The sequence below is a fragment of the Paenarthrobacter sp. NPDC058040 genome, assembly GCF_042885775.1.
Classification (GTDB): domain Bacteria; phylum Actinomycetota; class Actinomycetes; order Actinomycetales; family Micrococcaceae; genus Arthrobacter.
The window spans coordinates 1-115,343 of the sequence record NZ_JBHVRN010000004.1 but is presented as its reverse complement, the minus strand read 5'-3'; the positions used below and the strand labels follow the sequence as shown (position 1 = coordinate 115,343).

Annotated in this window: 102 protein-coding genes and 1 riboswitch (1 of these 103 running past the window's edge); of the genes, 45 read left to right on the top strand and 57 right to left on the bottom strand. The window is 64.2% G+C overall.

Annotation, left to right across the window (positions count from 1 at the left end; genetic code table 11):
* The 5 genes from ACFVSJ_RS06760 to ACFVSJ_RS06740 form a co-directional block, all read left to right on the top strand.
* Positions 1-38, top strand: partial view of a substrate-binding domain-containing protein gene (locus ACFVSJ_RS06760; protein WP_387435358.1) — the end only. 1,069 nt of this gene lie to the left of the window's left edge; 38 of the gene's 1,107 nt are visible here — the last part of the coding sequence; its start codon lies beyond the left edge, outside the window; it ends in the stop codon at positions 36-38.
* Positions 39-243: 205 nt separating this feature from the next.
* On the top strand, positions 244-1,557 hold the full coding sequence (locus ACFVSJ_RS06755) for an ABC transporter substrate-binding protein (RefSeq protein ID WP_387435357.1): 1,314 nt from the start codon (positions 244-246) through the stop codon (positions 1,555-1,557).
* 52 nt (positions 1,558-1,609) lie between these two features.
* Entirely contained in the window at positions 1,610-2,542 is a 933-nt protein-coding gene (locus tag ACFVSJ_RS06750; RefSeq protein ID WP_387435356.1) for a carbohydrate ABC transporter permease, read from the top strand.
* The gene (locus ACFVSJ_RS06745) at positions 2,539-3,453 is read left to right on the top strand and encodes a carbohydrate ABC transporter permease (protein WP_387435355.1); all 915 of its coding nucleotides are present in this window, start codon (positions 2,539-2,541) and stop codon (positions 3,451-3,453) included. The genes ACFVSJ_RS06750 and ACFVSJ_RS06745 overlap by 4 nt, the downstream gene beginning before the upstream one ends.
* Positions 3,450-4,454: a hydroxyacid dehydrogenase gene (locus ACFVSJ_RS06740; RefSeq protein ID WP_387435354.1), complete on the top strand. Its 1,005-nt coding sequence runs from the start codon at positions 3,450-3,452 to the stop codon at positions 4,452-4,454. The genes ACFVSJ_RS06745 and ACFVSJ_RS06740 overlap by 4 nt, the downstream gene beginning before the upstream one ends.
* An 82-nt stretch (positions 4,455-4,536) precedes the next feature.
* On the opposite strand, the gene ACFVSJ_RS06735 is transcribed toward ACFVSJ_RS06740, so the two are convergent.
* The 3 genes from ACFVSJ_RS06735 to ACFVSJ_RS06725 all read right to left on the bottom strand — a co-directional run bounded on the left by ACFVSJ_RS06735 (position 4,537) and on the right by ACFVSJ_RS06725 (position 8,615).
* Positions 4,537-7,119, bottom strand: a complete 2,583-nt coding sequence (locus tag ACFVSJ_RS06735; RefSeq protein ID WP_387435353.1) for a GH32 C-terminal domain-containing protein — start codon at positions 7,117-7,119, stop codon at positions 4,537-4,539.
* A gap of 27 nt (positions 7,120-7,146) precedes the next feature.
* On the bottom strand, positions 7,147-8,352 hold the full coding sequence (locus tag ACFVSJ_RS06730) for a fructotransferase (protein WP_387435352.1): 1,206 nt from the start codon (positions 8,350-8,352) through the stop codon (positions 7,147-7,149).
* A 71-nt stretch (positions 8,353-8,423) separates the two neighbouring features.
* Complete coding sequence (locus tag ACFVSJ_RS06725; RefSeq protein WP_387435350.1) at positions 8,424-8,615, bottom strand: hypothetical protein; 192 nt, start codon at positions 8,613-8,615, stop codon at positions 8,424-8,426.
* A gap of 511 nt (positions 8,616-9,126) precedes the next feature.
* On the opposite strand from ACFVSJ_RS06725, the gene ACFVSJ_RS06720 reads away from it, so the two are divergent.
* From ACFVSJ_RS06720 to ACFVSJ_RS06690, 7 genes are all read left to right on the top strand, one after another.
* Positions 9,127-10,413 carry an ABC transporter substrate-binding protein gene (locus ACFVSJ_RS06720; protein ID WP_387435349.1) on the top strand — a complete coding sequence of 429 codons (1,287 nt, stop codon included), beginning with the start codon at positions 9,127-9,129 and terminating at the stop codon, positions 10,411-10,413.
* Positions 10,414-10,492: 79 nt separating this feature from the next.
* Positions 10,493-11,380: a carbohydrate ABC transporter permease gene (locus tag ACFVSJ_RS06715; protein ID WP_387435348.1), complete on the top strand. Its 888-nt coding sequence runs from the start codon at positions 10,493-10,495 to the stop codon at positions 11,378-11,380.
* Positions 11,380-12,414: a carbohydrate ABC transporter permease gene (locus ACFVSJ_RS06710; RefSeq protein WP_387435347.1), complete on the top strand. Its 1,035-nt coding sequence runs from the start codon at positions 11,380-11,382 to the stop codon at positions 12,412-12,414. Before ACFVSJ_RS06715 ends, ACFVSJ_RS06710 begins: the two co-directional genes overlap by 1 nt.
* A gap of 87 nt (positions 12,415-12,501) precedes the next feature.
* Positions 12,502-13,542, top strand: a complete 1,041-nt coding sequence (locus ACFVSJ_RS06705; protein WP_387435682.1) for a LacI family DNA-binding transcriptional regulator — start codon at positions 12,502-12,504, stop codon at positions 13,540-13,542.
* A gap of 43 nt (positions 13,543-13,585) precedes the next feature.
* Positions 13,586-15,202: a glycoside hydrolase family 32 protein gene (locus tag ACFVSJ_RS06700; protein WP_387435346.1), complete on the top strand. Its 1,617-nt coding sequence runs from the start codon at positions 13,586-13,588 to the stop codon at positions 15,200-15,202.
* Positions 15,199-16,122: a carbohydrate kinase gene (locus ACFVSJ_RS06695; protein WP_387435345.1), complete on the top strand. Its 924-nt coding sequence runs from the start codon at positions 15,199-15,201 to the stop codon at positions 16,120-16,122. The genes ACFVSJ_RS06700 and ACFVSJ_RS06695 overlap by 4 nt, the downstream gene beginning before the upstream one ends.
* Before the next feature lie 59 nt (positions 16,123-16,181).
* Entirely contained in the window at positions 16,182-17,531 is a 1,350-nt protein-coding gene (locus ACFVSJ_RS06690; protein WP_387435680.1) for a NosD domain-containing protein, read from the top strand.
* Between the two features lie 11 nt (positions 17,532-17,542).
* Here the strand turns inward: ACFVSJ_RS06690 and ACFVSJ_RS06685 are convergent, their stop codons facing one another.
* The 3 genes from ACFVSJ_RS06685 to ACFVSJ_RS06675 form a co-directional block, all read right to left on the bottom strand.
* The gene (locus tag ACFVSJ_RS06685; RefSeq protein ID WP_387435344.1) at positions 17,543-19,192 is read right to left on the bottom strand and encodes an acyltransferase; all 1,650 of its coding nucleotides are present in this window, start codon (positions 19,190-19,192) and stop codon (positions 17,543-17,545) included.
* A 71-nt stretch (positions 19,193-19,263) separates the two neighbouring features.
* Positions 19,264-20,325 carry a LacI family DNA-binding transcriptional regulator gene (locus ACFVSJ_RS06680; RefSeq protein ID WP_387435343.1) on the bottom strand — a complete coding sequence of 354 codons (1,062 nt, stop codon included), beginning with the start codon at positions 20,323-20,325 and terminating at the stop codon, positions 19,264-19,266.
* Positions 20,326-20,366: 41 nt separating this feature from the next.
* Positions 20,367-21,275 carry a helix-turn-helix transcriptional regulator gene (locus ACFVSJ_RS06675; protein WP_387435342.1) on the bottom strand — a complete coding sequence of 303 codons (909 nt, stop codon included), beginning with the start codon at positions 21,273-21,275 and terminating at the stop codon, positions 20,367-20,369.
* Positions 21,276-21,407: 132 nt separating this feature from the next.
* Between ACFVSJ_RS06675 and ACFVSJ_RS06670 the strand changes: the two genes are divergently transcribed.
* Positions 21,408-22,682, top strand: a complete 1,275-nt coding sequence (locus ACFVSJ_RS06670; RefSeq protein WP_387435341.1) for an MFS transporter — start codon at positions 21,408-21,410, stop codon at positions 22,680-22,682.
* Here the strand turns inward: ACFVSJ_RS06670 and ACFVSJ_RS06665 are convergent.
* Positions 22,679-23,140: a phage tail protein gene (locus ACFVSJ_RS06665; protein ID WP_387435340.1), complete on the bottom strand. Its 462-nt coding sequence runs from the start codon at positions 23,138-23,140 to the stop codon at positions 22,679-22,681. The two genes, ACFVSJ_RS06670 and ACFVSJ_RS06665, sit on opposite strands and share 4 nt — an antisense overlap.
* A gap of 171 nt (positions 23,141-23,311) precedes the next feature.
* Here ACFVSJ_RS06665 and ACFVSJ_RS06660 point away from each other — a divergent pair, with 171 nt between their 5' ends.
* Positions 23,312-24,541 (top strand): ATP-binding protein, encoded by a 1,230-nt coding sequence (locus tag ACFVSJ_RS06660; RefSeq protein WP_387435339.1) that lies wholly within the window; start codon positions 23,312-23,314, stop codon positions 24,539-24,541.
* Between the two features lie 140 nt (positions 24,542-24,681).
* Here ACFVSJ_RS06660 and ACFVSJ_RS06655 read toward each other — a convergent pair whose 3' ends face one another.
* From ACFVSJ_RS06655 to ACFVSJ_RS06640, 4 genes are all read right to left on the bottom strand, one after another.
* A complete protein-coding gene (locus tag ACFVSJ_RS06655) occupies positions 24,682-26,046 on the bottom strand; it encodes a protein kinase (protein WP_387435338.1) in 1,365 nt (454 codons plus the stop codon).
* A gap of 361 nt (positions 26,047-26,407) precedes the next feature.
* Positions 26,408-27,142, bottom strand: a complete 735-nt coding sequence (locus ACFVSJ_RS06650; RefSeq protein ID WP_387435337.1) for a GAF and ANTAR domain-containing protein — start codon at positions 27,140-27,142, stop codon at positions 26,408-26,410.
* Between the two features lie 45 nt (positions 27,143-27,187).
* The gene (locus tag ACFVSJ_RS06645; RefSeq protein WP_387435336.1) at positions 27,188-27,478 is read right to left on the bottom strand and encodes a hypothetical protein; all 291 of its coding nucleotides are present in this window, start codon (positions 27,476-27,478) and stop codon (positions 27,188-27,190) included.
* A gap of 13 nt (positions 27,479-27,491) precedes the next feature.
* A complete protein-coding gene (locus tag ACFVSJ_RS06640) occupies positions 27,492-28,202 on the bottom strand; it encodes a GAF and ANTAR domain-containing protein (RefSeq protein ID WP_387435335.1) in 711 nt (236 codons plus the stop codon).
* A gap of 166 nt (positions 28,203-28,368) precedes the next feature.
* On the opposite strand from ACFVSJ_RS06640, the gene ACFVSJ_RS06635 reads away from it, so the two are divergent.
* Positions 28,369-28,962, top strand: a complete 594-nt coding sequence (locus tag ACFVSJ_RS06635) for a histidine phosphatase family protein (protein WP_387435333.1) — start codon at positions 28,369-28,371, stop codon at positions 28,960-28,962.
* On the opposite strand, the gene ACFVSJ_RS06630 is transcribed toward ACFVSJ_RS06635, so the two are convergent.
* From ACFVSJ_RS06630 to ACFVSJ_RS06620, 3 genes are all read right to left on the bottom strand, one after another.
* On the bottom strand, positions 28,959-29,255 hold the full coding sequence (locus tag ACFVSJ_RS06630) for a hypothetical protein (RefSeq protein WP_387435332.1): 297 nt from the start codon (positions 29,253-29,255) through the stop codon (positions 28,959-28,961). The genes ACFVSJ_RS06635 and ACFVSJ_RS06630 overlap by 4 nt on opposite strands.
* Before the next feature lie 64 nt (positions 29,256-29,319).
* Positions 29,320-29,550, bottom strand: a complete 231-nt coding sequence (locus ACFVSJ_RS06625; RefSeq protein ID WP_387435331.1) for a DUF6458 family protein — start codon at positions 29,548-29,550, stop codon at positions 29,320-29,322.
* A 190-nt stretch (positions 29,551-29,740) separates the two neighbouring features.
* On the bottom strand, positions 29,741-30,673 hold the full coding sequence (locus ACFVSJ_RS06620) for an SDR family oxidoreductase (protein WP_387435329.1): 933 nt from the start codon (positions 30,671-30,673) through the stop codon (positions 29,741-29,743).
* A 145-nt stretch (positions 30,674-30,818) separates the two neighbouring features.
* Here ACFVSJ_RS06620 and ACFVSJ_RS06615 point away from each other — a divergent pair, with 145 nt between their 5' ends.
* On the top strand, positions 30,819-32,681 hold the full coding sequence (locus ACFVSJ_RS06615) for a glycoside hydrolase family 15 protein (RefSeq protein ID WP_387435327.1): 1,863 nt from the start codon (positions 30,819-30,821) through the stop codon (positions 32,679-32,681).
* Between the two features lie 137 nt (positions 32,682-32,818).
* Here the strand turns inward: ACFVSJ_RS06615 and ACFVSJ_RS06610 are convergent, their stop codons facing one another.
* Entirely contained in the window at positions 32,819-33,025 is a 207-nt protein-coding gene (locus ACFVSJ_RS06610; protein ID WP_387435326.1) for a hypothetical protein, read from the bottom strand.
* A gap of 186 nt (positions 33,026-33,211) precedes the next feature.
* On the opposite strand from ACFVSJ_RS06610, the gene ACFVSJ_RS06605 reads away from it, so the two are divergent.
* Both ACFVSJ_RS06605 and ACFVSJ_RS06600 read left to right on the top strand, forming a co-directional pair.
* Positions 33,212-34,078, top strand: coding sequence for a class II glutamine amidotransferase (locus ACFVSJ_RS06605; protein ID WP_387435324.1), 867 nt, complete (start codon positions 33,212-33,214; stop codon positions 34,076-34,078).
* A 62-nt stretch (positions 34,079-34,140) separates the two neighbouring features.
* A complete protein-coding gene (locus ACFVSJ_RS06600) occupies positions 34,141-35,979 on the top strand; it encodes a DUF222 domain-containing protein (RefSeq protein WP_387435323.1) in 1,839 nt (612 codons plus the stop codon).
* A 216-nt stretch (positions 35,980-36,195) separates the two neighbouring features.
* Here ACFVSJ_RS06600 and ACFVSJ_RS06595 read toward each other — a convergent pair whose 3' ends face one another.
* Positions 36,196-37,383: a 4-hydroxybenzoate 3-monooxygenase gene (locus ACFVSJ_RS06595; protein WP_387435321.1), complete on the bottom strand. Its 1,188-nt coding sequence runs from the start codon at positions 37,381-37,383 to the stop codon at positions 36,196-36,198.
* A gap of 111 nt (positions 37,384-37,494) precedes the next feature.
* On the bottom strand, positions 37,495-38,235 hold the full coding sequence (locus ACFVSJ_RS06590) for an IclR family transcriptional regulator (protein ID WP_387435319.1): 741 nt from the start codon (positions 38,233-38,235) through the stop codon (positions 37,495-37,497).
* 147 nt (positions 38,236-38,382) lie between these two features.
* Between ACFVSJ_RS06590 and ACFVSJ_RS06585 the strand changes: the two genes are divergently transcribed.
* Positions 38,383-39,654, top strand: coding sequence for an MFS transporter (locus tag ACFVSJ_RS06585; protein WP_387435317.1), 1,272 nt, complete (start codon positions 38,383-38,385; stop codon positions 39,652-39,654).
* Between the two features lie 67 nt (positions 39,655-39,721).
* Here the strand turns inward: ACFVSJ_RS06585 and ACFVSJ_RS06580 are convergent, their stop codons facing one another.
* The 20 genes from ACFVSJ_RS06580 to ACFVSJ_RS06485 all read right to left on the bottom strand — a co-directional run bounded on the left by ACFVSJ_RS06580 (position 39,722) and on the right by ACFVSJ_RS06485 (position 62,003).
* Positions 39,722-40,201: an Hpt domain-containing protein gene (locus ACFVSJ_RS06580; RefSeq protein ID WP_387435315.1), complete on the bottom strand. Its 480-nt coding sequence runs from the start codon at positions 40,199-40,201 to the stop codon at positions 39,722-39,724.
* Positions 40,194-40,811: a signal peptidase I gene (locus ACFVSJ_RS06575; protein WP_387435678.1), complete on the bottom strand. Its 618-nt coding sequence runs from the start codon at positions 40,809-40,811 to the stop codon at positions 40,194-40,196. Before ACFVSJ_RS06575 ends, ACFVSJ_RS06580 begins: the two co-directional genes overlap by 8 nt.
* A 372-nt stretch (positions 40,812-41,183) precedes the next feature.
* Positions 41,184-41,789 (bottom strand): TasA family protein, encoded by a 606-nt coding sequence (locus ACFVSJ_RS06570; RefSeq protein ID WP_387435314.1) that lies wholly within the window; start codon positions 41,787-41,789, stop codon positions 41,184-41,186.
* A 178-nt stretch (positions 41,790-41,967) separates the two neighbouring features.
* Positions 41,968-43,257: a hypothetical protein gene (locus tag ACFVSJ_RS06565; protein ID WP_387435313.1), complete on the bottom strand. Its 1,290-nt coding sequence runs from the start codon at positions 43,255-43,257 to the stop codon at positions 41,968-41,970.
* Positions 43,258-43,423: 166 nt separating this feature from the next.
* Positions 43,424-43,684, bottom strand: a complete 261-nt coding sequence (locus ACFVSJ_RS06560; protein ID WP_387435312.1) for a GlsB/YeaQ/YmgE family stress response membrane protein — start codon at positions 43,682-43,684, stop codon at positions 43,424-43,426.
* Between the two features lie 66 nt (positions 43,685-43,750).
* The gene (locus ACFVSJ_RS06555; protein WP_387435310.1) at positions 43,751-44,686 is read right to left on the bottom strand and encodes a serine/threonine-protein kinase; all 936 of its coding nucleotides are present in this window, start codon (positions 44,684-44,686) and stop codon (positions 43,751-43,753) included.
* The gene (locus tag ACFVSJ_RS06550; protein ID WP_387435309.1) at positions 44,683-45,102 is read right to left on the bottom strand and encodes a hypothetical protein; all 420 of its coding nucleotides are present in this window, start codon (positions 45,100-45,102) and stop codon (positions 44,683-44,685) included. Before ACFVSJ_RS06550 ends, ACFVSJ_RS06555 begins: the two co-directional genes overlap by 4 nt.
* A gap of 54 nt (positions 45,103-45,156) precedes the next feature.
* Complete coding sequence (locus ACFVSJ_RS06545) at positions 45,157-45,666, bottom strand: MarR family winged helix-turn-helix transcriptional regulator (RefSeq protein ID WP_387435307.1); 510 nt, start codon at positions 45,664-45,666, stop codon at positions 45,157-45,159.
* A 158-nt stretch (positions 45,667-45,824) separates the two neighbouring features.
* Positions 45,825-46,877 (bottom strand): FUSC family protein, encoded by a 1,053-nt coding sequence (locus tag ACFVSJ_RS06540; protein ID WP_387435305.1) that lies wholly within the window; start codon positions 46,875-46,877, stop codon positions 45,825-45,827.
* Between the two features lie 326 nt (positions 46,878-47,203).
* Entirely contained in the window at positions 47,204-48,460 is a 1,257-nt protein-coding gene (locus ACFVSJ_RS06535; protein WP_387435304.1) for a hypothetical protein, read from the bottom strand.
* On the bottom strand, positions 48,457-49,002 hold the full coding sequence (locus ACFVSJ_RS06530; RefSeq protein ID WP_387435303.1) for a hypothetical protein: 546 nt from the start codon (positions 49,000-49,002) through the stop codon (positions 48,457-48,459). The genes ACFVSJ_RS06535 and ACFVSJ_RS06530 overlap by 4 nt, the downstream gene beginning before the upstream one ends.
* Before the next feature lies 1 nt (position 49,003).
* Positions 49,004-49,849, bottom strand: a complete 846-nt coding sequence (locus tag ACFVSJ_RS06525; protein WP_387435301.1) for a hypothetical protein — start codon at positions 49,847-49,849, stop codon at positions 49,004-49,006.
* 85 nt (positions 49,850-49,934) lie between these two features.
* Positions 49,935-50,390 (bottom strand): hypothetical protein, encoded by a 456-nt coding sequence (locus ACFVSJ_RS06520; protein ID WP_387435299.1) that lies wholly within the window; start codon positions 50,388-50,390, stop codon positions 49,935-49,937.
* Between the two features lie 667 nt (positions 50,391-51,057).
* Positions 51,058-52,065 carry a lipoyl synthase gene (gene lipA, locus ACFVSJ_RS06515; RefSeq protein ID WP_387435298.1) on the bottom strand — a complete coding sequence of 336 codons (1,008 nt, stop codon included), beginning with the start codon at positions 52,063-52,065 and terminating at the stop codon, positions 51,058-51,060.
* Positions 52,066-52,211: 146 nt separating this feature from the next.
* Positions 52,212-53,612, bottom strand: a complete 1,401-nt coding sequence (locus ACFVSJ_RS06510) for an L-serine ammonia-lyase (protein WP_387435296.1) — start codon at positions 53,610-53,612, stop codon at positions 52,212-52,214.
* 758 nt (positions 53,613-54,370) lie between these two features.
* On the bottom strand, positions 54,371-55,690 hold the full coding sequence (gene glyA, locus ACFVSJ_RS06505; protein WP_387435294.1) for a serine hydroxymethyltransferase: 1,320 nt from the start codon (positions 55,688-55,690) through the stop codon (positions 54,371-54,373).
* Positions 55,687-56,070, bottom strand: a complete 384-nt coding sequence (gene gcvH / locus ACFVSJ_RS06500; protein WP_387435293.1) for a glycine cleavage system protein GcvH — start codon at positions 56,068-56,070, stop codon at positions 55,687-55,689. The genes glyA and gcvH overlap by 4 nt, the downstream gene beginning before the upstream one ends.
* A gap of 126 nt (positions 56,071-56,196) precedes the next feature.
* Entirely contained in the window at positions 56,197-57,318 is a 1,122-nt protein-coding gene (gene gcvT / locus ACFVSJ_RS06495) for a glycine cleavage system aminomethyltransferase GcvT (RefSeq protein ID WP_387435291.1), read from the bottom strand.
* Positions 57,319-57,329: 11 nt separating this feature from the next.
* The gene (gcvP, locus tag ACFVSJ_RS06490; protein ID WP_387435290.1) at positions 57,330-60,176 is read right to left on the bottom strand and encodes an aminomethyl-transferring glycine dehydrogenase; all 2,847 of its coding nucleotides are present in this window, start codon (positions 60,174-60,176) and stop codon (positions 57,330-57,332) included.
* Between the two features lie 149 nt (positions 60,177-60,325).
* Positions 60,326-60,424, bottom strand: a riboswitch (glycine riboswitch).
* A gap of 85 nt (positions 60,425-60,509) precedes the next feature.
* Complete coding sequence (locus tag ACFVSJ_RS06485; RefSeq protein ID WP_387435288.1) at positions 60,510-62,003, bottom strand: PucR family transcriptional regulator; 1,494 nt, start codon at positions 62,001-62,003, stop codon at positions 60,510-60,512.
* 168 nt (positions 62,004-62,171) lie between these two features.
* Between ACFVSJ_RS06485 and speB the strand changes: the two genes are divergently transcribed.
* From speB to ACFVSJ_RS06450, 7 genes are all read left to right on the top strand, one after another.
* Entirely contained in the window at positions 62,172-63,170 is a 999-nt protein-coding gene (gene speB, locus ACFVSJ_RS06480; protein ID WP_387435286.1) for an agmatinase, read from the top strand.
* Positions 63,167-64,618 carry a purine-cytosine permease family protein gene (locus ACFVSJ_RS06475; protein ID WP_387435284.1) on the top strand — a complete coding sequence of 484 codons (1,452 nt, stop codon included), beginning with the start codon at positions 63,167-63,169 and terminating at the stop codon, positions 64,616-64,618. Before speB ends, ACFVSJ_RS06475 begins: the two co-directional genes overlap by 4 nt.
* 42 nt (positions 64,619-64,660) lie before the next feature.
* A complete protein-coding gene (locus ACFVSJ_RS06470; protein ID WP_387435282.1) occupies positions 64,661-66,169 on the top strand; it encodes an aldehyde dehydrogenase family protein in 1,509 nt (502 codons plus the stop codon).
* Positions 66,170-66,212: 43 nt separating this feature from the next.
* Positions 66,213-67,505, top strand: coding sequence for a D-arabinono-1,4-lactone oxidase (locus ACFVSJ_RS06465; protein ID WP_387435280.1), 1,293 nt, complete (start codon positions 66,213-66,215; stop codon positions 67,503-67,505).
* A gap of 374 nt (positions 67,506-67,879) precedes the next feature.
* Positions 67,880-70,525 carry an AMP-binding protein gene (locus tag ACFVSJ_RS06460; protein WP_387435278.1) on the top strand — a complete coding sequence of 882 codons (2,646 nt, stop codon included), beginning with the start codon at positions 67,880-67,882 and terminating at the stop codon, positions 70,523-70,525.
* Positions 70,526-70,590: 65 nt separating this feature from the next.
* A complete protein-coding gene (gene mscL / locus ACFVSJ_RS06455; RefSeq protein ID WP_387435277.1) occupies positions 70,591-71,037 on the top strand; it encodes a large conductance mechanosensitive channel protein MscL in 447 nt (148 codons plus the stop codon).
* Between the two features lie 190 nt (positions 71,038-71,227).
* Complete coding sequence (locus ACFVSJ_RS06450; protein ID WP_387435276.1) at positions 71,228-72,103, top strand: amino acid-binding protein; 876 nt, start codon at positions 71,228-71,230, stop codon at positions 72,101-72,103.
* 224 nt (positions 72,104-72,327) lie between these two features.
* Here ACFVSJ_RS06450 and ACFVSJ_RS06445 read toward each other — a convergent pair whose 3' ends face one another.
* Positions 72,328-72,978 (bottom strand): hypothetical protein, encoded by a 651-nt coding sequence (locus ACFVSJ_RS06445; RefSeq protein ID WP_387435275.1) that lies wholly within the window; start codon positions 72,976-72,978, stop codon positions 72,328-72,330.
* Positions 72,979-73,128: 150 nt separating this feature from the next.
* On the opposite strand from ACFVSJ_RS06445, the gene ACFVSJ_RS06440 reads away from it, so the two are divergent.
* Positions 73,129-73,368, top strand: a complete 240-nt coding sequence (locus ACFVSJ_RS06440) for a hypothetical protein (RefSeq protein ID WP_387435273.1) — start codon at positions 73,129-73,131, stop codon at positions 73,366-73,368.
* Here the strand turns inward: ACFVSJ_RS06440 and ACFVSJ_RS06435 are convergent.
* The 6 genes from ACFVSJ_RS06435 to ACFVSJ_RS06410 all read right to left on the bottom strand — a co-directional run bounded on the left by ACFVSJ_RS06435 (position 73,301) and on the right by ACFVSJ_RS06410 (position 79,154).
* On the bottom strand, positions 73,301-73,708 hold the full coding sequence (locus ACFVSJ_RS06435) for an SOS response-associated peptidase (protein ID WP_387435272.1): 408 nt from the start codon (positions 73,706-73,708) through the stop codon (positions 73,301-73,303). The two genes, ACFVSJ_RS06440 and ACFVSJ_RS06435, sit on opposite strands and share 68 nt — an antisense overlap.
* 20 nt (positions 73,709-73,728) lie before the next feature.
* Positions 73,729-74,160 (bottom strand): DUF3592 domain-containing protein, encoded by a 432-nt coding sequence (locus ACFVSJ_RS06430; RefSeq protein WP_387435271.1) that lies wholly within the window; start codon positions 74,158-74,160, stop codon positions 73,729-73,731.
* 301 nt (positions 74,161-74,461) lie between these two features.
* On the bottom strand, positions 74,462-74,875 hold the full coding sequence (locus tag ACFVSJ_RS06425; protein ID WP_387435269.1) for a hypothetical protein: 414 nt from the start codon (positions 74,873-74,875) through the stop codon (positions 74,462-74,464).
* A 38-nt stretch (positions 74,876-74,913) separates the two neighbouring features.
* Positions 74,914-75,162, bottom strand: coding sequence for a hypothetical protein (locus ACFVSJ_RS06420; RefSeq protein ID WP_387435268.1), 249 nt, complete (start codon positions 75,160-75,162; stop codon positions 74,914-74,916).
* A gap of 541 nt (positions 75,163-75,703) precedes the next feature.
* Positions 75,704-77,335, bottom strand: a complete 1,632-nt coding sequence (locus tag ACFVSJ_RS06415; RefSeq protein ID WP_387435267.1) for an AAA family ATPase — start codon at positions 77,333-77,335, stop codon at positions 75,704-75,706.
* A 991-nt stretch (positions 77,336-78,326) separates the two neighbouring features.
* Positions 78,327-79,154, bottom strand: a complete 828-nt coding sequence (locus ACFVSJ_RS06410) for a hypothetical protein (RefSeq protein WP_387435266.1) — start codon at positions 79,152-79,154, stop codon at positions 78,327-78,329.
* Positions 79,155-79,573: 419 nt separating this feature from the next.
* Between ACFVSJ_RS06410 and ACFVSJ_RS06405 the strand changes: the two genes are divergently transcribed.
* The 6 genes from ACFVSJ_RS06405 (at position 79,574) to ACFVSJ_RS06380 (ending at position 87,657) form a co-directional block, all read left to right on the top strand.
* A complete protein-coding gene (locus tag ACFVSJ_RS06405; RefSeq protein WP_387435265.1) occupies positions 79,574-80,665 on the top strand; it encodes a hypothetical protein in 1,092 nt (363 codons plus the stop codon).
* 1,862 nt (positions 80,666-82,527) lie between these two features.
* Positions 82,528-83,868: an MFS transporter gene (locus ACFVSJ_RS06400; protein ID WP_387435264.1), complete on the top strand. Its 1,341-nt coding sequence runs from the start codon at positions 82,528-82,530 to the stop codon at positions 83,866-83,868.
* 99 nt (positions 83,869-83,967) lie between these two features.
* Positions 83,968-84,657 (top strand): GntR family transcriptional regulator, encoded by a 690-nt coding sequence (locus tag ACFVSJ_RS06395; protein ID WP_387435262.1) that lies wholly within the window; start codon positions 83,968-83,970, stop codon positions 84,655-84,657.
* Positions 84,654-85,481, top strand: a complete 828-nt coding sequence (locus ACFVSJ_RS06390) for an aspartate/glutamate racemase family protein (protein ID WP_387435261.1) — start codon at positions 84,654-84,656, stop codon at positions 85,479-85,481. Before ACFVSJ_RS06395 ends, ACFVSJ_RS06390 begins: the two co-directional genes overlap by 4 nt.
* A 25-nt stretch (positions 85,482-85,506) precedes the next feature.
* On the top strand, positions 85,507-86,922 hold the full coding sequence (locus ACFVSJ_RS06385; RefSeq protein WP_387435260.1) for an amidohydrolase family protein: 1,416 nt from the start codon (positions 85,507-85,509) through the stop codon (positions 86,920-86,922).
* 9 nt (positions 86,923-86,931) lie between these two features.
* Positions 86,932-87,657: an aspartate/glutamate racemase family protein gene (locus ACFVSJ_RS06380; protein WP_387435259.1), complete on the top strand. Its 726-nt coding sequence runs from the start codon at positions 86,932-86,934 to the stop codon at positions 87,655-87,657.
* A gap of 25 nt (positions 87,658-87,682) precedes the next feature.
* Here the strand turns inward: ACFVSJ_RS06380 and ACFVSJ_RS06375 are convergent, their stop codons facing one another.
* Genes ACFVSJ_RS06375 through ACFVSJ_RS06360 form a run of 4 tightly spaced genes read right to left on the bottom strand, consistent with a single transcriptional unit; the run spans position 87,683 to position 90,956 of the window.
* Positions 87,683-88,030, bottom strand: coding sequence for a hypothetical protein (locus tag ACFVSJ_RS06375; RefSeq protein ID WP_387435258.1), 348 nt, complete (start codon positions 88,028-88,030; stop codon positions 87,683-87,685).
* A 21-nt stretch (positions 88,031-88,051) separates the two neighbouring features.
* Positions 88,052-89,425 (bottom strand): NAD(P)(+) transhydrogenase (Re/Si-specific) subunit beta, encoded by a 1,374-nt coding sequence (locus tag ACFVSJ_RS06370; RefSeq protein ID WP_387435256.1) that lies wholly within the window; start codon positions 89,423-89,425, stop codon positions 88,052-88,054.
* Entirely contained in the window at positions 89,422-89,763 is a 342-nt protein-coding gene (locus ACFVSJ_RS06365; protein ID WP_387435255.1) for an NAD(P) transhydrogenase subunit alpha, read from the bottom strand. The genes ACFVSJ_RS06370 and ACFVSJ_RS06365 overlap by 4 nt, the downstream gene beginning before the upstream one ends.
* Positions 89,763-90,956, bottom strand: a complete 1,194-nt coding sequence (locus ACFVSJ_RS06360) for an NAD(P) transhydrogenase subunit alpha (protein WP_387435253.1) — start codon at positions 90,954-90,956, stop codon at positions 89,763-89,765. Before ACFVSJ_RS06360 ends, ACFVSJ_RS06365 begins: the two co-directional genes overlap by 1 nt.
* Positions 90,957-91,165: 209 nt before the next feature.
* On the opposite strand from ACFVSJ_RS06360, the gene ACFVSJ_RS06355 reads away from it, so the two are divergent.
* The 4 genes from ACFVSJ_RS06355 (at position 91,166) to ACFVSJ_RS06340 (ending at position 96,046) form a co-directional block, all read left to right on the top strand.
* Positions 91,166-93,184, top strand: a complete 2,019-nt coding sequence (locus ACFVSJ_RS06355; protein ID WP_387435252.1) for a PQQ-binding-like beta-propeller repeat protein — start codon at positions 91,166-91,168, stop codon at positions 93,182-93,184.
* Between the two features lie 11 nt (positions 93,185-93,195).
* Entirely contained in the window at positions 93,196-93,975 is a 780-nt protein-coding gene (locus ACFVSJ_RS06350; RefSeq protein WP_387435250.1) for a glucosamine-6-phosphate deaminase, read from the top strand.
* A 53-nt stretch (positions 93,976-94,028) separates the two neighbouring features.
* A complete protein-coding gene (locus ACFVSJ_RS06345; RefSeq protein ID WP_387435249.1) occupies positions 94,029-94,850 on the top strand; it encodes a type II CAAX prenyl endopeptidase Rce1 family protein in 822 nt (273 codons plus the stop codon).
* Positions 94,851-94,948: 98 nt separating this feature from the next.
* Positions 94,949-96,046, top strand: a complete 1,098-nt coding sequence (locus ACFVSJ_RS06340; protein WP_387435248.1) for an AAA family ATPase — start codon at positions 94,949-94,951, stop codon at positions 96,044-96,046.
* Positions 96,047-96,135: 89 nt separating this feature from the next.
* Here ACFVSJ_RS06340 and ACFVSJ_RS06335 read toward each other — a convergent pair whose 3' ends face one another.
* Both ACFVSJ_RS06335 and ACFVSJ_RS06330 read right to left on the bottom strand, forming a co-directional pair.
* Positions 96,136-97,212, bottom strand: coding sequence for a substrate-binding domain-containing protein (locus tag ACFVSJ_RS06335; RefSeq protein ID WP_387435246.1), 1,077 nt, complete (start codon positions 97,210-97,212; stop codon positions 96,136-96,138).
* Positions 97,213-97,334: 122 nt separating this feature from the next.
* Positions 97,335-99,356, bottom strand: coding sequence for a PQQ-binding-like beta-propeller repeat protein (locus tag ACFVSJ_RS06330; protein WP_387435245.1), 2,022 nt, complete (start codon positions 99,354-99,356; stop codon positions 97,335-97,337).
* Between the two features lie 280 nt (positions 99,357-99,636).
* On the opposite strand from ACFVSJ_RS06330, the gene ACFVSJ_RS06325 reads away from it, so the two are divergent.
* The 5 genes from ACFVSJ_RS06325 (at position 99,637) to ACFVSJ_RS06305 (ending at position 104,631) form a co-directional block, all read left to right on the top strand.
* Positions 99,637-100,950: an ABC transporter substrate-binding protein gene (locus tag ACFVSJ_RS06325; RefSeq protein WP_387435243.1), complete on the top strand. Its 1,314-nt coding sequence runs from the start codon at positions 99,637-99,639 to the stop codon at positions 100,948-100,950.
* Positions 100,951-101,003: 53 nt separating this feature from the next.
* Positions 101,004-101,933: a carbohydrate ABC transporter permease gene (locus tag ACFVSJ_RS06320; RefSeq protein WP_387435241.1), complete on the top strand. Its 930-nt coding sequence runs from the start codon at positions 101,004-101,006 to the stop codon at positions 101,931-101,933.
* Positions 101,930-102,859, top strand: coding sequence for a carbohydrate ABC transporter permease (locus tag ACFVSJ_RS06315; RefSeq protein WP_387435240.1), 930 nt, complete (start codon positions 101,930-101,932; stop codon positions 102,857-102,859). The genes ACFVSJ_RS06320 and ACFVSJ_RS06315 overlap by 4 nt, the downstream gene beginning before the upstream one ends.
* Positions 102,856-103,869: a hydroxyacid dehydrogenase gene (locus tag ACFVSJ_RS06310; RefSeq protein ID WP_387435239.1), complete on the top strand. Its 1,014-nt coding sequence runs from the start codon at positions 102,856-102,858 to the stop codon at positions 103,867-103,869. The genes ACFVSJ_RS06315 and ACFVSJ_RS06310 overlap by 4 nt, the downstream gene beginning before the upstream one ends.
* Before the next feature lie 150 nt (positions 103,870-104,019).
* Positions 104,020-104,631, top strand: a complete 612-nt coding sequence (locus ACFVSJ_RS06305; protein WP_387435238.1) for an NADPH-dependent FMN reductase — start codon at positions 104,020-104,022, stop codon at positions 104,629-104,631.
* Between the two features lie 73 nt (positions 104,632-104,704).
* Here ACFVSJ_RS06305 and ACFVSJ_RS06300 read toward each other — a convergent pair whose 3' ends face one another.
* Together ACFVSJ_RS06300 and ACFVSJ_RS06295 are read right to left on the bottom strand one after the other, a co-directional pair.
* Complete coding sequence (locus tag ACFVSJ_RS06300) at positions 104,705-105,382, bottom strand: HAD family hydrolase (protein ID WP_387435237.1); 678 nt, start codon at positions 105,380-105,382, stop codon at positions 104,705-104,707.
* Positions 105,383-105,384: 2 nt separating this feature from the next.
* The gene (locus ACFVSJ_RS06295) at positions 105,385-105,651 is read right to left on the bottom strand and encodes a hypothetical protein (protein ID WP_387435235.1); all 267 of its coding nucleotides are present in this window, start codon (positions 105,649-105,651) and stop codon (positions 105,385-105,387) included.
* Between the two features lie 147 nt (positions 105,652-105,798).
* Here ACFVSJ_RS06295 and ACFVSJ_RS06290 point away from each other — a divergent pair, with 147 nt between their 5' ends.
* The 3 genes from ACFVSJ_RS06290 (at position 105,799) to ACFVSJ_RS06280 (ending at position 109,051) form a co-directional block, all read left to right on the top strand.
* The gene (locus ACFVSJ_RS06290) at positions 105,799-106,440 is read left to right on the top strand and encodes an NADPH-dependent F420 reductase (RefSeq protein WP_387435234.1); all 642 of its coding nucleotides are present in this window, start codon (positions 105,799-105,801) and stop codon (positions 106,438-106,440) included.
* A 126-nt stretch (positions 106,441-106,566) separates the two neighbouring features.
* Entirely contained in the window at positions 106,567-108,147 is a 1,581-nt protein-coding gene (locus ACFVSJ_RS06285) for a phytoene desaturase family protein (protein WP_387435233.1), read from the top strand.
* 121 nt (positions 108,148-108,268) lie between these two features.
* Complete coding sequence (locus ACFVSJ_RS06280; RefSeq protein ID WP_387435232.1) at positions 108,269-109,051, top strand: VOC family protein; 783 nt, start codon at positions 108,269-108,271, stop codon at positions 109,049-109,051.
* Between the two features lie 68 nt (positions 109,052-109,119).
* Here ACFVSJ_RS06280 and ACFVSJ_RS06275 read toward each other — a convergent pair whose 3' ends face one another.
* The 5 genes from ACFVSJ_RS06275 to ACFVSJ_RS06255 all read right to left on the bottom strand — a co-directional run.
* Positions 109,120-110,013 (bottom strand): PaaX family transcriptional regulator C-terminal domain-containing protein, encoded by an 894-nt coding sequence (locus tag ACFVSJ_RS06275; protein WP_387435230.1) that lies wholly within the window; start codon positions 110,011-110,013, stop codon positions 109,120-109,122.
* 105 nt (positions 110,014-110,118) lie between these two features.
* Positions 110,119-111,231 (bottom strand): EAL domain-containing protein, encoded by a 1,113-nt coding sequence (locus tag ACFVSJ_RS06270; protein WP_387435228.1) that lies wholly within the window; start codon positions 111,229-111,231, stop codon positions 110,119-110,121.
* 365 nt (positions 111,232-111,596) lie between these two features.
* Positions 111,597-112,085: an acyl-CoA thioesterase gene (locus ACFVSJ_RS06265; protein ID WP_387435226.1), complete on the bottom strand. Its 489-nt coding sequence runs from the start codon at positions 112,083-112,085 to the stop codon at positions 111,597-111,599.
* 7 nt (positions 112,086-112,092) lie between these two features.
* A complete protein-coding gene (locus ACFVSJ_RS06260) occupies positions 112,093-113,451 on the bottom strand; it encodes an MFS transporter (protein WP_387435225.1) in 1,359 nt (452 codons plus the stop codon).
* A gap of 2 nt (positions 113,452-113,453) precedes the next feature.
* A partial coding sequence (locus ACFVSJ_RS06255) for an FAD-dependent monooxygenase (protein WP_387435223.1) occupies positions 113,454-115,343 on the bottom strand: 1,890 nt, incomplete at its 5' end.

Sequence of the window (115,343 nt, the reverse complement as noted above, 5' to 3'; positions counted from 1 at the left end):
CCCCGACCCTGGTGGTGAGGGACTCGACGCTGCTGTAGGTACCCCGAGATGGCATTTGATCGCAATGTTGGTCCTCGCCATTGCCATTAAATGCCAACTCGGCGAGAGTGGCGCTGTTCATTTCTGTTCAACTCGTTGAGCATGTTCACTTTTGTGGATTTCATGGAATCAGTCACCGTGCACGAGCCTTCCAAGCTCCCAGCACCACACGACTTCGCATCGTGAACTTCAAAGGAGAACAGAATGAAGCGTCGCCAGCTTCTGCTTGGAGCAGCCAGCCTCATGGCCAGCGCTGCCCTCATCACGGGCTGTGGCACCACGCCGGCCGCCACGACCGCTGCCACGCCCACAGAGGACCCCACCGGGAACATCACGTTCTGGTCCTCGATGGCCGGCATGGACAAGGTGGCCGCGGCGTTCAACGCCAGCCAGAACAAGATCAAGGTCACCTTCGAGACCGTGCCGAACGGTGCCAGCGGCGGCTACGCCAAGCTCTCCACGGCGATCACCGCGGGCAACGGCCCCGATGTGGCCACCATCGAGTATCCACAGCTTCCGCAGTTCGTCAGCAACGGCCAGCTCCAGCCGCTCGACGGACTCATCAACCCGTCGGCTACCGTAGACAAGCTGTCCAATGAGACAAAGGGACTGGTGCAGTTCGACAACCAGACCTACGCCCTCCCCTACGATGCCGCGCCGATGATCATGTGGTACCGCAAGGACATGCTGGACAAGGCCGGCGTCGGGGTTCCCAAAACCTGGGACGAGTTCGAGGAAGCCGGGAAGAAGCTCAAAGCCGTAGCCCCGGACGCGCACCTTGCAAGCTTCAACCCGAACGAAGCCGCACTGACCGCAGCCCTCTCCTGGCAGGCCGGCGCCAAGTGGTTCGGTACCGAAGGCGATAGCTGGAAGGTGGGCGTCAACGACGCCGCCACCCAGAAGGTAGCCACCTACTGGCAGAAGCTGATCGACCAAAAGATCGTCAAGGTCCAGCAGTCCTTCAGTGACGAATGGTCGGCAGATCTGGCGAGCGGCGCCGTCGTGGGTGTCCTGGGCGCCAACTGGAGTGCCACGGGTATCCAGAAGCGGACCGAAGCCAGTGGGCAGAAGGGTCAGTGGATCGCGGCGGAGGTACCCAACTGGGGCACGCCGGCGGACGCGTTCTACGGGGGATCGAGCTTCAACATCACCAAGAGCAGCAAGAACCCGGCCGCAGCAGCGAAATTCATCGAGTACCTGGCCACCAGCCCTGAGGCGATCAAGGCCCGCGGCAACACCGGCTCGGCGTTCCTCGCGTTCCCTGGACTGACCCCGGTGGCGCAGAAGGCCTTCGATTCCAGCTACTTCGGCAACGACATCTACGCAGTCTTCGACAAGGCCTACGGCACCATCACCCCGGGCTGGCAGTGGGGCCCCAATTGGGACATCACCAACACCGCCCTCAAGGACGCGTACGGAAAGCTGACCACCGGCGGAAAGGTGAAGGACGCCGTCGATACCGCCCAAACCGCCACGGTCGCGGGACTCAAGCAGAACGGTCTCTCCGTCAAGGAGTAGGCCCGCGTGGGCGGGCGGCCTGCAAGGCCGCCCGCCCGGCGAGGAGCACATCATGGCCCTGACAAAAACAACCCCTGCAGGACGGCGTAAGAACCGTTCAATGTCCGGAACCGGCGGCCGCACCGCCGCCTTGTTCCTTACCCCTTTCTTCGCGGTGTTCGCCTTGGCGATGGTGGCACCGGTGATCTACTCGATCGTCCTCAGCTTCTTTGCCCAGCAGAAGTCCGGCTTGGGTTTCGGCCAGGCCAAGACCTCGTTCGTTGGCCTGGAGAACTACCTGCAGGTCCTGCAGTCCGAGAGTTTCGTGGGCGGCATCGGCAGGCTCGCACTGTACTGTCTCATCTACATCCCGTGCATGGTGGGCGGCGCCTTGGCCTTTGCGCTCCTGTTGGACGCAGCCGTGGCCAAAGCCAAGAAGCTCTTCCAGCTCCTCGTCTTCCTGCCGCACGCGGTGCCGGGGGTCATCGCCGCACTGATCTGGGCGTACCTGTATACGCCGGGCGTCAGCCCGATCGTCTCGGTCCTGCAAGGCGGCGGCATCTCGCTGAACTTCCTGGACAACCAGCTGATCCTGCCGTCGATTGTGAACATCGCAGTGTGGGAGTGGACCGGCTACAACGTGATCATCCTGTTTACCGCGTTGCAAGCAGTCTCGCGCGAAGTCCTCGAAGCTGCCCGCGTGGACGGTGCCGGGGAGATCCGGGCTGCGCTCAGCATCAAACTGCCCCTCATCCTGCCTGCCCTGAGCGTGATCATGCTCTTCACGGTGATCGGCACACTGCAGCTGTTCACCGAACCCTCCATCATCGGGAAGGCCACGGCATCCGTGACCAGTACCTGGGTGCCGAACATGTGGGCCTACGACGCCGCGTTCAACAGGCACAACCTCAACCAAGCGGCCGCGGCTTCCATCCTCATCGCCCTCCTGGCAGCAGTGTTGTCCTGGACTGTCACCCGCTTCAGCTCAAGGACGGACAAAGCATGAGTACCCCAACTCTCACCCGCACCAAAGCAACAATCGGTCCAACAGCCCGGGGAAACCGCATCCGGTCAGCCCGCAGCGGCGGCTTCGCCAGCAAGCTCACCGTCAACGCCCTCCTGATCCTGGGCTGCGCGTACATGGTCCTCCCGGTCCTGTGGCTGTTCTTCGCCTCGACGAAAAACGCCGCTGACCTGTATGGGACAGGCGCGTACGCTTTCGGACAGCCGGCGTTCTTCGAGAACGTCGCCTCCGTCCTCAACCAAGACGGCGGTGTGTTCCTGCGCTGGATGGCGAACTCCATGTTCTACGCCGCTTTCGGGGCTGTCTTTGGCGGGCTCATTTCGGTGATGGCCGGCTACGCGTTCGACAAGTTCCAGTTTCGCGGCAAGGACTCTTTCTTCGGGATCGTCCTGGTTGGGGTGCTGATTCCCAACACGGCCACCGTGCTCCCGATGTACCTGCTGGCCTCCGTTTTCGGGATCACCAACACTGTCTGGGCCATCCTCATCCCCGTCCTCTGCAACCCGTTCGGTGTGTACCTGGCACGCGTCTACTCGGCAGCTTACGTTCCTGCGGAAACCCTTGAAGCCGCCCGCGTGGACGGCGCCGGTCCGGTCCGGAGCTTCTTCTCCCTGGGACTGCCCATGATGATGCCCGGCTACATCACCATCGCCCTGTTCCAATTCGTCGGCGTCTGGAACAACTTCATGCTCCCGCTTGTCATGTTGCAGGACCAGCAACTCCTGCCCGTCAGCGTCGGAATCTCCATCTGGCAGGGCTACTCCGTCCCACAACCCGAATTCACGCCCATGGTCATCACCGGTTCCCTGCTTTCCGTCATCCCACTGCTCGTGGCCTTCATCCTCCTGCAGCGCTTCTGGAAGTCCGGGCTCACCGCAGGGAGCGTCAAATGACACTGAATGTTGCCTTGGCCATGCCGGAGCACACGGCACGCGCCGTCTTCCCGTCCCGCAGCCTGGAACCCCTGGAGCCCTCACTCACGCTGCTGGGCCGCGAACCCATCCAGGACTTCCACAGCCCGGAAGGCCGTGCCCTCCTGGAACAAGCCGACATCCTCCTCACCGGCTGGGGCTGCCCCGTGATCGATGACGACGTCCTGGACCACGCGCCACGGCTCAAGTATGTCCTTCACGCGGCCGGCAGCGTGAAACACCACATCGGCGACGCCTGCTGGGAACGAGGTATCCAGGTCAGTTCGGCCGCGGACGCCAATGCCATCCCCGTGGCCGAGTACACGGTGGCCATGATCATTCTGGCGAACAAGCGCGTCCTCCAAATCGCCCGGGCGCTGCACGCCACGCACGCTGAGGTCCTCCCGGAACAGCTCTTCCCGGACATGGGCAACTACCGCAAGCGCGTCGGGATCATCGGTGCTTCCAAGATTGGCCGGCACGTCATCCGGCTCCTTTCCGCTTACGAGCTCGACGTGGTGGTGTCGGATCCCTACCTCAGCGCGGCTGAGGCGACCGCCCTCGGCGTCGAACGCGTCAGTTTGGACGAGTTGGTGGCCGGCTGCGACATCGTGAGCCTCCACGCGCCGTCGTTGCCGTCCACGAAGAACCTCATCGACGCCCGCCTCATTGACGCCCTTCGTCCACAGGCGACGTTTATCAACACCTCCCGCGGCGAATTGGTGGACCAGGACGCGTTGCTGGCGCGTGTGGAAAAAGGCGACCTCTTCGCGATCCTCGACGTCACCACCCCCTGGGTTCTCCCTTCCGGCTCGGCGTTCTACACCCACCCCAACGTGCTGCTCACCCCGCATGTGGCGGGTTCGTTGGGGAACGAGCTCGAACGCATGGCGGCGAGCGCGGTGTCCGAGGCACTGCGTCTGGCCAAGGGCGAAGCCCTCCGGTTCCCAGTGCGGGCGGAGGACCTCGCCTTCACTGCGTAGCGGGTTTTAGGGACGTACGACGACGGGCCGGTCACCGCTTCGCGCGGAGGGTGACCGGCCGCCGTCGTTATTTAACCCACCCCTACCACATAGCTTTATTGAGGGGCGTGACCGTCAGGCTTTCCAGCCGGGCTGTTCCTCCTTCCGAGAAGAGGGAGAGGGAGTTGGCGCCCGCCGCGGGGAACACCTGGTCCGTCAGGGTGGCCAGGCCGTCCTGGGCAAAGACCTCCACTGAAGCCCTGTCCACATACAGGCGCAGCTTGAGTTTTCCGTTGACAAGCTGAACGGGCACATCATCAACCGAAGCGAAGGCAGGGTGGAAGCCCTCGTCACCCGAGTTGGTCCGGTCGATGAACACCCGCCCCGAACCTGTGGAGTAACCGATCTTTGCAGACTCAGTTCCGATGCCCAGCACCTTCAGTCCGAAGGCAGAGGCCGTCCCCGGGGAGAATTCAGCATCGACCTGGACAACGTCCCCTGTAATGGGAAGGTTGCTTGTCCCCGCGGCGATATCCTGGGCCGGTGCAGCATAGGCGGCAGCGGTGTTCTTGAGGCTGTCCACCTGTTGGACTGCCTTCTGGGTCAGCCGCGACCCCTGGCCCGTCTGGGTGAGTTGGACTTCACGCGGCAAAGCCATGGTTCCCCGCCATGTGGACGTGGGGGTGGACTGGCCGTAGTCCCAATTGTTCATCCAGCCGAGCATGATCCGTTTGCCGTCGGGGACGTTGTTGAAGGAAACGGCCGCGTAGTAGTCCTTGCCCCAGTCCAGCCAGTCATGCTGTTCCAGCCGGGTAATGTCCGAGGCCACGAACTCATCGGCAAGGATATGTCCCCAGCCGCCCCGGTTGTTGTCCACGATCCGGATGGTGGCCTGGCTGCCCTTGTACTCGCTGACGTCCCAGGCTTTCCAGTCCAGGTGCTCGGAATCGGAACCCGTGGTGGTCCGCACGGCCTGGCCGTTGACCATGAGGTTCACTGTGGTCTCGCTGCTCCGCGGCTGCGCCGGCTGGGAACCTAGAACCATGTTGTCCAAGGTCAGATGGCCCCACGGTCCCGTGGCATTGTCCACGATCCGGATGCGGGCGATTTGGCCGTAGTACTGCGAGACATCCCAGTTCCTCCAGTTCATGTCGCCCGAGTTGCTGCCCGTGGTGCTCCGGACCGGGACGCCGCCCACCAGGAGTTCCACCTGCAGGGTGCCGTCCGTCCGGTTGCCACCGCCCAGGAGGAACCCGATGTTGGTGTTGGTGAGGTAGAACTCCGGAGAGGTGATGGTTCCTGCGTTGTCGTCGGCCTTGGGGCCTCCTTCAAAGGTGTTGATGCGCTTGCCGATGGCGTACTCACCGCCAACGGTGGAGGGATTCCTGGCGGCTTCGAAGTCTCCGGTCAGTTGCCATCCCGCAGCACTGAGTGTTCCCGGGTAGTCGAAACCGTCAAAAAGGAGGTACCCGGGCGGAGGCGTGTTGCCCGGCTGCTCGCCGACCTGCCGCGGATGGTTGCCGCCACCGGCCAGGAAATTGATGTAGTCCTTGGTGATGGTGAAGGGTGCGGACTCCAGGTTCCCTGTGGGAGCATCGCCGCCATTGAACCCGTTCACCAGCCCTGCGCCGATGGCGCCAGAGACTGCCTGTTGTCCGGGGAGGGTCCCGCCGGCCGGAACGCTTCCCCATGGACCAGCCGGGTTGGCGGGATCGTTGGCCACGTTCCACCCGTTGTAGTTGCCGCCATTGAACCCCGCCAGCAGGGTCCCCGGTGGCGCAACATCCAAGGGGTTGGTGTTTTCGGAGGTGAAAGTGGTGCCGTCGAAGCTGCCCACGAAGTACTGCCCGCCGCTGCCACCTGCCACGGACCCCGGATTGATGTTGACCACCAGGACCCACTTGATGTTGTTTGGATTCCCATCCACCGCCAACGGGAAGAGGTCCGGACACTCCCACTGTCCGCCAGTGGCATTGGCTGGTCCGAAGTCGTTAAGGTAGGTCCAGTTCTTCAGGTCGGTGCTCTTGTAGAACAGGACCCTGTGCTCGTTGGCTTCCACGGCGGACATCACCCAGTAGGAGCCTCCCGGACCCTGGTACCAGAACACTTTGGGATCGCGGAAGTCGCTCGTGTTGCGGTTCAACACCGGGTTTCCGGAGTACTTGGTCCACGTTTGGCCGCCGTCCGTGCTGTAAGCCAGGGATTGGGCCTGCTTGCCGGGATACGTGGGATGGTTGCCCGTGAAGTTGCTGGTGTAGACGGCCACCATCGGCGGATTCTGCAGCGTCCCGAACCCGCTGGTGTTCTGGGTGTCCACCACGATGGAGCCGGAGAAGATATCCTCCGTGGCCTGTCCGCTGCCGTTGAAGGCCTGCGGGATGGCCAGCGGCTGCTCAGTCCAGTGCAGCAGGTCGGTGGACGTCGCGTGGCCCCAGCTCATGTTGCCCCACGTGGTTCCGAACGGGTTGTACTGGTAGTACATGTGGTAGGTGCCGTTGTAGTAGACCAGCCCGTTGGGATCGTTCATCCAGTTTTTCACCGGCGTGTAGTGCAGATAGGGCCGGTACTGCTGGGTGGCAGGGTCCGGATCGCTGGCGAACGCGGGTGCGGGTGCTGCAGCCAGTGAAACAACGACGGCGGTCGCCACCGCTGCGATGACCGGCAGCTTGGTGAGTCTTGTCCTCATTGACAGACCTTCTTCCTGTTCGCTGGGTCAGGGGGTGGCCCGGAAGGAATAGGAACTGGCATAAGGGACGAACTCGCCCGAGCCGCCGCTGTCCAGCACCTTGGTTCCGGTCGTGGAACCATCCAGCACCACGGTGTTGGCAGCCACGGAGGAGACGGTATTGTTCGCCGCGACGTAGTTGTTGGCGCCGGAGGCCACCAGGATGATGGTGGGTTTCTGGCCGGATGGGCTCACGGATCCGGAAGGCACGTCGTAGCTGAAATGGTTTCCCGTCACCGTGTTGCCGCTGCCTGCCACATGAACCAGCCCGAACAGGTCATCCAGCCCGTTGTTGTAGGGCTTCAGCGGGTCAAAGGGCTCCATCTGCCGCAGGAAGTGGTTGGCGCCGACGAGGTTCTCCGTGCAGTTGCCTTCGAAGTTGACCATGCCCGGGTAGAAGGCATGGAGCCTGTTGGCCGTGATCGAGGAGCGGGTGCAGTTCTTGAAGTGGACGCTGCTTTTGCCCCGCGGAAACACGTTGTTGGCACTGACCAGCAAGCCCATATGACCCTCGGCGAAGATGGAGAAGCCCACGTACCCCGCCCCGATGAGGTTGTCCGTGACTTTGGAAGCTTGCCCGGAGCCGGTGAGCTCCACGCAGCTGCCACATTCGGCCAGGAAGTTTCCACTGACGCTCAGGGCATCGGTATCCCGGACCACCAGTCCGTGTTCAAGGTAGACCATGCCCATGCCTTCGATGCGGCAGGAGTCGTTCGCGGAGTCAAAGCGGATGCCGGTCTTTCCGTTGACGTAGGAGTTCTGGTTGGAGTTGAACGAGACTCCGTCCAAGCAAAAGTTCTGGAACACGATCGAACTCAGCCGCGGGTCGCCGGTGCGGTAGACCCTGAACGCATCGGTGTTGCCGTCCGTGTTTTCCACCCGGATGCGGCTGCCACCGGGGTTGATCTCATGCCAGCTCGAGGTGTTGCCGGCGTTGTAGCGGATGCTGCTGGACGTGAATCCATGCCCGGAGCCGCGGATGGTCAGAAAGCTGATGTCCACGTTGACACGGGTCTTGAGGGAGTAGTCCCCCGGCGGAATGTAGATGACGGCGCCCGGCTTGGATGCCTGATTGGTCTGCTGGGATTTCACATCGGCGATGATGCTGTTGATGACGAGCCCGATGTCGTTGTAGGGCGTGGCGGACGGATTTCCGGGGACGGACCAGGTGGTGACGTCGTAGACAGTGGTCACAGCGTGTTCTCCTCACATCGTTGGGGGTACTGCTTGAGCGGGCTACTGCTTGGGGGTGCTTGTTTCCGGCGCTACAGCACGCCGATGATGGCGCGATGTCCCTGGGCGGCGGGCGTGGCCGCTGGGGGTTGTTGGTTTCCCGCGGCTGGGTTGTCCTTCGCCAGGGCTTCCTTGGCGGAAAGCACGACGGCGGTGGCCGCGACTGCCGCTGCGGGGATCAACCGGAGGATGCTCCTTCGGCTGAGGGATGGGGATGGATCCATGGTTCTCCTTCGAACTCGGTGGTGATCAGGCTTGCGCTTGGCAGGCCGGGTCGGACGACGTGGCGCGGCGCACCCGCTTCCGCCAGGCGCACCCCTTCGTGGAACGCAGCGCACCCTTTCCCGCCCCACGCACCCCGGGGTACGGGTGCGATCGGCGCAAACGGGTGCGGCCACGATGCGCCACCCAGGGGTACGGGTGCGATCGGCGCAAACGGGCGCGGCCCACGCCACGCACCCCGGGGTAGCGGGTGCGCACCAAGGCAACGCGGGCAATGCCAAAAACTTGCCAAATCAGCCAAAATATGCCACAACGATTTGCCGTTTAGCGCCGATCACTTTATGGCCGCAAAATCCCCGCCGTCAAGAGGTCGAAAATTTTCGGCGCATACCATTGACACATCTGCCCAACGAGCCCTAGTGTCGTTGCCAAGTCGTTTTGGCAAAACGATTTTTCAAGCCAACACCACCATCTCTCTGCAATTTCCGTTCAAGAGAAAGTGAGTCGACAGCGATGTCCACTCGAAACACCATCTCCAGGCTCGTCTCCCTCGGCGGCCTGTGCACCGCCGTCGCACTCGTTGCTACCGGTTGTGGCGCCGGCGGCCCGGCACCCTCGTCCGGCGGATCCGGCGGCTCCAGCACCGTCAATGTCCTGGTGGAAGCGGGCGGCCATGCCGAGCTCACCGGCGTTGCCGAACAGTGCAAGAAGGACGCTGGCGTCGACGTCAACTTCGTCGAACTCCCCTACGACGGCATGTTCAACCGCCTCTCCAGCGAATTCTCTTCCGGCAACGTCTCCTTCGACGTAGCCGCGCTGGACTCCGTGTGGCTCCCCAGCTTCAAGGACGCCGTCCAGCCCATCGACGAGCTCTTCACCGACGAGGCCAAGAAGGACATCTTCCCGGCCCTCGTGAAGGAAGCCAACGTGGACGGACACTTCATCGGCATGCCGGCCTGGACCAATGCCGAGATCATCCTGTACCGCAAGGACCTCTTCGAGGACGCCAAGAACAAGTCCGATTTCCAGGCCAAGTACGGCTACGCACTGGCAGCTCCGAAAACCTGGAAGCAGTACCAGGACATCTCCGAGTTCTTCACCAAGGACGGCATGTTCGGCACGGACGTGAAGGGCGCCGTGGAAACCGAATGGCTGGCCCACGTGCTCCAAGCCGGGTCTCCCATGGTCCTGGACAAGGACAACAACGTGGTCATCGACAACGCCGCCCACAAGGAAGCCCTGGACTTCTACGTAAGCCTCACCAAGGATGCCCCCAGCGGCGCCGCGCAGGTTGACTGGGCGGCAGCGCAGAACCTGTTCAACCAGGGCAAGACCGCCATGACCCGTTTCTGGGCCCACGCCTACCGCCAGATCCCCGCCGATTCCCCGGTTGCAGGAAAGGTGGGTGCCGCAGCAATGATCGGCGGCAGCGCCGGCGTCGCAGGCGTTCCGGGACCGTGGTACCTGTCGGTTCCCAAGGCGACCAAGAACACGGAAGCTGCCAAGAAGTTCGTCAAGTGCGCCTATGACTACAACGACAAGGGAATTGAATCCAAGCTTGGCTTGGCCTCCCGCATCAGTGCCTTCCAGAAGTACCAGGACCAGCCTGGTTACGAGAGCTTCAAGCCGCTGATCGAGACCCTCAACGGCCAGGCCACGGCCACCCGGCCCGCAACCGCCAAGTGGCAGCAGATCGTTGACACCGTCCTGGTCCCGCTGCTGCAGAAGGCAGTGGCCGGCGGAGACACCTCGGCCCTCCTGGCAGATGCCAAGAAGCAGATCCAGGACCTCCTGAAGTAAGACTCCGCGGCCGGCACCGCCAGACAGTGCCGGCCGCGGCACCAACACAGCAGAAAACAAACCAGCAGAAAAGAAAACCGTGCGTATCTCCGATCGCCGCTTTGCCCTCTTCCTGATGACACCTGCGGCTCTCTTCCTGGCCGTGTTCGTCGCCTACCCGCTGTTCCGCCTGGTGGCTGACAGCTTCTTCAAGATCTCGCCGATCGCCGGCGGACCCCGCGACTTCGTGGGCTTCCAGAACTACGTCACGGCATTCACCTCCGAGGCCTTCACCAGCGCCGGATGGCGGACCCTCGCCTACACCGTGGTGGTGGTGACCCTCGAGTTCGCGCTCGGGCTCGGCATGGCCTTGCTGTTCACCACACTGGGAAAGAAGTCCCAGATCTGGCGGACCTTCTTCCTGTACCCGCTGATGATCGCCCCGATCGTCGCCGGCCTGCTCTGGAAGTTCCTGATGATCGACAACTTCGGCCTCATCGGCACCCTCCTCCACCAAGCCGGAATCCTCTCCGATCCCAACCAGATCGGGTGGTTGTCCGACCCCAACATCGTGTTGTTCTCGGTAGCTATCCCGGATATCTGGCTCACCACGTCCTTCATGTGCCTGGTGCTCTTCGCGGGCCTCCAGAACATCCCCGGAGACCTGATCGAGGCAGCCCGCCTTGACGGTGCCCGCGCCCCGGCCCTCCTCTTCCGGATCATCATCCCGCTGCTGCGACCCGTGATCGCCGTGGCGTTGGTGGTCCGCGGAATCGACGCCGCGAGGGCCTTCGACACCATCCTCATCCAGACCAACGGCGGCCCGCAGTCGGCCTCCGAAACCATGAGCCTGCTGATTTACCGCACCATGATCCGCTTCGGCGATCCGGGCCTCGCGAGCGCCATGGGCACCATCTACCTCCTCGCGATGCTCGCCGTCGCCTTCTTCGCGGTGGCCACCATTTGGCGGCCAGGAAAGGACAACTGATGAGCACCGCAAAGTCCACGTACGAAGGCGGCGGGCCGGGTCCTGCTTCTCCCTCGCCGCGGCGCGGCACAGGAACTGTTGCCCGGCCGGCAGCGGCGAAGCACACAAGCGAAACCGGTGAAAACAGCGGGCCAGGACGTCCGGCGTCGAACGTTTCCGATGCCCGGCCGCCGCGCAGGCGGCGCGGGGTGAACCGCGAAGGGCTTGAGGCGGGCCGCCGCAGCACCCGGACCATCCTGTGGATCCTGCTGGCCGCGGCCATGGTGCTGTACGGCTTCCCGTTCCTGTACCTTCTTTTCACGTCCTTCAAGACACCGATCGACACCATCGCAGTCCCTCCGACGATCCTCCCCAAGGAATGGACGCTGGAGAACTATGTGAACGCGCTGGGCCGCGGTGGCGTGGTGGCGTCGTTCATCAACAGCATCCAGACGGCCGTGATCAGCACGTTGCTGTCCCTGGTCCTCGCGGTGCCGGCGGCGTACGGCATCACCCGCTACAAGACACCGAGTGGGCGCGTGTTCATCATGGCCGCGCTGGTCACCCGGATGGTGCCGCCGGTGGCGATTGGTATCCCGCTGGCGTCCATGATGGCTTCGGTTGGGCTGGCGGATACACCCATCGCCCTGTCGATTGCGCACACCACCATCTCCCTGCCGCTCTCCATCTGGCTGATGTCCAGCTTCTTCGAGTCCGTTCCGCGGGACCTGGAAGAAGCGGCAACCGTGGATGGCTGCAGCCGCTTGGGCGCCCTCTGGCGGGTGGTGATCCCGGTGGTCTCCGGCGGCATTGCGGTGACGGCGATCTTCGCTTTCCTGGCCTCGTGGAACGAGTTCCTGTTCGCGCTGCTCATGACGGCGATCCGTTCGCAGACAACGCCGGTGGTCATTGCGAACTTCCAGACACAGTTCGGGCTCGATTGGGGTTCCATGACTGCCCTTGCCGCGGTCTACTCGATCCCGGTCATCCTCCTGACCCTGCTGCTGCAGCGGAAGATCGTGGCGGGCATGACGCTCGGCGCGGTCAAGGGTTAGCACCTGCAGGGCCATGACACCCGCAACGAAGTAGCCTACTGATAGCCCCTCCCGGGCATCACAAACCATAAGGACGTGGCAGAGAAGATGAGCAACAAGAACATCGGTATCAAGGACGTGGCCGTCGCCGCCGGTGTCTCCGTCACGACTGTCTCGCACGTCCTCAACGAGGTGTCCTACGCCCGGGTCAGCCCCGAAACCAGGGACAAGGTCAGATCCGCCGCCGAGGAACTCGGCTACGGCCCCAACCGCCTCGCCCAGGCGCTTCGGACGCAGCGGACCGGCATGCTGGGGCTGGTCAGCGAGGAAATCGCCACTACTCCCCACGCAGGCAGGATCATCCTGGGTGCGGACGAGGCCGCCAAGGCCCGCGGGTACAACCTCATGATCATCAACACTCCGGGCTCGGCGAGCCTCGAATCCCGGCAGGCCGATGTGCAGGCGTTGTTGGAGCGGCGGGTGGACGGCATCCTCTACGCCACCATGTACCACCGGAACGTGGAACTGCCCTCCAACCTCGGCAGCGTGCCGTCCGTCCTGGTGGACTCGGTGGCAAACGGCGGGAACATCACGGCCGTGATCCCCGACGAAGCGGGAGGTGCGCGGGCCGCCGTCGGCGCTTTGTTGGAAGCAGGCCACACCCGGATCGGCTTCATCAACAACACCGATGACGTTCCGGCTACCCGCGAGCGCCTCCAGGCTTTTCGGGCCATGCTGAACGAAGCAGGGCTCGACGGCGGTGGGGCACCTGTGGAGTCGGAGGTCTCCGAGGTGCAGGGCGGCTACGAAGCGGCCCGGCGGATCCTGTCCGGCGAGGACCGGCCTACGGGCTTGTTCTGCTACAACGACCGGATGGCGATGGGTGCCTACCGTGCCGCCGCCGAACTGGGACTGTCCATCCCTTCGGATCTTTCGGTGGTCGGCTTCGATGACCAGGAACTGATCGCCGCCAACCTCTACCCGGGCCTCACCACCGTGGCCCTGCCCCACTACGAGATGGGTGCCTGGGCCACCGAGCACCTCATTGATGCCATCGAGGGGAAGACGGACCTTTCCCTTATGGCGCTCCACCCGACCATCCTGGGCTGCCCCTTGGTCCGCCGCGATTCCGTCGCTGCACCCCAGTAACGCCCCAGCCATTACCTTCAACGTCCCCTAAGGAACGCCCTCAATGTCCAGCAGCCTTGATGCCGCACGCCCGGAAACAGCCCCGGGCACGGAAACAACCCAGGCAACCACCTCCAGGTTCCGGCCTGCCATCCACTTCACGGCAAGGGACACGTGGCTCAACGATCCCAACGGACTGGTTTTCCACGACGGCGTGTACCACCTCTTTTTCCAGAACAACCCATACGGCAATGTTTGGGGCAACATGTCTTGGGGCCACGCGACGTCGCAGGACCTGCTGCACTGGACGGAACACCCTGTAGCCATCGCGGGCGACGAAACCGAGGACATCTTCTCCGGAAGCGTGGTTGTGGACTACGGCAATACGTCCGGCTTCGGCACCTCGGAGAAGCCTGCGCTTGTGGCCGTCTACACCAGTGCCTTCACGGCGGCGTCCGAGCACGCCGGCACCCAGGCCCAGTCCCTGGCGTACAGCACCGACGGCGGAATGACGTGGCACAAGCACCTGGGGAACCCGGTCCTGACCCGGAATTCAGCGCATTTCCGTGATCCCAAGGTATTCCGCTACCAGGCTGACCTTGGCGCGTACTGGGTGATGGTCGCCGTCGAAGCCCAGCAGCAAAAGGTGGTCCTTTACCGTTCGGATGACCTGAAGACTTGGGACTTCCTCAGCGACTTCGGCCCTGCCAACGCGGACGCCGGCGAATGGGAATGCCCGGACCTCTTTCCCCTCCCCGTGGACGGTGATCCTGAGGACATCAGGTGGGTGTTGATCGTCAATGTGAACCCCGGCGCGGTGGCCGGAGGGTCCGGCGGCCAGTACTTCGTTGGGCAGTTCGACGGCGTCAGCTTCGTTCCGGATGCCGCTTCGCTTGCCGCCCCCGCCGGTCTTTCCGAACTGCCCGAAGCGGAGGCGCGCGACGCGCTGCAGCGGAGCCTGTGGTTGGACTGGGGCCGGGACTGCTACGCCTCCGTGTCCTTCAGCGACGTCCCGGATGGCCGGCGGATCATCATCGGCTGGATGAATAACTGGGACTACGCCAACCAACTGCCCACGTTCCCATGGCGGTCTTCCATGACGTTGGCCCGCGAACTTCGTTTGGTCACGGTCAATGGTTCTCCACGCTTGGCCCAGCAACCCCTGCTGCCAGACGCCGGTGGGGCCGCCAACGGAGTCTCGGGTCACGGCCAGACGGGTTTTGTTGCCGCTCCGCAGGCCGGCGCACTCGAGTTGACGGATTCCGCCGTGCGCCTGCCGGATTCCACCCCGGGCAGCGCCCACGTCATCACGGCGGACATCCTCCCCGGCGACGCCGAAACCGTGGAGTTCCGCCTGTTCGGCAGCAACGACGGACGCCAATGCACGCTCCTTCGCTACCACACAGCCAACTCCCGGCTCACCCTCGATCGAACCCGCTCGGGAAACACGGGCTTCCATCCGAAGTTCCCATCTGTCGAGTCAGCGCCGGTGGATCTTGTCGATGGAGCGCTCCACTTGCTCATCATCGCGGACCAGTGCTCCGTGGAGGTCTTCGCACAGGACGGCCGGGTGGTCCTGACGGATCTCGTCTACCCCGACGCCGGAAGCGTGGAGAACTGGCTTTCGGTTTCCGGCGGCCCGGCGACCGTTCTCAGGCTCAACGCCGAGGCGCTCAAGTGAGTGCGAGTGCCGTCCCCGTGGTGGTTGTCGGCGAAGCCCTGGTGGACATCGTCGTCTCACCGGAAGGCAGGGTGGAGCATCCGGGTGGGTCGCCCGCGAACGTTGCCTATGGACTGGGACGCCTGGGCGTGAAGACGGCGTTGCTGACCTCCATCGGCGATGACCACCACGCAGCGGCCATCGAACAGCATCTTCACAGTGCCGGGGTGGTCCTCCTGCCCGGTTCCAAACAGCCCGGCAGGACGGCCACGGCCACCGCGACGTTGGCTTCCGACGGCTCGGCACACTATGAATTCGACATCACGTGGAAATTGCCGCGGACCGCTCCCGCCACGATTCCCCAAGTGGTGCACACCGGTTCGATCGCAGCCTTCCTCGCGCCGGGTGCTGCCGTGGTCAGGGAGCTCCTTGAGCAGTCGCACCAGCGCTGCGTGGTCACCTTCGATCCGAACATCCGCCCCGCACTGCTGGGCAGCCACAGCGAGGCCAAAGCGACCTTCGAGGACCTCGCCCAGTTCACGGAGGTAGTCAAACTCAGCGACGAGGACGCACTATGGCTCTACCCGGGAGTGCTGCTGGAAGACGTCCCACAGCGGATCCTCGAATGCGGAGCCGGGCTCGTCGCCATCACCCGGGGATCGGAGGGTTCCTTGCTCGCAACGGAAACCACGCGGGTTGTTGTTCCCGCCATCACGTCCTCCGTTGTGGACACCATCGGTGCCGGCGATTCGTACATGTCAGCCCTGATCTACGGTCTCCTTAATCGGGGCGCGGAAGGCTTTAATGCGGCCTCGCTGACCTCGCTTGGGAGCCTGGCATCCAAGGCGGCCGCCATCACGGTGCGCCGGGCGGGTTCGCAACCGCCCACGCTGGCGGAATTACAAGCCGAGCTGCCCGAACGCGAAGCGGTGAAGCAATGACCCAGCAGGACCAAGGAATCACCACGTTGCAGAATCACCACACCAAGGGAACACACGCCATGACCAGCACCAACTACTACGACGTCACCGCCTGGCCAGCAGGCAACCCCGCCGAGGATGTTGGCGAAGTCATCAACAGCATCATCGCCGACATCAAGGACCGGCAAACGGCCAACGACGTGAACGACGGCGGCAAGCCGGGCGCCGTCATTTACCTGCCGCCGGGGGACTACCGCCTGCGGACCCAGGTGCTGATCGACGTCAGCTTCCTGAAGATCCAAGGCTCAGGGCATGGTTTCACGTCGTCGAGCATCCGGTTCAACGTCCCGCAGGACGAATGGCCGGACCTGCACGAACTGTGGCCTGGTGGAAGCCGGATCCTGGTGGACCTGCCCGTCACCCCGGGCGGGGAACAAACGCAGGGTGCGGCCTTCCGCGTCGAACGGGACGGCAGCCCCCGGATCAGTTCCGTGGAGTTTGCCAACTTCTGCATCGACGGCTTGCACTTCGTTCCGGACGGCTCGGATCTGCCCGCGGAAAACACCTACGTCAACGGCAAGACCGGCATCTTCGTGGCCAGCGCCAATGATTCCTTCCGGTTCAACGGAATGGGTTTCATCTACCTGGAGAACGCCCTGACCATCCATAACGCGGATGCGCTGTCCATCCACGACAACTTCATCGCCGAGTGCGGAAGCTGCATCGAGCTGCGTGGATGGGGGCAGGCTTCGAAGATCACCGACAATCTGATCGGGGCCGGTTTCAAGGGCCACTCGATCTATGCGGAGAACCACGGCGGACTGCTGATCACGGCCAACAACGTCTTTCCCCGCGGTGCCAGCAGCGTCCATCTCTCCGGGGTCACGCGGTCCAGCATCTCCAACAACCGGCTGCACTCGTTCTATCCAGGAATGGTGATCCTGGAAGCGGACAGTTCCGAGAATCTCGTCGCCACCAATCATTTCCTGCGGGACCACGAGCCGTGGACACCCTTTTTCGGGATCGACAACGGCCTCGACGACGTCCACGGACTTCTCAGCGTCAGCGGCAGCGACAACTCAATCGTCGCAAACCACTTCTCGCTGATCATCGGTGCGGACAGTGTCCGGCCGGCGGGGGCGACGCCTGTGGCCATTCGCCTGGCGGAGGGGACCGGAAACTTCGTCTCCACCAACCACGTGGTGGCGAAGGACGTCCACGCCACGTCGAACGAGTCCTGCTTCGAAGCCCAGGTTGACGCGTTGTTGGCAGCCAAGGGCAGCGATGGCCTCGGCGTCACCACCGTCATGGTGGATTCCGGATCGGTCCGGAATACGATCCTGGATTCCGGCACGGACGCACAGGTCATCGCGGACAGGGATGCCAACGCACTTCGGGCCACGCCCGCCGTCGCCACACCGGAAAGGTAAGCCGCAGCCAACTAAGTCCCGCGCACCCAACTATGGGCAGCTTCCGGGCGGTGGACGCCGCGGGGCCGGTAGCCCAGCGCTTCGGCGTGACCGGTAAGATCGGCGAGGTACCAGATGATGGCGAGCCACATCTCGGTTCCCTGCAACGTTGGCAGGTGCTGCACACCGCTGTCCGGCGAAGCGCTGAAGGCCATGCCCTGCCCCGGATGCCACTGCGTCAGGGCGTGCTCCAGCTGGTGCACGGCCCACGCTTTCGCCTCGTCGGAGCGGTGGCTGGCCTGCTTCGCGGCGAGCCAGAGCGGATGGGCCACGTCCAGAACGTTGCAGGCGTTCTGTGTTCCGGGCACGAAGTACCGCGGGTCAGCTGCATGTTCCAGGACGGTGTCCACGAGCTTCTCCACGTGCGGGACGGGGAGCCCGAACTGCGCAAACGTTCCACGGGTCAACCGGTAATAGCCGTTCACCACTTTGCGCCGGGTGTCGTTGGCGGGTGTGTCCCACGTTCCTGCCGCCGGATTCACGTGGATCAGAAGCCAGCCGAAGAGCGCTTCCACAGACCCGGCAGCATTGCCATGGCCCAGGGCAAGGTTCCAGTAGGCGGCGGTTCCCCACGCATCCACCCAGGCTCCCGATCCCCAGGTTTCCTTGCGCCACGGCAACCCGTCGAGTGCCGCGGTCAGGTCCGCCGCGTCCATATCCGCTACGGCGTGGACGGGATGCGGGAAGCGGCTGCCCAGGAGGTCCAACGCGTAGCCGACGGAGAGCACATGGTAGGTGGCTTGCCCTTTGCCGAACTCAAGGACGTCATCGGCCGGTTCGCCAAACTCCGGGACCAGTCCCGTCACCGGATCCTGCAACCCGGCCAGCCGAAGCACATGTTCTGAAGCGGGCAACTGCGGGGGCGCCGAGCCGAGCAGAAGGTCGGCTATCTCCACGGCATCGCACTGGGCCCGCACAGTCCGCGGCGCACCCGGACGGTCAACGAAGTACCCACCGTCCTCGCCCATCCAACAACGGGACAGAACGTCCATCGCCCCGGCGCGTGCCGCAGCAGCGAACGCGGCGAGCCTGGTCCGGAGGCCGCCGTCGTCGGATCCCCGCACCATATCCCGTCGGTCCCGGATCTGCCGCGCCGGGTTCCCGCCCACCACCGACCACGCGGGCACGTCCTTGGTGACCACGGCGCCGGCGGCGAGGACCGCGTGCGAGCCGACCGTGACGCCGTCGAGCACCACCACGTTGGACCCGATCCAAACGTCATCCCCGATCACAATGCCTTTGCTGCTGAGCGGCTGCTTGAACACGGGCCCGGCCGGATCCATCGAGTGGTTGAAGCCCAAGATGGAGGTGTGCGCTCCGATCCGCACGGCATCGCCCATGGTTACGCCACCCCGCACCACCGTGAAGGCGTTGATGGTGCAGTTCTCCCCCAGGGCCACCTCGCCCGTGACATATGCGTGGGCCGCAACATAGGAATCGGCGCCGATGGTGAACGTCCCCGGGTCGACGTTCGCGAGCGGTGACAGGAAGACGCGCTCGCCGATGGTCACTCCCCCGCGTTGGGCCAAGGCCTTCTGGTGCTCGATTTGTGCTTGGTGTTCCTCCGGGGAGGCGTTGCCCCAGAAGGTCCAGGGTGAGTAGTCGTAGCTGAGCGCATGCATCCCCTCATCCTTCGGCGGCGGGGATGCAGGGTCAATGGAATGATGAGCAATCGATCATTATCGGTCAGGCATCAGGAAGGGCTGGTGGAATTCCGCACGGCAAGCCCCGGCAGCAGGGACAGGTGCTGGACGGGCAGTTCGCTCCCATCGGCAATGCTCTGCAGCCGGGACTGCAGGAGGCGCATCGCCGCGGCGCCAACAGCCTGCTTGGGAGGTGCGACGGCGGTCAACGGCACCATCGAGAAGGCAGCCACCTCGTCGTCGTACGCCACGATGGACAGGTCCTCGGGCACCCGCAGCCCGCGGGCCGTCGCCAGTTCCACCAAGCGGGACGCGTGGGCGTCCACATGCACAATCGCGGCCCGGGTTCCGGCGGCAAGGCAATCGTCCAGGAACAGGTTGAGGACTGCATCCGCGCCCGCCGGGTCCCTGCCCAGGTCCGGCAGCGCGCGGAAGGGCGCGTCGCCGTCGAGCCCCAACGCCTCCACGCTGCCCCGGTATCCAGCGGTGAGGAAGGCCGCCGTCGGGGTTTCCTTGCGGAGGGCCAGGCCGATGGAGCGGTGCCCCAAAGCGGCGAGGTGGCGGACTGCCACCACGCCGCCGTAGGCATGATCGGTGCGGACGGTGTCATATTCGCGGGACGTTTGCGGGTAGGTGATGGACCGCTCCATGAGGACCACCGGCACCTCCAGCGAGTCCAGCCAGGCCCCCGTGTCCGTGGCCGTGGGTTCGTAGGTGCTGGTGGCCACCACCACGCCGCGGACGCCGAGTCCCACCAGTCGCCGCACCCGCTCCTGCTCTGTTTCCCGGTCATAGTGGGTGACGCCGAGGACAAGCCTTGTGCCAAGCTGCGCCGCGACGCTTTCCGCGCCGGCGATCACCTTGGCGTAGTAATAGTCCGACGTCGGGACCACCAGTCCGGTGATGGAACCATCCGCCGGGGTGGCCAGGCGGCCCGGCAGCGTTGCGCCGCCGTGGACCCGGACCAGCAGCCCGGCCGCGGACAGGCTGTTGATGGCGCGCCTGGCCGTGATCTCGGAGATGCCCAATTCCCTGGCGATCTCCGTCGTGACAACCCGGCCGTCGCGGCGGGCGAAGGTGAGGATGCGTTGGTCGCGCTCGGCAGCAAGCATGGGGCGATCATAACTGATCGAATATGACCGTTTGAATGAACCTAGCTGAGTGGAGTAAAGGCATTCGCGGCCGGCGCATCAGCCGCCCAGCTCGTCAGCAGCTTGAGGTGCTCCTCATGGACTGTCCCGGGCTCGGCCGTGTAGACGTTGAGGCCCAGGGGTGCGCCATGCAGCGAGGGAAGTTCCAGCGACTGGTACGTCAATTCCAAGTAGCCAACCACCGGATGCTGCAGCCGTTTGACGCCGTCGTGGACAAAGCGGATATCGTGCGAGGCCCAGAGCTTGCGGAACTCGGGGCTCAGCGTGGACAACTCGCCCACCAAATCCCGTAGGGACCTGTCGTTCGGTTCCCTCCCGGCTTCGGCTCGAAGGAGCGCGGCCGTGGCGGCGGCGCCACCCTCCCAGTCGATGAAGAAGTCCCGGGCGGCGGGATCGAGGAAGTGGAAGCGGGCAAAGCTGGCATGGCCGTGGGCGGCCGTCGTTTCGCTGGCAAACATGGGGGCGTGTAGTGCCCTGGCCAAGGCGTTGCTGGCCAGGACGTCCAGGCGCCCGTTGCGCACGAAGGCCGCGGACATGCCCATGGAGTCCAGCATCCACTGAACCCGCGGCGCAACTTCCCCGGTGTCCTTGGGACGCAGTGCCCGCCTGCGATTGGGTTTGGCTGCGCTCGCCAACTCGAACAGGTAGCGCGTTTCTTCCGTACCCAGGTTCAAGGCGCGGGCTACGGACGCCAACACTTCCTCGGAGACACCCGTGATGTTGCCCTTCTCCAGCCTTGCGTACCAGTCGGGGCTGACTCCGGCGAGCACCGCGACTTCCTCCCGGCGCAGGCCGGGAACGCGACGGCGTGCTCCGGCGGGCAGGCCCACCTCTTCAGGCTTGATCTTGGCCCGGCGGGTAGCCAGGAACTCCTTGATGTCGGCGCGGTTGTCGGCTGGCTCATAACTCATGAATTCACGGTAACCCTGTTTCCGTTACGGAGAGGGGGTACAGCTTGTCCCCGGATAAACGCGGTCTTCCTGGGGTTTCGGCATGGGTCTCTCATGGATGGAGAGACGTTCGACCCAAGCAAAGGAGTGTCCATGCACGGGCAAACCCCTACCACCCAACACCAGAAGCCTGGAGCACCACGGCCCGGATTGCCGCTGGTCATCTACGTCCTGGCCCTGGGAACCTTCCTGATGCTGACCACCGAGTTCGTGGTGGCCGGAATCCTCCCGGAGATCGCCGCCGACGTGCAGGTCAGCGTGGCCCAGGCCGGCCTGCTCATTACCGTCTTCGCCATTGGCATGGTGGCCGCGCCGGCCATGGCCATGTTGACACTGCGCATGCCGCGGAAACTGACGCTCATCCTGGCGCTGGTGGTGTTTGCGGCCGGGCACGTGATGGTCGCGTTGGGCAGCAGCTTCGAACTCCTGCTCGTTGCCCGGTTCGTGACGGCGCTGGCAACCGGCGCGTTCTGGTCGGTGGCCGCCGTCGTTGCCACGCATGCAGCGGGTGCGTCGATGGCTGCCCGGGGCATGGGCCTGATCAACGCAGGGGGCATGCTGGCTACGGTGATAGGCGTTCCGTTGGGTGCGTTGGCCGGCCAAACCATTGGATGGCGCGGAACGTTCTGGGCACTGGCGGTCCTGTCGATCGCCGTCATCATCCCCATCGCGCGAAAGGTTCCCCGCGAGGCGGGGCACCCGGGCGGAGGGTCCCTGCGAAGCGAATTCGCAGCCCTGGGAAACATACGGTTGTGGCTCGTCCTCACCGCCTGCGCCACAACCTCCGGTGGCGTACTGGCCGCCTACACCTACATTTCTCCTTTGCTGACGGAACAAGCGGCACTACCGGCAACGCTGGTGCCGCTCGTCCTGATCGGCTTCGGCACAGGTTCGTTTGTTGGCAATCTCCTGGGTGGCCGCTTCGGGGACTCCCATCCCCACCTGGCAACCATCCTGGCGCCGGCAGGCAGCACGGTGATCCTGTTCCTGATCTGCATCGTCACGGGCCAACCGGTCCTGACGGCAGTTCTGCTGCTTCTCCTGGGCCTGTTCGGGCTCGGCGCCAATCCGGTGCTGATGTCCTTCGCCGTCCGCTTCGCGGGGCGCGCCCCGACGCTCGGATCGTCTCTGAGCGTCTCTTCCTTCAACGCCGGCACGGCCATCGGCTCCTGGGTTGCGGGCCTGACCCTCGCTTCGCCTGCAGGCGTCACCGGCCCCGCGATGGTGGGAACCGCAGTGGTGGCACTGACCCTCATCCCGGTGACGCTGCTCGCCAAAGCCGTAAAGAACGACGGCGGTCCCCGCCGGCCGCAGGCACCGGCACCCAGTCCGGAGCCGTCGTCGAACGCTTCCGCGTTGGCGCCTTAGTACTCGCCCTTGATCACGAAGAACGAGCCCCGGATTTCGCCGGCCAGCTTGGACTTCTGCCGTGCGAACTTGAAGTTGGCGGCCAGCTCTTCCGGCACCTCCATGCCCTGGGAAAGCTTGAAGCCAACGGCCCGCTTGGAACCTTCTTCGAGGCCGTAGAGCACATTGATGGACAAGCCGGATTCGTAGAACACGTACGTCCAGCGGGTGCCTTCCACCTCGAAGGAGGTCACTTCCAGGGGCCGCGACTGAATCACGAGGTCGCGTTCCTTGAGCACCCTGTTCACGTAGTCGACGATCTCCGGCGCCTCGTCGGCAGGTACCACGGTAAAGACGTGATCGTACTTGTTCTTGAAGTACCGGGCCTCATTGGCCCTCAGCCCTGCCAGGGCGTCCACTACCGGGGATGATTCCAGCCCGACGGTGGAAACGTCCTGGAAGTCTACGGTGTACGGCATGGGTCCTCCTGTGTTGTGAACTCGTTTGTTGGCTTCACCCTACGTCCGCTGCGCACGTCCCGGCTTCTTGAATCATGCTCGACTTTGATGCCCGGATACCGTGACAGGATGCCGCTCCCACCTGCGGGTATCATCAGCAGGGAATCCTAAAGAAGCTTGGGGGACACACTTATGACGCGCGCACCAGGGCAGCTCGCTTTCACGGACGAGGTCAGCAGGGACCTGACTCTGCGTGAGTACGGCCTTGACCCGTCGCTGGATTCGCCGCTTCTTCCCAACACCGCGGTGATGAGCGCGCTACAGAACCTCGTCCGCCTCGCCACCGAACTGTGCGGCGCCCCCTTCGGCGTGGTCAACATCATCAGCGCGGACTACCAGCACCAGATCGGCGCTTGGGGCGTGGAAGCCGGCGTGTGCTCGCGCGACGATTCCATGTGCGCCAAGGTCTTCCTTTCACGCGAAAAAACAGTGGTTCCGGATGCCTCCTTGGACCCGCGCTTCGCGGACAACCCTTTTGTCACCGGCGAGATCGGCAGCGTCCGCTTCTACGCGTCAGTTCCGCTGCAGACAGACTCGGGCTTCGTCCCCGGTACGCTCTGCGTCTTCTCGGACAAGGCCCAGGAGCTCCGTCCCGAACAAGTCAGCATGCTCGAAGTCCTGGCCCGCCAAGTGGTGGAACTGCTGGAACTCCAGCACCGGACCGCCCAGTTGGACCGCACCTACGCCGAACTGAAGGACAGCAACGCCAAACTGGCAGGCTTCGCGGGCCGGGTCAGCCACGACCTCCGCATTCCGCTGACCACCATCCTTGGTTACGTCGAACTCGTTGAGGACAATCCCGACGTCCAGCCCGGGACCAGCACGGCCAAGTACCTGGACAAGATCGGCGCAAGTGGCCGCCGCATGCTGTCAATGCTTGAAGACGTCCTCAGCTACTCCCGTGTTGGTGGCGGCCTCCAGCCGACGTACTCGCCCCTTAGGGAGATAGCCGACGAGGTTGCCCGGGACCTCGGAATCGACGACGACGGCATCCTGGAGGTCCAGGACCTGGCCGTCTATGCCGATCCCGGGCAACTCCGGACCCTGCTCCAGAACCTGCTCACGAACGCCATGAATTACCGCAGCCCGGAACGCGATCTCCGCATCCGTATCACGGGCGTCGCCAACTACCATGGCGCCACGATCTACGTGGCGGACAACGGCAAAGGCATCGCACCCGAGGACCGTGCCAAGGTGCTGGAACCGCTGGTCCGGCTCCGCCGGCCGGGCGACGGTTCCGGGACCGGGCTGGGTTTGGCCACGTGCAGCAGCATCGCCAAGGCGCACGGCGGCGACCTCACACTCACTGAAACCCCTGGCGGCGGCACCACGGTAGCGGTCAGTTTCCCGGCCGGCTTCTAGCCACACTGGCGAGTCAACGCCCCGCCCGGGAGAACCGACGACGGCGACCTGCCGCCGTCGTGCGTTCGCGAAGTGGCACTTAATGCCAATGTTTCGCGGAAACATTGGCATTAACTGCCATCTCGGGGGCTGCCGGGGACCTAGTCCTGGTTGTCGTTGCCCTTGTCCTTGGGTGCCTTCTTGTCGCCCTTGCTGTCACTCTTTCGATCGCTCTTGACGCTTGCGCGGTCCTTGCCGTTGGCACCGCCCACCGTACCGGAGGTACTGGCCGGCGTGGGTTGCGCCGGAAGGTTGGCGTGGACGGGCTGGGCCGGCTCCTGGACAGGCTCGACGTTGGCTGCGGGCACCGCTTCGGCGGGCGCGGTGTTCGCCGGGTCAACGGGGATGCTCGGCTGGCGGTCTGTCACAGAGACGCTTGGATCAGCGGTTCGCGAGGGCTCCGACATGCCGGTGACTGACACTCCGTGGATGAACAGTGCTACGGCCACGGGAATCCCCGCGGCAGCCACAGCCACGCCGCCAAGGAGCTTGTGCCTGGCCTTGCCGAACGCCGCGGCTCGGCCAAACGCCATGGCCCGCGTTGCCCGTCGACCCGGAGGAACGTGGGGAGCACGGCTCGGAACCGGCGGCAGGATGGCCGTCCGGCCAGCCGCGAACCTGCGTCGGGGGCTGGCCAAAACCGCCTCCACATCGGATGCTTTGGGACGCCGCTCGGGGTCCATATCCGTCATGGCCCGCAAGAGGGTGCGCAGCTTCTCCGGAAGGTTCGACGGAATCTGCGGCGCGCGGTGAAGCCTGGCCGCGGCGGTCTCCATCGGAGTGCCGGGGTATTCAGCCTTGCCAGTGAGGCATTCCAGCAGGACCAGGCCCAGCGAGTAGATGTCGCTGGCCGGGGTCAGATGGAGGCCTTGGGCCTGCTCGGGGCTGAGGTATTGGGCGGTTCCTACGGTGAATCCTGTTGCGGTCAGGCGGTTCTCCGACATGACCAGCGCTACGCCGAAGTCGGCCAGTTTCACGGACCGCGACGAGCCGGAGCCATCCGAAACCAGGATGTTCGCCGGCTTGATGTCTCGGTGGATCACGCCCTGCCGGTGGACCTGCGCCAGCGCGCCAGCCAGGCGGACCCCGATCGCCGAGACGTCGGCAACCTTCATGGGCCCCTCGGCCAAGGCTGCGCGGAGGTCCCGGCCTTCGGCCAGTTCCATCACCAAAAACGCGCGCTCCTCGTCGTTGCGGGTATCCACTCCGGCATCGAACGCGCGCACCAACCCCGGGTGGTCGAAGGCCGCGAGCAGCCGCATTTCGGTTTCCTGGCGCACCCGGAAGGATTCGTCCCCGGAACCTGGCAGGAAGAGCTTGACGGCCACGTCCCGCCCCAGCCTCACATCCTGCGCCTGGTACACGGTGGACATGGCACCCCTGCCGAGGATCCGGCCCAACTGGTACCGCCCACCCAGCAATCCATCGCTGGATTCGGATACCCCAGCTACGTCGTTATTGGCCACGAATTGTCACGCCCTCCAGGCGTATCCGGGTGCCTTGGACCCAACCACTGTCCACCGCCACCAGTCAACGCCGTCGATCAAACTTTCACGGTAGCCGCGCGGGTCCACCTTCGGTGGCCAACCCCTGCGGCTCGAGCAATCCTTCGTCAGAACAGCATCATCCGGTTTTCTCCAGATTTATTCGTCAGCATACTTAGTATTGATGGGAGGGGGCAACCCGGAGGTCATATTCGCCACTCACCGGACAGCGCGCACACGCCGTCACCCCAGGCGCCGGGCGTCCAGGGGACGAGAACGTACGACGGCGGCAGCCCGCCGTCGTACGTTCTGTCGCCTTAGGCACCGGGCCCAGCCACAGGCTTCAGTCCTCGAAAAACGTGGTGGCCACCGAGCCGGTGCGGCCTTCGACAATGCTCGCGGCAACGTCGTGCACCTTTTGGTTGCGGTGCTGCGACGCCTTGAGGAGAAGCGCGAAGGCTTCATGTTGGCTGCAGCTGTTCTGCGTCATGATGATCCCGCACGCAAGGTCGATCACGGTGCGGCGTTCCATGGCGACCTTCAAGTCTTCGACCAACAGATCCGCAGTGGCAATGCGCAACGCAAGCCGCAGCGCCTGACCGGCCATGTCGCCGAAGATGCCCGCCACCTCAATGACACCGTCCGTGAACTGGCCGGGTTTGGAGGCGAAGAAGTTCAAGGCGGCGGAGGCGTCCGGGCCGAGATCCAGCGGCACCCCCAGAACACCCCTTGCACCGGCCGCCTCAAGGCTCTCCGCATATCCTGGCCACCGCCCGTCCTTCAGGACCTCTTCCACCAGGATGATCTGCTTGGAGATGACCGCCTCCATGCACGGCCCATCACCGAGCCCCTGCTCAATACCGTCCAGGAAAATGGCGTCATCGCTGCTTCCGGCAATGGTTACGGCCCGCTTGCGGCGGCGAAGCGTGACGGCACATTCAATGCGGGCCCCGCTCGCGTTGCTCAACGCGGTGGCCGCGTACCGGGTCATCCCGTCAAGGAAACCCTTAATGTCATCGGCCCCCGCGATGAGTTGGTGGAGCCTCTGAAAATCCTCATTCTGCTCTTCAGTTTCCACATCTCAATGCTATTCAGAAACCGCGACGAGCGGCAGGGGATGGTGTCACTCGGCTGGTCCAGCCCCGTTGTCGCCGGTGATTTCGTGGCTGTAGCTGGCCCGGTAACCATCGATGCCCCGCACGCTCAGCGCCTCATTCAAGGCATGGGCCAAGAGGTCGCGCTCCAGCTGGGGAAGGCTTAACGCCCCATACAAATAGGCTTGCACTTCAACCAGCCCGGTCATTCCACCGATGCTGAAGTAGCCCATCCACACCTGGTCCAGCTTTAGCTGGGAGGCTTCGAACGCTAGGCGGAACCGTCGGCGTTGTTCGTCCTCGATCCCAGGGACGGCCATCGCTCACCCCCGGTCAAGCTCCCGACCCCGGCAACTCCTGGACCACTTCCTGCGCGACGTCCCTCAAGGGACGGCTTTCCTGGGTTGACCGCTTGATGAGGTGGAGCATTGCTTCGGCCTCGTTCAGTCCTTGGCTGGACATGACGACGCCTTTGGCCATTGCCACGGCGTCCCGCTGCACCAGGGCACTCTTCAGCTCCTCGCTCAGGGTGGCCACACGTTCCCGGATCTGGACATTCGTCAGGAAAATGGCGGCCTGGGCAGCGAACTTCTCCAGCAATTGGATGAGGCGCGGGGAGGCGTAGGTGGGGGCTTCCCAGTAGATCTTGATGGCACCAAACGCCAAGTCCCCGGACAACAACGGCACGCTCAGGCACGAGCGAAGCCCCAGGTCGGCAGCGAGTGAGCCCCACTGCGGCCAGCGTGGATCCGTCCGAACGTCTTCAACATCCACGGGACGGCCGGAGGCCCAAGCACTGAGGCATGGACCCTGGCCAAGCTGGTATTGGAGGGCATCAGCCTGCGCCACCAGGCTCGACGTTGAGGCCGCGCTGGCCCGCTGGCCGTCCGGGTCCATCAAAGAGACGCCTGCGCCGGAAGCGTCGTCGACCGCCAGGACGGCGGCCTGCGTGATCAGGCTCAGCGCGTTGGCCACCGTTTCTTCGGTGAGGAGCATCCCGGATGCGCGCGCGAAGACCGCGGCCAACTCGTCTGCCAGTGGCATGTCAGTATCCATGGCCCGCTCAACTCCCTGAATGCCGGTCAAGGGAAAATCCCCTTGTCTTCATCCCAGCACAGAAACGGCGCGGGCTCCACTTCCCGAGGCCGGGTTCGTGGGAAATTGCTCCATGTGGCGCAGGAAACTGCGGCGCATGGGACGGCAAGGCAGAATGGGAAGCATGACCCGCACAACTTTTGCCCTCGTCCGCCATGGCCAGACCGACTGGAACGCCGAGCGAAGGTTGCAGGGAGCCACCGATATCCCGCTGAACGAGACCGGCAGGGAGCAGGCCCGCGACGCCGTAGCCATCCTGTCCGGCTACGAATGGGACACGATCGTTTCCTCGCCCCTTAGCCGGGCTGCGGAGACCGCCGACCTGATCGCGGAGGGGCTGGGCCTGACGGTGGCGCGCCGTGTCCCAGAGCTGATTGAGCGGAGCTTTGGCCCGGCGGAGGGCCTGCAGGCCGGACCCGAACTGGACGCGCTGCGCATCCCCGGCGGCTTCCGCGGTGGGGAAAGCGACGACGCCGCCGCCGCCCGAGGAACGGCAGCCCTCGAAGAGCTTGCCCGCGAATTCGCAGGTCAGCGCGTGCTGGTGGTCAGCCACGGAACACTGATCCGGCTCACCCTCAACCGAGCCGTCGGCCGCACGCTGGACAGCGTGCAGAACGCAGCGCTGAACCTTGCCCACCACCACCCGGCGGACGGCTGGGACCTCGAGTTCTACAACGGCGAGCGCCTCACCGCAGACGTAGCAGGCTAGGCGGCATCCGGGCCGGAGCCTAGCCGGGCCCGGAGCTGTTCGGCGTAGTCCTGGTACGCAGCAGCGATCTCCTCAAGGTCCACCGTCAGCGGGAAGTCGATCACCGGCTGGTGCTCTGCCATGAAGTTGGCGGTTTCCGCCACCACGGCCTGCTGGTCGAAGCCGGCGAGGCCAAGCTCTGCGAGGAAATCCGGGTTGACCCGCACCACGGATTCACCCGATTGGCCCTCGGCGGCCCAACGAACCACGTACTCGTCATCATTCACAAGTTCAATGTCGAAAGACTTCTCCATGGGAGCAGCCTACGCGGCCAAGGGCGCACGACGGCGGGGCTGCCGCCGTCGTGCGTTGTTGCCCTCAGACTTCCGGGCGCCGTTCCACGATGGTGTCCGGAGCCGTGCGCCGCTCCACCACGGTATGGCGGGTCCTGCTGGACATGATGATGGAGATGATCAGGCCGAGGACACCAACCACCATAAGGATGTAGCCGATCAATACTTGGTCGATGAAGGGGATCAGCCCAGGAGTCAGGGCGAAGGCCAGGATCGCTCCGATGGCTATCAGGGCTATGGAAGAACCAATTCTCATGATGTGCTCCTCTCTGTAACGTTCGGCCCAAGCGGGAACCACTGGCCGACCCAATATAGTCAGCCTACTTAGCAACTCGGAATGATGCCAGCGTTTGCGTTCCGGCGGGCCGCGCCTGTTTGCGCCGATCGCACGCGGACCCAGGTGTGTGGAGCGGGCGGTTTGTGCCCGTCAGTGTGCGGCGCCTCCGTTACCGGCCGTACTTGGCGGCGAAACGGGCGATCGCGTCCTCGGGGGTTGGCACGGGCCCAAAGACTTCGGCCTGACGTGCCGTCCGGGCAACGTAACGGCCTGTCTCAAACCATGCCGACATGCTCGCCATATCCGCCACCAGCGGGGCGAAACGGGACGTGACCTTGCCCGCGAACTGGAGAACCGGCGTCGGAATGGACGCTACCTTGATGTCCTTGGTTCCTGGCTCCCCGTTGGAGCTATCCGGCCCGTTTTGGGCGTGCGCGGACAACAGATCGGCGGCTTCGAGCATGCTCACTGGCCTGGTCCAGCCGATGTCAATGCGCTCCGCGTTGGCAGTGTCGGCGTCCACTGCGGCGGCCAGGTACTGGGCGAGGTCGCTCGTCAGCACGAAGGTCAGCGGGACGTCCTTGCGGCCGAACCACATGATGCGGCCCTTCTGGAAGGGATCGCCGCGCATGCCTGCGATCTGGTCGAAGAAGGCACCCGGACGCAGTGCGACGAACGGGACGCCGAGCTCCTGCAGCTTGTCCTCGGCGAGTTTCTTGTGCCAGAAATGCGGAACCTGCGGGGTTTGGTCGCTGGTGAGGATACTGATCAGGACGAACCGGCGGATTCCCGCATGGTTGGCGGCAACGGCCAGGTTGCTGTAGCCGAAAGTGTCGATCGCGTCGGCATTCTTGTCGTTCCTGGTGTAGCCCGCGGCAGTGGAGATCACGGCATCAGCGCCGGTCATCGCCTGGATCAAGGAACCGACGTCGAGCATGTCGCCACGGGCGATCTCCACGCCCTTGGCCACAAGCTTGGACGCGTCAGACTTCGCGCGTACGAGCGCCCGGACCGTCTTGCCGCGGGTGAGCAATTGATCCACCACTTGGCCGCCCAAGTACCCGGTGGCACCAACAACGAGGACAGGTTTTTCTCCAGCCATGGCTCCTCCTGGAACCGATGCTTCCAGAACATGGAGGCGGTGTACAGGTAAAGCCACCGCCATGTCCGCACTGCCTGTACGCAAAGCACAGAAAGTGCGGGTAGCGTCGGGCTAAGCCCTGTCTGTCCAAACGCAAGGAGCTGAAATGGCGAGAATTGAGGACTACGCACTCATCGGCGACCTCCACACCGCCGCCCTGGTGGGCCGTAACGGATCCATCGACTGGATGTGCCTCCCCCGGTTCGATTCGCCGGCCTGCTTCGCCGCGCTGCTCGCCGATCCGGAAGCGGGTCGCTGGCTCGTGGCCCCGGCCAACCCGGACCCCGCCAACGGCGGCAACTGCACGCGCAGGCAGTACCGGGAGGACACCCTGGTGCTGGAGACGGAATGGGACGTCGAAGGCGGAAGTGTCCGCGTGATCGACTTCATGCCGGTGCGCGACGACGCCGTGGACCTGGTCCGGATCGTGGAGGGCATCAGCGGCGAAGTCGACATGAAAATGGAGCTGGTGCTTCGGTTCGACTACGGCCGGGTGGTGCCGTGGGTTCGCAAGCACGGACAAGGAATCAGCGCCGTGGCTGGACCCGACTCCGCGTATGTCACCACGCATGCCCCCTTGGAGGGACGGGACAACCGCACCGTCAGCGAATTCACCGTCAGGGCCGGTCAACGGGTCCCGTTCGTGCTGCGCTGGGCACCGAGCCACGAGCCGGAACCGCGACGCATCGACCCCGCGCGGGCGCTCGCCAACACCACCTCCTTCTGGCGCGAATGGATCGATCGCAGCGAAATCACGGGCAAATACAAGGAACCGGTTGAGCGGTCCCTCATCACCCTCAAGGCGCTGACGTACGCCCCCACGGGAGGCATCGTCGCCGCGGCCACGACGTCCCTCCCGGAGCAACTGGGCGGACCCAGAAACTGGGATTACCGGTACTGCTGGCTGCGGGATGCCACGTTGACCCTCCAGTCGTTGCTGGCCGCCGGCTACACCGAAGAGGCCTCCGCGTGGCGGGACTGGCTGCTGCGCGCGATCGCGGGCGATCCTGCCGACCTGCAGATCGTGTACGGGCTCGACGGCGCCAGGCGGCTTCCCGAAATGGACCTGCCTTGGTTGGGTGGTTATGAAGGTTCAGCGCCAGTGCGCATCGGAAATGCCGCCGCACCGCAATTGCAACTGGATGTGTGGGGCGAAGTCCTGGACGGCCTTTCCCTGACGCGGGCCGCTTCGCCTGCCGGCACCGTGGACAGTTCGTGGGACATCCAGGTGGCCTTGATGGAGTTCCTCGAAGGTGCGTGGGACCAGCCGGACAATGGACTTTGGGAAATGCGCGGGCCACGGAGGCACTTCACCCATTCGAAAGTCATGGCGTGGGTAGCTGCGGACCGCATGGTCAAAGCCGTACGGAAGTCCGGACTGCCGGGCCCGGGAGACCGCTGGGCAGAGCTGAGGTCCACCATCCACACGGAGGTCATGACCAAGGGTTTCAACGAGGACCTCAACACGTTCGTCCAGTCCTACGGAAGCAAGGAACTGGACGCGAGCCTGCTCCTCATTCCCAGGGTCGGATTCCTGCCGCACCACCATTCCAGGGTGGTTGGCACGGTGGCAGCCATCCAGGAACGACTCACGGAAGACGGGTTGGTGCTCCGCTACCGGACCGAATCCGGGCACGACGGCCTGCCCGGAGACGAAGGGGTGTTCCTGGCGTGCTCATTCTGGATGGTGGACGCCTTGCTGGGCATCGGCAAGCGGGGTGAGGCAACCTCCCTGTTCGAACGGCTCCTGTCATTGCGGAACGACGTTGGGCTGCTCAGCGAGGAATGGGATCCACGGACGCAACGGCAGCTGGGGAACACACCACAGGCCTTCAGCCACTTCCCGCTGATCCACTGCGCGCTGCAACTCCACCACGGCCAAGCACCCGGCAGTGACATGCCGATCGGGAAGCCGGGTGGCGAAGCAGAGATGTCCAGGAACGCGGCTCCAACGCCTGGCAAGCACTAGCCTGGCGGGCCGGGCACCCGGTGAACCTGGCAGGCCGTGGCGAGTGCCGCCGTCGGGCGCGTGCCTGAAAGGTGAGCAGCCGCCGTCGGGGGCGTGCCTGCCCTGGCGAGAGTGCCGCCGTCGTGCTCTTGCCGCGGTCAGCTCTCTGTCTTCTGGTCGTCGGGGTCAGGAGCCTCGGCTTTTTGCTTGGCCTCCTCCAGGTGCTGGTCCAGCTTCCGCTCGGCCTCGCGCCGGCGCTGGCCGACTGTGCGCATTTGCTGGGTGGTGGGCGAAGCGGCGTCGGTATCCTGCCACTGCCGGTTGTCCCCTGAGGCTGCGGCCTTCTCATTGTGGTCTTGGCCCATAGGAAAATCGTCCCATTCATGGCGGCGATGCGATACCCGTGGGTCTTGGGCGGCGGATGGGTGGCGCGTCGTCCGCCGGTAGCGTGGGCCCTGGATGCGCGATTCCACCGATGCCCCAACAGATCGTTGTCCGCACCGGGTTTACCAGACGTTCCACCACTGACACGTTCCACGTAAGGTGCTGACATGTGCCGACTCTTTGGCCTCCATGCGGGTTCCGCTCCGGTGCGGGCGACGTTCTGGCTCCTGGACGCGCCGGACAGCCTGTCCGTCCAGAGCAGGCGGGAACCGGACGGTGCCGGGATAGGGATCTTCGAGCCTGACGGCCAGCCAAAAGTCGCCAAACGACCCCTCGCGGCCTGGGAGGACCACGAGTTCGCCCGCGACGCCCGGGTGCTCAAGAGCACCACGTTCCTTGCCCACGTCCGCTACGCCAGCACGGGAGCACTCACAGCAGTCAACACGCACCCGTTCGAGCAGGACGGACGGCTGTTTGCCCACAATGGTGCGTTTTCCGGCCTGGAGGCGCTCGACGTTCGACTGCGCTCGCTGGGGATCATGGACCTGGTGCATGGCCAGACCGACAGTGAACGGCTCTTCGCACTCATCACCGCGGAAGTACGGCAACTCGGCGGCGACGTTCCGGCCGGAATAGCCCGCGCAGTCAGCTGGATCGCGGCGGAACTGCCGGTGTTCAGCCTCAACTTCCTCCTGACCACGGCAACGGACATTTGGGCCTTGCGATACCCGGCGACGCACGAGCTTTACACACTCCGCCGGGACCCCGTCGCACCGGCTCCCGCGGCTCCCTTGGACGCCCGAAGCAAACGGATCCATTCGCGAAGCACGGAACTCGCCCGCTCGCCCCATGTCCTCTTCGCAACTGAACCGATGGATCGCAACCCCGGCTGGCGGCCCCTGGAATCAGGCGAATTGGTGCACGTTGGGCCCGACCTCACGGTGACGTCCACCTTTCCGTTCCCGGAACTTCCGGCGCATCAGCTCACGCTCGCGGACCTCGATGCGACAGCTGCGGAGTCACAACGTCCTTGAGGTTTTCCACATAGGGCTTGTGGGCTGGTTACGGGCATCGAGGGTGGTGTCAGGGTTGGTTTATGGGAGTCAGCGGGAAGGTTTCAGGGTCACGGACGGATGCGTCCGGGCCTGTGCCTGCCGCGGGTCCGCGGATCGATTCGGGAATCGTTCCGGGGACGACGACGGCGGGTGCCGGTTCCGGGGAGCCGTCGCGGTCCGCTGGGCTGCTGCTGGACGTGGACGCGGTGCAGGAAACCCTCCCCGGTACACACACTCCCGGCGCGGCATCGAATGAGACGGCCGCCCACGCCCTGGGGAACGACGCCGGTCCCCGTCGTCACGGCGCCTCTGGAACCACCAGCGGCCACCTCAACGAGGAAATTGAATCGGCCCTGGAAGACGCCGCTGTAGTGCTGGGGGCCTTGCGGCACGCCTCGGCTCCGGCAGCCCGGATGTTCAATATCTGGGATGCGGCGGATTTCGCCGGTCGGGTCGAGGAACTCTCCCGGGGCCTTGAATACCTCCAAATCGTCGCCGCGCACGCCGTCGAACGGACCCGCGAGGAAGCCAAACACGCCGCACCCTCCCGGGCCAAGGACTCCCGGGCCGAGGACTCCGGGGCCGACGCGGCCGCAACATGGCGGACAGGCTGGACCGAAACCGGGCCGATAGAAAACGAGCCGACAGGAAACACCACAGCAGCCCGCCCGGCCTCAGTCCTTGATGACGGATTCCGCGACGCCGCCCAGTTCCTCCGCGCCCGGCTCCGGATCGGCATCCGCGAAGCACGACGCCGCATCGCCCAAGCCACCACCCTGCTGCCCGGCACCACCCTCACCGGAGAACCCACACCCCCACGCTACGAACACCTCGCCACCGCACTCGCCACCACCATGGTGCCCTCCCCCTCAGCAACCATCATCACCACCGCCCTGGACCGCGCCGCCCTCATCGCCCACCCCCACACCCTCACCGCCATGGAACACGCCCTCACCCACGCCGCCACCGAAACCGACCCCGACTTCATCACCAAACTGGCCCGCCGCTGGAACGACCGCATCGACCACGACGGACCCGAACCCACCGAAGAAGAACTCCGCACCCTCCAAGGCGCCTTCATCCGCAAACCCCGACGCGGACTCCACCACATCGAAATCTTCGCCACCGACGAACAATACGAAACCCTCACCACCCTCATGAACACCGCCACCAACCCCCGCCTCACCACCAACCCAGACGCAACACAGAGCACCATCTGGATCCCCGAACTGGACCGCCGCTCCCGGGCCCAGAAACTCCTCGACGGCCTCGTCGGCGGCTGCGCACTGGCCCTCAAAACAGGCAAACTCCCCGCCAACGGCGGCCTCAAACCACAGCTCACCGTCACCATCAGCGCCCAAGACCTCTACACCACACTCCAACCCCCAGGCACCAACCCAGGCACAGGAACCAGCCAAACACCCACCACGCCACCCCTGAGCACCGGAACCGGCACCTTCACCGGCCCCATCCACCCCGAAACCATCCGCAAAATCGCCTGCGACGCCGACATCCTGCCCGTCCTGCTCGGCACCGACGGACAAATCCTCGACATCGGCCGCACCAGCCGGATCTTCCCACCCCACATCCGCAAAGCCCTCAACGCCCGCGACCAAGGCTGCACCTTCCCCGACTGCACCATGCCCGCACCCTGGTGCGAAGCCCATCACATCACCTACTGGTCACAAGGCGGACCCACCAGCACCAACAACGCCGCCCTCCTCTGCTCACACCACCACCACCTCATCCACAAAGAACAATGGAAAATCACCATCCACAACGGCACCCCCTGGTACACCCCACCCCCACACATCGACCCCACCCAAACACCCAGAAAAAACCACCACCACACACCACACCAACCCCAAGCACCCGCCTGACCCGGCGCTCATGGGATTGAGCCTGGCCCGGCCACGTCCGGGAACACACCAGCCCGGCCGGCCCTGGACCAATCGGCCAACCTGCCAACGTGCCAACCTGCCAACGTGCCAACCAACGAAAGAAGCGCCCGCCAGCGGGTTACCGCCGTCGGACGCTTCCAAGCAACCACTCCGCCAATCAAGAAAGAGGAGCAGCCATGAACACAACCACTTTCCCTACCGGGACGTCGGCCACCCGGTGTAGGACTCCGCCAGGTAGGCCTTCGCGTGCTCGGACGACACAACAGAATGAAGTTCGCCAAGTTGGCGGGCCCGGTCGAAGTCGTCGGCGCCGGGCACGGTGTGCAGCATGGAGGTCATCCAATAGGAAAAGTGCTGAGCCTTCCAGACCCGGTCCAGCGCGCGGTCGCTGTACGAGTCCAGCAGAAGGGTGGACCCGGTGGAGTAGAAAGAGTCCAGGCCTTCAAAGAGCACCTTGACGTCGTGGACGGCCAGGTTGAGTCCCTTGGCTCCAGTCGGCGGGACGGTGTGCGCGGCGTCGCCGGCCAGGAAGAGGTTTCCGTGGCGCATCGGAGTGTGCACGAAGCTTCGGAACGGGAGCACCATCTTTTCCAGGACGGGACCTTCCTTGAGCTCAAACCCGTTACCATTGACGCGCTTGCGGAACTCGGACCAGATGCGCTCGTCGTCCCACTCGGCCACGTTTTCCTTGGGATCGCACTGGAAGTACATCCGCTGTACGGTTTCGGTGCGCTGTGAGATCAGGGCAAAGCCGTGCTCTGAGTTGGCGTAGATGAGCTCGTCGGCACTGTGCGGGGCCTCTGCCAGGATTCCGAACCAGGCAAACGGGTACTCGTGGAAGAACCACTTGCGGTGGGCTTCGGGGATCTGGAAGCGGCAGTGGCTGCGTGACCCGTCGGCTCCGACCAGGAAGTCGGCCGTAATCTCGAACTCCTGGCCATCAGCGTCGGTGAACCAGACCTTGGGTTTGCCTTCGAGGTCGTGAACCGTGGTGTCGGTGACCTCGTAGCGGACGTCGCCGCCGTCGGCTTCGCGTCGCGCCGCGAGGTCCATGAAGACATCCGTCTGCGGGTAGAGCCATACGGACTCACCAACGAGTTCCTTGAAGTTGATGCGGTGGCTTTCTCCGTTGAAGCGGAGCTCGATGCCGTCGTGGCGGTCGCCTTCACGCAGCACCCGGTCGGAGACACCCGAATCGACCAGGAGGTTCACCGTACCGTGCTCGAGGATGCCGGCGCGGACGGTTTCCTGGATGGCCTGGCGGCTGCGGATCTCCACCACCACGGACTCGATCCCTTGCTTCGCGAGCAGGTGGGACAACATGAGCCCGGCGGGGCCGGCGCCCATAATGGCCACTTGGGTGCTAATGGGTGTGCGTGCCATGGTTTTCCTCGCTTCGTTGCGGTCCCGCAGGGTTCGGGATGAGTCTCGACCCAGTGTGACCCGGTGCAAGTGACTGGCGTTACAGCAATTCCATTCAACGGAAGGAGCGACTCAATCCGAGAGTTGCCGGCCTATTCCCCGCGCGGCTGTCTGTAGGGCCGGGACGAGCGCCTGGAGGCGCATCTCCGCAAGGGGAACCACCACGCCAAGCGCCGCTACGGTGCGCCTCTTCGCATTGGCCACCGGAACGGCGATGCCCCACGTATCAGGATCCACCACGCCCGCGAGTTGCGCATAGCCCTGCTGCGCGGATTCGGCCAGCAGGTGGCGTACGATGTCGACGCTCACTTTTCCGGCGGGGTCCCGGAACTGCTGAAGGTACTCCCCCTGCAGCTCGCGGGGCTGGTGGGACATGAGGGCCAACCCTGCCGATGAAATATGCACGGGCATGCGCCCGGCGATTTGGGCCCGGTTGGCCACCGATCCCCTCCGCGAGAGCCTTTCCACGAAGAGCGCTTCCCACCCATCAAGGACAGCCAGGTTGACGTTCTGGTTGAGGACTTGCTGGATGTCTTCCATGAAGGGCATGGCCGCTTGTCGCAAGGCCAGGGTGGGTGAGTTCCTGTTCACGAGCTCCCACAGCCGTAACCCGAGCCGGACAGTTCCACCTGCCCCCAGGTCCAAGAGCCCGTGGTGCGCGAGTTGGCGAACCAACCGGTGCGCAGACGAAAGAGGCAGCCCTGCCCGCTCAGCCAATTCAGTCAGTTGAAGGGAGGTAACGCCCGCAGGGAACGCCTCGATGACCCGGACCACGCGGTCCACCACCGAATCACCGGATGCCGAATTGGCCATCATGAGCTCCTTTGCTGCGCCGACACCAACATCATCGTTCCATTCAATGGTAGAACGTGTGCCCGGTTACAAGGAGCGGTGATACAAATCTCATACCAACCGACCGTTCTGATGGTCGGGTTCCATCCAAGAAGTACCGAGGACGCTATGCCAACGATGTCATCTTCCCAACGCTCGCAATGGCCTGTGTGGCTTTGCTGGCTCGCCATGGTCCTTGACGGCTTTGACCTCGTGGTCCTCGGCACCGTCATCCCGACCCTCATCAAGACCGGAGATCTGGGGTTCGACGCCGTCGGAGCTACGTTCGCGGCGACAATCTCCCTGGTTGGCGTGGGCCTCGGTGCGCTCTTCATTGCACCGCTCTCCGACAAACTCGGCCGGCGCAAATTGCTGATCGCTTGCGTGGCCGGGTTCTCGATCTTCACCATTGCCGTGGCTTTCGCGCCGAACGTGGCCGTGTTCTCGGCCTTCCGGCTGCTGGCCGGGCTGGGCCTCGGCGCATGCCTGCCCGCCGCCTTGGCCTACATGAACGACTACGCCCCCGCCGGTTCGGCAGGAAAGTCCACCACCCGCACCATGACCGGTTACCACGTGGGTGCTGTCGCAACATCCTCATTGGCACTCTTGATCATCCCCAACTGGCGGCTTATGTTCATCATCGGCGGCGTTGCAGGACTGGCGCTCTTGCCCTTCCTTTGGGCCAAGCTTCCCGAGTCCCTGCCCGTGGCAGCCCCGGCGAAGGTGGGCAGCGCCGCAGAGCCGGCCGCCGCCGTCGTACGCAATACGGAAGCCGCACCGAAGACCGGGTTCCGCGACCTGCTCCAGAAGCCGTATCCGCTGGTGGCCGTGGGAATTGGCGTGGCGTCGTTCATGGGCCTGCTGCTGGTGTACGGACTGAACACCTGGCTTCCCCAGATCATGGCCGCGGCCGGTTACACCGTGAGCACCGGATTGACATTGCTGCTGGTTCTCAATGTCGGCGCGGTGGCCGGGCTGGTGCTCGCCGGAATACTGGCCGACCGGCACGGAACAAAGAAGATCGTGCTGCTGTGGTTCGGCTTGTCCGCCGTGTTCCTTGCCCTGCTCAGCGTGAAGATCCAGAGCGAATTCCTGCTCAACGCCGCCGTGTTCGTCACCGGCGTCTTCGTCTTCAGCTCGCAGGTGCTGGTTTATGCGTGGGTCAGCCAACTGTTCCCGGCCAACCTCCGCGGCACCGCCCTGGGCTTTGCTGCCGGAGTAGGCCGCTTGGGTGCGATCCTGGGCCCTGCCGTGACGGGAACGTTGGTAGCGGCGAACATCGTGTACCCCGCAGGCTTCTACGTATTCGCCGCCGCCGGAGTGCTTGCCGTCGCCGCGCTGACCTTGGTGCCGCACAAAATCCAGGCCAACGAAGCAACCGTGCCGGCGGGAGAACGGTAACCGCCGGCACGGAGACTGACAGGCCCCGCGAACCAATTCCCAGAGAGGTTCACGGGGCCTGTGGCTTTTACAGGTCGCAGTCCAAAGATTCCCGACCGAGGGTTTCCCGGGCCCGTCCCAGCAACTGGGGCCGGGCGGCGACGCAGCGCTCTGTGTACTGCTGGAGCGCGGGAAGGGCTTGGACGGCGTAGTCGATGTGGTCTTCCCGGATCATGTGCTCCATGGCCCGGCATTGGTTTTCAGTCTCGCGCGCTCCCACCATGGCCGAGGAGATCTTGAGGCTTAGGACGGCTTCCATGCTGGCGTCGGCATCGTTTTCAACCAGGCCCCGCGAGATCCGCAGGATACGGCTCGGCAACATCGTCAGGTAGGTGGACAGCAGCCGCAGTACTGGCTTGGAGTCGCCCAGTTCTTCGGCGAGGGCCCGCAATGTGCGGACTTCCAGGGATGGAAGTTCGAGCGCGGGGCCAGCCGTGACGTGGGCTTCGTTGCCGGGCCCGTCAGGACTTTCGGGGGCAGGGGCCGTGCGGCCCGTCGGGTCACTCACCGCTGACCGCCTGCACTGCTGCCGTCTCCTGGGAGGAAGCCTTGGCAGGATCCTTGCTCCAGATGGACGCGAGCATTCCGATGACCAAGATGGCCGGAGCACCGTACATCAGGACGTTGAGGACGATCGGTTCGCGCAGGGCACGGATCGCATTGCCCACGTAGGGGATGGTGGCAACTTGCTTGTCCACAGTCTGGCCCTGCAGCGTGGCGATCCAGGGGTCGATCCCATTGTTCGCGTCACCCTTGGTCTGAACAGCCACGCCGCCATCAGCGGTAGTGGTGATCTCGGTGATGCGGTGGGTCTCCACCCGCTGGTCCTCCACGGGGATGTGGTAGGTGATGATGTCGCCCACCCTGATGTCCTTGACCGGTGTCGGAACGGTTACGACGACGTCACCGGGGTTGATCAGCGGAGCCATCGAGCCCGTGAGCATGGTGGACGTCTGGTAGCCGAGCAGGCGCGGTCCGATCGCGAGGAAGACAAAAGCCAGGGCAGCGAGGACCAGCATGCCGGCGCCGATGATCTTGAACGTCCTGCCCGCGATGCGGCGAGCCGCACCCGGCGTCGCGGCTGCGTCCGTGGAAACCACGACGGCGGCTGGTGACATCGCTGCCGCTGGCTTGAGTACCGCTGCGGGCTGCTTCACAGCGGTGGCCTTGAGGGAGCCGGACTCGGCGGACTGGGCCGGCTTGGCGGCGGAACGCCGGCCATGCAGGGCGGGGGTGTTGATGCTGGTCAGTGCGCTCATGATCCGTGCGTTCCTTCCGCGGTGTTGTTCAACGTCTGGTTAAGAGTCTGGGTGGCCCGGCTCAGGCTTTCCTGCTGGAAATCCTCAAGTCTGGCTCAGGATTATCCGGCGGGCCTGATCAGGAAGGGGGGAAGCCTGACCAGGCCCGTCGGGGTCTGTGGAACCGGAGGCCCGGCCGGAAGGGCAAACAGGCCGGACCTCCGGAGTCGGGTTGCCCGAAATCGCCAGGTGCTACTTGACGGTTTCGGTGCGCTGGGTGCCGGTGAAGGAGAAGGCGATGGTGGAGGTGGCGCCTTGGAAGGTGTTGTCCGCGGTGGTCGGGAATGCGGTGGTGACCTTGAGGTTGTCGGTCTTGGCCGAGGTCAGGGAGGTCAGGTTGTTCAGGACCTTGTTCGCGGTGATCACCGGGGCCGAGGCCAGCACGGTGGTCTTGGTCCCGCCGCACGTGAACGGGGCTGCGGCACCGGTCCACGGAACCGAGCAGTTCTCGATGGTCAACTGCAAACCATTGACGGTATCGGTGGTCAACAGCGAGCCGGTGGCGCCAGCGGAGGTGGTCAGGGTGACGTTGTTCAGGTCCGAGTTGCCCGTGTTGGAGAGCGTGACGAGCTTTTCCACCTTGTCACCGGGCAACAGGCCCGCGACCGGGACGTTCAGGGTGTTCGAAGCCCCGGTACCCAGGGCGATGGTGACCGTCCCGGCGGTCACGGCCTGGGAAGCGGAGGTGGAGGAGGTGAACGCACCGTAGGTGCCCATCCCGGCGACGGCGGCCGCGGTGCCTACCAGGGCAACGGAAGCGAGGATCTTGCCGGAAGTGGTCTTGAGGCTGATGGCCATGTGAATCAGTGTCCTTTCAAAGTGGCCACCGTTTCCCCGGACGGCCGTTCTCTTGTTTCCAGCCTTTCCGGCTGACAAGAAATACTCTGACGGCCACACCTCAAGAACCCATCCTGCAATCCATCAACTGTTCCTCAGGAAACCCTCAAGAGATCAGGGCCACTCGCGAGGTTCCGTGTCAGTGCGGCAGCAGCCCGAGTACGGGCAAGACGGCCGCCGTCGAAACGGCCATTGCCGCCGTATTGCCGATCACGGGATGGAAGCCGGCCGGTAGCCTCGCCGAGATGTAGCGGGCAACCGGCGGCGTCAGGAGCGCTCCGAGGAAGGCGCCACCGAGGATCGCAGTCCAGGACCCACCGAACGCCAGCACTGCCGCCGGAGCCACGGAAACCACCGGCGCATAAGTCGCTGCCCAGCCGTCGTTCCGGAACCAGCACCGCCACAGCACCACGCCGGCAGCTGACGCGAGCGCTTGGGCAAAAAGGATGTGCGGCAGCAACCCGGACCCGTAGGCGGGCAGCCCAGGATTCAACACAAACGCCGTTGCCACCCCAAGGATCACGCCTACGCTGGCGAGTTCGTTGGCGACGAAGAACGTTTCCGTGAAGTCCTTGAGGACGCGGCCCGCCGCCCACACCGCGTCACCGCGGAAGGACCAGCGTGGGGAGACGAACGACGCCGGCTGGTTGGGTCTTCCGGAGGGTTCCGGTTCCGGTGTCGCGGGTTCGCGGAGCGTCGGGATGGGAGTCGACACGCCACCGCCCGACACGCCACCGCCCACCAACCAGGGCAGCCTCCGGATGATCATGAACGAGACCACTGTGCCAAGAGACATGGCCAGCACATTGGCCACGACGGACGGCAAACCCAGCGGCTCCGAAACCATTGGGATCAAGAGCAAAGCGAGCGGCGTAGTGGTTGCCGCTCCCAGCACCGCGCCGGATACGCACGTCTTCCAGCCGCCGCCGTGGACCAAAACCACGGCGGGCGCCACGCAAACGAAAGGGACGAACGTAGGCTGCCATCCGTCGTCGAGCATCCACCCGAAAGCCGCGTTGGAAAGCAAGAGGCTGCCGGAGGCGGACGCAAGGATCCATGGCCAGAGTCCAGTGCCGTAGCTCAATCCTCCCGCCCAGCGTTGGCGACGCCGGCCAGCCCACCACGCGAGTCCCGCACCACCGAGCAGCCCCATCGCAGCGAGTTCCGACTTGTAGAACAGCGGTTCGGCCATATCGCCAAGGAGCCACCGAACGGCAGCCAACGCCGAGCCGTCAACGGACTCAGGCCACCCCGCGAAGACTGGTCCACTACGGGGCGACTGTTGGGCAAGCACGTGGAGTCCGGCAGCGAAGACGCCGATGATGGCAGCCATTCCGAAGGCGCCAAGTGCCGTGCCTGCCGCGGAGCGTTCGAGCCGCCGCTTTGCCTTGGCCGGCCGGGCCGTGGTTGGTGCTGAGGTGAGCGTCATTGCTTGTCCCGGCGTCCGTGGGGGTGGTGTCACCGAGCAGCGTAACCGGGCGTCGAACCAGCGGCACAACGCCGTGGATTCCACCCGATTGTGACCGCAAACGGAAGGACCCCGACCTTCCTGCGATCCAGTCGCAGGTGGTCGGGGCCCTCCGGCATTCAGGTGCTTAGGCCCTCTTGCGGGTCAGCAGTCCCCAGATGATCAGCACGATCAGGGCGCCGCCGATGGCCAGCAGCCACGTGGACAGCGACCAGAACTGGTTGATGCCCACATTGAAGAGTGCGCTGCCGATCCAGCCACCCAGGATCGCGCCGACGATGCCGAGCAGCATCGTGGCGAGGATGCCGCCGCCCTGCTTGCCAGGCTTGATGGCCTTGGCGATGGCGCCGGCGATGAGGCCCAGGATGATCCAACCGAAGAATCCCATTTTTCTTCTTTCTCTAGTGCGGTGGCCCTTGTTGGTCGCCGGTCAGCGCCAACACGGGCCTTGATTTCATGCCCGCCAGCGGAGTCGCCGGAACATTCCGACAATCTGGCTGGCTGAGGGCCTGCCGGCAGGGTCGGGGTCTGTCATGGCGTGCAACACCATGGACCAGCGCCGCCGGACCGTGCCGGGAACCCGTGGTTCGCTCAATGTCCTCGCCACCATGGACTCGAGCGGGGGCCCCGGGAACGCCTTGGTGCCCGTGAGGCACTCAAGGGTCACCAGTCCCAGGGCGTAGATATCGCTTGCCGGGGTAGGCGTTTCGCCCCGGACAGCTTCGGGACTCATATAGTGGGGCGTCCCCGAAGACGAACTGCGCGGAGCGTGGCCCGGACTGATTGCGATGCCGAAGTCGGTCAGCATCGCCCGGCCCGGCCCCGCCGCTCCGGCAACCAGGATGTTCCCCGGCTTCACGTCATTATGCACAATGCCTCGGCGATGGACGTAGGCGAGCGCCCTGGCAACATCGCTCATCCAAGCGACGGTCAGGAGCGGGCCGGCGGGAGCCTCGCGAAGGACCGACCGCAGGTCCCGGCCGTCCACCAGATCCATCACCACAAAGTCCCGGACGCGCCCGTCCGCGGAAAGCCCGCCGGAACCCCGGAGCCGGACGATGTTCCGGTGCCGCAAGCGCCTGTGGATGTCCAGTTCCCGCTGGAAGGCAGTGGATGTGCCCGGCTGCGAGTAGAAGATACTGCCGTCTTGGGGCTCTGCCCCGCGGAAGATCTTGGCCGCGAGCAACGTACCGGTTCGCTCATCCCAGGCTTGGTGCACCTGGGCTTCCGATCCGCCGCCGAGCCAACGCCCCAGCCGATAGCGCCCGCCGAGCAGCAGGCTGTCGCCTGTGGCCCGAGCCGCCGCTTCCGAACCCATCGCTTCGTGATGCAGGTTCGACGGCGGTGTTCCCGCCCCAGCGGGGCCGGGAGGCGTGACGAGCGAGGTCACTGGAGGAGTGCCTCAACGTCGGCCGGAACAACTCCTACCGCCCGGGCCAGCGCATCGCGTTCGAGTCCGCTGTCAACGGCCTTTGTGAACGCCAACTGGAAAGTGTTCCTTGCGACGGCGAGTTCGTGTTCCAGGCTCTGCCAACGCTGTGCCGCTACCCAGACAGCACTGACTGGGTCCGTGGCATCGATGTCCATCCGGAATCCGCATCCGCAGGACCACTCCGGCCAGATCGGCTCAACAGAGGTCCACTGCATCGCGGCACTTCCCGGCCCCGAGGAGATCGCCATGCTGGAGCCACAGTGCGTGGGTCCGGCGACGGCTGATACGCCCTGGCAGACCTCTCCCTGGTGCACGTGACCAGTCCCGCGAAGCGGCTCATCCGCGGGAGCCGGCTCCCTCACTACGACAGTCATTGTCTCTCCCACACCTTGGTAAGTAGCTTGACTATCTAGTTATATGTGTACTTATCAATTCTGTCCAGTTGGGCCGTCATCTGGGTCAACATCCTCGATTGCTTCCCGGATGCGGCGCAGGAAATCAACCACAACCAGCGATTCGCCTCGACTCAAGGACGACGCCACCTCAAGCATCCGCCGGTGCATGCCGCTAAGCGTCTTACGGACCTCCTGGTCCGAACCCTCCGTGGGGCGCAGCACCAGGGCGCGCCTGTCCGTGGGGTGGGGTTCGCGAACAACGTAGCCCGACTTGACCAGCCGGTCCACCAGGCTGGTCATCGAAGCGGAAGTAATACCCAAGCGGGTCGCCAATTCCTTCGGCCCCACATCCCTGCCGACCCGCTCATTTTCCAGCAGATACCGCAACGCGAGAAGGTCGGTTTCACCCATCCCCATGGACGAGCCCGTGCGCCGCCGCATGGCTGCCTCGGCGCTGCGATAGTCCCGCAGCGCATTCAGGACGTCGACCGCAGCACTCTCCCGCCCGTACCAATACCCTTCCTTGACGACACTCGCAGTCATGAAAAATCCTTCGTTAGACGAGTAACTTGTTTGTCTAAGTTCTTTCATCATAGCGAGCGGTACGGAGTCGGCAACCTTCCAAACCGAGGCGGGACGTCCGGCGTCGTGCTTTGCAGTGCGCCAGACTGGCAGCGCCGCAACTTCGGCGGGGTCGCGCCTCAGCTGGGACGCACGCGGCGCCATGCGGCCGGCGCCACCACGACGGCGACGCCGACGGCGGCACCGATCACCGTCTCGACAATGCGGTCGCGAAGCAGCAGCCCGGGGTCGACGGGGGCCGCAAGCAAAGTCGCGAACAGGGCGAGCGGCGTCACGAAGACCTGCGCCACGAGGTACTGCCGCGCGATGAAAAGCTCGGCACCGAACTGGCAAGCAGCGATCACCAGGACCATGGCCCACGGGGCAGGATTGAGCCACAGGATGCCGGCCAGCAACACAAGGCCGATCACGGTGCCCGCGATTCTTTGGATGCCGCGGCTGACGCGGTGCCGGGTGGAGTGGCCTACGAGCGGAACCACGGCGGCGACCATCGCCCAATACGTGTGCCCGAAACCGAGCCGCTCGCCCACGAGCGTCGCAATGGTTCCGGCCAGCCCGGCGGCAACGAGGTACCCGCCGCCTTCCAGCCAGAATGCGCGCCGTTCCAGCGGCGTGTGCCGGATGCGCGGCGGGCGCTTCCACGGCGTGCGGTGGCTTTTGGCGACGCGGGCAGACATCCCGATCAGCAAGCACAACACTGTGGTCAGCACCGCCACCAACATCGCTTCCCAGAGTGGCGGCTGGGCGGCAATGGACGCGATCGCAGCGAAGGCGAAGATGTGAAAGAGCGAGCCACCCGGGCGCAGCCGCCACGCCGCAACAACCACGGAGCACAGGCCTGCGACCACGGTGGTCGCAGCAGTGAGGAACCAGGAATAGGCCGCCCCGTCGATACCGAGCGACTGGGCCACCCGCGCCGTCAACGTCGCGAGGAGGATCACCAGCAGCATGAAGCCGCCCGCCCGGAGCTGGCTGCGGAACCGGAGGCTGTGGGGCTCGTTCCGTCCGTAAATCCCCGTGAACGCGCCGAACGAGGCAAACACCGCAAGATCCAGGCGGCCCATGAGCAACAACGTAATCAATGGAACGAACACACCAACAGCGCAGCGGAGGGCAGGGTGGTGGTCCTTGTTTCCGGGACCCATCGTGAACATTTCCGCTACAGCCTTCAAGGGGCGGCTCGCCTTTCGTCGCAGGATCAAACGCACGACGGCGGCACTGGCGTCCGCTTCGAATATTACGCCCGCGTTGGCTGGCCACCCCGGGTTTATGGCCGGATAGTGCGCCTAATCACGGGTGTTTGGGTGCAGCCGAAACAGTGGATTCAGTCCTTCAGTGCCGCCGCGAGGAGGCGATCGAAGCTCGCGGTTCGCAGCAAGCTTCTCGCAGGAGCAAGCCGTGAGCTCGGCAAGCACAGATCATGGGCCCGGAGCTTGTGTACAGGTCCCGTCCGAGGAAGGGCAACCAGGGTGGGTCGCCTGGACACAAGCTCCGGAGTCTAGAATCGGGAGGCGGTGCCGGCAACCGGGGTGGTAGCCAACGGGTTGCCTGCGATGTCGGTGAGTACGGAGACTGGGGTGAGCGTGGCCGCAGCAGCTGCAAACGGTCCCGTGTTGGCCGAGCCGGAACTGGCGCCCAACGTGACGGTCAGTGTCTTCGCCGTCGGGTTCCAGACGAGGCTCGAGGCATTGCCGCCGCTGCCGTTGCCACTGAACGTCATGGCCGTCGACGCGTAGTCGGCACCAAGAGCGACGCTCCCCAGATTAAGAGTGCAGACGCTGCTCGTCACCGTGAGGACGTCGCCGGCACTGACGCTCACGGTCACCTGGCCGTTGCCGTTGATTGTCTGGTTGCCCGTGTTGCTGGTCCACGAACTGCACAGGGTGCTGGCGTTCAGGGCCTCGGAGAACGTAATCGTCATCGAGTCGCCCTTCTCGATCTTGCCCGCGACGCCACCGGAACCGTTGGCCAACTGGACATTGCTGACTGTTGGAGCCGTGGAATCCTTCGAGGACGACGCTGTTCCCGCGACACTCGTGTTGCCCGCAGCATCGGTGGCCTTGGCCGAATAGTTGATGGTTCCGTCGGTGAACGCACGCAGATCCAACGCTGCCGCCGTCCAGTTGCCTGAGCCGTTGACGGTCACTGTTTGGATGATCGGCTGGGCACCGGTCCCACTTACCGTCAGGGCCAGCGACGACCCAGCCTCAGCCGTTCCGCTCACCGGAACACTGGCAACGTTTGCGGAGTTCACGACGGCGGGTGCCGTCACCTTGGGCGCGTCGGGCGGAGTGGTGTCCGTGATGGGGGTTGTTCCTGCGCTCCGGAGGCTTTCCGTGCCCTGCCACAAAGACAGCAGTGGAGTGACCGTGTAGTACCAGGTTCCGGCGGGAGCATTGCTTTCCACGCAGCTCAAGGCCGTCAGGGTTCCTGAGCACGCGCCCGTCGCCGCCACCCGGGTACCCCCGGTCGCGGAGGCGTACCGCGCAATGCTGTAGCCGGTCACGGACCTGCCTGCCGCCGTCGTACTTGCCGCCCAGGTGACCGTCACGTTGGCGCCGGAGACGCTGGTGGTTGGCTTGGCGCCTTGGGCCACCGCGTCTGCCTTGGCTGCAGCTCCGTTGCTGCTGACCGAGCTCCAGAAGGCACTGGCAGCGGGACCGCCCCAGGACACCAGCAGAATGCCCAGCACAACCACAACCAAGCGATTCCAACGGCCCATGCTCACTCCCGTTGCCTGAAGATGCTTGCTCACTTCCGTACCTCCAGCGTGACGGGGACGGTGAAAATAGCGCCTTGGCAAGCGGAAACCGATGCCGCGCTCATACTCGCCGCGCCTTGGAGCGTCAGCAGGATGGAGGTGTTGGCCGGGATGGTCACGGGCTGGCCGGTCCCGGGCTGGACCAAGGGCGCGGCGGGCGGCGTGAAACTGACGCCGGTGGTGGTGCAGCCGGAGTGTCCGGCGTCGGCGGTCACGGCCCCGTTGCCGGTCACGCCGTACACGGTCACGGCGTGCGGGTTGGGGTTGGTGGCGCGGAGGACGACGTCGGCCGTCCCGCCGGGTACGAGGCTTGTTTGCGGGGTGTCTCCGGCAACAAGGGCATCGACGGTCACCGTCTGCATGCTGCCGTTGGCTGACGTGCCGCCACCCAGGCCGGTAGCCGTCCAGTAGGCGTATGCGGATCCGACGCCGCCCAGGATGCTCAGCGCAACCGTGGCAGCCGCGGTACGCGCGAACCTGCCGGGTTGCGTGGGCCGGACGTTCTGCGAACGGAGGACGTGGCGTGTGGTGTTCATGTCAGTTTCCCTGTCCCATGCCGGAGTAGCTGAGTTGGAGGGTGGCGCCCTTGCAACCGTCCTGCAGCAAGAGGGTGTCCAGCATCTTCACCTGCGGCCACTTGCTCTGCGGAACTCCGAGCCCGGACAGCGAGCTGTTTCCCGCCGGGACTGTCAGCGGGCTGGTTCCACTGAACTGGGTCAGCGCATAGTCGTCCGTGGTGCACGGCAGCTTCGCCGCTACCGCCGCGGGAGTGCGGACCACTTGACTAATCGCGACCGACAGATTGGTCACCGTGATGCTCTTTCCGAGGGTGTTGGAGATCTGGAGGTCCAAGGGCCTGGTCACTCCGGGCGCAAGCTGCCCGGCCACAGTGCCCGTGACGCCGAACGTCCGCTTGACTTCCTGGACCTGCAACTGCGCTTGCGCCGTCGTCTGGACGCCGGCGCCGCTCCCTGTGATGGTGAAGTCGACCTTCCCGGCCGGTGTTGCTGGGGCGGTGTTGACCGTCAAGGTCACCTGCGCCGTTCCGCCGGACGTGAGATTGACGGACGACGGCGACAACGCGGCCGTCGCTCCCGACGGCAGCCCCGCGATGGCGAACGTCACCGGACCGGTGAAGCCGCCGGTGGATGTCGCGGCGACGGTGTAGCTCGTGGACAACCCCTGCTCGACACTGCGGCTCGACGGCGACAACGTCACCGTGATGCCTTTGGCCACCTTGGTGGAGCTCCCTTGCCCTGCCATCGATGCGCCGCTCGCGCCGAGGACCACGGTCGGGACCAAGGCCACCAGCAGGGTAAACATCAGTGCACGGAGCCGCGCCTGCCGCTTTGGCAGTGCGGGGCGTTCAGGCTGCTGTTCCATGGAAGCTCTTTTCGAACGGATGCGGCGGGGCATGGAAACGCCGGCCGGGGCTGCTCTGTCTCAGGGCAGCCCCGGCCGTCGCGCGCTACTTGCTGGTGACGTTGACGGTCACGTTGGCGGACTTGCAGGCGTCTTGGTTGACGGTGCTGCTGTCGTTGAACTTGAGGACACCGCTACCCACGGACGTGCCGGTGGAGTTGGCTGCCACGTTGGTGTTCGACGTTACGGCCGTGACCTCGAACCAGGCCGGGAGGCACGCAGGAACGTCAGTGGCAACGCTGGCGGTCAGATCACCCACCACCGTGCTGGACGTGGTGGAGTTGTCAGCCGTGTAGGCAACGTTGACCTGGTTGCCCGGTGCGAGGCCACCGGCAAACGTGGCGTGCAGGGTCACGGTTCCGCCGCCGGTCGAGTTCGTGGCTGAGCCGTTGCCGGAACCAGTGGTGGTCCAGTAGGCGTAGGCGGCGCCGCCACCGACGGCGACGAGTGCCACACCTGCGACGGCAGCAGTGATACGGCTCTTCTTGGAAAGCTTGCGCATGATAAGGCTCCTTGGTTGATTCACGGTCCAGGGAGCCGCGTCGCAACCCCCAGCATCCGATCGTTGTTGTTCGGATGAAGCGATGCCCCCAATGTTTCAGCCAGTCCAAGGCCCGTGGCTACTCTCGGATGTACCCCACTTTTCCTCTCGAACAAGGGGTCGGAAATACTTCCATTCGGCAGGCAAGTACTCAGTTTTGGAGATTCCGACTACTTGGTTTCGTGTACCCCGCATGGCGATCCCGCGGTGCGCGGAGGTCCTCGTCGTGGAGCGTTACCCCGCACCAGCACAGGGGTTTGAGCCCTTGCACGGGTAGCCAGGAAGCGCCCTTTCCAAGCGATGGTCAGGATACTTTGCTTTGTACTCGAATTTTGGGGGTCTTGCTCTGGCCGCACTGGCCTTCCCGGGCGCACTGCGCGAACTTTGTGCCTGTCTTGAGCAAAAACTGCGCTGGCGTTCGAACGGAATCGTTGTGTGACACGGCCCTGCGCGGGGTTCGCGGTGCTGGAATACGACGGCGGTCCGCTCGCCTCGCGAGGTGACCGGACCGGCGTCGTGCTTCTTTGTTGTTGTTGCGCGCCAAATCCCGAGGGTGGCCCCTAGGCCGCGAGTACCTCGAGGGAGTTGAAGGAGTCCTCAACGCGGGCGGGGAGCATGTGGCGTCCTTCTAGCTGTGGGCAGCGAGGATGGTGGAGGCTTCTTGGCGGGTGGTGCCGGAGGACTCGATGTGGGCGAGGGCTTCGGGGATGTCCCAGCCCTTTTTGCGCATCGCGGTGGCCCAGAGCCGTCCGGCGCGGTAGGAGGACCGGACCAGGGGTCCGGACATGACGCCGAGGAAGCCGATCTCCTCGGCCTCGTGCTGGAGGTCCACGAACTCCTGGGGCTTGACCCACCGGTCCACGGGCAGGTGCCGTTCGGACGGGCGCAGGTACTGGGTGATCGTGATCAGGTCACACCCGGCAGCGTGCAGGTCACGCAAGGCTTCGGAGATTTCCTCGCGGGTCTCGCCCATGCCCAGGATCAGGTTGGATTTGGTCACCATGCCCAGGTCCCGGCCCTGGGTGATGACATCGAGGGAGCGTTCATACCGGAACGCGGGCCGGATCCGCTTGAAAATCCGGGGCACGGTCTCGACGTTGTGCGCGAACACCTCGGGCTTGGAGTCGCAGATCGCGGCGATGTGTTCGGGTTTGCCGGAGAAGTCCGGGATCAGCAGCTCCACCCCGGTGCCGGGGTTCAGTTCGTGGATCTTGCGGACCGTTTCGGCGTACAGCCACACGCCCTCGTCCTCGAGGTCGTCGCGGGCCACACCGGTCACGGTGGCGTAGCGCAACTGCATGGCCTGCACGGACCGGGCCACCTTGGTGGGTTCGAACCGGTCCAGCGGGGAGGGCTTGCCGGTATCGATCTGGCAGAAATCACACCGCCGGGTACATTCGGACCCGCCGATCAGGAACGTCGCTTCCTTGTCTTCCCAGCACTCGAAGATGTTCGGGCACCCGGCCTCCTCACACACCGTGTGCAGGCCTTCCTTCTTCACCAGGTTCTTCAACCCAACGAACTCAGGACCCATCTGGACCTTCGCCTTGATCCACTCAGGCTTACGCTCAACAGGGACAGCCGAATTGCGCTGCTCAATACGCAGCATCTTGCGGCCTTCAGGTGCCAGGGTCATGGGATTTCCTTCGTTCGTGGGTGTCAATTTAGTTCCGGGCGGTGGGTTGGGGGCAGACTTCCTGCGTTGCGGGGCCTGCTCTGCGCGCTTCGCATACGCTTCAGGGCGCAGAGCGGGCCGCACAAGCTTTGCTGGAGTTCAGGTATTCAGCATTCGACGACGTTGACGGCGAGGCCGCCCATCGCGGTTTCCTTGTACTTATGGGACATGTCCTTGCCCGTCTCACGCATCGTCACGATCACCTCATCAAGGGACACCCGATGCGTCCCATCACCCCACAACGCCATCTTCGCCGCGTTGATCGCCTTCGCCGCAGCAATCGCGTTCCGCTCAATACACGGAATCTGCACCAACCCACCAATCGGATCACACGTCAAACCCAGGTTGTGCTCCATCGCGATCTCCGCCGCGTTCTCCACCTGCGCCGGAGAACCACCCATCACCTCAGCCAACCCCGCAGCAGCCATCGACGACGCAGACCCCACCTCACCCTGACACCCCACCTCAGCACCGGAAATCGAGGCCTGCTCCTTATACAACACACCCACCGCACCAGCAGCCAACAAGAACCGCACCACCACATCATCCCGATCAGCCTGGGACGCCTGATCCATCCCCGGCGCATAATGCAACGCGTAATACAAAACCGCCGGAATGATCCCCGCCGCACCATTCGTCGGAGCCGTCACCACCCGGCCACCGGACGCGTTCTCCTCATTGACCGCCAGGGCGATCAGGTTCACCCACTCCTGCCAATACTTCGGATCATTCCGGTCCTTGTCCTCCTTCAACAACCGCTCCAACCAATCCGGCGCACGACGACGGACCCGCAACCCACCCGGCAGCACACCCTCACGCTTCAAACTGGTCTCAACACAGGCCTCCATCACCGCCCAGATATGCAGCAAACCCTCCCGGATCTCCTCCTCAGACCGGGACGCCCGCTCATTGATCAACATGATCTCGGAAATCCCCAAGCCCTTCGACGAGCACCGGCCCAACAACTCCGCCGCCGTCCGAAACGGCAACGGCAACTCCGCCTTGGACTCCTCCAACTCAGCCCGCGCCGCGGACTCCTCACCCTCCCGGACAATGAACCCACCACCCACCGAGAAAAACGTCGCCTCCCGCAACACGTTCCCCTCAGCATCAGACACAGCAAACTTCATCCCATTCGTATGCCGCGGCAACACCGTCAACGGATGCAACACCATATCCTCAACGGAGTACTCCAGGAGCACGTCCCCGGCGAGGTTGAGCTTGCCCGTGTCCGTGATCGAAGCCAGGCGTTCTGCAACCTCGTCGGGCAGGATCAGCTCAGGCTCGTAGCCCTCCAAACCCAGCAAGGTCGCCGTGAAAGTGCCGTGCCCCTTACCTGTCGCAGCCAAGGACCCATACAGGTCAACGCGCAACGAAGCCACCGAGCCCAGGACCCCGGACTCCTTGAGTTCCCGGGCGAACACGGCCCCGGCACGCATCGGCCCCACAGTATGAGAGCTTGACGGGCCGATGCCCACAGAGAACAGATCGAAAACACCAACAGCCATGGCCGGGATCCTCTCGGGGTTGAAGGAAAAAAGCAGAGGGAGAAAAGCAAGAAGGTGGGGGCCGGGCCAAATCCCGAGCCAAGGCGGCCCAGCCCCCGTGGAGGTCCCAGTGCGGACCTCCAAACCCGGTGTTGATGTGAGGCATCCGTTCCCAGCGAATGCCCCACCCGGGAGATCAATGTGCACCTGATGCACCGCAGCCCGTCACGCCAACGGCCCGTCGGGGCCGACGTCCGCCTCACCCAACAGCCCGCGTCACCAACGGCCCGTCGGGGCCGACGTCCTCTGCGGGGTCGGTCGCAGTTGCACCCGCTGGGCGGATGCGATGCTCCCTTGGACGCCCGCTGCCGGACGCCGCCCCCAAAGGGGCCGCTCGCGAACTCACCCGTTTCGGGGCGCCGCTGCAAAACATGCCACGCGCACGGCACACCCCGCAGCCAACCCCCGAATCGGCCAAACAACATGCCCCCAACCCAGCCCGCGCCCGAGGAACACCCTCGGCAGCCAGACCCTCCAACACAAGCCAACGAACGACACTCCGCACATGCTCACTACCCCGCGAGCGGACCACCCGGCCCAGCCACCCCATCCGGGGTAATCCCGGATCTGGCGACGAGACCCCCGCACGCCTGCCCCTATGGGCCTGACATCCGGCAGCGGGCGTCTAAGGGAGCGTCACGTCCGCCCAGCGGGCGTCTTCGCGACCGAGCCCGCAGAGGATGTCAGGCCCATCGGGCCGACGGGCCGAGACGCGAGACTCAGCCCAGGTTCGCAACCCCCGGATAAAGAGGATGGGCCTCAGCCAGGGCTTCGACGCGGTGACGCAACCCGGAGAGGTCCGTGTCGGCGTCGGCGATCAACGCTTCGGCGATGATGTCCGCAACCTCGCGGAAGGCCGCTTCGCCGAACCCGCGGGTCGCGAGTGCGGGGGTGCCGATGCGCAGGCCGGAGGTGACCATGGGCGGGCGCGGGTCGAAGGGGACGGCGTTGCGGTTGACGGTGATGTCGATCGCGGCGAGCCGGTCTTCGGCCTGCTGGCCGTCGAGTTCGCAGTTGCGCAGGTCCACGAGGACCAGGTGCACATCCGTGCCGCCGCTGACCACGGAGATACCTGCCGTGGCGACGTCGGGCTGGACCAGGCGTTCGGCGAGGATCCGGGCACCTGCCAGAACACGGGACTGGCGCTCACGGAATTCCTCGGACGCAGCGATCTTGAAGGCCACGGCCTTGCCCGCGATCACGTGCTCCAGGGGTCCACCCTGCTGGCCGGGGAAGACTGCGGAGTTGATCTTCTTGGCGATGTCGGCGTCGTTGGAAAGGATGATGCCGCCGCGCGGACCGGCGAGGGTCTTGTGCGTCGTGGAAGTCGTCACGTGCGCGTGCGGGACCGGAGACGGGTGCAGGCCCGCGGCCACGAGGCCCGCGAAGTGGGCCATGTCCACCATCAGGTAGGCACCCACGGAGTCGGCGATCCGACGGAACTCGGCGAAGTCCAACTGCCGCGCGTAAGCGGACCAGCCGGCCACGATGAGTGCGGGCTTGTGTTCCTGCGCCAGTGCCTCCACCTCGGCCATGTCCACGGTGTGGGTGTCCTCGCGGACGCCGTACGGGACCACGTTGTAGAGCTTGCCGGAGAAGTTGATCCGCATGCCGTGGGTCAGGTGTCCGCCGTGGGCCAGGTTGAGGCCCATGATGGTGTCGCCCGGCTTGATGAGGGCGTGCATCACGGAGGCGTTGGCCTGCGCACCGGAGTGCGGCTGCACGTTCGCGTACTCGGCGCCAAACAGCGACTTGATGCGGTCGATCGCGAGTTGCTCGATCACATCAACGTGCTCGCAGCCACCGTAGTAGCGCTTGCCCGGGTAACCCTCGGCGTACTTGTTGGTCAGTACCGAACCCTGCGCCTGCATCACGGCAACCGCGGTGTGGTTCTCGGACGCGATCATTTCCAGGCCACCGCGCTGGCGACCCAGTTCGTCGTCGATCTTTGCGGCGATCTCGGGGTCAAGCGCGGCCAAGTCGGCGTCCAACGACGGCGACACAACCTGCTCGAACTCACTCACAGAAACGGCGTTCACAGTTCGCCTCCGTTGGCTGCTGCGTACTCCTCGGCCGTCATGAGCGGGCCCTCTTCGGTGGCGGCCACCTTGAAGAGCCAGCCCGCACCGTAGGGGTCGTTGTTGATGAGTGCCGGATCGTCGACGACGGCGTCGTTGATCTCGGTCACCTCACCGGTCACGGGCGAGTAAAGGTCGGACACGGACTTGGTGGACTCCACCTCACCGCAGGTCTCCCCCGCAGTGACAGTTGAACCAACCTCAGGCAGGTCCACGTACACAATGTCGCCCAGGGCATCGGCGGCCACGGCGGAGATCCCTATCCCCACAGGCCCACCCCCATCAACGGCAACCCACTCGTGCTCAGCCGAGTACTTCAGTTCAGCAACTACCTTGCTCATTTCAATTCCTTCTCTCACTGGTTCGTAAAAACTTTGTTGGCTGGTTAGAACGGCGGAGCGAACTCCTCCGCGTGCTCGGTCGCGAGGACACGGGACCCGACGGGCCAGGTGACCGCGGCGGCCGGGCTACTTTTGGCGCTTGTAGAACGGCAGCGCGACAACCTCAAACGGCTCGGCTTTTCCGCGGAGGTCGACGTCGACGATCGTGCCAACCTCGGAATGTTCGACGTCGACATACGCCAACGCCACCGGGTAACCGAGCGTCGGGCTCGGCTGACCTGAGGTCACCTCACCGATCAGGGAACCGTCCTTGAGGACCGAGTAGTGACCACGGGCTGCGCGACGTCCGGCGCCCTTGAGGCCGACGAGCTTCTGCCCGATGGTGGACCCAACACCGGCAGCCTTGAGGGCAGCCAACGCTTCCTTGCCAACAAAGTCGCTTTCCTTGGCCAGGGCCACCACGGGTCCGAGCCCGGCGGCGTAGGCGTTGACGTGGCGGGAGAGTTCGTTGCCGTAGAGCGGCATTCCGGCTTCGAGGCGGAGGGAGTCGCGGGCGGCGAGACCGGCGGGAATCAGCCTGTGGCCTTCGCCGGCCTCGAGCAGCGCCTCCCAGAGCGAGGGAGCGTCCGCGTTCGGGACGTAGATCTCGAACCCGTCTTCGCCGGTGTACCCGGTGCGGGCCAGCAGCAGCTCGTCCCCGGCGATCGAGACCTCAACAGCGGCGTAGTACTTGAGCTCGGTGACGAGGGAGTGCTGTTCGGCCCGGACCAGCTTCAGCAGGATCGCTTCGGCATGTGGACCCTGGACCGCGATGAGCGACGTCTCAGCCGAGGCGTCCTCAACAACAACGTCGAACCCGGCGGCGCGCTCGGCCAGTGCCGCAGCAACCACCTTGGCGTTGCCCGCGTTCGGCACCACCAGGAACTTCTCCGGACCTCGACGGTACGTAATGAGGTCATCGATGATCCCGCCGTCGGCGTTGCAGATCAGCGAATACTTGGCCTTGCCGTCGGCGATCGCGGACAGCTTGCCCACCAGCGCGTAGTCCAGGAACGCAGCGGCTTCGGGGCCGCTGACCCAGACTTCGCCCATGTGGGAGAGGTCGAAGAGACCGGCGGACTGACGCACGGCGTGGTGCTCGGCGAGCTCGGACTCGTACTTAAGGGGCATCTGCCAGCCGCCGAAGTCCGTGAAGGAGGCGCCGGCTTTTTTGTGCTGCTCGTAGAGAGCGGTGTAGTTCTCAGTCATGTCGGGAATCCTTAGTTCTCAAAGTCTTCGAGCGGAGGGCAGGAGCACACGAGGTTGCGGTCGCCGGCGGCGCCGTCGATGCGCCCCACGGGCGGGAAGTACTTGTCCTGCTTGAGGCTCGGTACCGGGAAGGCAGCCTGCTCACGCGGGTAGTCGCGCTCCCAGACGGAACTTACGACGGCGGCTGCCGTGTGCGGCGCGTTGCGAAGCGGGGAATCCTCCACGGAGAAGTCACCGGCCGCAACCTGCTCGATCTCGGCGCGGATGGTGATCATGGCTTCGATGAAGCGGTCGATCTCCGCGAGGTCCTCGGACTCGGTGGGCTCAACCATCAGCGTGCCTGCAACCGGGAACGCCAGCGTCGGTGCGTGGAAACCGAAGTCGATGAGGCGCTTGGCCACGTCCTCGGCCGTAACACCGGTGCGGGCGGTCAGTTCACGGAGGTCCAGGATGCACTCGTGGGCCACAAGCCCACCTTCACCGGTGTACAGAATCGGGAAGTGCTCATCCAAGCGGGAAGCCACGTAGTTCGCGGCCAGGAGCGCCGACTTGGTGGCCTCGGTCAGTCCTTCGCCGCCCATGAGCTTCACATAGGCCCAGGAAATCGGCAGCACGCCGGCCGAGCCGAAGCGCGAAGCCGAGATGGCCACACCACCCTCCGAGGATGAAGAAGCGTTGTTCGCATCGCCCGGCATGAACGGAGCCAGGTGCGCCTTCGCAGCGACCGGGCCAACACCGGGTCCACCGCCACCGTGGGGGATGCAGAAGGTCTTGTGCAGGTTCAGGTGGGACACGTCCCCGCCGAACTTGCCAGGCTGTGCCAAGCCAACGAGTGCGTTGAGGTTGGCACCGTCAACGTACACCTGGCCGCCGGCCTCGTGCACGGCATCGCACACCTCAACAACGTCGGCATCGTAGACGCCGTGAGTGGAGGGGTACGTGATCATGATGCAGGACAGCACATCGCGGTTGGCTTCGATCTTCGCCGTGAGGTCGGAGTGATCGATGGTGCCATCAGAGGCAGTGGCCACCACAACAACCTTCATGCCAGCCAGCACAGCCGAAGCAGCGTTCGTACCGTGGGCAGAAGCCGGAATCAAGCAGACGTTGCGCTGCTCATCGCCACGGGACAGGTGGTAGCCGCGGATCGCGAGCAGGCCTGCAAGCTCACCTTGTGAACCGGCGTTCGGCTGGATGGAGACCTGGTCGTAGCCGGTGATCTCCGTCAGGTCGGCTTCCAAACCGGTAATCAGCTCGCGCCAACCCTCGGTTTGGTGGTCCGGAGCGAACGGGTGGATCGAAGCGAACTCCGGCCAGGAAATGGCTTCCATCTCAGCCGTAGCGTTGAGCTTCATGGTGCACGAACCCAACGGGATCATGGTCCGGTCCAGCGCGAGGTCCCGGTCGGACAGCTTGCGGATATAGCGCAACAGCTGCGTCTCGGAACGGTGCGTGTTGAACACGGGGTGCTGCAGGAAATCGGAGGTACGGACCACGTCAGAAGGCAGCTCGAACCCTGCAGCGTCCCCTACCGGACCGGCGCCAAAGGCGACGGCGACCGCGGAGAGGACCTCCGGCGTCGTGGTTTCATCAACCGAGACGCCCACGGTGTCCTCATCGATGTGGCGGAGGTTGATGCCGCGTGCCTCGGCGGCACCGATCACCTTCGAAGCCTTGCCGGGCACGCGGACCGTGAGGGTATCGAAGAAGGAGTCGGACACGAGTTCGCGGCCGGCCTTCTGCAGGGTCGTGGCCAGGACACGGGCGTGGCCGTGGACGGTCTCCGCGATCGCCTTCAGTCCGTCGGGGCCGTGGTAGACCGCGTACATCGACGCGACGATCGCGAGCAAAGCCTGGGCCGTGCAGATGTTGGACGTGGCCTTCTCGCGGCGGATGTGCTGCTCACGGGTCTGGAGCGCCAAGCGGTACGCGGGCACGCCGGCGTTGTCCTTGGACACGCCCACGATGCGGCCCGGAAGCGTGCGCTCCATGCCGTTCCGGACAGCCATGTAGGCAGCGTGCGGGCCGCCAAAGAACAGCGGCACACCGAAGCGCTGCGCGGTTCCGACGGCGATGTCCGCGCCCTGTTCGCCCGGGGGCGTGATGAGGGTGAGCGCCAGCAAATCGGCAGCGACCGTGACCAGGGCACCGCGTTCCTTCGCCTCAGCGATCACGGGGGCGTGGTTGAAGACCCGGCCGGAAACGCCCGGCTGCTGCAGGACGATGCCGTTGATGTCGCCGTCGGGCAAGCCTGCCGAGAGGTCCGCAACCAGAACCTCGAAGCCGAGCGCCTCGGCGCGGCCCTTGACGATGGCGATGGTCTGCGGGAGGAGGTCGGCGTCCAGGACGGTCTTGCCGTCCTTCACAGCTTTGTTAGCCCGGCGCATGAGCAACACGGCCTCGGCCACGGCAGTGGCTTCGTCCAGCAGGGAAGCGTTGGCGATCGGAAGCCCGGTGAGGTCCTGGACCATGGTCTGGAAGTTGAGCAGCGCTTCGAGCCGGCCCTGCGAAATCTCGGGCTGGTACGGGGTGTAAGCGGTGTACCAGGCGGGGGCTTCGAGGATGTTGCGGCGGATCACCGGCGGGGTCACGGTGTCGTAGTAGCCCTGGCCGATCATCTGAACGGCGGTCTTGTTCTTCGCGGCCAGCTTGCGCAGCTCGGCCAGCACCTGGACCTCGCTCAGCGCCTTCTGCAGCGTGAGGGGCGAAGCCTGGCGGATGGAATCGGGAACAGCCACGTCCACCAGACCGTCGACAGAGTCATAGCCGATGGCCTTGAGCATGGTCTCAACATCGGCCTGGCGGCGGGCGCCGATATGCCGGTCCGCGAAAGCGGTTGGGGAGGATTGAACAGTCAAGAGGAACTCCAGGATTCAGGCGCCCGTTGAGCGCCACGGTGAATATGGGTTCCTCCCCGCTCTGTATTGGACCTGAGAGATTCCGTGGACTTGGTTGTCCACTTGCACCGTCGGTGAGCCCGGTTGCCCGGACTGCTTTCCAGAGTTGCCTAACCGCGGCGGTACATGGGCCTGAGAGATTCCTGGGGAGGATTTGCTCCTACGGCGCCTGACTGGATGTACCGGCAGGGCTCTCCCGCCGCAGATCAAAAGCGTTTGCGCCACCTCAGTGACACGCTTCACACCATAGCGGGTCATTCCGAAAAAGCGCAAGGCGGGTGTTTCCCGCGGGGCCTAGCCGTGCATCGCTTCGTGAATCTGCAACGCCAACCAAAGCTGCGCCAGCGTTGACGTCTCTCCCATGTCCAGCCCCGTCAGCTCGCCGATTTTCCGGATCCGGTAGATGATGGTTTGCCGGTGCGTGAAGAGCGTGGAGGCCGTTTTTTGCCATGACCGCTGCGAGTCCAGATAGGTCTTCAGCGTGACCATGAGATCGCCGTCCTGCCGCTGCTCATACTCGAAAATGGGCCCGAGAAGGCGCTGGACCAACGCAGTTCCCTCCTCGAATCCGGTCAGTCCCAACCAGCTGGGCCCCTCCGCGTACCGGGCCAATCCAAGCTTGTTCGCTTTCGCCGATCCCAGCGCCCACAACGACTCCTGCTGGGCTTGCTGAAGGCCACCTACCGCGGACGCGGAACTCACGCCGATGGTGGTTCCCAACCCCGCGCAGTGGACCAGCAGCTCGTCAGCCACGTCAGCCGCGACCACCACGTGCAGCCGGTCGTTCCGCCTCAAGGAGGCCGCCGAAGTCCCGTGCCGCCAGAGTTCGATGTGCACGTTGGCCAGCCGATCGCCGTCGTCCGCCGACATCGAGGCGACCACAAAACCCTGGGGAGGAACCTCGAAAGCCTCCAGCCGCCGTTCCATCTCCGCCGTCCCCAGGCGCCCGTCGAGCGCCTGCAGGAGGAACTCCCCGGCGAGCCGGTGCCGGCCCTCGAGCGAGAGGACGATGCGCGCCAACTGCAGTCCCAGCACGGTTGCGGCATGCAAAAGCACGACGGCGTCAGGGTGCGGTTCGCTGCCAGGCAGCACCACCAGGAGCGCGTTCGCGTGGGTGGGAATGTCCATGGTCAGGACGTGCCTGCCTCGGATCCGGTGCCACTGGAAGTTCTTGCCCGCAACCGAGACCTGGCCCGGGTGCGGCGACCATTCCTCCACAAGGAACTCCGGAAGCGGCTGCCCCTCGGGGTGCCACGGATGGAGGCAACGGCGGTCCACCACGAACAGCTCCGAATCCAGCTCCGTGGCCAACCTCAGGACCAAACTTTGCCAATGGTCCTCCGACGCTCCGGCCGTGCGGAGGAGGTCGTACACGCGGGCCGTTTGCCGCAAGCGCCGGGACTCTTCAAGCAGCGACGACTCCGCCACGGACCGCGCAATCGCGATGAACGGCAGCGGGTACGGGATGTTGATCAGCGGCAGGGCGAGCCGGTCGCAGGCCCGCAGGAATTCCGGTTGCAGCTCCGGCGCATGCATCTTCTCGCCGATGGCCAACGCACTGGCGCCCGAATCCACCAAGGCTTCGGCGAGCGCCACTTGCCCGTCCGCGTCGGCGGGGATGGAGAGCCCGTTGGTCATCATGAGCTCGCCGCCGGTGACCCACTCCCACAGCCTGGGCAGGTCTGAAGTGTGGGCCCAGGTGATGCGGTTGCCGGCTCCGCTGGAACCTGCCAGCAGGCTGAGTCCGAGCTGCGGCTCGGCCACGAGTTCGGCGACGGTGATGGCCATGGATGAGGACTCCTGGGTGCTTGTTTTCGGGACGGTTAGACGTTTGTCTAAACGCCTCGACCATTTGTAGTCAATGTACCGCTATCCGCCGTGATGCGCGTCACCAAGAATTGAGATATGCACTTCCCGCTCAACGGCGAGCGCCCCAGCTACTCGAAGGATCAAGCCATGACAACGCACCAGCCCATCGGCCCCGTGGACGCAACCAAGGTTCCCCGCTACGCAGGCCTCGGCACCTTCGCCCGACTCCCCCAAATCGACCGCGTCCCCGACTACGACATCGCCATTGTGGGTGTGCCGTTCGACGGCGGAACCTCCTTCCGGCCCGGCGCCCGTTTCGGTCCTGCCGCAGTCCGCGAGGCCTCCCGGCTGCTCCGTCCGGGCTACCACCCGGAGCTCGACGTCGAGCCGGTGTACGAAGCCCAGGTGGTGGACGCCGGGGACATCGCCTGCACTCCCTATGACATCACCCGGGCTGTCCGCGAGATCGAGGAGCAGGCCCTGCCGCTCATCAGCGAAGAGAAGCGGCTCATCTCGATCGGCGGCGACCACACCATTGCCCTGCCGATGCTGCGGGCACTGAACAAGGTCCACGGCCCGGTGGCGCTGCTGCACTTCGACGCTCACCTGGACACATGGGACACCTACTTCGACCAGCCCATCACGCACGGCACCATCTTCCGCCGGGCGTTCGAGGAGGGCCTGCTGGTGGAGGACAAGTCCATGCATGTCGGTATCCGCGGACCTGTGTATGACCGCAACGACTTCCTCCGCGACCACGAGTTCGGCTTCCAGATCATCCGCTGCTCGGACCTGGATGTCATCGGCGTTCCGGCGGCGATCGAACGCGTCAAGGAGCGGCTGGGCGACACCCCGGTGTACGTCTCCATCGACATCGATGTCCTGGATCCCTCCTACGCCCCCGGCACCGGCACTCCGGAGATGGGCGGGCTCCACTCCCGCGAACTCCTTGCCCTGCTCCGCGGCCTGGACGGCATCAACATCGTGGGCGCCGACGTCGTCGAAGTCGCACCGGCCTACGACCATGCGGACATCACCACCGTAGCCGCGGCAACCCTCGTCTTCGATCTGCTGGCCCTCATGGTCAACCGCAGCAAGGCCTCGGAGCTCCGTGAACTGGAGACGGCTTCGCGGAGTGCGTCATGAGCACCCCCGTCACCGAGGTCCCACGGACGGAAGTTCCACGGCTTGAGGACAAGACCATCCAGCCGATTCCCTTGAACGAACGGCACGGCAAGGCCAGGGACCTGTTCACCATCTGGTTCGGTTCCAACATCATGATCATGACCATCGTGACCGGCGGACTGGCCACCACGGTGTTCGGCCTGAGCTTCGTTCCCGCGATCATCGGGATCATCATCGGCAACCTCCTGGGTGGGATCTTCATGGCCCTGCACTCCGCCCAGGGACCGCAGCTTGGGGTGGCCCAGATGATCCAGACCCGCGGCCAGTTCGGCTCTTTCGGAGCCTTGCTGATCGTCGTGATCGTCGTGGTGATGTATGTAGGCTTCTTCGCAGCCAACCTCGTCTTCGGCGGAGAAGCAATGGCGGCCGTGAGCCCGGGCATCAGCGTGGACGCGGGCATCATCATCATCGGCGTGGTCAGCGTGATCGCCACGATCTTCGGGTACCGCCTCATCCATGCCTACGCCCGCGTTCTCAGCATCGCGGCCGGCTTGGCTCTCCTGTTGTCCTTCGGCTGGATCCTGATGGTTGATGGACTTCCTGCCAACTTCCTGGAGCAAGGCAACTTCAACTGGGTTGGCTTCATGGGAACCGTTTCGGTCTCCGCCCTGTGGCAACTGGCCTACGCGCCCTACGTCTCGGACTATTCCCGCTACATGCCGCAGGGTACGGGATCGGCTCCGGCCTTCTGGGCTTCCTACTCGGGTTGTGTGTTGGGAACCCTGTTCCCCATGATCCTCGGCGCACTGGTGGGGACCCTCGCGGTGGCCATGAGCTCCGGCGACATCGAGATCGTCGGCAGCCTGGGGGCGCTGCTCCAGCCGTGGACGTTGATCATCGTGGGCATCTTCTGCCTGGGGGTCGCGGCGTCCAACGCCATGAACCTCTACTGCGGCGTGCTGTGCGCACTGACCATCGGCCAGACGTTCAAACCCAGTTGGCTCCCCCGGGCAAAAACCCGCAGCGTCGCCGCCGTCGTACTCTTCACCTTGGCGGTCCTGATCGCGCTGTTCGCCCGCGACAACTTCATTGTCTTCTACACCAACTTCCTGTCCTTCCTGATGTACGTCCTGGTCCCGTGGACCGCCATCAACCTGGTGGACTACTACCTGCTGCGGCACGGCGACTACCGCGTGGAGGACTTCTTCAAGCGCGACGGCGGCGTGTACGGGCGGTTCAATTGGGTCGCCATCGGCTCGTACATAGCAGGCGCCCTGATCCAGGTTCCCTTCACCGCGACGGCGATCTACACGGGTCCCCTGGCAGCGGCCATGGGAGGCGTGGATATCTCGTGGATCGTCGGACTGGTGGTCGTTGCCCCGCTCTACTACGTTGCGGCCCGGGTTTTCCGGAAGAAGACAGAAGCCGCCCCCTTTCCATCCAGCTCCCTCACCGCCGACCTCATCTGACCCGGCCTCATCTGACCAGACCTCATCTGAAAGCGAAGCATCATGACCACCACCCAGTCCGAGACGTTCACCGTCCACCGTGCCGACTCCGCAGGCGCCGATGTTTCGGCCCTCATTCCTCCCGCGGGCCACTTCATCGCCGGATCCTTCGTCCCGAGCGTCGTTGCCGGCAACCCGATCGACGTCGTCAACCCGGCCACCGAGGAAATCATCACCTCCGTCCAGGCGGGCACCGCGGCCGATGTGGACGCCGCCGTGGAAGCCGCCGTCGTCGCCCAAAAATCCTGGGGCAACACCACCCCGAAGGAACGTGCCGACGTCCTGAACCTCATCGCGAACATCATCGAAGCCAACCGGGAAGCGTTAGAAGTCATCGAGTCCGCCAACACCGGCAAACCGCGGGCCGTCGCAGAAGACGATGTCACCAGCACCATCGATACCTTCCGTTTCATGGCCGGCGCCTCCCGGACCCTGACCTCCATGGCGGGCGGGGACTACGCAACGGACCACACGTCCGTGATCCTGCGGGAACCGGTGGGCGTGGTTGGCGTCATCACCCCGTGGAACTACCCGCTCCTGATGGCTGCGTGGAAGATCGCACCCATCCTGGCTGCCGGCAACAGCATCGTCATGAAGCCCTCGGAACAGACGCCGCTCTCCACGCTGAAGCTCGTCGAACTCCTGGCCGGACGCATCCCGGACGGCATCCTCAACGTCGTGACCGGCCAGGGCCGCACGGTGGGCCAGCGGCTGTCCGAACACCCGGACATCGCCCTGGTTGCCCTGACCGGCAGCGTCGTTAGCGGCCAGGCCGTTGCCGAAACGGCAGCCCGTTCGGTCAAGCGCGTCCACCTTGAGCTGGGCGGCAAGGCTCCCGTGGTGGTGTTCCCCGACGCCGACCTCCGGGCTGCCGCTGCCGGCGTCCGGAACGCCGGATACTGGAACGCCGGGCAGGACTGCGGCGCGGCCTGCCGCGTGCTGGTCCACGAGTCGGTGGCTGAGGAATTCACCCAGTACTTGGTGCAAGAAGTCAGCACCCTGGTGGTCGGCGCACCCGATGCCGGCGAGGACGTGGAACTCGGCCCCATGATTTCCCGGCCTCACTTTGAGCGCGTCAAGGAAGCCCTGGAAGAAGCCCGCGCTGCAGGACTGACCATCGCTGTTGGTGGTTCCGCGATTGAGGGCACGGGTTTCTTCATTGAGCCGACCGTCATCACCGGCGTTCCGGCCGGGGCACCCATTGCCACACACGAAATCTTCGGCCCCGTGGTCACGGTTGAAACCTTTAGCACCACAGAGGAAGCAGTCACCCGCGCCAATGAGAGTCCCTATGGCCTCTCCGCCTCCGTGTGGACCAAGGATTCCAGCCTCTCGCTGCGGGTCCCGAAGCAACTGGACTTCGGCACAGTCTGGGTGAACGCCCACTTGGTCCTCGCCAACGAGGTGCCGTGGGGCGGATTCAAAGGTTCGGGCTATGGTCGCGACCTCTCGCTCTACGCCCTGGACGACTACTCCCGGACCAAGCACGTCATGATTAACCACGGCGCGTGAAGCACCACCAACGCGAAACCAGAGAAGCAATGGAGCTTGTGAAATGACCACCGTGAACCCGATCGTTCCCCCGGCACCTTCTGCCGCAACACCCTCGGCCCCCTTCCAGACAGAGGTGCCGTGGACCAACTGGGGCGGGAACCAGACCTCGACGCCGGCCTTCACCGTCCAGCCCCGGAACGAGGAGGAAGCACTCGACGCCGTCCGCTTCGCCATCCGCGAGGGCCTGCCGGTGCGCGCCGTCGGCTCGGGGCACTCGTCCTCTCCCTTGGTACAGACCGGCGGCGTCCTCCTGGACATGTCCCAGCTCACGGGAATCACCGGAACCGATCGCTTGAATCGGCGGGCCAGGGCCCTGGCCGGGACCACCATCAACGCTTTCGGCGACCCGCTCTGGGAGCAGGGCCTGGCGCTCAGCAACCAGGGCGACATCGACAAGCAGCAGATCGCGGGCGCCTTGGCAACCAGCACCCACGGATCCGGCAAGGATCTGGGGAGCTTCTCCTCCAAACTGCGCTGGGTGAAGCTCATCAACGGTTACGGCGAGATCGTGGAGATCGGCGAGGGCCAGCTCCGCGAACTCCGGGCAGCCCAGGTGGCGTTGGGAACCCTCGGCATCTTCCTCGAAGTGGAGTTGGCCGTGGAGGACAGCTACTACCTGCAGGAAGAAATCACCTATCCCACGTGGTCCGAGACGGCGGCTACCTGGCAGGAAGACATCGACTCCAACCGGCACTACTCCTTCCTTTGGTGCCCCGAAGAGGACTCCTGCGAGCTCCTGGACCTCCCCCGTTCGCCGGACCACAACATGGCCAACCGGAGCTACACCAAGCGGTACAACGTGGTGGACCTGAAGGACGAGTCGGGCATCTCCACCATCGAGGGCGCGCGCCTGGACCGTTCATACCGGATCTACCCCGGCGGGTTCACCACGCAGTTCCATGAGCTCGAGTACTTCGTCCGCAGCGAGGACGGCCTGGCCGCCGTCGAAGCCATCCAGGACCTGATCCGCTCCAAGCACCCGGACCAGAAGTACCCCGTGGAAGTCCGCTGGGTGAAGGCGGATGAGGCCTACATGTCGCAGTTCCAGGGCCGCGACAGCACGGTAATCACGCTCACCACCAAGCCCGGGACCGACTACTGGCAGTTCTTCCGCGACGCCGACGCTGTGCTGCAGGACTTCGAGCCGCGGGCGCACTGGGGCAAGATCCACTTCATGACCCGGAGCCGCTTGGAGCGCCTGTACCCGGAACTGGACACTTTCCTCCAAGTTCGCCGCGAATTCGACCCCCGCGGTATCTTCCTCAACGACCACACGCGGGCCCTGTTCGGCTGAGCGGCCACCCCCTGAGCGGCCACCCCCTGAGGCGGTCACCCCGCAACCACGACGTCGGCACCCACCCGGGTGCCGACGTCGTTCGCTTGTCGGCCGGAGGTAGCCGGGCGCCGCCTCTGGGATAACGGCACCCGGACCCCCAGCGGGTGCCCAATGTATGCCATCGGCCCATCCCACGAGGGGATTGGCCGGCCCGGCATGCGTGCGGTCCCGCCACCATTAGTAAAGTTGCTTACTATCCCTGCGCGCACGAGTAGTCGGTACTCGTGTTTTTGGACTCCCGGCCGCCGACTACGTGGACGGTGAGCGTCATCTTCCGAACTGGCCATCAAATCCATTTGAGTTAGGTTAGCCATACCTTCTATTTTTCCGTGGTGAGTATTCAGCCGGATTTGGCCGGAGTCGCCTTTGCCGCCCGCCTGGCATCGTTCGGAAACCGGCCCGCAGTACACCTCCCTGCGGGAAGAGTGAGCTATGCCCAGCTGGCCCGCCAGGTTGAGGACATGGCCAGGTCCTTTGGCGACGGCCGACGCCTCATCGCCCTCGAAGCAGAAAACACCCTGTCCTCGCTCACGGTGTACCTGGCGGCCTTGGCCTCGGGCCAACCGCTGCTCATCCTGCCCTCCAACGGCCAAGCCGCAGAGGCATTGATCGCTGCCTACGAACCGGACATCGTCGCCCGGGCAGTTGGCGGCGAAACATCCCTGGACTTCCGCCGCGAGGAAAGCGCGCACAACCTTCATCCCGAACTTGCCCTGCTCCTGAGCACTTCCGGTTCAACGGGCTCCCCCAAACTGGTACGCATCTCGGCATCGTCCATCCAAGCCAATGCCATGGCCATCTCGCAATACCTGCACCTCCGCCAGGACGACACGGCCGTCACCACGTTGCCGCTGTCCTACTGCTACGGCATGAGCGTGGTGAACAGCCACCTCCTGGTTGGCGCCTCAATGGCGCTGACAGATTTGTCCGTGGTGGACCCCTGCTTCTGGGATCTGGCGCGAAGAGAGTCCGTCACGTCCTTCGCGGCAGTCCCCTACACCTTCGAGCTCCTCGAACGCGTCGGCTTCGACAACATGGACCTGCCCAGCCTGCGGTACATCACCCAGGCCGGAGGACGCCTGGATCCTGAACGGGTCCGTTCCTACGCCCAACTGGGGCAGGAACGTGGCTGGGACCTCTTCGTCATGTATGGCCAGACCGAGGCAACAGCCCGCATGGCCTACCTCCCGCCGGACGAGGCAGCAGAATATCCCCACGCAATCGGCGTGCCCATTCCCGGCGGATCCTTCCGCCTGGAACCCGTGCCCGGGCTGGATGAGAGCGAGCTGGTCTACTCCGGACCCAACGTGATGCTGGGTTACGCGGAAAGCCCGGCGGACCTGGCGCGCGGAAGGGACGTCACCGAACTGCACACCGGCGACCTGGCCAGGCTCGGGCCCGGCGGGCTCTACGAGATCGTCGGCCGGCGCAGTCGCTTCGTGAAGATCGTTGGTCTCCGCGTTGACATGGGCCAAGTGGAACGCCTGCTTGCCGGCTATGGCGTGACAGCCGCCGTGGCCGGTTCGGACGATGGACTCGTGGCCGCAGTGGAGGGGACCCACGAGCTGTCCCTCGTTGCCAAGGCCGTCGCCCAGGATCTCGGTATCCCTCGCGCCGCACTGAAGCTGTGCCCGGTCGAGGTGGTCCCGCGGCTGGCCAATGGAAAGACGGACTACCCGGCCGTGCTGGCCCTCGCCGCGGAGCCCGCCGTCGTGCCGGAAAACCACGACGACGGCCCGGGCCTTTCCGGCACGATGGCACCGGACGATGCCCGCACCATCTTTGCCGACGTCCTTGAGCGAACGGACATCGCAGACACGGACACGTTCGTCTCCCTGGGCGGCGACTCGTTGTCCTACGTGGCGGCCTCAGTCCGGCTTGAACGCGCGCTCGGATACCTTCCGCATGGCTGGCACCTCATGCCGGTCTGCGAACTGACCCCGGCAACACCCGCCACCCAGGACCCGCCTTCCAAACGTACGAAGCTCCGGAGAACCGTGAGCCCACGGGCCGGAATCCGGCTGCGCCACAAACTCACGGCCCGGCTGGAAACCGGCATCGTCCTGCGAGCCATGGCCATCATTTTCATCGTGTCCACGCATGTTGGCCTCTTCCACTGGGAAGGCACGGCCCACGTCCTGATCGCCGTCGCCGGGTACAACTTCGCCCGCTTCCAGCTCGCGGGTTCGCGCCGGGCCAGGCTGAAGCGGCAACTCAAGGCCGTGGCACGGATCGCTTTGCCCAGCGTGGCTGTGATCAGTTTGGCCTTCGCCCTAACGGACGACTATGGCTGGCACAACATTTTCCTGCTCAACACCCTGGTTGGCCCTCAGGGATGGACCGACATGTCGCGCTTCTGGTTCATCGAGATCCTGGTCCACATCCTCCTGGGCATGGCATTGCTTCTTGCCATCCCGGCACTCGACCGGGCCCAGCGCAGGTGGCCTTGGCTGCTTCCCGTCGTCCTTGGTGGCGTGGACTTACTGCAGCGCTTCGACGTGATCGAACTGCCCTACCCCGGCCAAGGTCCTGTCCTGTGGCTCTTTGCCTTCGGCTGGACTGCGGCACTGTCCCGGAAGTGGTGGCAGCGTGTGGGCGTGACGGTCGCGGCCCTCCTGACAATCCCCGGCTCGTTCTCGAGCGAACCCCGCAGCGCAACCGTTTTGGTGGGCTTCCTCGTGCTGCTGTGGATCGCCACCCTGCCCGTACCCCGGGGTCTGCACCGGATCACCGCGCTCCTGGCCAGCGCGTCCCTGTACATTTACGTCACCCATTGGCTGGTTTACCCGCTCGTCCTGGAAGCCACGTCCGGCTTGGCACCGGAAGCTACCCTCAGCCTGGCCGTCGCCGCCTCCCTGGCGGCAGGCATTGCCTACTGGGCGCTGGCAACGAGGGCCATGGGCGCCGCCGAAAGGTGGCTTGGCCGCCGTCGTACATTGCAGGCGACTACGGCAACCGCCGACGTGACGCCCCATTGATACATGGGAATGGTAGTTTGATCTCTGCTTGAGCCATACGCCCCGTACCGATCAGAGGACATTCCATGTTTAAGGGTTTCAAGGACTTCATACTCCGCGGCAACGTGATCGAGCTGGCCATCGCCGTCGTCATCGGCAGTGCCTTCACCGCACTGGTTGCCGCCTTTACCAACAACATCATCAACCCCGTGATCGCTGCCGCCGGCGGCGTGAACGCCGACGGCCTCGGCTTCCGCATCTGGCCGGACAACGAGGCCACGTTCGTGAACTTCGGCGCAGTGGTCACGGCCCTGGTGACGTTCCTCATCACCGCGGGCGTTGTCTACTTCATCTTCGTAGCCCCCATGAACAAGATCAACGCCATGGTCAAGGACCGCCTCTCCACCGAGGAGCCGGAGGAAGAGCCTCTCCCCGCAGACACGGCCCTCCTGGCCGAGATCCGCGACCTCCTCAAGGACGCCGCAGCCGCCCGCGACGCAAACCGCGACCTGGACGACGATCCCATCCGCTAGGAACACCCGCAGCACCCTTCCCTGTTGTTGCGGCTGTACCCCTCGAAGCCCGGCACCCTCCCGCGAGGTTGCCGGGCTTCGGCGTTCCGCGGTGCCCCCGCCAACCCGGCAGGAACCTCGCCGCATACCCGCCGCGAGACCGTGACGCAGCAGCAACGCCCACGAAACACCTGCCCGGCAGCATGGGAGCATGAAGCCCAACGCGAGCTCTCCCGTCACCGCGGATCTCCTGTGCGAGGTCTGCGGTCAATTGCCGGAACCGCCCAAGGCCCGGCTTACCCTGGCCAATATCGCCGTCATGCTGCCCATCGAACTCTTGGTGCATGCGGCCGTGGTGGAAACCCACCTGCCGTACCTGGCCAAGGTCCTTCTGCTCACCGTGACCGCCACCGTCCTGGTGATTTGGGTGGCCGAACCGTCGGCGGCGAAGGTCCTCCGGCGCTGGCTCCACGCGCCGGCCCTCAAGCACCGCCGCACCTTGAACTCCGCCCCCGCGCTGTGGCGCGCCCGCACCCTCCTGCGAGACCAGCCCGGTTCCCTCCAAAGGATCACCCAATCCCTGGCCAAACTGGACACCAACATCCTCAGCATCCACGTCCATCCGATGGATGGCGCCGGACTTCCCGGCACCGTGATGGACGAGTTTGTCCTGTCTGCCCCGGGGAACCTCACCGAGCATGAGCTGCTTCTGGCAATGCACGACGGCGGCGGGCGTGAGTCCCATGTCTGGCCCACCACCGCGCTGGCCATGGCAGACGGACAAACCAAGGCCCTGAGCCTCGCCGCCCGGATCGCGGGAAACCCGCAGGAACTTCCCTTGGCGGTTGCCGAGCTCTTGTCCGCCAAGGTGGTCCCGGCGGATCCGGAGCGTCCGGCACCCGCGGGGAGCACCGCCGTCGGACCTTCCGCTGATGTCCTCAAGATCCCCACCGCATGGCACGGGCCGCTGGTCTTTTCCCGCCCGGGTGAACCGTTCACGCCGGCGGAGTCGGCGCGGGCGCACAGGTTGGCTGAACTGGCGGAGATTCTTGCGTACAGTCCGGCAGGCCGCGGGGACGCCCGCTAGCTGTGTTCCAGCACTTCCTGTGCGCCTTCCGATGACCAGGCCCCGGGTCAGCCCGACGGGAACGGCAGGCGTCAAGATCCAAGGCATGACTAGAATGCGGTTTCCGGACCTCATGGAAGGTCGGCGGAAACCTCAGGGGGTCTCATGAGGAAACGGGTCGACAAATGGCCGTGGAACAGAGCATGGCCGTGGTTTCTCTTGGCCAGCGGACGCGTATCCCTGGTTTAAAGTCCGGTCCAGCGGCGGAGGGTGCTATTGACCAAGCCAATGAGCACGGCGGTCCACCAGCACGCCTGTGAAACGGTGAGAGCCATAAGCAGGCGCGTCCTGAGTCGGCGGCCGAGTTCACCGAAGCGGGTTTGCGGGGGCAAGGCCAGCAGCTGGTGCATCGCCGGCGCGATTCCCAACCCATTGAGCATCAGCACAAGCACGCACACAAGTTTGATGACGGTGACCGGGTTGCCCAGATCAGGGTCAATCAGAGCCCCCGAGATCAGGAGCAAGGCCAGTCCGCCCCAAATCAGGGGTTTCGCCGCAGCCTCGAGCTTTCCAGATTCGTGCATTTGTACTTTGCCCAGCAGCCACAGGAGCCCGAGCCAATCGACCACCAAGATGGTTCCGAAGGCCAGGACCAATGCGAGGATGTGGACGGCCAGCCCGATCCGGTGCAGCTCGGGTCCGCAATCAACCAGATGACCAACAAGCAGCGACGCCGTCCATCCAGTGATGCAGGCAAGTGCCAACAGCCCTCTAGTGACACTTCTGCGTCCGCTTCCCCGGACGGCGCCGGCATCAATTTGGGCCTCTGCCGCCCCCGGGATGGCGGGCTTGGACGATGCTGGAACCGGCAAGTGGGCAGGGGGCAGCAAGGACATGGTCGGGGGCCTCTCGAGGGGGAGCGTGAACCGAGGCAGGGAGCCCGGCCAGTTGGGATGCGAAATTAGGTGTACCTAAGGTGGAGATTACAACCCGCAAAACGAATTACGCAAAGTTTGCGTGCGCTAATTACTCCACCCAGTTTTCAAATGCAGACACGGTATCTGAATCGACAGGCACCACCGGTTGCCGCTGCCCTGGCGAAACTCGTCAAGACCCTGCCCGGGACCCTGTACTACGAACCCAAATGGGACGGCTACCGAACCTTCGCGTTCGTTTCCTCTGGCGGGGTCAGGCTGTTCTCCCGGCAGGGCAAGGAGTTCACGCGTGTGTTCCCGGACCTTGCGGCGGCAATGGAAGCGCAGGTGCCGCCGGGGCGGTGGAGGTGAGAATTGTGGAGGACAGGAGCCACCGTTCGGGGTCGTCTTTGGGCAGCTCGGGGTCGGGCCAGAATTCGTACAGGCCGGCGAAGCCCAGCAGCGACTCATCTGCCGAGTAGAGGTAGTTCGGGATCTTCTTCCCGTCCTCGGTCTTCTGCCATTCGTAGTCCCCCTCGGTCGGGACGATGGCCCTGCGCTTGACCGCAGCGGACCGGAACGAGGGCCTTTCCAAGATTGACTCACTCCGGGCGTTGATGAGCTTGGAGCCGATCTTGGCATCCTTTGCCCAGGACGGGATCAGGCCCCACCGGGCGATGAGCAGACGCCTGTCAAGAGTGCCTTCGTGCAAGGTCGAGGATTAGGCGCTGATTAGCCGACTGGGAAAAGCCCGATAAACCACAACGAGGCAAATGCGAACACCGCAAAGAAGGGGATCAGGCAGCCCAGTACCAACTTGGATGGATGCGCGACTTCGAAGGATTCTCCGGGGTTCTCCGGGTTGTAGGCCACTTCCAGCACTGACCCGGGAGCGGGCCGTTCGACAGCGGAGACCTCGGATTCGCCAGCGTAGAGGACACCCTGGGGACCGGTGAACTGATAGGTCGGCCAATAGCGGCGGTTTCTGCTCGTGTTGCCGACTCCGGATGTCCAGCCCTCCCGGCTGCCAGTAACGATCGCCTGAGCCTTTGGCCAGGAATCAATTCGGCGCTCCTGGGATTTCGTCTTTCGGACCGATTGGATGCAGGCGCCGGCGGCGGCCAGGACGAACACCGCCCAGATGATGTACAGCACGATTTTCACAGCGTCCCCCATGTTGAAGTCACCACTCTAGCGTGGCCACTCCGTCGTCTTTCGGAGCTGAACCGCGTGCGGGAAGTAGTCCAGGGTCATGAGCATGCGGGGATCAGGTGCTGAGGAACCACTCGTAGGCTTCGTCGTCCCCTGCGGTCCTCCGACGGCTGCTGCGACAGGAAACAGCTGCGATGCCCGCCGCGCTTAGCGGTTGAGGGGGACCATGCCCCACGCGGGGAGCGGCTTGGGGGCTGGGCTCCTGGATTGGGATATTGCCCGGGGCGGGGACCGGGCAATATCCCAGATCTCCCTAAATGTCTGCCCGGCCGGATGGACTTGGCCTGGGTGAGCCTCGCAACTTACGCAGCCGCATAGCCCGGTATTCCCGGCGGGACATCGACACCGCGTAGAAAGTGACGCCACCTCCCAGGGCAGTCAAGACCAGCGCGGCCCACATCGGACCTTGGCCCTGCGCCAGCGGAGCGAGCAGCAGCACTATCGAAAATATGCACAGTAGTGCAGCACCGGCCGCTACGATCCCCATCCCCCACCACGTACTGACCTGGGCTTGCCCTGCGCCTGGCGTAAAGCCGATTTCGTCTGCCGGGTAGCTGTGCAATTCGCCTGTGCAGGTGTTGCGCAGTACGCGCTTTTCCCCGGCTGCCACTGCCGCTTGATGCTCGGCATAGACGGCTTCATTGTGCCGCTTGCGGTCGGAAATCATGCTCGGTTTCTCCTTTCCTGTCGGTCTGGTCAATGGCATCACAACATGCCGGGATCAGCGGCAATCAGCGCTACCAGGGCCACTACGGGTAGGGCAACAACAACCGGGCCAGCTACCAAGATCCAACTGGTGGCCGTGTACCGACGATAGCCCCTGCCGCGCAACTTGGTTGCCCACAGGGAGCCGTAGACGATGCTGGCAATCAGGTACGGGAATGTCAGCAGGATCGTTCCCAATCCTAGCCAGATGGCGGCCTGTAGAACGCCCAGACCGCGCTCGCTATACATATCAGCCGATCCTAATGTCGCCGTACCAATAAGAAGCAGCAATAAGAGCACCAGAAGACCGGCACCGATCAGCAGGACAGTCCTGAACGTCGTAGCCCACGCAGGCAATGGCGGAGCCTGGACCGGCCCCGGCTGACTCGGAAAATAGCCCGAAGGGTAAAAGTTATGAGGGTGCACGGTGCTCTCTTCTTCGCAAATGGCCGTCGAAGCGTTAGACGGACTCGCCCAAGTATGACCTGCACTTGCTTTGAACACGACGCCAACTGGTCTTGGAGACCGGAGTGCTGAAGTATCCCACTTCCTTGTAAGTGGGACTGACCACGCAAAACAGTACAACCAGCCGGATGTCAGTTACAAAGCAATCTGCGCGGTTGTTCAAAGCCGTCTGCACAACGTGTCCGCTAGAGCATGGTTTTCAAGCGCCATTCTCAGGGACCAAAACGGCGTCGTCAGCACCTGCTTTTCTGTCCCTCAACGGGCGCACTCCCGCTACACTGCAACTCTCGTCGAGCGCCTCTTGCTACCACGCATGATCAGGCACTTAGGACCTAGTTGGACTGCCAACGGTGACGCTCAGTGCGGCTCGTAGCACCGGGGAGGAAGCGATGCAGACGAGAGCAGCTCGTTGATAGTCGCCCGCTGATCGAAATCCGAGAGCCCCAGCGATCTCGTTCCGCAGGCTGGTGTTCCGAATTGGCAGAAGCCGTACTAGGTCGTCGTATCGCCTGCCTTTGAGATGTGCCTGCAGCTCGCTGAGAATCTGTGCATACGGAGACGGGATACGGATCGTGATGTCATCACTCCCGACTGTTTCAGGCATGTGAGCAACCAATTTTCGTGCCACCGCGTCCTTTGCTAGCTTTGCAGCCAGCCTTTCCAAAGTGCCAGGACTACCAAGGGCTTTCAGTGCCCTCTGCTCAGCATCAGCCAATAGCTCATCGCTATCGCGCCCGAGGGTCATCGCCTGTTTTGTGGCAACGTCACGCAACACTTGGGTCTCAAAATAGAGATTCTCGATCTCACTGACTGGCAAGACATGCACTCCGCGGCTCACCAAGGACGCGCGTTCTTCGGCAGTCCGCCCATCTCCGTCCACCAATCCCACCGCGTTTACCCAATGATGGTCCTGGCTTTCGCGGAGTCCTGTTACTGAGCGGATGACGAGATCGCACCCCCCGCTCGGGACGAGGAACCACTCAGGAAAAAGCACGCGATAGAGTGCCAGGTCAAGGCTCGCGCTCTCGCCCTCGATGAAAAGAATACGGCGACGACCGCCAAGAATTGCTCGCCGCGCAGTTTCCGAAAGGCCGGCTGGGTCTGGAACTTCATGGATGTCCCATTGGTTGGCCTGTTCTCCTTGCCACTTCACGCCAAGGACACTGAACGTCGCACCTTGCTTGTCTGCGAGACCTGAAGCGAGATCAAGGTCGTGCGTCAGCACTACGAAAGCACAGTCCGGTCGTGCCGCGATTATCGCTTCGATGAGACCCGCTGAAATCGAGCGATGAAGATGCCGTTCTGGTTCATCAATGATGATCGTTGTGCCCGGTAGGGCAGTCAGGATGTCCGCTGCAAGGAATAGCGCACTTTTTTCGCCGTCTGACATGAGGTATATGGGATATTTTGCGCCCAGGTTTCGGTGCTGAGCAACAAAATTATCGGACTCGGTCACATCGATTTCAATATGCAATCCTGCACGTTCTAACACCGTGTTGAGCGTGTCGAGCAATCGATCACCGACGGCAGCGTCGACGTCGGTCCGATTTGCGCCGCCGTCGTACAGGGCAGCTACCCGCCGACTTTCATGATTAATACGCGCGATTAGGTCGAACAATGCGATGCTCGATCGTTGTGAATCGGTGCGATCGATATAGCGCGACTCTTCTGTCCGATCCCAGCGCGTCATTGTTGAGACGTACGTCTCACGGTCTGCGGAACTAATTGCCGGTCCTGCATGTTGGAACCAAAGTTTCCGCTGAGCCAATACCCGCTTCAAAGGGGCTGACGGCGCGTGCGTTGACATCCAGGCCGCTAGCGCAGACTTCCCCGATCCGTTCGCCCCAAGAATCGTCACCACCTCGCCGGCGCGCGCTTCAACACTTAAGAATTCGCCCGATACGACCGGGACATCCCACCGAGCCAAGGTTGTGGCAATCTCGACAGTTTCACTCATGCTCCGATCGTACGGGAGAAACTCTACGCGGAATCACCAAAGCAAAAGCATCGAGCCCAGGACGATCCCATATCTGTCGAGCGGGCTGTTAGTGCCCATTGATCTGATAACCGTAGCGGTTCGAGGGTCTTTCTTCCCCGGTACGCCCGCCCGCAAACTGCACGGTTAAGCCGCCGGGTTATTCGGGTTGGCAATTGCCAAACCTTTAGCAAGACGAGCTGCAATCATTCGGACGTGGTTCTCGGCCAGCGCAGCCATAGCATGGCCGACTCAACGGGATACACCTCGACTACGGCTGATCGGCGCTTCGTGGATAGTCCTTGGGACAGGAATAGCAATCTTTAGCCTTGTTACCGGTCGCTAGGCGTCTTGTCTTCAGGGTTCCCGGAATCGTCGCTACTTAGAACCAATGCCAGACGTCTCTCACAAGCGTCACTATCAGTATTGCGACAGCAGCAGGTGGAACCAGGTAGAACACCCAAGGCATCTTAGGTCCTCCAGGAGGGCGGAAGCGCTTTGCCATCAGGATCCCTTCCAACTGCAGAATGTAACGTCAAGGAAGGAATCAGGCTGAGGCAGCAGTCCTTCGCATATGGTTCTTCACGATACTCGTTGGCGTGGCAGATTCCCCTAGCGCCCGGTGAAGGATCCCCTTACGGAACAGCCAAACTGGACGCTATCGCGATACTCCCCGCTGGCTCAGCAACATTCCGCGCTCGTAGGGCACCTCGCCCTGCCACCCGCATGTGCAGGCTCCACGCCAGCTCATGATCTGATCGTCCGGAACTATCTCCTGATCCGGAGCAACAAAATCTCCCGCTACCTTGCACCGTCCGGTGATCCCGTGGACAAGCATTCCGTCTGCGGTTGAACCTGAAGCGAGGCGGCCACCGGGTGCGACCGCAGCGACCCATCCCTCATCTTGGTAGTCGTTGGAGGTCCAGCCTATAGCCCTACCAAGCGCCTTTGGGAATGGGGGTGGCCGCGGGGCCTAACTTGGAAGTTCAGCAAGTAGAGCCCACTCCGGGGCCGGAATTGTTCCAAACTCCGGCCAAGTGCCCGATACAAGGTAATGAAAGATTCGATCCGTTTCCTGGTACAGCCAGCGCTGCAAGGGAAGCATGACTGTGAAGCGGTCTTCGAAGAAGACCATGGGTGCGGGTTCTACCTGCCACAACACAGGCCATGGAACTTCGTTGAACGCCGGCTCAGGGGCAAAAGACACTTTGGTCCAGGGTTGCTGCCACATGTCATCCCCAGCGTCATCCGGCATTGGATGGAGTCTAGGAGGAACCACACCGCCGGGCAGGATCAACATCCCCACCGTGGACCTATGCTTGTCCAGATTGTCGAGCGCGGTTACCAGGGTGAGCACGTGGGACGTCGGATCGTCTGCGTGCCAAGGCTGAACGTCGGCTATGCGCTGTAGCAATGACGCCGGCATGGCCTCTAGGCCCTTCGTTTCATTTTTCCATTTGCCGCTGTCAGCCAAGACAGGAAAGTAGACCTGCCTTGGTTTTTCTGGGCCATCGCCTTCGAGGTGACACATTTCGAACGTCAGCAAATCCAGCGCAGCACGCAGGTTGTGGGTCGCGTCCCCGAATCGGCTGCTCCATTCCAAGAGCGGCACCTCCGGTTTCGCCGGCATGAACAGTTCGTAGGTGTAGGGCTCCCCTGGGACAGGCCGAGCCGGAGCCATGATGGGATTGTGTGCCGTCCACTCAGCTATCTCGTTTTCGAGCTCCTGAAAACGGTGGGCACCCCTGTACAGCTTCATTGCGGCCGGGCTGGAGTATTCCTTCGTGAAGTGTTCTACCACGAACCGAGTTTAGGGCAGGACCACCTCTCGTTCCGCTCAGCCGGGTCGACAACTTACGAAAGAGTAGGAGGACACACGCGGGTCGGTACGATCTCTGAAGCCCAGTTCATTACGGCCCACTGTCCTTCTCTCAGCTGCATGACGAGGCCGTATGCCTTGCTGGAGTCTGACTAAACCTTGAACCTCGCCGCGTCCATGCAATCAGCGTTGGCCCGTGTTCACGCTGATGCGAAGAATCCTGCAAGCTGCGGAATTTGATAACCGCCTTTCATGAGCTGAACGTACAAGGGCCTCTTCTCGACCAGGCTTTCCGGGTCCTCTTTGCCGCGCTATTGTTGGCGGTTCGGTCCCCTCTTACACTAAGCGCATGGCCGATTGCTGCCTCTTCCAATGAATCGCCACAGGCGGAAGGCAAAAGTATGTCAAATTATGATGCAGCAGACGCGCTCCCCATCGCTCCGGAGGCGCTACCGATCCCTGCAATAAACCTCGATGCGCCAAACGACAAAGCACTACCATTTACGAAAATTGGCCTCGGTCGACCGCTTTCATTGAAAATCCTCAGCATTTTTCCGGGAAGTGCATCTTGGCATCGCAAGGATAGCCTGGGAGCCGCCTTGATAACGTCCGCGGTGAAGAATCCGTCCCTTGATGGCGCAGCCGCTCTTGCCCTCAACTACTACTTCAAGGAGGCGATGCCTGGCAGGGCCCTGAAACCCACAGCATCTGGGGGAGGATCGGACGTCATCTACTACTCCCCGGGCATGATTCACGACTCGCTTGAGATCGAGATTCGTCAGTCTTTTGATAAATGGGATCCGTCGAAGCTAGGCGTATGGACGGACGCGATCGGCAAAGCGGCGAATCTACCCGTGTTCGCTGTATCACCGCACACTGCATCGGCTGGCGCAATCGTCTACGCAGCGGCAAATGCAATTAAGTTTGCCGCCCGCTTTTTCGACGGCTGGTTTGACAATGAGAAGGACTGGGTTTCCTCCTGGACCTTGCGCCTTTCGACGGGCGGACTGGTCCCCGCTACGGAATCCTTCGCCTTGTTCTACGGCAATGATGACCAAGAGAAGGTGCAGGGATCAGGCGGAGCTATCTTTACGAAGGAGTTTGCCGACCGCGATGAGCAGTACGTCGTCAATCAGGAAAGGGGCACTCTCTGTTACAGGGACAACGGCGAGCAGGTGCTGGAGGGAAGCCCATACGTCCTTGCTATTTTGGACGGCGCTGCAGATTCGCATCTCACCAAATGGACTGGCGCGGCGGTGACGGCAGTCCTCTACGAACGTTTCTTCGGGACTAATGATGAGGGACGCAGCCAAGACGTGGGTGGAATTCTGGAGGCCTACAACGACATTGTCATGGCCAGAGAGATCGCCGCTTTGGATGCGGATTTAGGGCAGCTCCCCGAAGCTGAGCGACGGGATTCGTCACTTCAAAAGAAGCGTGACGGGGCCGTCAAGAACATCCAAGACAAAACCATCAGGGACATGTTCAAGTAAGAGGGCACCAGTTGAGGATTAATGGACTTGAACTGAGCATGGTCCCTTGGAAGCTTTCGTTGAACCGGATGCGTCGCATCGGCTGCGGGAATACGCCGGATTCCATGAACGTTGGCGATCGCCGGAACGCGAGCTTGGTGCACCCATGGGCCGGCTTTGAAGCCGCCGGCAAGGCCCATCACCATTGCGTTGTCATCGATGCTGACGGTACTCGGCTCCTCCCGAAAAACTCCAAACGACGAACCGGCCCTGCTCGAAAAAATGTCACGAACAGGGATGACGGGGCGAAGTTATTCTCCGCCACGCGGGCGGTTGAAGCCAATAATGTCAGAGCCGACCAGCATCATGGACGTAGAACTCAGGAAGGGATGAAGCAGCATGACCGACAAAATAGATACCGACTGCCCTGAATGTGGCGGAATGGTGCGCTTCACGCTTGAGGACCTGGCTAAACAGCGAACTGTGCGTTGTTCCCGCGGACATCAAGTACAACTACGTGACCAGGGCGGCGGAGCCCGCCAGGCAGTCAAAGCTCTCAGTGACTTGGAGAAGGCCATCCAGCGGCTCGGCAGGTAACAGGTTCTAGGCTTAGGACTGTTGAGCTAGTTGCGATTCGAAAAGTGAGGCACTCGTCCCTAATCGTCAGTCCTTCATCGAGTTCAGCCTGTATCCGAGGATCCAAGCTGCCGGACTCAACGAACGGTTGTGCCAAAAGATGAAGGGGCCCCATGGGCTCATTCATCGCCTCTATCATCACAAAGCCATAGTGCCATGGCCCGAAGCGGAACCGGCCCATGGGCCAGGACGCCAACTAAGACCGTTGCTGCATGCCCGTAAGCCGATCCCCCTCCGGCCGCGTAGCGCGCGCATAGGCGTCCCCCGCGGGTTCAGGACTGCTGGATTCCCGTAAGATCCGCCCGCAAAAATGCCCTGTGGGGGTGCCCTAAACGCTACACAGTTTTCTGTCCCACTTCCTTGGAAGTGGAACATCCCGGAAGGACACTCTCCCGCCGTCCGATGGCCACAACCCCTCGTAATATTCCGTCCCGGATGTTATGCCGAAACTCATAGCACTGAAGTCCGTCACAGCTGCAACTTTCGGGACGGTGCGGGCAATCTGGGCCCACCGACAACACATACTCCCATGGATGCACTGGGCGCACCGAAAAGGTGCCTGCTTTCCTGGCCCACGCCGTTGGACAGGACCCCGGACACGAGCCAAGCCTTGCGGACGCGAGCCTGAACGGCGCAATGACGCCGTCGGCTGTCACCAAGCTGGCTAGATTCGCAGATGGAGCCGACGCTGCCGGGGGCAAACTCCGAATCACAAGAACCCAGAGGCTGCAGCCGATGCACAGGACGAGGAAAATACCAGCGGAGCCGGCATAGGCCCAACAGGTTGGCCGAGCAGGCCGAGTTTCTGGCATACAGTCCAGCCGCAAATAGCACCTCGCACGAATGGCGGTATCCCAGAACGTCCTGCAACGCAGCCCAGTTGCCCCCGAAAACCCGGTGATGCCCCGCGAATCGCCGGGTTGTCGCACGTCAGGGCCGCAGGGCCGAGGGAGCAACTGGGATGAAGCGCCGCCGGCTGGGCCACACAGTCACAATCCGTCAGCACCATTTGTATACCAAACCCCTTGACAGTGCTACCCGTCACACCTACCTTTGATTTTGGGATCCCAAAACGGGATCCCAAATGATCCACTACCGGCTGCGGCCCGGCCCCATCAACGGGCAGGTACCGCAACAGTTGCCGCCGGCACGGGTCAGGCTGCAGCGGTATCCCGCCCGGCTCATCCCCCCAAGCTTCAAAACCCAAAGACATTTCCATCCCGTCGACTCCTACTGAAGGAGAAGCTGTGTCTACCGAAAACACCCAACTGGCAACCCAGGACACCGACCCCCAACCCGGCAAGGACAGGGTGCAGCGACGCACCAACGTCCGCTGGAAGCTCTTCATCCTCTTGTTGGTCCTGGTAGCGGTCAATTACATCGACCGTGGCTCCATCTCTGTAGCCCTCCCCATCATCCAGAAAGAATTCAACCTCCCTCCCGAACTGGTAGGACTCCTGCTGTCGGCGTTCTTCTGGACCTACGCCCTCATGCAGATTCCTGTTGGCTGGCTAATCGACAAATTCGGCCCCCGCAAGGTGGTCACGGCCTCCTGCATTGGCTGGGGTGCTGCCACCGCGGCCTCCGGTTTCGCCGGCGGGTTCCTCAGCATGTTCATCGCTCGCCTGGGCATCGGCGTCACCGAAGCCGGCGTCATGCCCGCAGGTGGCAAGCTCAACGCCATCTGGATGCACAAGAAGGAACGTGGACGCGGTGCCACCATCCTCGATGCCGGAGCTCCCCTCGGCGCCGGCCTCGGCGGCATCCTCATCACCTGGCTGATTGCCTCCACGGGCAGCTGGCGGATGTCATTCATCATCGCCGGTGCCGCGACCGTCCTCATGGGCCTGGCCGTCTGGTGGTACATCCGTGACAACCCCCGCCAGCACAAGGGCGTCAACAATGCCGAGGCCGAGTACATCGAGTCCTCCCATGCCGAAGAAGATGCCGAAGCCGCCCGCGAAGGCGCACAGGGCAAGCGCGCCCTCCTCCCCTACCTGAAATTCCGTTCCTTCTGGGCCATGTGCTTCGGCTGGCTCGGCTTCAACGGTGTCTTCTACGGCCTGCTCACCTGGGGCCCGCTCTACCTGGCGCAGGCCAAGGGCTTCGACCTGAAGACCATCGGCTGGTCCACCTTCGTGATCTTCGGCGCCGGGTTCGTCGGCGAAATCCTCGGCGGTGCCATCGCTGACAAATGGCGGGCCTCCGGCGCCTCGGCCAACAAGGTCATGCGCACCCTGCTTGGCATCTCGAGCCTGGTGGTTGTGGGCGGCCTCGTCGGCGTTACGATCGTCCCGGACCCGATCACCGCCGTCGTCCTTCTCTCCGCCGTCCTGTTCTTCCTCCGCTGGGTCGGCCTCTTCTGGTCCATCCCGTCCATCCTGGGTGGCCGCACCAACGCCGGCGTCCTGGGCGGAGCGATGAACTTCAGCGGGAACATTGCCGGGTTCGTCACCCCCATTGTGGTAGGCCTGATTGTCGGGGCCACCGGCTCCTACACCTGGGCGCTGCTGTACTTTGTTGGATCCGCAGTGATCATGGGCATCTCCGTCCTGGCACTGGATTACAACAAGCGACTCCCGGTCTGACTCGCACTCGCCGGGCCGGCCGGAGGGTCCTGAACCACCCAACGGCCGGACACCCGCCGGGCCGGGCGCACGCCTTTACATCACGGAATTGGAGCTGACATGCTGACCGCAGAAGACACGAACACCACGGACCGCCCCCTCCGGGAATCCGTGCGTGACACGCTCCGTACCCGGATTTTCGAAGGCCACTACGCGCCCGGCACCCGGCTGGTGGAGCGGGACCTCGCCGCCGAGTTCAACGTCTCCCGCCTCCCCATCCGGGAAGCCCTCCGCATGCTCCGACAGGAAGGACTCATCCGGGACCGTTCCGGTCGAGGCACCGAGGTGAGCGGCCTGAGCCCCAAGGACGTTGAGGACCTCTTCGACGTCCGGCAATCGCTCGAGGTCCTCGCCTGCCGCCTGGCCGCCAAACGCGCCACCAAAGCAGACCTCCAACACCTTGGCGGGCTCCTGGACCAGGCCGAGAACTTCCTCGCCAAAGGGTCCATCCTGGAAGCCCACCGCGCCAACAGCGAATTCCACGATGCCATCACCCGCATCGCCAACAACGACTTTCTCCGCTCCGCGCTCGAACCCCTCCAAGGACGCATGCACTGGCTGTTCCGCCACGTCAGCGACCTCCCGGAACTGATCCGGGAACACCGCGAACTCTACGAAGCCATCGCCAGCGGCGACGACGAGCGCGCAGCCGCCCAATCGGCGTCGCACGTTGGCAAGTACCGCGATCAGTTCCCGGACGACTACAGCGCCACGGAACCCCAACCCAGAAATACACGGAAGAAACCATGAAACTCCTGGTCATCAACCCCAACATCAGCGACGACGTCACCGCACTCATCGAGGCCGAGGCGCTCCGCTCCGCGAGCGCGGACACCGAGCTGATCGTCCGCACGGCCGGGCACGGCGTCGAGTACATCGAGACGCGCTTCGAATCGCTCATCGCCGCGGGTGCGGTTGCGGAGCTGATCGCGGAATACGCTTCCGTTCCCGAAGCAGCGCACGACGACGGCACTCGCGCCGGGCGCGACGGCGGCAGCACCGCCGTGGACGGCGTCCTCGTGGCAGCATTCGGCGATCCGGGCATGCCGGCCCTGAAGGAGCTCGTGGACGTGCCCGTCATCGGGATCACCGAGGCCGCACTCTGTGCAGCGGCATTGCAGGGGCAGCGCTTCTCGATTATCGCGATCTCGGACCGCATCCAGGCCTGGTACCGCGACTGCGTGGAGCGGTTCGGCTTCGGCGGGCGGCTCGCTTCCATCCGTTCCATCAACCAATCCCTCAACTCCATCGGCTCCGTCCAGGCCGACTTCAAGGAAACCCTCCTGGCACTCAGCCGGCAGGCCGTCGCGGAGGACGGCGCCGACGTCGTAATCCTGGCAGGTGCGCCCCTCGCCGGGCTCGCCCGCGAGCTTGAAGGCCAGATCCCGGTGCCCGTCGTGGATGGAATCTCCGCCGGTGTTCGCATGGCAGAGGCCGTGGTCGCGTTGAAATCCGGGGCGCATCGCGGCGGATCGTTCGCCGCCCCGCCTGTGAAAGCACGCCGCGGACTCTCCGAAAACCTCGACGCCGCCCTGGCTGCCGCCCAATTGGCGCAGCTCTCGCCCACGGCCTAAGACTCTTCAGAAAAGGAGGACGATGATGTCCCAACTCCCAGACCTCGTGATCGCCAACGGCACGGTGGTGAACAGCTTCGGGCGGCAGGCCGCCCATGTAATCGTCGACGGCGGCAAAGTCACCTCGCTGCTGGACGCCGCGGAGCCCGTACCCGCCGCAACCCGGACCGTGGACGCCCAAGGCATGCTGGTGATTCCCGGCGGCGTGGACGGCCACTGCCACGTGGCCCAGGTGACCGGCCGTTTCCGTACCCTGGACGACTACGCCACCACCTCAACGGCGGCGCTGTGGGGCGGGACCACCACCATCATCGACTTCGGCATTCCCCGCGACGCGCAGGAAACCCCACTCGATGCCGTCCTCAACAAGAAGCGACTGGCCGCTGAGTCCCGCTGCGATGTTGCCTTGCACGGCTCCGTCATCAGCTGGGACGAGACCGTGCCGTGGCAGCTGGAACAGCTTGCTGCCGAAGGTGTCCGCTCCGTGAAGATGTACACCACCAACCGCGGTTCCACCATGGCCGACGGGGACACCATCCTCAAGGTCATGCGCGAGATGGTCCGGCTCGACGGCCTCACCTACATCCATGCGGAGCACGATGCCATCATCACCGACTGCACCGAAGAGCACGCCTCGGACGGCCGCATCGGCATCGAGCACCTGCACCGCACCCGGCCCGAGCTCGCCGAGGAGGTCTCCGTCAAGGAAACCCTCGCGATGGCCGAGTACACCGGAGCACCCGTGTACTTCGTGCACCAATCCACCCCCGGGGCCGTGGACCTGGTCACCGAGGCACGCTCGCGCGGGATGGAAGCGTACTCCGAAACGTGCCCGCACTACCTCACCTTGGATGAGACTGTCTACGGATCAACGTTCCCCGAGTGGTACGCGTGCTGTCCGCCGATGCGGAGCGCCGAAACCGTGGCTGCCTTGAAAGAACGCCTCGCAGACGGGGCCATCCACACCGTGTCCTCGGACCACTCCTGCTACGACCTTTCACAGAAGCGCGAACGCACTGACGACGTCCGCTTCATGCCGCACGGGCTTCCCGGCGTGGAGACCCGCATGCCCGTCACGTTCACGGCCCTGGTGACCGAGGCCGGGGGTTCCGTGGAGGACTTCGTGGAGGTATTCTCCGCCGGTCCTGCGCGCATCAACGCCCTGCCGTTCAAGGGTGTGGTGGCGGAAGGTTTCGACGCCGACCTCGTGGTCTTCGATCCCGCCGCCCAACGCGACGTCGACGGCGGTGCGCTGCACATGGGGACTGACTTCTCGCCTTTTGAGGGGAAGACGCTCAACGGTTGGCCCGCCGTCGTGGTTTCTGCCGGCCGCGTGGTCCTCGATACCGCAGGTTTCCACGATCCCGGGGCCGTAGGCCGCTTCGTGGCCCGCAACGGTTTTACGGAGCACCGTTCCCTGTCCACACCCGTTTCTGTCTAGGAGTTTTTGATGCCTTCCCTTGACCGCCCAACCCGCATCGGCATGATCGTGCCGTCCTCCAACACGTGCCTCGAGCCGCAGACGTACCGGATCCTCGGCGACCGGCGCGATGTCACCATCCATTCCACCCGCATCCCAGTGACCCGGATCGCGCTGGACGATTCCTCGGACAAGCAGTTTGATGCGTCAGTGATGCGTGCAGCCGCCGAACTCCTGGCCACCGCGAACGTCGACGTCATTGCCTGGAACGGGACCTCGGGATCCTGGCTCGGTTCTGCCCACGACCATGCCATTGTCCGGGAGATCACCGAAGCCACCGGCATTCCCGCCACAACATCAACGCTGGCTTACCTCTCCGCGTTCGAGGCGTTCGGGACCGAGCGGATCGGGCTGTTCACGCCCTACACATCGGATGTGAACGAGGCCGTGATTGCTTCGTACGCCCGGGAGGGGATCAAGACGATCGACCACCGGCACCTGGACCTCAGCGACAACGAGTCCTTCGCCCGCGTGACGGACCAGGAGATGCTGCCGGGTTCGCTGGAGCTGGCCGAGGCCCACCCCGACGCCTTGGTGTACCTGTGCACCAACCTGTACGGCGCGAACATCACGGCGGAGGTGGAGGCCCGCACCGGAGTACCCGTTCTCGATTCCGTGGCGGTCACCCTCTGGCACGCCCTGAAGCTGGCCGGGGCTCCGCCGTTGGAGCCGAAGTGGGGCCGGCTGCTGGGGTAGCCTCGCCGGACCGGGACGCCTGCGGTCAGTCCTTATCGATTTGGTCGAGAAGCTTGCCCAAGGCGTCCCGGATATCGTCATAGTCGTTCTGCCCGGCCCGGCTTTCTGCGGAGATGACGCCGCAGCGGTGGATCTTCTGGAAGTCGCCGATCGGGAACTTGTAGTGGCCCTTTTGGTCGTCCGGGTGCTCGTCGTCGACGCCGAGGTACCACTTGCCGTACTCCGCGAAATCGTGTTTTTCCAGGAACGCGTTCTCCTCCTTGGTGGAGGGGGCGTGCTCGCTCCAGTCATCGCGCTCGTCTCTGACGGTCTTGCCACTTCGGATCAGTTCCTTGGCGTGGTCGAAGGCTTTCTTGTTGAGTTTCACTGTCATGGTGGGCTCCTTTTGCAGTTTCTACAGCGCCTTCACCGCGCCCAGCACCTTGGTCAGCGAATCCTTGGCGTCGCCGAACAGCAGGGTGGTCTGCGGCTCATAGAGCAGGTCGTTCTCGATGCCAGCGAAGCCTGGGCGCATGGAGCGTTTGAGGAAAACTACTTGCCGGGCGTCGGCGACCTCCAGGATCGGCATCCCATAAATGGGCGAGCCTGACGTTGTCTTGGCGGCAGGGTTCACCACATCGTTGGCGCCCACCACCAACGCAACATCGGCGGTCTTGAATTCGGAGTTGATGTCCCCCATTTCCTTCAAGGACTCATAGGGCACATTGGCTTCGGCCAGCAGGACATTCATGTGCCCGGGCATGCGTCCGGCCACGGGGTGGATGGCGAAATCCACTTCGGTTCCCCGGGATTCCAGCGCCAAGGCAAGCTCCGCCGCCGTGTGCTGACCTTGGGCCACGGCCAGGCCGTACCCGGGCACGATGATCACCCTTTGCGCGTAGCCCAGGAGCACGGCGACGTCTTCCGCGCTGGACGAGCGGACCGGCCGCTCGCTCACGGTGGTGGACCCCGCCGTCGAACCTCCCTTGAAAGCCCCGAACATGATCCCGGCGACGCTGCGGCCCATCGCCGCGGCCATAGCCCGGGTGAGGATGGTGCCCGAGGCGCCCACCAACGTACCGGCCACAACCAGCAGCACATTGCCGAGGACCAGGCCCGAGGCTGCCACAGCCAGACCCGTGAAGGCGTTCAGGAGCGAAATCACGATCGGCACATCGGCGCCACCGACGGGCAGCACCAGCAGGACACCGGCCACGAGACCCAAGAACAGGAGAACCAAGGCCCACCCCGGAGAGCCGCCCACGATCACCACGATGCCGGCAGCAACAGCGGCCAGCAACACGAAAGCCATCAGCACAGGAAGACCAGGAAACGTCACCGGCCGCGTGGTCATGAGGCCTTGCAGCTTGGCAAACGTCACGGCTGAACCTGCGAACGACACCGCACCGACCAACAACGTGAAGACGATCGCCACGCGCACCCAAGCGTCCTCGGTGTGCGGCAGTTCCAACAAGGCCACCAACGCAGCAGCGCCACCGCCCACTCCGTTGAACAGCGCCACGAGTTGCGGCATCTGAGTCATCTGAACGCGTCGGGCGACAGGCGCGGCAACCCCTGCCCCCACTGCGATCGCCCCGAGGATCCACGGAATGTTGTCGAGTTTTACCGACACAAACACCGTGACCACGGCCAGCAAGGCCCCGAACGCGCCAACGAGGTTGCCCCGCCGCGCCGTCTTCGGGGAGCTCAGGCCCTTCAGCGCGAGGATGAAACATGCCGCCGCAGCGAGGTATAGCAGGGCGGTCCAGGTCGGGTTGAGGAGCGTCATTTCCGACGCTCCCCTACGGCCTTTCCGCCGTCAGCGGCGGGGTTAATGTCCGACGGCGGCCGCTGCCTTCCGCGGAACATCTCCAGCATGCGGTCGGTCACCACGAAGCCGCCAACCAAGTTGGCGGTGGCGAGGACCACAGCCAACAAAGCGACCACGAGGACCCACGGTTCCGAGGCTTGCCCGGCAACGATGATGGCCCCTACCAGGATGATCCCGTGGATGGCGTTGGCCCCGGACATCAAGGGCGTATGCAGGGTGCTGGACACTTTGGAGACCACTTCGAATCCCACGAAGACCGCCAGCACGGTGATCGTCAGCAGGCTCATGCCATCCATCAATGCGCTCCTTCTGATCCGTGGGCAGCGGACTCAGCGGCCGTCTCCCCGGCGAGCGCCGCGAGAGCCTCCGCTGTGGGCGCGTGCCGAATGACGCCGTCGTGGGTTAAACAGGTTCCCGCCACCACTTCGTCGTCGAAATCGGGGGTGACCACGCCTTCCTCGGTCATGAGCGCAATGAGGTTGGCGACGTTCTTCGCGTAGAGGCGGGATGCGTCGGCGGGCATGGCGGACGCGGGGTCCTTGAGGCCCACCAGGGTGATGGTGCCCTGGCCGTCGGCGGTGGGGATATGGAGGTCCTGCCCGGGGATCACTCCCTCAACGTTGCCGCCCGATTCAGCCGCGAGGTCCACCACCACGGACCCGGCGCGCATACCCTGGACCATCTCACGGCTCACCAGCAGCGGCGCCCGTCTCCCGGGGACAGCGGCGGTGGTGATGAGCACGTCGGCCTGGGCCACATGCGGGGTCAGGAGAGCCCGCTGCAGGGCACCCCTGTCTGCGCTGAGTTCGCGCGCGTACCCGCCGGATGCTTCGGCGGTTTCGAGGTCGAGTTTGATGAAGGTTCCGCCCATGGAAGCGACCTCATCGGCCGATGCCGGCCGGATATCGTTGGCGGATACCCGGGCGCCGAGACGTTTGGCTGTGCCGATGGCCTGCAGACCCGCGACGCCGGCGCCGAGCACCAGCACCCTGGCGGGCGGGACGGTTCCGGCTGCCGTCATGTAGAGCGGGAAGAACCGGGGCAAACGCATTGCTGCTTCCAACACGCAGCGGTAGCCGGCAACGAGGGCCTGCGAGGTGAGGGCGTCCATGGATTGGGCCCGCGAAATGCGGGGAACCAGTTCCAGGGCGAACGCGGTGACGCCGCCGGCGGCGAGCGCGCGGACGGTGGGCAACTCCGACGACGGCGACCCCAGCCCCACGGTGACGGCAGCCCGGCGGAGGGCTCCCGCCGTCGTCGGATCCATGGGACGCACGTGGCAGTAGACGTCGAGTTCCGCGAGGTTCAGGGAAGGTACGACGGCGGCCCCGGCCGTTTGGTAGTCGGCGTCGCTGTGGCCGGAGGCGGCTCCGGCACCTGACTCGATCTCCACCTCAAGTCCCAGCCCCGTCAGCTGTTTGACTGTTTCCGGTGTGGCTGCCACCCGTCGCTCACCGTCGAGCGTCTCGCGTGCGATGCCTGCTTTCACCCGCACCCCTTCTTTCGACCGTGGTTGCCACGAGTTTATGCACGCAGGCGGGGCGGCGGTAGGGATGGGCAGGTTTGAAAATGTTCGAATTCTGGAATTCGCACGCCGGCGGCTGGAATATTGGTCGCAGGTGCCCTGAACGTATCCGGAACGTCTCGGAAGCTACCACCCCTGGACCCCCAACGGGATACTCAACGAGGAGACCTTCCATGTCCTTTTCCCTGAATCGCCGCCAACTGCTCCAGACCGGCGGAGTCGCCGGATTGGCCGCCGCCTTCGCTTCGATGTCTGGAGGAACCGCGAACGCTGCTCCTGCGAACAGCCCAGGTCCGCAGATCACCGACCTGGGACCCGCCGTCGTGCAGTTCTCGCTGATGAGTTCGCTGCTGGTGGGCGACACAGTGTACATCGGCTCGCGCAACCTGAACCCTGTTCGCATCATCGGCTTCCATCTCCCCACGGGACGTGTGACGTCCCGGACCGATCTCGGCTCGGGCTACAGCATCCAGGCGCTGGCGGCCGACCCGAGCGGCCGGTACTTGTACGCCGGGGTGCTGCGCGACGGCGTCGATGGCAAACCGAACATCTACCGCTGGGACCTGAGCACGCCTTCTTCCCCGGCCGTAGGGGTCGGCGAAACCGGCGATCGCGATATCCGCGCGCTTGCAGTTGCACCCGATGGCAAGGTGTACGCGGCCGGCGGGGGCGTCACCACCACGGCGCCGTCCCTGTGGGAATACGATCCCGCGACGAACGCCACCACCAGCTGGGGTGTGCCCGATCCCGGAGCCACCATCGCGCAGGCCGTCGCTGCCACGGCGAACTACGTGTACTTCGGCACCGGAAGCACCCTGGGTGGGGGCAACGGTTCCAGCCCGGGTCGGTTGTTCGCGTTCGATCGGACCACCAGGGCCTTCACGAACATCCTCCCGTCCGAGCTCGCGACCGGCGTTTCCGTCACCTCGCTCAGCGTGCTCGATGGGCAACTTGGCGTCGGTGTGAAGGGACCGGGGAAGTCGGCGCTGATCAATCTCGCGGACCACTCGAAGTACACCATCATCGCCAAGACAGGCGTCATGTTCCGGCAATCGGGGAACCAGGTGTTCTTCGTCAAGGAACCCGGTGTCTGGTCCTACAACATGACCACCAAGAAGATCACGCAGATCCTCACGGAGGACGTCGGCGCGATGTGGGGCCTGGATGTCTATCTGGGCAGGGCGTTGACCGTCTCCTCCTATGACGTCATCGAGATTGACCCCGTGGCCAAGACCGCCGTGAAGCACGACCTCACTGAGGCGGGGGCACCCGGCGGACCACAACTATGCATGGGCCTGGCTGCGGGGGCCGGAGACGTTTATGTGGGCGGGACGGGAGTTATCGCCCGGCACCAGCTGGCCTCGTCCAATGTGCAGTACCTCCGGGCAACCGGCGAGGCGAAGGACGCCGTGGTGGTGGGCGGCGTGCTGTTCACGGGACAGTACAACTCCCGGGGGATCCTCGCGTACGATCCCACCACCGGCCAACTCCCCTACCAAGTGGCTGCCCTCCCCGCCGGCCAGAACCGGCCCTTGGATGTCTGTTGGGACGCCGTCAACGGGCTGGTTATTGCCGGAGCCCAGAACGACACCGGGGGCGGCGGCTGCTTCGCCGCCTACAACCCGGCCACCACACAGGTGATTACCAAAGTGAACCCGATCGATTCCCTGCAAATGGTCCGTGCAGTGGCCACCCGCGAAGGAATCGCCTACCTCGGCGGAGACAACATCTACTCCACCGGACCACGCAGCACCGTGGTTGCCTGGGACCCCGTGGCCAACCAGGAACTGTGGCGCATCGATCCTGGGCAGAGCACGGGCATCGCCGCCCTGGCGATCCAGGGAAAGTATTTGTACGGCATGTCCCGGCGGGCGGCGGGGCTCTTTGTGATCGACCTCGAAACGCGCCAGGTTGTCCACCGCGGCGACCTCAGCAGCGTGTGCACCGACTTCGGGGCGTTGCAAGTCAGCCGGGGCATCGTCTACGGCGTCTCCGACACCACCGTTTTCCGCATCGACCCCAAGACCTTCGCTGTATCCGTGGTGGTAGCCGGCATCAACGGCGGTTGGTACAGCGGCCCGCACATCACCGCCGACGAGGACGGCCTCCTGTACACGTTGCAAGGGCCCAACCTGGTCCGGATCGATGATCAGCAGGCGATGCAAGGCATGCGGAAGAACGCAAAGAACTAGAAGGAGCATCCATGGCAGAAGTCATCATTGTCCGCGACCAGGACGAGGCAGGAGGCATCGCGGCCTCGCTCATCGTCGGGCACCTCGAAAGCAAGCCTGATGCGGTGCTGGGGCTGGCCACTGGCTCAACTCCACTGTCTACTTACGCCGCCCTGGCCTCGGCTGTACGGGAACAAGGCCTGGATGTTTCCCAGGTCCGGGGCTTCGCACTTGATGAATACCTCGGAGTCCCGCCGGGCCACCCGCAAAGCTACCGTTCCGTCATCACTTCCGAAGTCGTTGTGCCGCTGGGACTCACGCCTTCTTTGGTAATGACACCGCGTGGTACGGGTCCGGACCTGGAGCAGGCCGGGGACGAGTACGAATACGCGATCCTCGCTGCAGGCGGCATCGATATCCAGATCCTCGGTATCGGCACCAACGGACACATTGCGTTCAATGAGCCGGGTTCCTCGCTGGGTTCCAACACGCGCCTCAAGGCCTTGGCGGCCCAGACCCGTGCCGACAATGCGCGGTTCTTCGACTCCGTTTCGGACGTGCCGACGCACTGCATCACTCAGGGCTTGGGCACCATCCAGCGTGCCCGGCACCTGATTCTGTTGGCCTTCGGCGCTGCCAAGGCGCCCGCTGTCGCCGCTGCATTGGAGGGCCCTGTGTCCGCATCCGTTCCGGGGTCCATCGTCCAGCTCCATCCGCGGGCCACCGTGATCGTTGACGAGGAAGCAGCATCCCTGCTTGAGCACGCCGAGTACCACCGGCTGGCCCGCGCCGGAGTGGGCGCGTTGCGGTAGCTTAGGCGCAGAAGCGGTTCCAGCAGAACGGACCGCCTACAAGGGGGCAAAGAATGGGGCAAACAAGCACGTCACGTTGGAAGTCTTTCTGGGAAAAGGGCGGATGGTGGCGGGCTGTGTTGCTCGCTGCCGTGTACTTCGTCCTCTACAACCTGTGTTCGCTGGCGTTCGGTCCGCTGCTGGCTGGAATTCCGGACCGGAACAGTGCAGCGTTCATTCTTGTTGTCTACGCACTGCCGATCCTTGTGGGCTGCGGTCTGCTGGTGCTCTTCGGCTGGTCCGTTGCTTGGCTTAAGGAGCTCTTTGCCCGCCAACCCATCCGGGGCAAAGGCTGGATGTGGATCGCCGTTATTGCGGTCCTGGCGTTCAACATCCTTCGCTTCGCCACCATCGACTACGACTCCGTGGGCTTCGATGTCGTGGCGACGTGGCTTCTGGCCGGTCTCTTCGTCGGCTTCGCGGAAGAAACGCTGACACGTGGCTTCGTCGTCAACCTCCTGCGGAAGGCCCGGTACCGGGAAATCGTGGTGGCCGTTGTCTCGGCAGCGGTCTTCGCGGGATTGCACGCCGGCAACCTGCTCTCGGGCCAGTCACTGTTCGCCACACTCGTCCAGTTGCTCTACACCTTCGCGTTCGGCATCTGCATGTACCTGGCCTTGCGGCTGTCGGGCAGCTTGATTGTGCCCATCCTGCTGCACGCCAGCACCGACCCCAGCATCTTCCTGCAAAGCGCGCATGCCGCCTCCGGTCCGCTGGCAGCGATCGCAGGCTTGGGCAACATCGTGGTGATCGTCGTGGGGCTGGGATCGTTGTTCTTCATCCGGGGGCGGGTGGCGGCCACGGCGTTCGACGCCGCCTTGCAGACCCAGCGCTGACGAAGCACCCGACGACGACTGAATCGCCGAGTGGGGGTTCGTCTGCGGAGTAGACTCACAAGGACTCACAAGACTCACAAGGACTCACAGGATTTGAGATGATGAACCCCTTCCGTCCGACGGCCGGCGCCACTCCTCCCGAGCTCATTGGCCGCGAGGGGACCCTCGATGAATTCGAGTATGGCCTGCAGATCGGCTCTGGAGCACCCGGATTGCTGACCATCATCACTGGCGCCCGAGGCATCGGCAAGACCGCGCTGCTCAGCGCAGCCCAGGATAAAGCCGTCCAGCAAGGGTGGGTGGTTATTCCCGAGACTGCCACACCAGGGTTCCTGGGACGGATCGGCGAAACCATGCGGGTCCACCTGGATGAACTCGGCAACGGCCCAACCGGCCGCAGAATCACCGCCCTGGGAATGGCAGGGTTCACCGTGACCACACAACTGCCACCGGAGCGCCAGGTTGACTGGAGGCGGCTGGGAAACCAGCTGTTGAACATCCTCGCCGAGAAAAAGACCGGGCTGCTCTTCACCGTTGACGAAATCCACGCCGCAGACCGTATAGAACTGTCCCAGCTCGCCGCCGACGTCCAGCACTTCATCCGCGACGGCCTTCCGATAGGGCTGATCTTCGCTGGACTGCCGGCCGCAGTCTCGGATCTGCTCAACGAAGGAGTCGCGACGTTCCTGCGCCGGGCAGAACGCATTGACCTCCACGCCGCGACCATCATGGCGGTCGAACGCTCATACGCCAGCACCTTCCGCGACGCAGGAATCAGCATCAGCAATGACTTGGTCAGGCACGCAGCGAAGGCCACCGGAGGGTACCCGTTCCTGATTCAACTCATCGGGTACCAGCTGTGGCGACAGGCCGAAATCAACAACATGGCACTGGAACAGACCAACGTCGACCAGGCGATCATTGCCGCCGCCCGCCGCCACGAGACGACAGTCATCGAAGCCGCGCTCTCCAGCACCTCAGAGAAAGACAAAGCCTTCCTCCGCGCCATGGCCCAAGACGACGGCCCCGTCGTCTCCGGCGACATCGCGAAACGGCTCAACGCCAAGACCAACGTCGTGGCCAACTACCGGAACCGGCTCATTGCAGCCGGACTCATCGAAGCCCCGGCTTATGGCAAAGTCGATTTCGCCATCCCGGGTCTGCGTGAGTACCTCCGCAAAACGAGCGACCGGTAACGCCGTTCGCTTCGGTGAACGCTGGAGCTAAGACGCCAGAGAAGCATCAGTCATAAGAGTGACCTCCGCGAGGGCAGCCTGAACGGGGATTATTCCGCTTCCCCGGCCCCCGACGATTCCCTGACGATCAAGGCCGGCGCCAGGTTCACCCGCCGCAGTGCCGATGACAGTGAACTCCCCTGCTTGCCGGCCAGGCGTTCCATGCACATAGTGACAGCAGCATGGCCAACGTCCCTCTTGGGCGGTGCGATGGAGGTCAGGGGAACGGGCGCGAGCTCTGCCACTTCGTCGTCGTAGGCCACGATCGCGAAGTCCTGTGGAACGTCCATCCCGGATTCCTCGGCGATATGGATGAGCGTGATCGCTTCCTCGTCCGGCAGCACCAGCGCGGCTGTGGTGCTTGTCCGCCGGCAGTCCTCCAGGAACTGCGTCATCTCGGCTTGGTTGTTACTCAGGCCCGGTCCAAGCCGTTCGTATTCGAGGATGGGCGCATCGCTTTCCAATCCCAACTGCGCCACCATCCGGGAATGGCTCTCCCGAAGCCAAGGTGCAGTGGCACTCTTTGCGATGGCCAGTCCGATCCTGCGATGCCCCTGCGCCGCCAAGTGTTCAATCGCCAGTTCGGCACCGTAGCCGTGATCCGACATGACAGATTCGAACGCCCGGCTGGACCGTTCAACCAGGACCACCGGAATCTTCAACCCCGCCAAGAGCTCGAACGTTGGCGAACCTGGATCCAGCGGCCCCGCGGTGGCAAGCAGGATCCCGTCCACCGAGTTGGCCACCATCCGTTGGAGTTGTCGGTGCTCGTCCTCGACGGAGTAATTGCTGACGCCAAGGATGAGCCGGGCGTTCAGGGCCCGGGCCGCAGCCTCCGCACCACGGATGACCTCCGGAAAGTAGTAGCCAGTGGTGGGGACGATCAAACCGAGCGTCGCCAAGGGTTGGCGGGGACGCCGGTATTCAGCGTCGCCGGGCCGCTCGGAGGTGTTCCGGACGGCCCCGCCATGGACCCGGCGCAGCAGGCCCTGGGCGGCCAACTGCGTCAGGTCCCGGCGGATGGTCATGGTGGAAAGGCCGGTTTTCGCGGCGAAATCGTTCACGGTCAGCGTGCCGCGCAACTCCAGTTCACGCAGGATCTTCTCGTGGCGTTCCCCGCTGAGCATGCCGCCCCTTCCGGAATCCCAATGTTCAAATAAGCATAAATGAGCGAATGACAACCACCGTTGTGGGGTCCGTTGTGCGCGCTAAGACCTGGCGTAAGCACGCAGAGCGGGCCCCGCAACGCCTACTTCCGCGGGTGGTCGTCGATCCGCACCAGGTTCCGGCCCCGCATCGTGTAAAGGTAACCGTCCTCGTCGTTGTTGATGTGGGACCCGCTGTACCAACCGCCGTCGATATCCGCTACGACCGTTGCCATCGCGAAAGTCTTGGGATCAAAGCGGAAGACGTGCGTATTGGAGACGCCGTAAACCACGCCACGGTTGGTCACCAGCGCGGCGAAGCCGTAGCTGACGGCGCTGATGTCCGAGCGATGCACCACGGTGCGCTTCGGAACGTCGATGACGAACAACCCGCCCTTGCGGGTCACTCCGTACAAGTACTTACCCTGCACAGCGAGCGCTGAAAGGCCCGAACCCGCACCGGCATCCAGCCGCCACAGTTCCTTGCCGGCAACGGGGTCGAAGGCCACCACCGTCCCAAGGCCGTCGAGTCCCGGGTTGCCACCGCCCAGATAGGCCACTCCCTCGCGCGAGGCGACGGCACGGAGCAGCTGGACCTTGTCGATCGGGTTGACGAAGAAGCCCTTCTTGCCGGTCCGGGGGTCGTAGGTCCAGAACGAGCCGCCGCCTTCCGTGTCGGCCTGCGCTGCCACGAGGACCAGCTTGTTGGCCTCGTCCCAGCAGACATCCAGCGGCCGGTTCTGTTCCTTGGGGAACTCGGCCGCCTGTGAAATCGGCTTGCCGCTGCGCGGATCGTAGCTCCAGATGCCTTGGCCGCTGTATTGGCCCGTGAACAGGACTCCATCCACCACCACGGCGTCCTTCGCTTCACCCGGGGCGGTCAGGTTGGTCACTTGCCCGGTCCGGAGGGAGCGACGGGAAATGACGCCGTTGCCGCCCACATAGACAAAGCCCGCACCGGCGGCGATACCCATGACCGTCTGCGGATCGGACGGCGCACCTGCCTCGCCAAGGTCCGTTGTCTTCGTGGCACCGCTGGCTGCGTCGATCTCAGCCACAAAGCCGTATCCCGAGGTCACCAGCAGCTTGCCGTCGCGCGCGTCGACGCCCCATATCTCGCCCAATGACGGGCCCTGGTAGGGCACTGAGGAAAGGGCATTTGAGGCGGCATTGTAGGCCAGGACGCCTGTCTCGTTCGCAAAGTACACCTTGTCACCCATAGCAACGAAGTTCTTGGCGGTCTTGCCTTGGGACGTCGCCACAACATACGACGCCGGATCGGTGACACTCAGTGCCGCGACCTTTGAGTTCTCTACGGCCCCGGCGGAACTGACAACCACCTTGTCACCCACAATGCCCAGGTCCCGGATGCTCGGATCCGCCAGCATCTCCTTGGGCGTGATGTTGGTGAACTTCCTGGCGGCATGGTCGTAGGCGAAAAGGCAGGCCCGGCTGGCTCCGCCACCACCATTGAGGGTGCTGCCCGCGCCGAAGAAGATGGTGGCGTCCGTAGCCGCAACCGCACGGGCCAGGGTGGCTCCCGGGTCCGGAATGCCCAGGCTGACGATCTTGTCCGTGGCGGGGTCGTACTCCCAGAGCGCCGGAGCGGTGGGACTTCCGCCGCCCACCGCGTAGACGCGTCCGTTCGGGGCAACGCTGATGTCCCTGACATCCCGGTCTCCGATGTAGCCGAGGGCCTTCGCCGCTGTGCCGGGCGTCGACAAGTCCCAGCGGAACAGGTTGGGCTTGGTTCCGGCGTCCTTCTGCAGCACGCCGGCGTACAAGTACCGGCCCGAGGCATCGGCGGCGAGGGTCTGGATGGAATGCCCGTTGCTGAGTTCGGTCTGGCCGGTGACCTTGCCGCTGGGCACGTGGAACGCGATGATCCGCACGGGATCCAGGTTCCGCGAGCCGATGTACAGCGTGTCACCTACCAGAAGCCCGCTCATGAGCGAGAACTGTACGACGGCGGGACCCAGGTCCAGTATCTCCGTCGCCTTTCCGCCCGGCTCGTCTTGTGTAGCGGCCGACGCCGGCTGGCCGGCTGCGAGGCCAAGGACGGCGGCGAGCGACGCTGCTCCGCCGGCCTGTAGGACGAGCCGCCTGCTGATGTTGGTTGTCTCCATGGAGATCCCCGTTTCGTGGATGGTTTGGGTTGGGAACGTGTCCGAAAGTTCTAGCAGCCCAAAATAAACATCGTCCAGCAATTCTGTTCGTTCAAACAGAAGATTCTCGGAAGCTGTGTCGCATCTGCCATGCCAAAGCTCACCAATAGCCCCCACAGACAGTGTTTGAAAATGTTTGAAATGTTGATGATGTTCGAAATGGCGGGTTTCATGGATTCACTGACATGTGGCCCCAACCACAGACCTCCCCCTCGCATCGCAAGTTTCAAAGGAGAACACCATGAAGCGTCGCCAACTCTTCGCAGGAGTGGCCGGCCTTGCCGCCAGCACCCTCCTGCTCGCCGCGTGCGGCACGGGCCCCAACCCCGCGTCCGCTCCCACGCCTGCCGAGGACCCCAGCGGTTCCATTACCTTCTGGTCCTCGCTGGCCGGCATGGACAAGGTGGCCGCGGCCTTCAATGCCAGCCAGGACAAGATCAAGGTCACCTTCGAGACCATCCCGAACGGAGCCAACGGCGGCTACGCCAAGCTGTCCACCGCGATCACGGCGGGCAATGGCCCGGACGTCTCCACCATCGAATACCCCCAGTTGCCGCAGTTCGTCAGCAACGGGCAGGTAGTTCCCCTGGACGGGCTGATCAACAAGTCCTCCACCGTGGACAAACTCACGGATGAAACCAAGGCCCTGGTCCAGTTCGGTGACAAGACCTTCGGGCTGCCGTACGACGCAGCCCCCATGATCATGTGGTACCGCAAGGACATGCTGGCAAAGGCCGGCGTCGAGGTTCCCAAGACCTGGGACGAATTCGAAGAAGCGGGCAAGAAGCTCCAGGCCGCACAGCCCGGCGCCTACCTGGCCAGCTTCAACCCGAATGAAGTGGCCGCGAGCGCAGGCCTCGCCTGGCAGGCCGGCGCCAAGTGGTTCGGCACCGAGGGCGACAGCTGGAAGGTCGGCATCAACGACGAGGCAACCAAGAAGGTGGCCGCGTACTGGCAGAAGCTGATTGACCAGAAGATCGTGAAGGTCAGCCAGGCGTACAGCGACGAGTGGAGCCTGGACCTCGCCAATGGCACGGTCGTGGGCGTTATTGGTGCCAACTGGAGCGCAACCGGCATCCAGAAGCGCACGGAAGCCAACGGCCAGAAGGGCCAGTGGATCGCCGCGGAGCTCCCCAACTGGGGCTCAGAGGCCGGAGCGTTCTACGGCGGTTCGAGCTTCAACGTGACCAAGAGCAGCAAGAACCCTGCCGCTGCAGCGAAGTTCGTCGAGTTCCTCACCACCAACCCGGATGCCATCAAGGCCCGCGGCAACACCGGCTCGGCCTTCCTTGCCTTCCCCGGACTGACTCCCGTGGCGCAGCAGGCCTACGACGCCAGCTACTTCGGGAACGACATCTACGAAGTCTTCAACAAGGCCTACGGCACCATCACCCCGGGCTGGCAGTGGGGACCCAACTGGGATTCCACCAATACCGCCCTCAAGGATGCCTACGGCAAATTGACCACTGGCGGCACCATCCGTGAAGCCGTGGATACCGCCCAGCAAGCAACCGTCGCCGGGTTGAAGCAATCCGGCTTGTCCGTCACCGAGTAGCCACACCGGCCCGGGGTTCCTGCGCTGGAACCCCGGGCAGCGAGGAGAATCCCATGGCCACCTTGGCCCCCACCACCACACGCCGCCGAGGCCGCGCACTGGCCGGAACCGGCGGCGCCACTGCCGCCCTCTTCCTGGTCCCGTTCTTTGCAGTCTTTGCACTCGCCATGATCGCGCCTGTGATCTACTCGCTGATGCTGAGCTTCCACGCCCAGCAGAAGTCGGGGCTCGGTTTCAGCGAACCCAAGACCGTCTTTGTTGGACTGGAGAACTATCTGCAGGTCTTCCAGTCCGGGACCTTCCTCGAGGGCATGGGCCGGCTCGCCCTGTACTGCCTCATCTACATCCCCTGCATGGTAGGCGGCGCAGTGGTGTTCTCCCTGCTCCTGGATGCCACCGTCGCCAAGGCACGCAAGCTGTTCCAACTCCTGGTGTTCCTCCCCCACGCGGTTCCGGGCGTCATCGCTGCGCTCATCTGGGCCTACCTGTACACGCCGGGCATCAGCCCGCTGGTCCAGGTGCTCCAGGGCGGCGGCATCCAGTTCAACTTCCTCGACGCCCACTTGGTGCTGCCCTCCATCGTCAACATCTCGGTATGGGAGTGGACGGGCTACAACGTGATCATCCTGTTCACGGCGCTGCAGGCCGTGCCCCGGGAAATCCTGGAAGCTGCCCGCGTTGACGGCGCCGGGGAGATCCGGACCGCGTTCAGCATCAAGTTCCCGCTGATCCTGCCTGCCCTGAGCGTGATCATGCTCTTCACCATCATTGGCTCGCTGCAGCTGTTCACGGAGCCGTCCATCATCTCCAAGGCCACCGCATCCGTCACCAGCACGTGGGTACCCAACCTGTGGGCCTACGACGCCGCCTTCATCCGGCACAACCTCAACCAGGCCGCTGCCGCCTCCATCATCATTGCCGCCCTCGCCGCGATACTTTCCCTTCTCGTCACCCGCCTGAGCTCGAGGATGAACAAGTCATGAGTACCACCACTATCTCCAGGCCTCGCCAACGGAACGGTGCCACCCCGCCCGCTCCGCGCCGCGGCAGCAGCACCAAACGCACGACGGCGGCCGGCGGCTTAGCGAGCAAGCTCACCGTCAACGGCCTGCTCATCCTCGGTTCCGCCTACATGGTGGTCCCGGTGCTGTGGCTGGTCTTCGCGTCCACCAAGAATGCGGCGGATCTCTATGGAACCAGCGCCTACGCCTTCGGGGATTTTTCCCTGTTCCACAACATCGCAGCGGTGGCCCGGCAGGACAACGGCATGTTCTTCCGGTGGCTGGCCAACTCGGTCCTGTACGCGGGCGTCGGGGCCGTCTTTGGCGGGCTCATTTCGGTGATGGCCGGCTACGCGTTCGACAAGTTCCAGTTCCGCGGCAAGGACTCCCTGTTCGGCTTCGTGCTGGTGGGCGTCCTGATTCCGAACACGGCTACCGTCCTGCCGATGTACCTGCTGGCCTCGGTCTTTGGAATCACCAACACTGTCTGGGCCATCCTCATCCCCGTCCTCTGCAACCCGTTCGGCGTGTACCTGGCACGCGTCTACTCCGCGTCCTATGTGCCGGGCGAGACCTTGGAAGCAGCCCGCATGGACGGCGCCGGACCCATCCGGAGCTTCTTCTCGCTCGGACTGCCGATGATGATGCCCGGCTACATCACCATCGCCCTCTTCCAATTCGTCGGCGTCTGGAACAACTTCATGCTCCCGCTCGTCATGCTCCAGGACCAGCAGCTGCTTCCCGTCAGCGTCGGCATCTCCATCTGGCAGGGCTACTCCGTGCCGCAGCCCGAATTCACGCCCATGGTCATCACCGGCTCGCTGCTGTCCATCCTCCCGCTGCTCGTGGCCTTCATCATGCTGCAGCGCTTCTGGAAGTCCGGCCTCACCGCAGGGAGCGTCAAATGAACCACACACCGCTGAATGTCGCGTTGGCCATGGGACCCGGCGTTGCGCCGCGGATCTTTCCGCCGCACATGCTGGCCCGGCTGGCTCCCGAACTCCTGCTGCTCAGCCACGAGCCAATGGAAGGATTCGCAAGCAGGAGCTCACGGGACACCCTCGCCCGGACGGACATCCTCATCACCGGCTGGAACTGCGCCACCATTGATGAAGCCGTCCTCCAAGGGTCACCCCGCCTCAAATACATCCTTCACGCCGGCGGCACTGTCAAACACCACGTGACCGACGCCTGCTGGGAGCGCGGCATCCAGGTCAGCACCGCTGCCGAGGTCAACGCCATCCCCGTGGCCGAGTACACCGTGGCCATGATCCTGCTCGCCAACAAGCGCATCCTCCAGGTGGCACGGAAGCTGCACACCGAGAAGACGGCGGTGGAACCGGACCAGGTTTTTCCGGACATGGGCAATTACGGCAAGCGTGTGGGCATCATCGGCGCCTCGAAGATCGGCCGCCACGTGATCCGCTTGCTGGCCCCGTACGACCTCGATGTGGTTGTCTCCGACCCCTATCTGGACGATGCCGCGGCGGCCGCGCTCGGCGTCGAACGCGTCAGCCTGGACGAACTCGTGGCGAGTTCCGACGTCGTAAGCCTCCACGCGCCGTCGTTACCATCCACGGAGAACCTCATCCATGCCGGGCTGGTGACGAAACTGAAGAACGGTGCCACGTTCATCAACACGTCCCGGGGTGAGCTCGTGGACCAGGATGCGCTCCTGGCCCGCATCCACCAAGGCGACCTCTACGCCGTCCTGGACGTGACCACGCCGTGGGTACTGCCGCCCGAATCCGCCTTCTACACGCACCCCAACGTCCTGCTCACCCCGCATCTGGCCGGTTCGCTGGGCACGGAGCTGGAGCGAATGGCGGCGAGCACCATCGAGGAAGCGCTCCGCGTGGCCCGCGGAAAACCGCTCCTGCATGCCCTGCACGCTAAGGATCTCGCGATCACGGCCTAACGCCGGCGGGCAAGCAACTGGTCCGGCGCAGGTGCTTTGGGGGCTGCGCCGGACCGGCATCTCAACTAGGGTCGAACGTGAGCTGGGGGCAACCAGCCTCCGCACGTCGACGCGCCGGTCCAGGCCGTGCCGTCGGGAAGGAATGCCGCCATGGACACATTCAAGATCGGCTATTTCGTCGGAAGCCTCTCAAGTACCTCCATCAACCGGACCCTCTCCAAGGCGCTCATCAGCGTTGCGCCACCCGAACTCGAGTTCCATGAGATCGAAATCAAGGACCTCCCGCTGTACAGCTCCGATTACGACGCCGACTTTCCGCCTGCGGGCAAGGCCCTGAAGGACGCGATCGCGGCGTCCGACGGCATCCTGTTCGTCTCGCCCGAATACAACCGCTCCATCCCGGGCGCCCTCAAGAACGCCATCGACTGGGGTTCGCGGCCGTGGGGCACCAACTCGTTCGCCCGTAAGCCCACCGGAATCATCGGAGCTTCGCCGGGCGGCATCGGCACCGCGGTGATGCAGTCGTCCATGCGCAGCGTCCTGAGCTTCCTGGACGCACCGCAGCTGAACGCACCGGAGGCATACATCCGCTTTGTCGCGGACGCGTACGACGACGATGGTTCCGTTAAGGACGAAGGTACCGCCGGGCTTTTGCGCCACTACATGGCGGAATACAGCGCCTTCGTGCAGCGTGTCCTTGCCGCCAACGCGCCTGGCCACATCGGGGACCAGGAACCGGATTCCGCGAAGCTGACGCGGTAGGCCGTCCATTGGTGCCGCGTGCCGGGTTCTCCGTGGCCCGCACGCGGCACCTCGTTTTGCGTTCCAGCAGGGGTTAGTGGGCCAAGCGCCCAAGCGCACTGCGCTCAAGGTTCTCCAGGAGGTCCCGGGGATTGTCGTAGATCTCCGCGGCACCCGCCTCACGCAGTTCACCCTCGCTGATGCCACCGGACGTCAACGCGATCGCGGGAACGCCAATGCTGGAAGCAGCCTTCACATCCCAGACGGCGTCGCCCACGAACACCACGTCCTCGGGTTTCAGCCCCAGCTTCTCCAGGCAGGCCAGCAGAATGTCCGGCTCGGGCTTGCTTTCCTTGGCATCATTGGAGCTGGTCCAGGCGTCAATGGAGGCATCGGCATCGAGCAGCCGCCGGCTCACATCGAGGTCCCGTTGTTGCGCCGAGGAGGCCAGCCCAACAGCCAACCCTGCCTCCGAGCATGCGGCGAGCAGGTCCCGGGCCCCGTCAAACGCTCGGAGTGCAGGCCAAAACGTCGAAAACACGGCGCTGTGGCCGGACTTCAGCTCCTCCAGCAGGTCATCCGTTACATCGGGGACCAACGCCTTCACCAGCTTGTCGCCACCCATGCCCACACAGCGGTGGATATGTGAAACCTGCACGTCGATGCTTTCGCGCCGGAAGGCCTGCCACCAGGCAAACGCATGGAAGTAGCTTGAATCGATAAGCGTCCCGTCCACATCGAACAGCACACCCCGCTTCTTCGCCCCAGCCATGACTACTTCACCTCTGCCGGTTCCGGAGCGGGCCCCGCGAGCGCCCGGTCCATCATGAATTCTTCCGATTCCAACAGGGCGTAGCGCTGTGCTGAACCCTGGCGCAGCAAGCCTGTTCCCGCGACTTCGCGGAGACCCTCAACCGCCTGCACAGCCTCATCCACCGACGCGTAGCGCCTGGACAGCCCTATGAGGACATCCTCGCCGTCCACCATCAGCACGCGGTAGCCCCCATCGGGAGCATCAACCAATTCCAAATGTCCAGCCATCCCAACCTCCTCGTTCCTGACAGCCCAAGTGTTTAGTAAGACTACTTATCATATCGTGAAACCAGTGCCAGGGACGGCAACAGCCGCCGCCCCGACATATTGCGTAACGCCGGAAATACGCGTCTGCAACTGACTGTTGGACTGACTATGACAACAATCGGAATCATCGGTGCAGGACACATTGGCAGCCAGGTTGCACGCAAGGCCGTGGAACTTGGATACGACGTCGTGATCAGCAATTCACGGGGTCCCGAAACCTTGGCGGAGCTCGTCGCCGACCTTGGGCCGCGCGCCCGGGCCGCGACGGCGGCCGAAGCGGCAGCGGCAGGCGATTTCGCCGTCGTCACCGTCCCCCTCAAGGCCTACCAGGACATCCCTGTGGAGCCGCTGGAAGGCAAGATCGTCATCGACACCAACAACTACTACTGGGAACGCGACGGCCGCATCCCCGAACTGGACAAGGGCGAGGCCACCACCTCCGGGCTGCTCCAAAAGCATCTCCCCACGTCCAAGGTGGCCAAGGGCTTCAACCACATCGGCGCTGCGGACATCACCACCGACGGAACGCCTGCAGGCACGGAGAACCGTCGGGCCCTCGCCACCGCCAGCGACTTCCCGGAAGCCGCGGAACTCGTCACCAAGCTCTACGACGAATTCGGCTTCGACACCGTCAACGTCGGGCCCCTCGAAGACAGCTGGCGCGTCGAGCGCGACCGTCCCGCCTACGTGGTCCGGCAGAACGCCGTCGAGCTTCGCGACAACCTCGCCAAGGCGACTCGCACCATTTGAGAACAGCGCACGACGGCGGGCAGGCGGCTTACGCTTGCCCGCCGTCGCGGTTGCGCAAGGCCAAGCATCACTTATCTTAGCGAGCAATTTCCGTAAGCAGCGCCTTTGCATGGTTACTCTCGCCGCATGGAAAACACACACTTTGACGCCGTCATCATTGGCGGCGGCCACAACGGATTGACCGCAGCCGCCTACCTCGCACGCGCCGGAAAGAGCGTGGCCGTGCTGGAGCGCGATGACCACTTTGGCGGGGCGGCAATCTCTGCCGCCGCGTTCAAGGGCGTGGAGGCACGCCTCTCGCGTTATTCATACCTGGTGAGCCTGTTTCCCCAACGGATCATGCGCGAACTCGGCCTGGACATCGGGCTCGCACGTCGGAGGTATTCCTCCTACACACCCAACCCGGACAACACGGAAACAGGCCTGCTGATCGACGGCGGCGACCCCCGCGCCAGCCGCGAATCCTTCGCACGCGTAGGCGCCGAGGCCGATTTCGACGCCTTGGAAGGCTTTTATGCAGACACCGAAAAACTGGCAAAGGCGCTGTTCCCCACTGTCTGCGATCCACTTCCCACGCGGTCGGAAGCCCGCGAACTCGTCGGCGATGACCAGCTGTGGAGCGACTTCATCGAGAACCCGCTGGGCAACATCATCGCCAGCCGGCTTTCCGACGACCTGGTGCGCGGCCTCGTCGCGACGGATGGGCTGATCGGTACCTTCACCTCCCTGGACGATCCCTCGCTGGATGCCAACCGATGCTTCCTCTATCACGTGATCGGCAACGGGACCGGGGACTGGGACATCCCCTTGGGCGGCATGGGCACCGTGACGCGGGAACTGGAACGGGCCGCCCGCGACGCCGGTGCGGTTTTGGTCCCCGAGGCTGAGGTGACAGCCATTTCCGACGACGGCAGCGTCACGTTCCAGCGCGGCGGCGCCGAGGAGGTCTTCGTCGGCCAACGGATCCTGGCCAACGTCTCGCCTTGGGTGCTGCAGGGCCTTCTGCCGGCGGGTGTTGCCGGAACAACCGAACGCCCGGAAGGTGCCCAGGTCAAGGTCAACCTGCTCCTGCGCCGGCTTCCCAAACTGCGCGATACGTCTGTGTCGCCCGAAGCCGCGTTCGGCGGAACCTTCCACATCAACGAAACCTACGGGCAGCTCGAAGAGGCCTACCGGACGGCCGAAAACGGCGGCATCCCGTCCCCGTTGCCGTGCGAGATCTACTGCCACTCCCTGACCGATCCGAGCATCCTGTCCGACGAACTGGTGGCAGCCGGCGCGCAGACGCTCACGGTATTCGGCCTGCACACTCCGGACCGGCTGGTCACCGAGGAGAACAACGATCGCGTCAGGGCGGAACTCCAGGCCGCGGTGCTGGCGTCGCTCAATTCCGTCCTCGCCGAACCGATCGAAGATTTGCTGCTGAGCGACGCCGACGGCAAACCCTGCGTTGAAGCCAAAACCACGCTGGACCTGGAGCGGGCCTTGAACATGACCGGCGGCAACATCTTCCACGCCAAGCTCCAATGGCCGTTCCTGGAAGATGACGAACCCCGGACCACCGCCGCTGAGCGGTGGGGCGTTGCAACAGGCCTCGAGAAAGTCTTCCTGTGCGGCGCGGGTGCCAGGCGTGGCGGCGGTGTCAGCGGGCTCGGCGGGCACAACGCGGCCATGGCTGTCCTGGAGGATTTGGGAAACCGGCAGTAAAACCGTGACACGAATCGGGTCCGGCGCCTACATGATGGGTGGCTGCCTCCCCAGACCATGCGCGTGGGCTTTCCCGGGGAGGCAGCCATCCACATGAGAACGCCAACTCCGAGGAGTCACCATGTCCACCAAGATTTCCAAATGGCCAGCCGGAACGCCTATGTGGGTGGACCTGTCCGTTGACGACGTTGAGACGGCCAAGGCGTTCTACACCCGGCTGTTCGGGTGGGACTACCTCACGGGCGAAGGCGACTCCGGCGGGTACCTCCTTGCCCACCTCGGCGGCCATGCCGTTGCCGGGCTCGGCCCCAAGCTGGATCCCGCCAACCCCACGGCGTGGACCACCTACCTGGCCTCCGACGACGTCGATGCAACCGCCGCGCAAATCAAGGCATCCGGCGGGCAACTCCTGGTTCCGCCCTTCGACGTCATGGATTCGGGCCGCATGGCCGTCGCCGCGGACAGCGTGGGGGCTGCCTTCGGGGCGTGGCAGGCCGGAAACCACATTGGCGCCGAACGCTTCAACGAGCACGGCTCCTTGTGCTGGAACGAACTCCACACCCACCACTACGCATCCGCCCGCGCGTTCTACGCCGAGGTGTTCGGTTTCAGCTACCACGACGTCGATGGCGAAGACATGGTCTACTCCACGTGCCTGCGATCCACGGACGGACGCGAAGTGGCCGGCATGCACTACGACACCGAACTCCCCGAGGGCATGCCGGACTACTGGCTGACTTGGTTTGCCAGCGACGACGTGGCCGCCACTGCCTGCCAGGCCGAGCAACTCGGCGCTACACTCCTGATGCCGGTTTCCTCGACTCCGTTCGGCCGCATGACCATCATCGAAGGCCTGCAGGGAGAGGCCTTCGGGGTCATCGCCGTGGCTCCGGCCAACGACTGACCGCAACCGGCCGGACATCAGCCTGACCGCTGGCGGCGAGCACCGCCGTCGAGCGTGCCGCCCGGGCGCTATGCGACAGCTGGGTCCATCGCGCCGGCGATAACCTCGTGGGCGTGCGCCGCGGCCAGCGGTGCAGCCAGCCGGTGCACTGCCTGGAACGTCCGTCGAACGGCAGGGCCGTGCCAGTCCGCCGGCAGGTAGTCGGCCGGCAGGTTCGGGTCCTTATAAGGGAACCTGCGCCACATGGTGAGCATCGGAATGTAGTACCTGAAGGCATCCCGCCGCAATTCTTCCGTCGACCCGGCCCCTTCGGACTCCGCACCGAGCCTGTCCGTCCACTGCTGCTCGGCATTCCCGTAAAGTTCAAGGAACTCGGTGAACTGCTCGTCGAGTTCCTTGAGGTCCCACCACTCGGAAATCTTGGGCCGCATGGGACCGTCGAAAACGTAGTCGCTGCGGAAGAGATCCACGAACTCGATCAGCCCGCTCGCCGTCAGCCGTTCCCTGGCTTGGTCCAGCTTGTGGGCGGGCGCAATCCACACACCCGAGGCAACCGAGCCGAACCCCAGTCCTGACAGCGCCGAACGCAACTGGTGCCGTCGGTTCCGCATGGATTCGGGCACGGAGAACACCGCGAGGACCCACGTCTCCACGGGTTCCGGCTGCTCGGGCGCGAAGATCCGCCGATCGCCTTCCCGGAAAACGTCACTGACCGACTCGGCGATCTTGTACTTGGCGATTCCGGCCTCGCGCACGCTCTTCAGCACGCCCTTGGCCTTGAGCCTCGAGACGGAAGAACGTACGCCCGGCGCGTCGTATCCCAGCGTTCCCAGCATCGAAATCAGTGCCGAAACCGGCAATGCGTCACCGGCATTGCGGCCGTAGAGACCGAAAATCGTGACGAGCAGCTGCTGGTGGCGCACCGGGGGTGCCGGGACGGCGAACATCGTGAGGGTCCTCATTTCCGCGCCCGGTTCAGGCGCCAGTCATGTTCATCATAGGGCGGGGAGCCTCCCGTTCCCTGAAGAGCACGACGGCGGCCGGCAGCTTGCGCTGGCCGCGGAGAGTTAGCCGACCGACTGGGTTTCAGGCTGTGAATGCAGCGTCCAGGACGACCAGTCCAGCGGGTGCACGGACGGGCGGCCCAGGAGGTAGCCCTGGGCTGCGGCCACGTGGAGTTCCGTGGCTTCCCGGAGTTCCGCGTCCGTCTCGATGCCCTGTGCCACCACAGCTGCCCCGAGTTCCCTGGCGAGTTCAACCACAGCCCGGGCACGGATCCTTTGGCCGTGGGAACTGTCGATGCCTTCGATCAGGTGGCGGTCCAGCTTGATGATGTCCGGGCGCAGTTCCTCGATCTTGTCCATGGAGACATAGCCCGCGCCCGAAGCGCTGACGGCCAACCGCATGCCCCGTCGGCGCAACGGCCCCAGGCCGCTCTCATCTGCAACCCCATCGGCCGATTCCAGGCTCCCGGTGAGTTCGATGACGATCCTCGACGGAGAAAGGTGCGCTTCTTCCAGCAATGCCCGGACCCGGGGATCCTTGGATGTTTGAGGGGTGAGGTTGAAGGCCACGAACATGTCCTGGGGCATCTCCTCGGCAGCAGCCAGGGAGCAGTGAAGTGCAGCGATCTCCAACTCGGTTCCGAGGCCCGCCTCGGACGCTTCGCGGAACCATACGTCTGCCGCGGCACCGTCCTGCTCAACAAAGCGGATCAAGGCCTCGACTCCGATGACATCGCCCTCGGGCAGTTCATGGATGGGCTGGAAGGCGGTCAGCAGAAGCTTGTCCCGCAGCACGGACTGGATGCGCTTGCGGACTTCGCTGTTGACCGGAACTGTCACGGTGTGCGGGGCCTCTGCCGATTCCCGGTTGAGGCTCATGGATTCCTGGTGACCTGCCGATTCGTCGGGCACCACCACGCCGTTGCGCGTCTCAATCAAGTGTTCAAGCAGGGCAGCTTTGGGATCCCCGGGATGCTCCACCAAGCGTTCCTGCAGGTTCCGCCTGGCCCACTCACTGCGGGGATCGGACTCGCTGAGGATGTCCTTGATGATTTCCAATACCTGTTGCCGCACCCGTGCGTCGTTCACAGGTGGGAGCGGTGGGGCTTGGACACCGTCGTTGGCAGACGGTTCCATGGCTCCACCGAAGGGAAAAGAGAGCCCACTTCTAGACATCGACCTGTTCCTTCAATGTGAACTTGTGCCGGCTGCGCCCAGTACACAACCAGCTACGCCCCGTACCGCTGGTCCTCCCAGGGACGGCCCGGAACGGAGCAGCCCAGTCGAGCATCCGCGCAACCAAGCTTGTGACGAATCCTACAAGAGAATCCCTCTCACAAAGAACAACTTCAGCCGCGTCAAGCCGCAAAATCCCCACACCGTCACCATGGACCCTCTCCCACGAAACACCCCCTTCCCGCCAACGCTCGCTCACCAAACACCCCCTTCCCGCCAACGCTCGCTCACCAAACACCCCCTTCCCGCCAACGCTCGCTCACTCGCCCGCCGGTCCGGCCGTGGGAGTGAGAGAGCGTTGGGTTTTAGGGGGTGTTTGGTGAGAGAGCGTCGGGGGTGAGGGCTTGGACGAAGTGCTTGGGCCACGGCTGCGCCGTAAGGGACCCCGGCGGCACGTGCGCCGTGGTGACCGTCCCGTGGGCTGCCACGACGGCGGTTGACGGGTTCCCGCCGTCGTGAGCACCGCCGTCGTGAGCGTCAACGGAGTGTGGTCCGCTGGGAGCCTCCAGCGGCTGGCCGCGGACCTCGAACGCCAGGGTCAGGGAGGTCCTTCCCAGCTTCTCCACCTTTACCGAAGCCGTGACGCGCTGGCCGAACCAGAGCTTGGCTTTGTAATTGACCACTTGCTGCACGCGTGGTGCGCTCGGGAAGTAGTCAGGCAGCTCGAGGATGCGGAACAGTTCGGCTTCGGCGGCCTCCACCCAACGGAGGATGGCCGAGTTGTGCTGGTGACCGGAGGCGTCAGTGTCCACCCATTCCACCGTGCGCTCGACGCTCGCCTCCGGCCATTCCATGCTTCTCCTAGCGGACGCCGACGGCGGCGTCCTGGTCGTCGGGGTCCACTGCGGCTGCGGGCACCTCGGGTTGCGGTTTCGGAATGAGTGCGACGGCGGCAGCGGCGAGTACGGCGATACCGGCGAAGATGGCGAAGTTGGCCTCGAAAGGAAGCTTCGAGCCGGCAATCCAGCCACCGATCAAGGGACCGGAAATGGCACCCAGTCGTGCGAAGCTGAGGGCCCACCCCGTCGCCGTGCCGCGGACCTTCGCTGGATAGTAGTCGGCGATGTAGCCCGTCAGGACAAGCGACGTGGAGATGGAACCAACCCCGGCGAAAGCCACGAACAGCAGGTTGACCACCATGGTGTTGGGGAAGACCAGGAGCATGATGCCCAGGCCACCGAGGATGTAGAACACCACCAGGATGAGCTTCTTGCCGTACTTGTCCGCCGCGCGGCCAAGGAGCAGGCCGCCGATGGCCGAGGCGAGGCTAAAGACAAGGAGGAAGGTCAGCGAGGAGCCGAGGTCGTAGCCGGCCTTCTTCATGATGCTGGGCAGCCAGGTGTTCAGGCCGTAAACCAGGAGCAGGCCGCAGAACAGGGAGATCCAGAAAAACACGGTGGAGCGCAGGTACTGCAGGGAGAACATGGTGGTGATGGTCTTCCACCATGGTTCCACCGGGCCACCGGCCGCAGGCTTCGCAACCACCACTGGCTGGTAATCGCTGATGTTCAGTTTCGCCGCGAGGGCCTTCGCTTCTGAACCGCGGCCCTTGGACTCCAAGTACTCCAGCGACTCCGGCAGGAACTTCCAGATCACAGGCAGGAGCACCACAGGGGCAGCGCCGATCGCAATCACCGCGCGCCAACCACCCAGCGGCAGGACGAACAAGGCTGCAAGCGCCGCCGCCACTATACCGAGTGAGTAGCCGGAATACATGAGCCCGTAGTTATATGAGCGCTTGTTCGGGGCGGAGTATTCGATGGTCAGCGCTGCCGCCACCGGAATCACACCACCCATGCCCAGCCCGCCGATCAGCCGGAACAGGCCAAACAGCTCGGGCGTCGGCGCCCAAGCAGCGCCGGCCTGCGTCAGGGTAAAGATGATCATGGACGCCAACAGCATCTTCTTGCGTCCCACGAGGTCGCTCAGGGTGCCAATGAAGAGCGCACCGATAAGCATGCCAATCAAGGCATATGAGCCCAAACCGCCCAGTGCCAGCGGCGACAAGTTCCATTCCTTGTACTCGGCGAGTGCCGGGAGCACGGCTCCCAGCACGCCGACGTCGTAGCCTTCGGCGAGGATCGCCAGCCAACAGCAGAGAAGCACCACGCCGGTGGTGCGCTTGGGCACATTCCAGGTGTTGACGGAGACGGCGGCCATGGCTACTTCACCAAAACCGATGCGGCGGCCGATGCGGGTGTCCAGCGAAGGTGCGTGGTTGCCTCTACGGCATCCGGTTCCTTGAGCAGGGACAAGCGCGGGCGGACGGCATCGGTGCGTGAGCTCGGCGGCTTGCGGCGGCCGGCACGGAACTGCGGGATCCACTGCGCGCCCGGACCGTGGTATTCCTGTTCCGCGGCCGCGTGGAGGGTCCACTGGGGATCGTAGAGGTGCGTGCGGCCGAGGGCGATGAGGTCTGCGCGGCCGGCGAGGAGGATCGAGTTCACGTCGTCGTAGCTGGAGATGGCGCCGACGGCGATCACTGCCACGCCTGCCGGAGCGGCGACTTCCTGGCGGATGCGGTCGGCGAACGGGGTCTGGTAGCTGCGCCCGAAGGCCGGCTTCTCTTCCTTGGCCACTTGGCCAGTGGAGATATCCAGTCCGGCTGCGCCGTGTTCCACGAAGGCCTTCGCGATCTGGACGGAGTCATCGGAGGTGTTGCCGCCGTCGATCCAGTCCGTTGCGGAGATGCGCACCGTCACCGGCTTGCTGGAAGGCCAAGCCGCGCGGACGGCGTCGAACACTTCCAACGGGAACCGCAGCCGGTTCTCCAGGCTGCCACCGTATTCGTCGGTGCGTTGGTTGGAAACGGGCGAGAGGAAGGAGGAGAGCAGGTAGCCGTGGGCCGCGTGGATTTCCAGGAGGTCGAAGCCTGCCTGCTCCGCGCGGTGGGTTGCGGCGACGAACTCGGCCTTGATGGCGTCCATGCCTGCCCGGTCCAGTTCCAGCGGGGTTTGGTTTTCGGGGCCGTACGGCAGGGCGGAGGGCCCGACGGCGGTCCAGTTGCCGGAGTCGAGGGGCTGGTCGATTCCTTCCCACATGAGCTTGGTGGAGCCCTTGCGGCCGGAGTGTCCCAGCTGCGCACCGATCTTCGCGGTGGAGCGGGAGTGTACGAAGTGGACGATTTCCTTCCAGCTGTCGCGCTGCTCGTCGGTGTAGAGGCCGCTGCAACCGGGGGTGATGCGGCCGGTTTCGGAGACGCAGACCATTTCGGTCATCACCAGGCCGGCACCGCCCAGTGCCTTGGAGCCGAGGTGGACTTTGTGGAAGTCGCCGGGGACGCCGTCCGTGGCGGAGTACATGTCCATGGGCGAGACGATGATGCGGTTCTTGAGCTCCAGTTCGCCGATGGTGAAGGGCTGGAACATGGCCGGTGCCGTTTCCGTGAGCCCGTGGGATGCGGCGAAGTTCCGGTCCACGGCGTCGGCGAACTCGGGGTCGCGCAGGCGCAGGTTTTCCTGGGTGATGCGGCGGCTACGGGTGAGCAGGTTGAACGCGAACTGCGTCGGGTCCTGGTCTTTGTATTGGCCGATGCGTTCGAACCATTCCAGCGAGGCCTGGGCGGCACGCTGGGTGGACGCCACTACCGGGCGCCGTTCGGTTTCGTAGGCTTCCAAAGCTGCCTCCACTGTGGGGTGCTCGTGGAGGCAGGCTGCCAGGGCCAGTGAATCTTCCATGGCCAGCTTGGTGCCGGAGCCGATGGAGAAGTGTGCCGTGTGGGCGGCGTCGCCCACCAGGACCACGTTGCCCTTGCGCCAGCTCTGGTTGCGGACCGTGTTGAAGTTCAGCCACTTGGAGTTGTTGGACAAGACCTCGTACCCGGCCAGCTCTTCGGCGAAGATCTCCCGGATCTTGGCGATGGCCTTCTCATCGGACACCCCGGGCGGGAAGACGTCGGTGGCGGTCTCGTTGAACCCTGCCGCGTGCCACACATCCTCATGCATTTCGACAATGAAGGTGGAGCCCTCGTCCGAGTACGGGTAGCCGTGGATCTGCATGACGCCCCACTCGGTTTCCTTCACGAAGAACTTGAAGGCCTCGAACACCTGGTC

Coding starts and splice junctions, on each gene's coding strand:
- ACFVSJ_RS06755 (WP_387435357.1), top strand. CDS start 244: ATGAAGCGTCGCCAGCTTCTGCTTGGAGCAGCCAGCCTCATGGCCAGC.
- ACFVSJ_RS06405 (WP_387435265.1), top strand. CDS start 79,574: ATGTCAAATTATGATGCAGCAGACGCGCTCCCCATCGCTCCGGAGGCG.
- ACFVSJ_RS06370 (WP_387435256.1), bottom strand. CDS start 89,425: ATGACGCTCCTCAACCCGACCTGGACCGCCCTGCTATACCTCGCTGCG.
- ACFVSJ_RS06750 (WP_387435356.1), top strand. CDS start 1,610: ATGGCCCTGACAAAAACAACCCCTGCAGGACGGCGTAAGAACCGTTCA.
- ACFVSJ_RS06285 (WP_387435233.1), top strand. CDS start 106,567: ATGGAAAACACACACTTTGACGCCGTCATCATTGGCGGCGGCCACAAC.
- ACFVSJ_RS06345 (WP_387435249.1), top strand. CDS start 94,029: ATGGGGCAAACAAGCACGTCACGTTGGAAGTCTTTCTGGGAAAAGGGC.
- ACFVSJ_RS06475 (WP_387435284.1), top strand. CDS start 63,167: ATGAGCACCCCCGTCACCGAGGTCCCACGGACGGAAGTTCCACGGCTT.
- ACFVSJ_RS06295 (WP_387435235.1), bottom strand. CDS start 105,651: ATGGCTGGACATTTGGAATTGGTTGATGCTCCCGATGGGGGCTACCGC.
- ACFVSJ_RS06700 (WP_387435346.1), top strand. CDS start 13,586: ATGTCCAGCAGCCTTGATGCCGCACGCCCGGAAACAGCCCCGGGCACG.
- speB (WP_387435286.1), top strand. CDS start 62,172: ATGACAACGCACCAGCCCATCGGCCCCGTGGACGCAACCAAGGTTCCC.
- ACFVSJ_RS06375 (WP_387435258.1), bottom strand. CDS start 88,030: ATGACAGTGAAACTCAACAAGAAAGCCTTCGACCACGCCAAGGAACTG.
- gcvT (WP_387435291.1), bottom strand. CDS start 57,318: ATGACTGAGAACTACACCGCTCTCTACGAGCAGCACAAAAAAGCCGGC.
- ACFVSJ_RS06605 (WP_387435324.1), top strand. CDS start 33,212: ATGTGCCGACTCTTTGGCCTCCATGCGGGTTCCGCTCCGGTGCGGGCG.
- ACFVSJ_RS06365 (WP_387435255.1), bottom strand. CDS start 89,763: ATGGATGGCATGAGCCTGCTGACGATCACCGTGCTGGCGGTCTTCGTG.
- ACFVSJ_RS06635 (WP_387435333.1), top strand. CDS start 28,369: ATGGGAAGCATGACCCGCACAACTTTTGCCCTCGTCCGCCATGGCCAG.
- ACFVSJ_RS06450 (WP_387435276.1), top strand. CDS start 71,228: ATGAAGCCCAACGCGAGCTCTCCCGTCACCGCGGATCTCCTGTGCGAG.
- ACFVSJ_RS06385 (WP_387435260.1), top strand. CDS start 85,507: ATGTCCCAACTCCCAGACCTCGTGATCGCCAACGGCACGGTGGTGAAC.
- ACFVSJ_RS06610 (WP_387435326.1), bottom strand. CDS start 33,025: ATGGGCCAAGACCACAATGAGAAGGCCGCAGCCTCAGGGGACAACCGG.
- ACFVSJ_RS06415 (WP_387435267.1), bottom strand. CDS start 77,335: ATGAGTGAAACTGTCGAGATTGCCACAACCTTGGCTCGGTGGGATGTC.
- ACFVSJ_RS06625 (WP_387435331.1), bottom strand. CDS start 29,550: ATGAGAATTGGTTCTTCCATAGCCCTGATAGCCATCGGAGCGATCCTG.
- lipA (WP_387435298.1), bottom strand. CDS start 52,065: ATGACCCTGGCACCTGAAGGCCGCAAGATGCTGCGTATTGAGCAGCGC.
- ACFVSJ_RS06425 (WP_387435269.1), bottom strand. CDS start 74,875: ATGATTTCCGACCGCAAGCGGCACAATGAAGCCGTCTATGCCGAGCAT.
- ACFVSJ_RS06615 (WP_387435327.1), top strand. CDS start 30,819: ATGGCGAGAATTGAGGACTACGCACTCATCGGCGACCTCCACACCGCC.
- ACFVSJ_RS06680 (WP_387435343.1), bottom strand. CDS start 20,325: ATGCTTGCTGCCGAGCGCGACCAACGCATCCTCACCTTCGCCCGCCGC.
- ACFVSJ_RS06260 (WP_387435225.1), bottom strand. CDS start 113,451: ATGGCCGCCGTCTCCGTCAACACCTGGAATGTGCCCAAGCGCACCACC.
- ACFVSJ_RS06420 (WP_387435268.1), bottom strand. CDS start 75,162: ATGTATAGCGAGCGCGGTCTGGGCGTTCTACAGGCCGCCATCTGGCTA.
- ACFVSJ_RS06525 (WP_387435301.1), bottom strand. CDS start 49,849: ATGGAACAGCAGCCTGAACGCCCCGCACTGCCAAAGCGGCAGGCGCGG.
- ACFVSJ_RS06330 (WP_387435245.1), bottom strand. CDS start 99,356: ATGGAGACAACCAACATCAGCAGGCGGCTCGTCCTACAGGCCGGCGGA.
- ACFVSJ_RS06670 (WP_387435341.1), top strand. CDS start 21,408: ATGCACGGGCAAACCCCTACCACCCAACACCAGAAGCCTGGAGCACCA.
- ACFVSJ_RS06310 (WP_387435239.1), top strand. CDS start 102,856: ATGAACCACACACCGCTGAATGTCGCGTTGGCCATGGGACCCGGCGTT.
- ACFVSJ_RS06665 (WP_387435340.1), bottom strand. CDS start 23,140: ATGCCGTACACCGTAGACTTCCAGGACGTTTCCACCGTCGGGCTGGAA.
- ACFVSJ_RS06270 (WP_387435228.1), bottom strand. CDS start 111,231: ATGTCTAGAAGTGGGCTCTCTTTTCCCTTCGGTGGAGCCATGGAACCG.
- ACFVSJ_RS06565 (WP_387435313.1), bottom strand. CDS start 43,257: ATGACGCTCACCTCAGCACCAACCACGGCCCGGCCGGCCAAGGCAAAG.
- ACFVSJ_RS06520 (WP_387435299.1), bottom strand. CDS start 50,390: ATGCGCAAGCTTTCCAAGAAGAGCCGTATCACTGCTGCCGTCGCAGGT.
- ACFVSJ_RS06470 (WP_387435282.1), top strand. CDS start 64,661: ATGACCACCACCCAGTCCGAGACGTTCACCGTCCACCGTGCCGACTCC.
- ACFVSJ_RS06600 (WP_387435323.1), top strand. CDS start 34,141: ATGGGAGTCAGCGGGAAGGTTTCAGGGTCACGGACGGATGCGTCCGGG.
- ACFVSJ_RS06280 (WP_387435232.1), top strand. CDS start 108,269: ATGTCCACCAAGATTTCCAAATGGCCAGCCGGAACGCCTATGTGGGTG.
- ACFVSJ_RS06710 (WP_387435347.1), top strand. CDS start 11,380: ATGAGCACCGCAAAGTCCACGTACGAAGGCGGCGGGCCGGGTCCTGCT.
- ACFVSJ_RS06355 (WP_387435252.1), top strand. CDS start 91,166: ATGTCCTTTTCCCTGAATCGCCGCCAACTGCTCCAGACCGGCGGAGTC.
- ACFVSJ_RS06335 (WP_387435246.1), bottom strand. CDS start 97,212: ATGCTCAGCGGGGAACGCCACGAGAAGATCCTGCGTGAACTGGAGTTG.
- ACFVSJ_RS06630 (WP_387435332.1), bottom strand. CDS start 29,255: ATGGAGAAGTCTTTCGACATTGAACTTGTGAATGATGACGAGTACGTG.
- ACFVSJ_RS06690 (WP_387435680.1), top strand. CDS start 16,182: ATGACCAGCACCAACTACTACGACGTCACCGCCTGGCCAGCAGGCAAC.
- gcvH (WP_387435293.1), bottom strand. CDS start 56,070: ATGAGCAAGGTAGTTGCTGAACTGAAGTACTCGGCTGAGCACGAGTGG.
- ACFVSJ_RS06720 (WP_387435349.1), top strand. CDS start 9,127: ATGTCCACTCGAAACACCATCTCCAGGCTCGTCTCCCTCGGCGGCCTG.
- ACFVSJ_RS06545 (WP_387435307.1), bottom strand. CDS start 45,666: ATGACTGCGAGTGTCGTCAAGGAAGGGTATTGGTACGGGCGGGAGAGT.
- ACFVSJ_RS06390 (WP_387435261.1), top strand. CDS start 84,654: ATGAAACTCCTGGTCATCAACCCCAACATCAGCGACGACGTCACCGCA.
- ACFVSJ_RS06640 (WP_387435335.1), bottom strand. CDS start 28,202: ATGCCACTGGCAGACGAGTTGGCCGCGGTCTTCGCGCGCGCATCCGGG.
- ACFVSJ_RS06595 (WP_387435321.1), bottom strand. CDS start 37,383: ATGGCACGCACACCCATTAGCACCCAAGTGGCCATTATGGGCGCCGGC.
- ACFVSJ_RS06315 (WP_387435240.1), top strand. CDS start 101,930: ATGAGTACCACCACTATCTCCAGGCCTCGCCAACGGAACGGTGCCACC.
- ACFVSJ_RS06620 (WP_387435329.1), bottom strand. CDS start 30,673: ATGGCTGGAGAAAAACCTGTCCTCGTTGTTGGTGCCACCGGGTACTTG.
- ACFVSJ_RS06570 (WP_387435314.1), bottom strand. CDS start 41,789: ATGGCCATCAGCCTCAAGACCACTTCCGGCAAGATCCTCGCTTCCGTT.
- ACFVSJ_RS06300 (WP_387435237.1), bottom strand. CDS start 105,382: ATGGCTGGGGCGAAGAAGCGGGGTGTGCTGTTCGATGTGGACGGGACG.
- ACFVSJ_RS06305 (WP_387435238.1), top strand. CDS start 104,020: ATGGACACATTCAAGATCGGCTATTTCGTCGGAAGCCTCTCAAGTACC.
- ACFVSJ_RS06350 (WP_387435250.1), top strand. CDS start 93,196: ATGGCAGAAGTCATCATTGTCCGCGACCAGGACGAGGCAGGAGGCATC.
- ACFVSJ_RS06590 (WP_387435319.1), bottom strand. CDS start 38,235: ATGGCCAATTCGGCATCCGGTGATTCGGTGGTGGACCGCGTGGTCCGG.
- ACFVSJ_RS06290 (WP_387435234.1), top strand. CDS start 105,799: ATGACAACAATCGGAATCATCGGTGCAGGACACATTGGCAGCCAGGTT.
- ACFVSJ_RS06510 (WP_387435296.1), bottom strand. CDS start 53,612: ATGGCTGTTGGTGTTTTCGATCTGTTCTCTGTGGGCATCGGCCCGTCA.
- ACFVSJ_RS06325 (WP_387435243.1), top strand. CDS start 99,637: ATGAAGCGTCGCCAACTCTTCGCAGGAGTGGCCGGCCTTGCCGCCAGC.
- ACFVSJ_RS06560 (WP_387435312.1), bottom strand. CDS start 43,684: ATGGGATTCTTCGGTTGGATCATCCTGGGCCTCATCGCCGGCGCCATC.
- ACFVSJ_RS06395 (WP_387435262.1), top strand. CDS start 83,968: ATGCTGACCGCAGAAGACACGAACACCACGGACCGCCCCCTCCGGGAA.
- ACFVSJ_RS06380 (WP_387435259.1), top strand. CDS start 86,932: ATGCCTTCCCTTGACCGCCCAACCCGCATCGGCATGATCGTGCCGTCC.
- ACFVSJ_RS06585 (WP_387435317.1), top strand. CDS start 38,383: ATGCCAACGATGTCATCTTCCCAACGCTCGCAATGGCCTGTGTGGCTT.
- ACFVSJ_RS06725 (WP_387435350.1), bottom strand. CDS start 8,615: ATGGATCCATCCCCATCCCTCAGCCGAAGGAGCATCCTCCGGTTGATC.
- ACFVSJ_RS06445 (WP_387435275.1), bottom strand. CDS start 72,978: ATGTCCTTGCTGCCCCCTGCCCACTTGCCGGTTCCAGCATCGTCCAAG.
- ACFVSJ_RS06645 (WP_387435336.1), bottom strand. CDS start 27,478: ATGGCCGTCCCTGGGATCGAGGACGAACAACGCCGACGGTTCCGCCTA.
- ACFVSJ_RS06530 (WP_387435303.1), bottom strand. CDS start 49,002: ATGAACACCACACGCCACGTCCTCCGTTCGCAGAACGTCCGGCCCACG.
- ACFVSJ_RS06745 (WP_387435355.1), top strand. CDS start 2,539: ATGAGTACCCCAACTCTCACCCGCACCAAAGCAACAATCGGTCCAACA.
- ACFVSJ_RS06735 (WP_387435353.1), bottom strand. CDS start 7,119: ATGAGGACAAGACTCACCAAGCTGCCGGTCATCGCAGCGGTGGCGACC.
- ACFVSJ_RS06465 (WP_387435280.1), top strand. CDS start 66,213: ATGACCACCGTGAACCCGATCGTTCCCCCGGCACCTTCTGCCGCAACA.
- ACFVSJ_RS06675 (WP_387435342.1), bottom strand. CDS start 21,275: ATGAGTTATGAGCCAGCCGACAACCGCGCCGACATCAAGGAGTTCCTG.
- ACFVSJ_RS06575 (WP_387435678.1), bottom strand. CDS start 40,811: ATGTCACCAGCCGCCGTCGTGGTTTCCACGGACGCAGCCGCGACGCCG.
- ACFVSJ_RS06320 (WP_387435241.1), top strand. CDS start 101,004: ATGGCCACCTTGGCCCCCACCACCACACGCCGCCGAGGCCGCGCACTG.
- ACFVSJ_RS06685 (WP_387435344.1), bottom strand. CDS start 19,192: ATGCATGCGCTCAGCTACGACTACTCACCCTGGACCTTCTGGGGCAAC.
- ACFVSJ_RS06265 (WP_387435226.1), bottom strand. CDS start 112,085: ATGGAATGGCCGGAGGCGAGCGTCGAGCGCACGGTGGAATGGGTGGAC.
- ACFVSJ_RS06340 (WP_387435248.1), top strand. CDS start 94,949: ATGATGAACCCCTTCCGTCCGACGGCCGGCGCCACTCCTCCCGAGCTC.
- ACFVSJ_RS06705 (WP_387435682.1), top strand. CDS start 12,502: ATGAGCAACAAGAACATCGGTATCAAGGACGTGGCCGTCGCCGCCGGT.
- ACFVSJ_RS06740 (WP_387435354.1), top strand. CDS start 3,450: ATGACACTGAATGTTGCCTTGGCCATGCCGGAGCACACGGCACGCGCC.
- ACFVSJ_RS06550 (WP_387435309.1), bottom strand. CDS start 45,102: ATGACTGTCGTAGTGAGGGAGCCGGCTCCCGCGGATGAGCCGCTTCGC.
- ACFVSJ_RS06660 (WP_387435339.1), top strand. CDS start 23,312: ATGACGCGCGCACCAGGGCAGCTCGCTTTCACGGACGAGGTCAGCAGG.
- ACFVSJ_RS06485 (WP_387435288.1), bottom strand. CDS start 62,003: ATGGCCATCACCGTCGCCGAACTCGTGGCCGAGCCGCAGCTCGGACTC.
- ACFVSJ_RS06275 (WP_387435230.1), bottom strand. CDS start 110,013: ATGAGGACCCTCACGATGTTCGCCGTCCCGGCACCCCCGGTGCGCCAC.
- ACFVSJ_RS06440 (WP_387435273.1), top strand. CDS start 73,129: ATGCAGACACGGTATCTGAATCGACAGGCACCACCGGTTGCCGCTGCC.
- mscL (WP_387435277.1), top strand. CDS start 70,591: ATGTTTAAGGGTTTCAAGGACTTCATACTCCGCGGCAACGTGATCGAG.